Genomic DNA, 115,343 nt, shown 5'->3' on the forward strand with positions numbered 1-115,343 from the left:
GGTGATTTTAGGATTCGCAGCGGATACAAAAGAGGGACGTTGATTGATATTATTTTGCCGCGCTATAACTAAATATACAATTAAGGTATTTGAGAAGTTCCTCAAATGCCTTTTTTTATGGGGAAATTCCACATTTTTCTATATTCTCAGCTTGTTTTTTGAACCTTTCATATAAAACTATTTATATTACTATATTTATTAAATGTAGCATAATAGACGAGAATCCTCCTATTATTCTAGTAAATAGGTTGTAATAACTTGTCACAGAAAATACATACTTTTTTGAATTTTGATAGATTATTCATAGGAGGTGATCGCCTATGAATCTTCAAAAAATACGCTCAGCGTTGAAGGTTAAGCAATCGGCATTGGTCAGCAGTTTAACTATTTTGTTTCTAATCATGCTAGTAGGTACGGCTAGTGCAAATGATGCGAAGCAAGAGTACTTAATTGGTTTCAACTCAGACAAGGCAAAAGGACTTATCCAAAATGCAGGTGGAAAAATTCATCATGAATATACAGAGTTTCCAGTTATCTATGCAGAGCTTCCAGAAGCAGCGGTAAGTGGATTGAAAAATAATCCTCATATTGATTTTATTGAGGAAAACGAAGAAGTTGAAATTGCACAGACTGTTCCTTGGGGAATCCCTTATATTTACTCGGATGTTGTTCATCGTCAAGGTTACTTTGGGAACGGAGTAAAAGTAGCAGTACTTGATACAGGAGTGGCTCCTCATCCTGATTTACATATTAGAGGAGGAGTAAGCTTTATCTCTACAGAAAACACTTATGTGGATTATAATGGTCACGGTACTCACGTAGCTGGTACTGTAGCTGCCCTAAACAATTCATATGGCGTATTGGGAGTGGCTCCTGGAGCTGAACTATATGCTGTTAAAGTTCTTGATCGTAACGGAAGCGGTTCGCATGCATCCATTGCTCAAGGAATTGAATGGGCGATGAATAATGGGATGGATATTGCCAACATGAGTTTAGGAAGTCCTTCTGGGTCTACAACCCTGCAATTAGCAGCAGACCGCGCTAGGAATGCAGGTGTCTTATTAATTGGGGCGGCTGGAAACTCAGGACAACAAGGCGGCTCGAATAACATGGGCTACCCAGCGCGCTATGCATCTGTCATGGCTGTTGGAGCGGTGGACCAAAATGGAAATAGAGCGAACTTTTCAAGCTATGGATCAGAACTTGAGATTATGGCGCCTGGTGTCAATATTAACAGTACGTATTTAAATAACGGATATCGCAGTTTAAATGGTACGTCAATGGCATCTCCACATGTTGCTGGGGTAGCTGCATTAGTTAAACAAAAACACCCTCACTTAACGGCGGCACAAATTCGTAATCGTATGAATCAAACAGCAATTCCGCTTGGTAACAGCACGTATTATGGAAATGGCTTAGTGGATGCTGAGTATGCGGCTCAATAATCCCTAAGGATGTACTGGATGCAGAGAGAGCTCTCTGCATCCAACTTGCATTATGAGTACATTTATATTTTAAAGAGATATACGAGTTATTCGCTTATTCAGGGCTTTAATTAGTAAGAAATAGGGTACTGTGAAGAATTCAGAAAAGTGGAAAAAGATGTATACTAAACGTAACTTAAAAAGAAGGCAGGGTGAAGAAGATGTCATTAAAACGTTTTGTTTGCGCATTACTAGTAGGAGCATTTATTTTAGGAGCTGGTGCATTATCCGCCTCAGCTAATGAAGCTGCTTTTGACCTTCCGCATGCAGGTGACCTGCCACATGCTGGAGACTTACCGCATGCCGGTGATCTACCACATGCCGGTGACCTTCCGCACGCAGGATAATAACATACAAATCAACATTAAAAAAGAAGCAATAGGGTTATCCTATTGCTTCCTTTTTTTGTTTATCTGCAATTTCAGCCAATCGCTTTTTTCCCTCAATGTTAAATAAATGAATGGCATCGTTGATATGTTTTTCACCTTGTTTATATTGGTTCGTTAATAAGAGGCAGTAACCTTTTTGGTACAAGCACTCTCCAAGTAAGTAGAGCAGCTCATTCTCAATACAAAGCTGAATCCCTTTTTCACTCAGTTCAATCGATTTAGCGAAGTCGCCAAGGCTTTTTACGGCTTTGGCATAATTATAATATACTCTAACTTTTATTCTTGGGTTTAATTGCGGAATGGTAGAAGTACCATGGATCGCTCTCTCATATATTTCGACCGATGTTTCTGGCTTGCCGCTTAAATCATAGACAATGCCGATCGCATTTAAAATTTGAATTTCTTCCTGAGAATAGCCGTCTTTTCCTTTATAGGTTAAATTAAGTGCGTTAAAAAGCATTTTAAGGGCTTCTTCATAATTCGTACTAATATAGGCCAGTGAGAGTCCTTTATGCCAAAGGATAAATTGTTTTAAATCTACACTTTCAAATAGAGGATTTTTCTCTTCTGCCAGAATAAGTTCATATACCTCTTTATAATTTCGGTTGACGGTTTGTTTTCTTACATCTTGTATAAAGTCTTGAATGTAATCGTACCGGGGGTTTGATGCTTCATGAAAGAAGTGAGTCATATCTACTCCAAGGCGCCTGGATATCTCAAACAAGGTGGTTGAAAGCGGGATGAATTTTCCAGCTTCGATATTACTGATCTGTGCTTGGGTACAAATACCTTCTGCTAGATCATTTTGAGTAAGGCCCTTTAGGGTGCGATAAAACTTTATATTTTTTCCAATTGTATGTATATCCATATTCTCACCCTTTTCTTTTGATAGATGACATTAGCTCTTCGATAATCGAAATACTTCCTTATTATAAGAATACCAGTTTCCCGCCTTTTCGTCATGTGCCGATAGGACGAGGGTCATTCCTACTCACAAAAAATCCATCCTTATGCAGTGGTTTTTAGTAAAAGAAAAATCTAAAAATTTACAGTACAAAGTCTTAGGATTATAATACTATGTATAGGGTATTATTAGTAGAAAAGTTAATAATGGTATAGTTCTTTTTTGTGAGTTTAAATAGTAACGAATAAAGGGTGAAGAGTAGGATGGCGAGGAAAAAAATAATAGATCTTCAAGAGTTAATGAAAGTAACAGAGGAACTGCTATTAGAAATAGGGTATGATCGATTGAACTTTCGGCTGATATCAGGTCGGTTAGGAGTAGGAAGAAGTACAATCTATGAGTATTTTTCGAATAAAGAAGATTTGGTATGTGAGTATATGTTAAGAGTAATGAATTTAATTACTCAAAGAATGGAGCAGATCTCTAGCGAATTACCTGCAGAACAACAATTGAAAAAGGTTATAGCTATTTTGATGGATTATGCACAGATCCACTTAATTTTAGAATTGACAGGGGAGTTACAGGCCGCGTTTCAAGATGATGATGAGAGATTGCTGAAAATAATGAAGGAAAAAGAATTGCTGCTTGATGGAATCAATAAGTACGTTCTTATCGCTGAGCAAGCTTGTGATCTCAGGGAGGATATTCCATCCAGTGTCAAAACAAGCTATATCTTTCAATTGATCACTCTTCAAAGAACACATTTACATATTTCTGATAAAAAGGAAGACATTGATTTATCAGAGTGGGTATCATTAATGTTCTCATTGTTTATGCAAGGCTTAAAGAAATAAAAGAAGAGAAAAAATGAGATCCTAGAACGGATGTTATTTTTTCTTTTATGAAATCGACAAAAGAGTCGGATTAGAAATAGGAAAGCAATCTTATATTGCTTCCCTACATCCATTTTTCTCCCCAAGTTTGAATAGAGTGAATAACTGGTTCTAAATCTAATCCTTTTTCAGTTAACTCATACTCAATCCTAACTGGTGTCTCTGGGTAAACATTTCTCGAAATAATCTCGAGCTGTTCTAGCTCTTTCATCCGTTCTGTTAAAATTCGATCACTCATATATGGTATTTGTTTTTTGATTTCTTTAAAGCGTTTAGGACCATCAAGCAGCACCCGTATAATTAAGCCAGTCCACTTCTTTCCTAATAATTCTGCTGCATGCTCGTATTTAGGACACATTTTACTATAATCCATAATGTTCACCTCAAGAACGTTGACCTCAATAATAGGTTTAGTTTACCACAAACAAGTGGTATAGATAAGAAACCAAGGGGAATTAATTGACAATTAAAAATGATTGAAATAATATAAAATGTATAGTTACTTTAAAAAAGTTAGTTAATGGGAGTGTTCAACAATGGCGAAGATTCTTGTACCATACTACAGTGCATATGGACATATTTATGAAATGGCTAAAGCAGTAGCAAAAGGAGCAGAAGAAGTAGAAGGCACAGAAGTAAAGCTTGTAAAAATACCTGAATTTGATGCGGTTAAGGAGGCGATGTCTAGTCAGGACCCCTACGTATCAGCTCAAGAAGAACAAGGTCAAGTAGCAGAAGCAACGCATGATGATCTTAAATGGGCTGATGGTATAGCTTGGGGTGTACCAACAAGGTATGGCTCGATGCCAGCTCAAATGAAACAATTTCTTGATTCAGCCGGCGGTCTATGGGCTAACGGGGAATTAGAGGGTAAAGCAACATCGATCTTTACAAGTACAGGTTCTGTACATGGCGGACAAGAGACTACGGTAATTACGTCCCTTATTCCTATGCTTCATTTCGGAATGATTTTTGTAGGCCTTCCATATGGTGAGAATCCCGAGCAGCTAACAACTGATGGTATTGGCGGAAGTCCTTATGGAGCATCTACTATTTCAGGGCCGGATGGATCTGCCTTGCCAGATGAGAGAGATATTACAATGGCGAAGCGCTTAGGCGCAAGGTTAGCTAAAGTTGCACATAAATTAAATCAATAAAAATATTGTCTAAAGCATCCTAGTATCAATTCCTAGGGTGCTTTATTTTATAAATTAGTGCCACTTTGTGATATCCGCTCGTATAATAAAAGACTCCATTTATTTTGCAGAGTGTTTGATAGTAAGTAAGAGGGGGAAGCTTATGTTCAAACAAATTGTAGTAGCAGCTGATGGTTCTTGGCACTCTATGAAAGCAATTGAGAAGACAATTGAACTTGCTAAAGGGAGAGATACGAAGGTATTTGTTGTTTATGCAGTCGATAGTTCGACTTCTAAGGCAGACGTACTGCAAAATTGGGATACACTTGGCATATCCGAAAAGCGCAAGGAGAGGTTAACTGCTATTTGTGAAATAGCGAAAAAAGAAAAGATTAATTATGAAATAAAGATCCTTAGAGGAGAGCCTGTTCAAGTAATTATAGGCTTTGCTAGAACAACCAACGCAGATTTAATCGTTATTGGATGCAGAGGACTAAATCCGCTTCAGCAAATGGTTCTTGGCAGTGTCAGTCACAAGGTAATGAAAAAAGCCTCCTGCCCAGTGCTGATTATGAAATGAACTTCAACCTTGTTATTCAGCAAGGTTTTTTCTTTTTAAAAAGGGCTTTCTAATCATATTAAAAAAATTGAAAGAAATGATTGACCATTTCGAATCTTCTGTTATATAATAATAAAAAATAAATGAAGATGTATTAATACAGAAAGGGTGGTTAATATGAGCAGACAAGAACGCGAAAATATGATTCAGTTTCTAACAAAGGTAGAGGGGATGACTGAGCGTAAATTAATGGTGATGACAGATGCGGACATTGAGCATATCTACACAAGAGCATACACGATGCAGGAACGTATATAAGGAAAATAAAGCCCTTCAAATCTTAGTATGAGGATTTGAAGGGCTGTTTTATTTGATATGGTTTCATTGTTCAAAAAAATTTCAGTAACAAACTAGTCTAAATAAGGTATACTACGAAAAGAATAAGTATGAAGGGTGACCATCATGAAACTTTCAAACAAAGCCTTATTTATTATTATTGCGTCAATTACAGCGTTGTATGGAATTCTATATTGGGTAATCGGTCATTTTCTTACAACATAATTTGAATGGGTCTAACATGAGGTTAGATCCATTTTTGTTTATTTCTCATCAATCTTCGAGTTATTTCCCTGGCAATTTGTCGAAAAAAACAGCCTCAACATAAACGAGGCTGTTTCAATAAAAATTATAAATGCTGCAGTTGAGATAAGAATGCTGTAGCAATTCCAAAATAAATCATTAAGGAAAAGATATCGTTAATTGTAGTGATGAGAGGACCTGAAGCAACCGCCGGGTCTACTCCAAAACGATATAACATCAGAGGAATAACGGTTCCTGCCAATGTACCGACAATCAACGTGATTAACAAGGAACTTCCTACAACGATCCCTAATGTTAGACTTCCTATCCATAGGGTAGCTACTAATAAAATGAGTGCTCCGCAAGTTAAACCGATAATTATTCCAACTCTTAGCTCACGAAAGATCAATTTAAAGACTGTTTTACGGTCTACATCGCTTGTAACGATACCACGAACAACAACCGCTAGCGATTGAGTTCCGGTATTACCAGTCATGCCTGCAATCATTGGCATAAAAAAGATCAGTGCCACGACTTGGTCTAGAGTTTCCTCAAAACCACTAATAATACTGCCAGATAATAAACCAATAAATAATAACAAGATAAGCCATGGGAGGCGTCTAAAGGAAGCGGTTGTTGCTTTTGTGTTGAAGTCAATATCTTTACCGGAAGCTGATAGCTTTTCTATGTCTTCATTGGCTTCTCTGATCACGATATCGATAGCATCATCGACAGTAATAATCCCAAGTAACGTATTTTGTGCATCCACAACAGGAACAGCAATAAAATCATAACGTTCAATTGTTTGGGCAACTTCTTCTTGGTCAGCCTCGACTGATACAGAGACAACTCGGCTGAACATGATATCCTCAATACGATCATCTTCATCTGCAATTAACAGATCTCGGTAAGAAACCACTCCTACCAGTTTTTTTTCCTCATTAATAACATATAAATAATAAATGTTTTCTGAGAAACTGGCATATTCTTTAAGTTTATTAACAGCTTGCCTCACTGTTTGGTTCACATGAATCCATACGAACTGATTATTCATTAATCCGCCTGCTGTGTCAGCTGGATAACTCATTAGAGAGCGGATTTTTTGAGAATCTTCTTTTCTCATGACCTCCAAGAACTCTTGGATTTTGTCTGCTGATAATTCGTTCAGTAAGTCAGCAAGGTCATCATTATCCATCAAGTTCATAACTTTTGAGGAACGTTCAATTCCAAGTTTGTGTAAAATTTCAATTTGCATTTCATACTCTAATTCCTGAATTAAATCAGCTATTTGGTCAGATGTTAAAAATGTTAGAAACTTGTGATGATGCTTCTCAGGAAGGCCTCGATATAATTGGGCCACATCATATGGGTGCAGCTCCTCTAATAACTGTTGGAGTGCTGATCGTTTCGCTTCTTTAACATATTTAATCACTAATACAAGTAATTGGTCTTCAGTCATATTTGCAACCAATGCATCCACCTCACTTCCACACCTTATATACTTTACAAAAAAAGCGTAATGATGTAAAACACTGCTTTGGAGTTATTTACAGTGTTTATTTATATTCCCTTCAGGAGATAGGTGAAACAACCCTATAAGAATTTTGAAATTACTAAAAATATTGAAAGTAATGCTTTTCTTGGTGGGTTTTACATTGACGCTTGAAAATAAGCTATGCTATTATTAATCTAGATTGAAATTCATTCTCAAAGAAGAGTCTGAGGGGGACTACATAATGAGCTTTATCCACCTTCAAAACTTAACAAAGACGTATTCTAAAGCTGGAAGTCCAGCAGTTAATCATATTGACCTTTCGATTGAAAAGGGTGAAATTATTACTCTGCTTGGTCCGAGTGGGTGCGGGAAGACCACAACGCTTCGTATGATTGCAGGATTTGAACAGCCATCAAACGGGTCTATTCGTATTGACGATAAAGTTGTCTTTGACGACCGTTCATATTTACCACCGGAAAAAAGAGGGATTGGAATGGTGTTCCAAGATTATGCACTATTCCCACACTTAACAATCGAAAAAAACGTAACGTTTGGATTGAATAAATGGAGTACCCTTAATAAAAAGAAGCGTGCTAAAGAAGTACTAGAGCTGGTTGGTTTAGCTGATTATGCTAAGCGTTTTCCTAATGAACTCTCGGGAGGACAGCAGCAACGTGTAGCTCTTGCGCGTGCTCTTGCTCCGCGGCCGAATGTTGTTCTAATGGATGAACCATTTAGTAATCTAGATGCTGGTTTGCGTGAAAGAATGCGGTATGATGTAACAGCTATTCTAAGAAAAGCTAATACTACTGCGATTATTGTAACGCATGATCAAAAAGATGCGTTTGCGGTGTCGGATCGTGTTGTTGTCATGAATCAAGGTGTGATCCAACAAATTGCATCTCCTCGTGATATGTACCGTTGTCCAAAAAACTGTTTTGTTGCGCAATTTGTTGGAAAAACTAACTTATTAACAGGCACGCTTTGTGAGGATATGAAGCATGTAGAAACGCATATTGGACGTGTTTGTCTGCCCTCAGCATCCAATCAAATTCTTGAAGATGTCCGCGTTTCGATTCGACCTGAGGGGTGCCGTTTAGTAGAAGACGGACGTTATTCGGGCCGAGTGGAGCGTGTTACTTACAGTGGTGAGTATCAAGAGCTTGAAGTGCGGCTTGGTGATGATCATGTAACAAATGAGCCGATGATTGTCTATGCCCCTGTAGAGCAAGAGATTGAGGTTGGGTCTGTTGTGTCATTTGATATTAAACCAGAGTTAGTTGCCCTGGTAGAAGCATAAAAAAAGCCCTCAAATTTTGAGGGCTTTTTTATTTATAGTGTACTATTTTTAATAATTGTTTCAAAAATTGAAAAATACATTGACAATGATTATCAGTAGCAGTATAGTATGACTTGTGAGAGCGAATGAGAATGAAAATCATTAGCTGAAATACATAGAGAGTTTAGGAGGAACAAACATGAATAAGGCCTTAAAAGTATTATTGTTTTCACTGTTAGCACTATCTTTATTTGTAGTAGCTGCATGTGGTTCTACTGAAGAGCCAGCTGAAGAGGCGCCTGCAAGTGAAGAAAATACAGAAGAATCTACGGATGAAGCAAATGATGAAACAAATGAGGAAGCTGCCTTAGAAGAAACTGGTGAGTTAGTTGTTTACTCATCTCGTAATGAAAACTTCGTAAATGCTCTTTTAGAGAAATTTACAGCGGATACAGGAATTGAAGTTAAGCCGCTTCATGCCGGAGATAATGCAGTAAGCAGAATTAAAGGTGAAGCTGGAAACACACAAGCTGATATTTTTATTTCAAACGATATCGGTGCGCTTGAAAACCTTCGTCTTGAGGGACTTTTAGAAGGGTCTGATCCTGAAGGAATTGAATCAATCGATGAAAACTATCGTGCAGATGATAATTCTTGGTTCGCTTTATCAGCACGTACACGAGTTTTGATGTATAATAAAGATCTAATTACAGAAGAAGAAATGCCGAAATCTATCGAGGAACTAACAGATCCTAAATGGCAAGGTGAGTTCGCTATTACTCGCGGAGGAAATGGCGGAATGATTGGCCATGTATCAGCGCTTCGTAATGAGTGGGGCGATGAGAAAACTAAAGAGTGGATTGCAGATGTAAAAGATAATGCAGGAGCTATCCTTGAAGGTCATGGAGATATCCGTCGTGCGGTCGGGGCTGGTGAGTTTACATTTGGTCTAGTAAACAACTACTACTATCACCAACAGCTTCAAGAGCCTACTGATAACAACGTTGGAGTTATTTACCCAGATCAGGGTGAGGGAGAAATGGGAGCTGTTGTGAACGCAGCAGGAGTCGGACTTGTGAAGGATGCTCCAAATGCTCAAAGTGCTCAAGTATTCCTTGATTGGATTTTAGAAGAAGAGAATCAACGTGAATTCTCATATGAGTCACTTGAGGTTCCAATTAATCCAGAAATTGAAGCTGTGGAAGGTGCAGCAACAATCTCAGATTATAAAACACACGATATGCCACTAAGTCAATTAGGCGAAGTGTGGGAAGATACACGTGAACTTATTGAACAAGCTGGTCTTGACCTAGACCTGTAAGAGATAATTATTGGGCGAGTGGGAGATGTGACGTCATGAGTCAGCACCTAGATAACGAAAAAAATAATAGTAAAACCCCTCAGGTTGGAGACGATATGTCTCCAACCTCTCGCCGTTTATTTAAAGGGATCCGGTTCAATAGGAATCGAGGAAGCAGGCCAGGCGGGGTTTTATTTACATTTGCAGCGTTAACCGGTTTATTAATGGCCATACCAGTCTTTTATGTCGTATGGAGATCATTATTTGCTGGTACAGACAGGTGGATGCGCTTACTGGATTCACGCATTCCTCAGTTAATTTGGAATACGATGTCTTTAACCTTTATGGTTACTTTATTTGCGGTCTCAATCGGCGTGTTGCTGGCATGGATTGTTAATCGTACAAGTCTGCCCGGGAGGAAAATGTGGCAGTGGCTGCTTGCTCTTCCTTTAGTTATACCGCCATACGTAGGGGCTGTTACTTATATTATTGTATTTGGGCCTAGGGGATGGCTATGGAGAGAGTGGCGTGAGAACGAGTGGCTGCTGAATGTATTCGGTGAATACCCAATTAATGTTTATTCGTTTTGGGGGGTATTTGCGGTTCTTACCTTATTCACCTATCCATATGTATTTTTAATTGCCAGCGCTTCACTTAGAAAAATGAACCGTAACTATGAAGAAGTGGCAAGGTCACAAGGAATGACGACTTCACAAATTTTTTGGAAAGTGAACATTCCATTTCTTCGTCCCGCAATTGGTGCTGGAGCTATCCTAATTGCTTTATATGTGCTGTCAGATTTCGGTGCGATTGCGATGATGCGGTATACAACATTTACAGCAGCTATTTACTACCAAATGGGAAGTTATGATAATGTTTCAGCTACGGTTTTAAGTGTGGTATTAATTGTCCTTACACTAGTTATTTTGTGGATTGAATCCAGAACTAAGAAGAAACAATCGTATTATCAAACAAGTAATACATTTAAAGAGCCTGACATTTTAAGTCTTGGAAAATGGAAATGGCCAGCGCTTATATTTGTAAGCACAATTTTCTTCATCTCAGTTATCTTGCCGGTTATTGTCCTCGTTTATTGGTCGGTTCTTGGCCTTGGGGCAGGGGCATTGGATTCAAGATTCTGGGGATATGCATGGAATAGTGTGAAGGTTTCTGGTATGGCAGCTCTCATTTGTATGATCTTAGCTCTGCCAGTAGTTTACTTGCGCTCTAGGTATCCTTCCAAAGTATCTGCTATTATTGAAAAGATGAGCTATGCAGGTTATGCGTTACCTGGAGTCATTGTAGCACTTGGAATCATCTTTATTTTTAATCAGTATATACCTATGCTTTATAATACATTTTATTTGGTGGCCATTGCTTTTGTGATTCGGTTTTTACCACAGGCAATGCAGTCAACAGATGCTTCGCTCAGCCTCATTTCTCCACGGATAGACGAGGCAGCGAGAAGCCTGGGCCAGCCTCCTTGGAAGGTCATGATCAAAGTAATTATTCCATCTATTCTGCCTGGTATCCTGGCAGGGGGTGCACTCGTATTTGTAAGCAGTATTAAAGAGCTTCCGGCTACTTTATTACTCAGACCTCCTGGGTTTGATACACTTGCAGTACGTATTTGGGTAGAGACAAGCGAAGCCATTTACCATATGGCGGCACCCGCGGCTTTGCTTATTGTTATCGTTTCTATCATTCCTTTGCGCTATTTGCTTAAAAAGTATTAACGATTACCTTACTAACTTCGAAGGGGTCCTGAAAAGGGAACCTCTTTTTTATTTGACTGAAAATTTAATTGACAATGAGAATCTTTTTCATTTAAAATAAAGTGAGAATAATTATCAACGAAGGAGTGTAATATATGTCTTCTTTATTAATAGTCGGAGCGGATCGTCTTGGGAGTATTCCTCAGAAACTAGAAGGGTTGGGTTTTAAACAGATTACACATGTAGATGGGAGAAAGGCGCAGATGGTAAAGAAAGAAATTCCATCTCATATTGACCTTATATTAGTTCTTACCGATTTTATTAATCATAATTTAACTTCTGTACTGAAGAAAAAGGCTGCTGAACAAAACATTCCGATTTGTTACGCGAAACGTTCTTGGTGTTCTATTTATCAGTCGATTGGGCGATGTAATTATGAGTGTAATAAAGAGAGTCAATGTCCATTTAAATAATGAAAAGTGAGGTGGAATAAAGATGGTGAATGCGAACCTTCAACTGATATATTCGGAATATAAATTGTCTCATCGTTTATTAAACAGCATTCAAAAAGTAGTGAATAAAATTGTTAGAGAGTATTGTCTCCAACCAGTTGAAGAACGTCACGTGGTTACATTGTTGAAATTGATTACTACATATAAAAGAGACCTTAATAAAGGTTTATTTGCTACTACAAAACAGTATATTGAAATCTTAGCTGTTTTAGTTGACCACTTAATCTACACATTAACGGAAGTCGGTGGTCAAGTTCAAATCGCTGGAATTGGAAACGATCTTTCCCTGATTACAGATGAAGATGGGAAGTTCATTCTGAAAAAGATAGTTGTTCAAGTAGATTCGCAAATAGTCCCTGTATATTTACAGGATTTAAGAAAGATTGGGTTAAAAGTTTGTGACGAAGGTGATTTAACTCTCGAAGTTATCGATATTATAAGCGGCAAAAGATATACCAGCTTGCAAAATACAGATTATATCCAACAAGAGGCATATCCTTATCAGATCACAAACTTAATAACCGATATAAACCATTTTTGTTCATAGTGAAAAATGGTTTATTTTTTTGTTATATACATACTATTTTCAAGGGATCTTACATAGAAATATTTTATATAGGAGTTAATAAAGGAACATAAAGGGCGGCTTAATCATACAATCAATAAAGTACAGTAGAAGCTGTCTCCAAAGACTAGACATTTTTATAAAAGTGTGACAAAATAAAGTTGCCCTAAGACAAAACAGTTTTCCTCGGTGAAGAAAAGCAGCTATTTTTTTGCGCTATTTTTTGCCTGTACACAACTTTTTTAGTGAGAGTAAAAATAGAGAAAGGATGATGAGAGTGCGTAAGTGGTTTTTTGCTTTAGTTGTTTTATTGATGAGTCTATTTGTTGCAGCGTGTGGAGGAAATGGTAAAAATGAAGAAACTGGCGAGTTGAAGGTTGTTACGAGCTTTTCGATCTTAGCTGATATTACAAAGAATGTGACCGGGGATCTTGCTGCTGTTGAGTACTTGGTACCTATCGGCGAAGAACCTCATGGATATGAACCTATTCCGAGTGATTTTCAGAAGGCCAGTGATTCCTCTGTCTTTTATGTGAATGGTTTAGGCCTTGAGGAGTGGCTAGAGCGTTTGGTTGCGAATGCTGGTGATGCTGAAATTGTTACAGTTTCTGATGGGATTGATGTAATTCCAGTGGATGGTACGGATGAGGATGACCCCCATGCATGGTTAGATGTTAAAAATGTGATAGCTTATGTAGAAACTATTCGTGATGATTTAATGGAAAGAGATCCTGATAATGCTGAGGCGTATGAGGCTAATGCTGAAGCCTATATTCAGGAATTAACTGAACTAGATGAATGGATTAGTGAAGAATCAGAAGAAATTCCAGAAGATAAACGAACCATTGTAATAAGTGAAAATGCGTTTAAATACTTTGGTGCAGCCTATGGGTATGAAACAATTGGAATCTGGGAATTGAATTCTCATGAAGAGGGAACTCCGGGTCAAATTTCTCGAGTAGTAGATTTAATTCAAGAAAAAGAGATTCCAGCAGTCTTCTTAGAAACAACGATTGACAGCCGTTTTATGGATACTGTCTCTAGTAATGCTGGTGTAGAGATTGCCGGTGAGGTTTACACAGATGCGATCGGGGCTGACGGCAGCGGGGCAGAAACGTATGTAGATATGATGAAACATAATGTAAATACTTTTTTAGAAGGCTTAAAGAAATAAAGATGAACCCTCCAATTCGTTATAAGATTGGAGGGTTTTTATCTGCTTATCTATTGAATATGCCATATAATACGAGTAAAGCGAGGACAATCCAAAACACGTTCTTAAAAAGCTTTTGATTTCTTCTCTTTTTTTGCCAACGGTTCGGATTAAAGGTTGGCTCGCTCGTGTCGTGGACATGCTGATACATATGATAAGGCTTCACTCCAGTTAAAAATAAAGGAGCAAGTGCTGCACCGCCGAGTAAGCCAAACAGGTGCGCTAATACGTTAATATTAGAATTTACAAATGTCATTACAAGGCCAATAATAAGAATAGTCATCACAAGCTGTGAGTTTGCCTGGTCAATTAAATCTTTTCTAAATAAGACAAGGTAGACAAACATCCCGAATAAACCGAAGATAGCACCAGATGCACCTAAATGAGGAGGGTAACTCAAGCCTCCTAGATAATAAGTAGCGATATTTGCGATGACACCTGTTCCGAGATAGAAAATGATGAAGCGGAATTTGCCTAGCATTTGTTCTAAGGCAGGACCAAAGATAACGAGAGAGAAAGAGTTAAATACAACATGCCCAATCGTTAAATGCATGAAAATAGGTGTAATCAGTCTCCACCATTCACCATTGGCTACAGCCAAGTTATAGCCAATCCCAAGATTTCTAACAAGAGAGCCTCCAGGAAGAAAATTCATCCATACAAATAAGGCTAAATGGATTACTAATAAACCAAAAATAATAGGGTAGTTCTTTCTAAAGGAATAGAAGCTTTCCTGACGAATAAACAAGCTTAATCCTCCTAACAAAATCGTATTCTTTCTATAAGTATATCAAAAAAGAAAGAGGAAATGCCCGATTTAAGAATTCAGACTAGAAAAGGAGAGTTTACATGATTATAGGTATCGGAATAGATATTGTGGAATTAGAGCGAATAGAACAGCTGCTCACAAAGCAGCCAAGATTTGTTCAAAAAGTGTTAACAAAAGAGGAGCAGTCCGTTTACCAAAAGCTTGCTGAAAAAAGAAAGATTGAATTTATGGCTGGACGCTTTGCGGCAAAAGAAGCTTTTGTTAAAGCCTGCGGGACTGGCATCTCAAAAGAGTTCGGATGGCAGGATATTGAGGTGTTGAATGAAGTGAACGGAAAGCCGGTACTCACTGCAGACGTTGAGGCAGCTATCCATATATCCATATCTCATAGTGAGAAAAATGCTGTAGCGCAAGTAATTTTAGAGCGCTTGTCAAGCTAGTCTGCATATTGTCCGCCCTTGCCTCATATAGTTGTAATGCGGATGGGAGAGCTTGTGCCATTTCAAGCAGAGTCAGGTCAAAATTTCATCAAGAACCTAATTCGTTTATTCTTTGAATGTTAAACACCTTTAAAGGTTTGGCATTCTAGAGTGAACGAACGGGGCACAATCATGATTGCCGTCTCTTGATTGGTAGAATTCTCTTCTTTGGCGTTAATTGAGACAAAGGGGTGAAGGTATGAAAAGAGTAAGCTGGTTTATCGCACTTATTGTGATGGTGACGTTTGTTCTTGCAGCGTGCGGTGAAAAAACGCAAGATGATATTCTAGAAGACCTTGAAAGTAAAATGTCCGATATTAGTGGTTATAAGGCAGCTGCTACGATGACATTACAAACAGGGAATGAGCCGCAAACATATGAGGTGGAAGTTTGGTATCAAGAAAAAGATTACTATCGTGTAGCACTTAAAAATGCTGCCAAAGATCAAAGTCAGATTATCCTCCGCAACGATGACGGGGTATTCGTGTTAACTCCAGCACTTAATAAGAGCTTCCGTTTCCAAAGTGATTGGCCGATCAACAGCAGCCAAGTGTACTTATACGGCTCACTGATTCAAGATGTGTTAATGGATCCTGAAAGAACCTTTACGGCGACGGAGGATGCGTATGTGTTCCAAACGAATACAAACTATCAAAACAAGAACTTAAGCACACAAGAAATTACATTTAATAAGAAAGACTTAGCTCCGCTGCAAGTGAAAGTAATGAATCCTGATCTTGAAGTTCTTGTTCAATTAGATTTCACAAGTTTTGAAGAGAATGCAAGCTTCAATGAAGGTGATTTCGATATGGAGCGTAATATGACGGGGGCACAAATGAATGAGCAGCCAACGATGGCTGAACCTGAAGCAGAGATGGCAGTACATTATCCAATGTACACTCCGGACGGTACATCACTAGACTCTTCGCAAACAGTGGAAACTGACCGCGGTGAAAGTGTTGTACTGCAATATACAGGAGAAGCTCCATTCACGCTTATTCAAGAGAAAAGCAAAGTGGTGCCTGCCACCACTCCGATGAATGTAAGTGATGGCGAGCCGGTAGATTTAGGCTTTACGATTGGCGTTATGACTGAAGAGTCCTTAATGTGGTCGTATAATGGTGTAGATTTCTACCTTGCTTCTTCTACTCTAGGAACAGAAGAAATGGTTTCAATTGCAAGATCTGTTTACGGTACACAAGAAAAATAACGATCCAGGGAGGCTCACATATAATGTTGAGCCTTCTTTTTATGGAAATTAAATAGTATTTGTAAAACCTCTTTGCATTTTACAGAAGTCAATGCTATCATTAAATGTGGATAAAAGAAGTTCGTTTTTTGCCAAGTGATTAGGCATGAAAGCGTTATGAAAACATATAATATTTAGGTCGTTGGTTGATGCTGGGGGTGGATGTTCGTGTCAGAACAGAGAACGAAACGCATTGTAGTGAATTTGCCACAACATTTGTTAAACGAGGTGGACGGTGTGATTCAACAAGAGAATGTAAATTACAGTGAGTTTTTATCGCAAGCAACGAAGCTATATCTTCGTGACCGAAAGAAGCGTCAAATTCGTGAAACGATGCAGCAAGGCTATATGGAAATGGCTAAAATCAACCTTAACCTTGCATCTGAAGCCTTTCTTGCCGAGGAGGAAGCAGAGAACACCCTTGATCGCTTAGTAAGTGGGGTGTAGCGGTTGATTGTAAAAAGAGGTGACGTTTATTTTGCCGACCTTTCACCTGTTGTTGGGTCTGAGCAGGGTGGGGTAAGACCTGTTTTAATCATCCAAAATGATATTGGGAATCGTTTTAGTCCTACTGTCATTGTGGCTGCAATCACGGCACAAATTCAAAAGGCAAAATTGCCGACTCATGTTGAAATCAATGCAAAAAGATACGGATTTGATCGTGATTCGGTCATTTTGCTAGAACAAGTAAGAACAATTGATAAACAGCGCCTGACCGATAAAATCACCCATCTTGATGATGATATGATGACGAGGGTTAATGATGCTTTGTTTATTAGTTTGGGATTAATTGACTTTTAAATGAGAAAAAACTCCGCTTTTAGCGGGGTTTTTTTCAATTATTTTACATTAAATCATGCATTTAACGGTTTATTATTGATCAAAAGCAGTGAAATAAGGTTTAATTAATATGAGGAACTTTACTGAAGTGGGATTTCTTACATGAACTTGTAAAACCTTTAATCTGAAAATCTTTGCAACATCAAGCAAGTCGTGAAATAATAACTGTAACAAACTGTAACCACTTTGAACTGGAGGAAAGTAAGATGCAACCATATATAGTATCCTTTATATTCGAGAATCGTGAAGTATTAACGAAAAGATGGGAAGAGCAGCTCCAAGAAGTTCGTAAGGAGAATTATTTAAACTCTATATCTGATACGGTCTATGAAAATACGAATCAAGAGTTTATGAATTTCATCTTTGAGTCAGTAGATCGAAACCAAATGCAAGCGAATGAACGGCTGACAAATTTTACAGATCGATTTATTCAGACGGGTTGGCCGCTAGCTTACTTCACTCGAGGCCTACAGGCGTTCCGTCGTGCCATCTTAGCGACGCTTTCTGAAAAAGAACATAATGTCGATCAGCTTTTAACTCTTTTTAATGAAGTCGAAGATTGGATTGACGGCATTATTAATCAATTGGTAACAGATTATACAGGTTCTTGGGAAGATATCTTCGAGATGCAAAAATTGTCTCTTCTTGAACTATCAGCGCCTTTAATTCCAGTTTTTGAAGGGATTACAGTGATGCCTCTTATCGGAACAATCGATACAAATAGAGCGAAATTAATTATGGAAAATCTGTTGGACGGCGTTATTAAAAACCGCTCACAAGTGGTGTTAATAGATATTACAGGCGTTCCGGTTGTTGATACAATGGTTGCTCACCACATTATACAAGCTTCAGAGGCGGTTCGTCTTGTAGGAGCAACATGCATTTTAGTGGGCATTCGCCCTGAGATCGCTCAAACAATTGTCAACCTTGGAATTGACTTAGGTAAATTCCCTACAAAGAGTACATTGCGTAAAGGTATGGAATCAGCTTTAGAAATGACGAATAAAAAAATAGAAGAAATATAAGTTGGAGGAGTTAAAAATGAGGATCCCAATTTTAAAACTTCATCAATACTTGCTTATCAGTATTCAAGTAGAGTTAGATGATCAAACAGCATTGCGTTTTCAAGAGGACCTATTAAATAAAATTCACAAAGAAGGGTCGATTGGAGTTGTCATTGATTTGACATCTGTAGATATGATCGATTCATTCATCGCTAAAGTGTTAGGTGATGTCGTCGATATGTCTAATTTAATGGGGGCTCGCGTTGTATTAACAGGAATACAGCCTGCGGTCGCAATTACATTAATTGATATGGGTATTAAACTGGATGATGTTCCTACAGCTCTTGACCTTGAGCAAGGTTTGGACAAATTGCAGCAGGAACTGGAGGGATGATCATGGAAACCCAATCCTGTGTAGAAGTAAAAAACGAATGGGGGATTGTTGCTGCTAGACAAGCAGGTCGTACCCTCTCAAAGGAAATCGGGTTTGGGAGTGTCGATCAAGCGCGGATAACAACAGCCATTTCAGAATTAGCGCGTAATATTTATTTATATGCGCAGCGTGGAGAAATATGTTTAGAACTAATTGAGGCACCGTCGAAAACGGGAATGGTTAAAGGAATACAAGTGATTGCTAAAGACCAAGGTCCCGGAATTTCAGACATTAGACAAGTGATGGTAGATGGATTTACAACCTCTAGCGGTATGGGAGCGGGACTTCCTGGAGTGAAACGTTTAATGGATGAATTTTCTATTGATTCCGAAGTAGGGGAAGGGACGGTCATCACAACGACGAAGTGGCTTCGTTAAAGGAGGGCCAGCGTGAATAATACTGTTCAAAAGCTAGAAGAATCATACAAACATATATTGCAGACATTCCTTCATGATAAAAGTGAACAAGGGTTATATGAAGCACAGCAATTTAGTAAAATTTTACTTGAGCATCAAATATCACCTGAGGAATTGGTCAGTATTCACCGCTCTATTTTAGAAGAGTTGTTTCCGAATGTTTCAAGTGAGGTTCAGGATTCTTTTGAGTTGCTCTTAGAAGTTATGATGGGATATGGACTTGCCTATCGTGAACATCAAAGTTTACGTGATCGTCAAAAAGAACTTGAATCAGAGATCGATGTAGCTGCTAATATGCAGCAAACATTGCTGCCTAAAGAAATTCCGTCTGACGATGTGTTAGATATTGGTGTAGTGAGTGTACCGGCTACAAAAATGAGCGGTGACTACTATCATTTTGTTCGAGATGAGCACGGCAATGTAGGGGTAGCCATAGCTGATATTATCGGGAAAGGTGTTCCTGCTGCTTTGTGTATGTCGATGATTAAATACGCCATGGACAGCTTACCTGAACAAAGACTTAGGCCAGGCGCGCTGCTTGAGAACTTGAACAGGGTCGTCGAGCAGAATGTTGATGATAGTATGTTTATTACGATGATGTACGGGGCATATGATACAGGGACGCATGAATTCCATTATTCTGGAGCGGGGCATGAACCTGGGTTTTATTATTCATCTTCTGAGGATCGTTTCGAAGAATTGTATGCAAAAGGCTTAGTTTTAGGAGTCTCACGTCATACAAAATTCCGTGAGTATCATAAAAAGGTGGAAAAAGATGATTTTATTGTCTTTTTATCAGATGGTGTAACGGAATGCCGAGTAGATGATGATTTTATTGAACGAGAAGAAATAGTGAAGTTAATAAGGTCCTACATGCATTTAAGTGCTCAAGAAATTGTCGACAGCGTATATAAGGAACTTGTGAAACTACAAGATTTTACCTTGAGAGATGATTTTACATTAATGATTTTGCGTCGAAAAGTTTAAAAATGATTGTTTTGTGGTATTTATAAACTAATGTAGATGGGATACCAGGAGGAGATTATAGATGAACTTAGATATTCGTCATGAACAGTCAGAGGGCGCAGAGCTTGTATATGTAACAGGAGAAATTGATGCCTATACCGCGCCGAAGCTGCGCAGCACACTAACACCGCTTGCTGAGCAAGGATCAAATAAGATTATCGTCGATTTAACAAACGTTCAATATATAGATAGTACAGGCTTGGGGATTTTTGTAGGAATTTTAAAATTAACAGACTCGAAAGACAGTTCGTTAGTGTTAACGGGGTTATCTGAACGGGTACACCGCCTGTTTACGATTACTGGGTTAGACGAGGTTATCCAGATCGAACCGATTAAAGGGGAGGAAGCGAAATGAACGAACAGCAAGTAGATCACATCGAGATGAGTGTTCCGGCTAAGCCTGAATTTGTTGGCGTCGTGCGTTTGACGGTTTCTGGAATTGCCAATCGCCTTGGATTTACGTACGACGATATTGAAGATATTAAGATTGCAGTTGCAGAAGCATGTACGAACGTAGTAAACCACGCGTATGAAGATGAAGGGTTGATTTCCGCTTCTTTTGTGCTGCACGAAGACCGTATGGAAATTGTCATAGCGGACCGCGGACAAAGTTTTGATATCAATGGTTTACGTGAGCGTTTAGGTCCGGTTGACTCGACTAAGCCGGTCGGTGATTTGAAAGAAGGGGGGCTTGGCCTCTTCCTCATCAACACTTTAATGGACAAAGTGGAAATCAATGATGAATCAGGGGTTATCCTAATGATGACAAAGTTCATTCACGGAGATGAGGTGGAGAAAAATGTCGACGGAGTCCCTTCCACACAAACAGAACAAAGATGAGGTATATGAATGGATTCGCCTTTATCAGGAAACAGGCGAAGAAGAGGTTCAAGTAAAGCTGGTAAAACATTATGAGGCTCTTGTCCGTTCATTAGCTCGGAAGTTTTCTAAAGGACGGGAATACGACGAAGATCTATACCAAGTTGGAATGGTAGGTCTGCTCGCTGCCCTAACTCGATTTGACAGTGAGTTTGGACGTAGTTTTGAATCTTTTGCCGTACCAACTATTGTCGGTGAAATCAAACGATTCATACGTGATAAAACGTGGAGTGTCCATGTTCCAAGACGTATTAAAGAGTTAGGTCCTAAAATCAAAAAGGCTGTAGAATCCTTGACGGTTGAACTTAACCGCTCTCCACTTGTTCATGAAATTGCTGCGTATCTAGAGGTCTCTGAAGAGGAAGTTCTAGAGACAATGGAGATGAGCAAAAGTTATCAAGCGTTATCTGTTGACCGTTCGCTTGAGGCTGACCAAGAAGGTGGAGAAGTTACATTGCTTGACCTTGTCGGCAATGAAGACAGCGGGTTTGAGAAAACTGATCAAAAGATGCTGCTTCAAAAAGCATTCCAAGTGCTTAATGAACGTGAAAAACAAATCCTTATGCTAACCTACTATGACAATTTGAGCCAAAAAGAAACAGGGGAAAAACTCGGTATTTCTCAAATGCATGTATCACGTCTTCAACGTAGGGCGTTACAAAAATTACGAGATTCAATTAAAGTCGAGCCTTCGGAGATTTTATAATATGATTTCTCTTTATGAAAACAAACACATTGAGGTAGCTGCAGTTCAACAGCCTAAACCGGGAAATGTTCACTGTGGTGATGCTCATGTCGTAGTTGAAGAAGAGGATTTTACATTATGCGCGGTGGTTGATGGTTTAGGAAGCGGTGAGGGAGCTTCTGAATCTGCTGATGCAGCTATTGAAGTAATCAAAGAAAATCGATTTTTAGAAGTTGATGAAATTGTCACTCGTTGTAATCAAGCAATGGTTAACAAACGCGGTGCAGTTCTAACATTAGTAAAAGTCGATTTCCAAAAAGAAGAGGTTATTTATTGTAACTTCGGCAACATCGGGTTTGTCATGTATGAACCAGACGGCACTACGCTTCAGCCTATACCCATTAGGGGTTATTTATCAGGTAGAAAAGTTATGGTTAAAAGTAAACATTTTTCCTATAAGAAAGGCAGTATTTTTATGCTATATTCAGATGGAGTAAAGATCCCTTTCTCTAAGAAAAATCTACTTACGCTTGGTTCTTTAAAGGAAGAATTTAAGCATTTATTAACACTTGATCGATTTGCTGTTGATGATGTGACGTTACTAGTAGGAAAGTTAAATTAGTAAACCTCCTTAACTTATAAAGGGGGTTTATTTTTGTTTTATGGAGCTAGAAGGATATTCACGAAAGATAGGGAAGTTAGTTACGTGAAGAGGCATATGATATGATTAAGGATACAGGCTACTAGTAAAGGAGCTCGATGAGATGAATGATTTTCATAATAAGTTAATTCAAGAAATAGAAAAGGAACTGTCAGTGAATGAAAAGTACATAAGAAATTTAATTGATCTAGTTGAAGAGGGAAATACAGTGCCTTTTATTGCGCGCTACAGAAAAGAATTGACTGGATCATTAGATGAAGTCCAAATCCGTACAATCGTTGAGAGATGGGAGTATGCAAATCAGCTTCAGCAGCGAAAAGACGAGGTTAAACGCTTAATCGGTGAACAGGATAAGTTGACAGATGAGCTCGCTTTAAAAATTGACCAGGCTATGAAGCTTCAAGAAATAGATGATCTCTATAGACCTTATAAGCAAAAAAGGCGTACAAGAGCTACTACAGCAAAAGAAAAAGGGTTGCAGCCTTTAGCGGAATGGCTAATTACGTATCCAAAACAAGCTGATGTTTCCAAAGAAGCACTTCAATATATTGATGAAGAAAAAGGTGTAGCTACGGTTGAAGAGGCGCTCGCCGGTGCCGAAGATATTATTGCTGAATGGGTATCGGACGATGCGGATCTAAGAAAGTTCATTCGCGAACGCTCGTTTAAAGAAGGCCACATTAAAACGGTTGTTAAAGACAAGCAACTTGATGAAAAAGGTACATATGAAATGTATTACGATTATACAGAAGCAGTCCGCTCCATCGTGCCTCACAGAATTCTTGCTGTGAACCGTGGAGAAAAAGACGGGGTTTTAAGAGCGGGAATTGAGTTTCAGGCTGAGAAAATGATAGGGGAGATCGAGAAGCGTTATATGTCTCGCGCAGGAGACTCATCAGCTGCTGAGTATGTTAAGCTGGCTATTCAAGATGGATATAAACGTTTAATAGAACCATCAATTGAACGAGAAATAAGGAACGAACTGACTGCAAAAGCTGAAGAACAAGCAATTCATATCTTTTCAGAGAATTTGAGAAACCTCCTGTTACAGCCGCCTATTAAAGATAAGGTTGTGCTTGGAGTAGATCCGGCTTACCGTACAGGGTGCAAGTTAGCTGTGGTGGATGGGACTGGAAAGGTACTCGATATAGGAGTTGTTTATCCAACGCCGCCTAGAAATGAAGTTGAAAAAGCAGCAGCGAAAGTGAAACAATTAGTTAAAGAACATAAGGTAGAAATGATTGCTATTGGGAACGGCACAGCTTCGAGAGAGACGGAGCAGTTTATTGCTGACCTTATCAACGATTTACCGGGAGAATTGTATTATTTGATTGTAAATGAAGCTGGAGCGAGTGTGTATTCTGCTTCTGAGCTAGGGCGTGAGGAGTTTCCGGAATTTCAAGTTGAAGAAAGAAGTGCTGTTTCTATTGCAAGAAGGCTGCAGGACCCATTAGCTGAACTCGTGAAAATTGATCCGAAGTCCGTTGGTGTGGGTCAATATCAACATGATGTTGCGCAAAAAAGATTATCAGAATCGTTAACATTTGTAGTAGAGACCGTAGTTAACCAAGTTGGTGTAAATGTGAATACTGCCTCCGTCTCATTATTGCAATATGTAGCTGGACTATCGAAGTCGGTTGCTGTAAATATTGTGAAACGCAGAGAGGAAGAAGGCCGGTTTACAAGCCGTGCACAATTAAAGAAAGTACCTAGGCTAGGTGCGAAAACGTATGAACAGTGTATTGGCTTCTTACGCATTCAAGGAGGGAAGAATCCGCTTGATGCTACAGGGATTCATCCAGAGACATATAAGGAAACCGAAGCGCTGCTTGATAAGGTGGGCGCTGCACGAAAAGATGTAGGAACAAAAGAGTTAAGCGAAAAACTGTCTGGATTGAACGAACATCAAATAGCAGAAGAGCTTGGGCTTGGTATGCCGACTGTTAAAGATATTATTGCAACACTTATCAGGCCGACTCGAGATCCACGTGATGAAGTAGCGAAACCTTTGTTAAAGCAGGGGGTTCTTCGATTAGAAGACTTGACTCGCGGGATGGAACTTCAAGGGACTGTGAGAAATGTAGTCGATTTTGGAGCGTTTGTTGATGTAGGGGTAAAGCAAGACGGATTAGTTCATATTTCTAAACTAACTAAAAGGTTTGTGAAGCATCCTCTTGAAGTAGTGGCTGTTGGAGAAATTGTAACGGTATGGGTTGAGGATGTTGACATAAAAAAAGGCAGGGTTGCTCTCACGATGCTAGAGCCGGCTGTGCAAACAGTATAAATAAAGAAATGGCCATGCATTTTCGCATGGCCATTTGCTTTAACCTAAATGCTTATTCATTTGCTCTTTTCGTTGATAGTAAAACCAACATTGATTAAGGATCTTTATTTGATGGCGGTTCTGCTCTTTGAAAGCCTTTTGTAGTTGAGTGCGTAACCAGGTCGGCATTTCTCCCAACTCCTTATTAGTTGTGGTAGTATATTTAGTATATGTAGGAGAGTTTGTCAGTGTTGATTGTATTTTGTATGGGGGCGGGGGACATTGAATCAGAGCGAACTGCAAAAAATGGTTGAAGAGATCTCTCTAACTAGTTTTAACAAACCATTTGTACACGAAGCGACGTTTAATTCAAGATTACGTACGACTGGCGGCAGATACTTGTTAAGGTCACACAATCTAGAATTTAACCCTAAGCAGTATCAATTATATGGGGAAGAAGAATTAATTAAGATTATTAAACATGAATTGTGTCATTATCATCTTCATATAGAAGGAAGAGGCTATAAGCATAGAGATGCTGACTTTAAAGAGCTGTTGGCGCATGTAGGAGGAGCCAGGTATTGCAGAGAAATACCTGGAGCTAAGAGACAAACGAAGGTTCTACATGAATATGAGTGTCAAGGTTGTCATCTTTTATATAGCCGGAAGCGAAGGATCGATACGTCTAAATATGTGTGTGGGAAGTGCAGAGGCAAATTGAGAAAAAAATTATAAAAAAGTGTTGCCTATATTAAATGAGCTGTGCTATATTATAGAAGTCGCTGAACGAGACAAGCAAATCGAAAAGCGATTCCGAAAAAAGTGTTGACATCAAAAAACACTTTCGATATAATATTTAAAGTCAGCAACACAAACACCACAATATTCCACAGTAGCTCAGTGGTAGAGCAATCGGCTGTTAACCGATCGGTCGTAGGTTCGAGTCCTACCTGTGGAGCCACGGAGAAGTACCCAAGTGGCTGAAGGGGCGCCCCTGCTAAGGGTGTAGGTCGCGCGAGCGGCGCGAGGGTTCAAATCCCTCCTTCTCCGCCAGTATCTTTTCTTAAATTATGGCCCGTTGGTCAAGCGGTTAAGACACCGCCCTTTCACGGCGGTAACACGGGTTCGAATCCCGTACGGGTCACCAACATATGGAGGATTAGCTCAGCTGGGAGAGCACCTGCCTTACAAGCAGGGGGTCGGCGGTTCGAGCCCGTCATCCTCCACCATATGGTCCGGTAGTTCAGTTGGTTAGAATGCCTGCCTGTCACGCAGGAGGTCGCGGGTTCGAGTCCCGTCCGGACCGCCATTTTTATTAGTTAATTTCATACGCGGGTGTGGCGGAATTGGCAGACGCGCTAGACTTAGGATCTAGTGTCTTACGACGTGGGGGTTCGAGTCCCTTCACCCGCACTTTTATTTTAAAAATTAAAGTGCAGATACGGATATCATACATTTAGCGGTTGTGGCGGAATGGCAGACGCGCTAGGTTGAGGGCCTAGTGGGGGTTGACCCCGTGGAGGTTCGAGTCCTCTCAACCGCACCAATTGGCGCCCTTAGCTCAGCTGGATAGAGTGTTTGACTACGAATCAAAAGGTCGGGAGTTCGAATCTCTCAGGGCGCACCATTAGTAATTTATATATCGGGAAGTGGCTCAGCTTGGTAGAGCACCTGGTTTGGGACCAGGGGGTCGCAGGTTCAAATCCTGTCTTCCCGACCATCTTATTTCTTTTAATATGCGGGCGTAGTTTAGTGGTAAAACCTCAGCCTTCCAAGCTGATGATGTGGGTTCGATTCCCATCGCCCGCTCCAACAAAATATTTGGTGGGAGTGCTTTTTTTATTGCCTTTTTTAGGGCCTGTAGCTCAGCTGGTTAGAGCGCACGCCTGATAAGCGTGAGGTCGGTGGTTCGAGTCCACTCAGGCCCACCATAAAATATTTTAAAAAAGTTCTTGACGGTTCGATTTAGACTTGTTAAGATAGTTAAGTCGCCAACGAGCGACAGACAAAAAGTTCTTTGAAAACTGAACAAAAGCCAAGCGAAATAGAGATACATGATATCTCGTCAATTATTAACGCAAGATGATTTTTCATCCTGTGTAAGTGAGCTTAATCAAACACTTTTATGGAGAGTTTGATCCTGGCTCAGGACGAACGCTGGCGGCGTGCCTAATACATGCAAGTCGAGCGGACTGATGGGAGCTTGCTCCCTGATGTTAGCGGCGGACGGGTGAGTAACACGTGGGCAACCTGCCTGTAAGACTGGGATAACTCCGGGAAACCGGGGCTAATACCGGATAACCCGTTCTACCTCATGGTGGAGCGGTAAAAGATGGCCTCTGGCTATCACTTACAGATGGGCCCGCGGCGCATTAGCTAGTTGGTAAGGTAACGGCTTACCAAGGCGACGATGCGTAGCCGACCTGAGAGGGTGATCGGCCACACTGGGACTGAGACACGGCCCAGACTCCTACGGGAGGCAGCAGTAGGGAATCTTCCGCAATGGACGAAAGTCTGACGGAGCAACGCCGCGTGAGTGATGAAGGTTTTCGGATCGTAAAGCTCTGTTGTTAGGGAAGAACAAGTGCCGTTTGAATAAGGCGGCACCTTGACGGTACCTAACCAGAAAGCCACGGCTAACTACGTGCCAGCAGCCGCGGTAATACGTAGGTGGCAAGCGTTGTCCGGAATTATTGGGCGTAAAGCGCGCGCAGGCGGTCTCTTAAGTCTGATGTGAAAGCCCACGGCTCAACCGTGGAGGGTCATTGGAAACTGGGAGACTTGAGTACAGAAGAGGAGAGTGGAATTCCACGTGTAGCGGTGAAATGCGTAGATATGTGGAGGAACACCAGTGGCGAAGGCGACTCTCTGGTCTGTAACTGACGCTGAGGCGCGAAAGCGTGGGGAGCAAACAGGATTAGATACCCTGGTAGTCCACGCCGTAAACGATGAGTGCTAGGTGTTAGGGGTTTCGATGCCCTTAGTGCCGAAGTTAACACATTAAGCACTCCGCCTGGGGAGTACGACCGCAAGGTTGAAACTCAAAGGAATTGACGGGGGCCCGCACAAGCAGTGGAGCATGTGGTTTAATTCGAAGCAACGCGAAGAACCTTACCAGGTCTTGACATCCTTTGACCACTCTAGAGATAGAGCTTTCCCCTTCGGGGGACAAAGTGACAGGTGGTGCATGGTTGTCGTCAGCTCGTGTCGTGAGATGTTGGGTTAAGTCCCGCAACGAGCGCAACCCTTGATCTTAGTTGCCAGCATTCAGTTGGGCACTCTAAGGTGACTGCCGGTGACAAACCGGAGGAAGGTGGGGATGACGTCAAATCATCATGCCCCTTATGACCTGGGCTACACACGTGCTACAATGGATGGTACAAAGGGCTGCAAAACCGCGAGGTTGAGCGAATCCCATAAAGCCATTCTCAGTTCGGATTGTAGGCTGCAACTCGCCTACATGAAGCCGGAATTGCTAGTAATCGCGGATCAGCATGCCGCGGTGAATACGTTCCCGGGCCTTGTACACACCGCCCGTCACACCACGAGAGTTTGTAACACCCGAAGTCGGTGAGGTAACCTTTTGGAGCCAGCCGCCTAAGGTGGGACAGATGATTGGGGTGAAGTCGTAACAAGGTAGCCGTATCGGAAGGTGCGGCTGGATCACCTCCTTTCTATGGAGTATTTAACTCTAGTCGATGTATGATCTTACGATCATATACGCTTTGGATCTTTTGTTCAGTTTTGAGAGGACTTACTCTCTATTCTCTATCTAATAAGATAGGGGCCTGTAGCTCAGCTGGTTAGAGCGCACGCCTGATAAGCGTGAGGTCGGTGGTTCGAGTCCACTCAGGCCCACCATATATATCTTATAAGTGGGGCCTTAGCTCAGCTGGGAGAGCGCCTGCCTTGCACGCAGGAGGTCAGCGGTTCGATCCCGCTAGGCTCCACCAATGGTTCTTTGAAAACTAGATAATGAAAACGGACAAAGAGAAACAAGAAGATCGAGGATACGATCAAGCGAGTGCTCGGAGCGTATATCAGTACGTGAGAACGCGAGTTGTGAAGTAGACGAAGATATTCGAAGTTTATCTGAAGTCCATGTAAACATATTTGTTCATCGGTATCTTTTAATAGAGAAGATTGAACGAGCATGTCAAGAATTCAACAACCTTTTTTAAATTTTGGTTAAGTTAGAAAGGGCGCACGGTGAATGCCTTGGCACTAGGAGCCGAAGAAGGACGCGACGAACGGCGAAACGCCTCGGGGAGCTGTAAGTGAGCTTTGATCCGAGGATATCCGAATGGGGGAACCCACTATTCGTAATGGAATAGTACCCATACCTGAATACATAGGGTATGAGGAGGCAGACCTGGGGAACTGAAACATCTAAGTACCCAGAGGAAGAGAAAGCAAATGCGATTACCTGAGTAGCGGCGAGCGAAACGGTATCAGCCCAAACCAAGAGGCTTGCCTCTTGGGGTTGTAGGACACTCTATACGGAGTTACAAAGAAATAGGATAGGCGAAGCGATCTGGAAAGGTCCGCGACACAAGGTAACAGCCCTGTAGTCGAAATTCTATTTCCTCCTGAGTGGATCCTGAGTACGGCGGGACACGTGAAACCCCGTCGGAATCCGGGAGGACCATCTCCCAAGGCTAAATACTCCCTAGTGACCGATAGTGAACCAGTACCGTGAGGGAAAGGTGAAAAGCACCCCGGAAGGGGAGTGAAACAGATCCTGAAACCGTGTGCCTACAACTAGTTGGAGCCCGTTAATGGGTGACAGCGTGCCTTTTGTAGAATGAACCGGCGAGTTACGATGTCGTGCAAGGTTAAGCTGATAAGGCGGAGCCGTAGCGAAAGCGAGTCTGAATAGGGCGAATGAGTACGCCGTCGTAGACCCGAAACCGTGTGATCTACCCATGTCCAGGGTGAAGTTCAGGTAACACTGAATGGAGGCCCGAACCCACGCATGTTGAAAAATGCGGGGATGAGGTGTGGGTAGGGGTGAAATGCCAATCGAACTCGGAAATAGCTGGTTCTCCCCGAAATAGCTTTAGGGCTAGCCTCGAGGTTGAGAGTTTTGGAGGTAGAGCACTGATTGGACTAGGGGTCCCCACAGGATTACCGAATTCAGTCAAACTCCGAATGCCAAAAACTTTTACTCGGGAGTCAGACTGCGAGTGCTAAGATCCGTAGTCAAGAGGGAAACAGCCCAGACCATCAGCTAAGGTCCCAAAGTATACGTTAAGTGGAAAAGGATGTGGAGTTGCCCAGACAACCAGGATGTTGGCTTAGAAGCAGCCACCATTTAAAGAGTGCGTAATAGCTCACTGGTCGAGTGACTCTGCGCCGAAAATGTACCGGGGCTAAACGTATCACCGAAGCTATGGATTGACACCTTAGGTGTCAGTGGTAGGGGAGCGTTCTAAGTGCAGCGAAGTCAGATCGTGAGGACTGGTGGAGCGCTTAGAAGTGAGAATGCCGGTATGAGTAGCGAAAAGAGGGGTGAGAATCCCCTCCGTCGAAAGCCCAAGGTTTCCTGAGGAAGGCTCGTCCGCTCAGGGTAAGTCGGGACCTAAGCCGAGGCTGAAAAGCGTAGGCGATGGACAACAGGTTGAAATTCCTGTACCACCTCCTCACCGTTTGAGTAATGGGGGGACGCAGTAAGGTAGGGTAAGCGCACTGATGGATATGTGCGTCCAAGCAATTAGGCTGAGAAGTAGGCAAATCCGCTTCTCACGTATGCTGAGTTGTGATGGCGAGGGAAATTTAGTACCGAAGTTCCTGATCCTCCACTGCCAAGAAAAGCCTCTAGCGAGGTGAGAGGTGCCCGTACCGCAAACCGACACAGGTAGGCGAGAAGAGAATTCTAAGACGCTCGGGAGAACTCTCGTTAAGGAACTCGGCAAAATGACCCCGTAACTTCGGGAGAAGGGGTGCTCTGGTAGGGTGTATGCCCGAGAGAGCCGCAGTGAAAAGATCCAAGCGACTGTTTAGCAAAAACACAGGTCTCTGCGAAGCCGCAAGGCGAAGTATAGGGGCTGACACCTGCCCGGTGCTGGAAGGTTAAGAGGAGGGGTTATCCCTTACGGGAGAAGCTCTGAATTGAAGCCCCAGTAAACGGCGGCCGTAACTATAACGGTCCTAAGGTAGCGAAATTCCTTGTCGGGTAAGTTCCGACCCGCACGAATGGTGTAACGACTTGGATACTGTCTCAACGAGAGACCCGGTGAAATTATAGTACCTGTGAAGATGCAGGTTACCCGCGACAGGACGGAAAGACCCCATGGAGCTTTACTGTAGCTTGATATTGGATGTTGGTACAGTTTGTACAGGATAGGTAGGAGCCTTGGAAGTCGGAGCGCCAGCTTCGATGGAGGCGTCGGTGGGATACTACCCTGACTGTGCTGACATTCTAACCTCGAGCCGTGATCCGGTTCAGGGACAGTGTCAGGTGGGCAGTTTGACTGGGGCGGTCGCCTCCTAAACAGTAACGGAGGCGCCCAAAGGTTCCCTCAGAATGGTTGGAAATCATTCGTAGAGTGCAAAGGCAAAAGGGAGCTTGACTGCGAGACCTACAAGTCGAGCAGGGACGAAAGTCGGGCTTAGTGATCCGGTGGTTCCGCATGGAAGGGCCATCGCTCAACGGATAAAAGCTACCCTGGGGATAACAGGCTTATCTCCCCCAAGAGTCCACATCGACGGGGAGGTTTGGCACCTCGATGTCGGCTCATCGCATCCTGGGGCTGAAGTAGGTCCCAAGGGTTGGGCTGTTCGCCCATTAAAGCGGTACGCGAGCTGGGTTCAGAACGTCGTGAGACAGTTCGGTCCCTATCCGTCGCGGGCGTAGGAAATTTGAGAGGAGCTGTCCTTAGTACGAGAGGACCGGGATGGACACACCGCTGGTGTACCAGTTGTTCCGCCAGGAGCATCGCTGGGTAGCTACGTGTGGACGGGATAAGTGCTGAAAGCATCTAAGCATGAAGCCCCCCTCAAGATGAGATTTCCCATGGAGTTAATCCAGTAAGACCCCTTAGAGATGATGAGGTTGATAGGTCTGGTGTGGAAGCATGGCGACATGTGGAGCTGACAGATACTAATCGGTCGAGGACTTATCCAAATTATTCTTGACATATGTTTACACATTATCTAGTTTTGAGAGAACCATCTCAAACATTCACTGTGAAGTGAATCATAGTCTGGTGGCGATAGCAAAGAGGTCACACCCGTTCCCATGCCGAACACGGTCGTTAAGCTCTTTTGCGCCGATGGTAGTTGGGGGCTTCCCCCTGTGAGAGTAGGACGTTGCCAGGCAGATAAAACACAATCCATTAGGATTGTGTTTTTTAGTATGCATAAAGGGATAAGGGGCGCAATAGAGCTCAACTGGTCCAAAGGAGCAGCGTCACTTTCGAATGCTTCTTGTATCCTTCATGACATTCATCTTGAACAATCTTCATGTTCCCCCTGTGAGACGAACCCTTTCCCTTCGTAACGATTCATGAAAAACTTCGAAGAGAAACGGCATGAATAATCTTCCCCGTAGAAGAGAAAGGGTAAGCCAGGACGTTGCCAGGCAGATAAAACACAATCCATTGGATTGTGTTTTTTAGTATACATAAACGGGACAAGGGGCGCTTTTGAGCTAAGCTAGCAGATCTCCTCGCTTCATCAACTCGCGCAATAAACAGCAAACTCATATATAATACCTCATGCCAATGACGCATATCGATTTAAAAAAACCGCGCAATAAACGAGCTTTAACGCATTTCCTCGCTCAACCAACCCATTTACAAGACAGAAGGATACAATTAACCAGGCAATCGACGCAATAATGAGTGCTACTGACGCAATCACTCCAATCAGGTCCCCAATCAACATCTGAAATCACTCCTCCAGAATCCCGCACTCCATTCAGTTTCTAAGTATATCGCTAATCTGATATCGAATTATTCCAACAATTTAAAGGTATTTGTTACGATAATGTGTTAAAGTAAACAATAAGACTATTATTTAGATGATAGAAAGAGAACACAAGGAGTTGGAGTGTATGCGTGAGAAGCGATTTAATACTCAAGCGGTTCATTTTCAAAAGAAAGAATCAGCTTATCATGTGAGCAAAGCAAAACCAATATATCAAACAACGGCCTTTACCTTTTCAGACCTTGATGATATGGAAAGCTTTTATGAAGGAGAAAAGAGTTATTTATATTCAAGATACAGTAATCCGAATACAGATGACTTAGGAGTAGGCATCGCTTTATTAGAAGGAGCAGAAGACGGGGTTGCTACGTCTTCAGGTATGTCGGCTATTCTAGCTGGAGTGCTAGCAGTGGCGAAAGAGGGCGATCATGTCCTTGCTTCAGAAGATTTATATGGCGGGACGTATCAATTGTTTGAACAAGAGCTTCCCAATATGGGGATTGATGTGAGCTTTGTCTCATTTGGAGACTTAGAGACAGTAGAGAAGGCGATCACAGACCGTACAGTGCTGATTTATACAGAATCGATCACTAACCCTTTGCTACGGGTAGAAGATCTCGAGGGTGTAATCAGTCTTGCGAAAAAATATACGATCTATTCAATGATTGATAATACATTTGCAACGCCTTATTTACTGCAGCCAGCTAAAATTGGTGCAGATTTAATCGTACATAGTGCTACTAAATATATTGGCGGACACAGTGATGTCAACGCTGGAGTGTTAGTTGGGACTGCTGTGCTTATCCAGAAAGCAAAATCAAAAATTGTGACACTTGGCTGCAATCTAACACCTTTTGAAGCGTGGCTTGGATGCAGGGGCTTAAAAACATTAAGCTTAAGAATGCAAAGACAATGCGAAAATGCTGCAAACCTTGCAAAGTCATTTAATAAAAGTGCAGGAGTAAGCAAAGTTTATTATCCGACCGATGTTTCTGCTAAAGGGAACGGTGCTATGGTAAGCATTGATTTAGCAGAAGAAGTAGATGTTGAAGAGTTTTTTAAGAACTTAAGCTGGGTTAAAATTGCTCCTACGCTTGCTGGAGTAGAAACAACAGTGTCTTACCCGTTACGTACTTCTCATCGTACGATCCCGGATGAATTGAGATCAGAGCTTGGGATCGGAAAGCAGCTGGTGCGGATCTCTGTGGGGATTGAGGATGAAACAGATATAATAGAAGCTTTTCAGCATGCCATTAAACAAGCTCAAATCAAGAACCTTTAACGGTTTTTGATTTGAGTTTTTATTTTCTTAAAAAGAATTTTGAATTAATGCTTGCAATGTTTTAGAACACATGGTATATTTATATATGTCTTAGAGACAACATAGTCTGGTGGCGATAGCAAAGAGGTCACACCCGTTCCCATGCCGAACACGGTCGTTAAGCTCTTTTGCGCCGATGGTAGTTGGGGGCTTCCCCCTGTGAGAGTAGGACGTTGCCAGGCTAACAATTTTTATGTTTAAGAATTGAAAAGTTGTCTATAATAATAGTATAGCGTCGCGGGATGGAGCAGTCTGGTAGCTCGTCGGGCTCATAACCCGAAGGTCGGAGGTTCAAATCCTCCTCCCGCAATACCTGGAGAAACCGGAACATATTTGTTCCGGTTTTTTCTATGTTCTCGTCATACTTTGATTATAGCTTGCACATCACTTATAAGATCAGCTAAACTAATACAGATACCCTTAGGAACATCTATCCTAAGGTTTTTTGCAGGATGATGTACATCAGAAGGGGGCATGAATGTGAAAGATGAGTTTTCATTTATATCAAAGATTACTCCCCGTCATACTCATCAATCTTCCTTAAAAGTAGCGATCGGCGATGACGCTGCTGTTTACAGCGGGACGGATCTGTTTGATGAGGTCATATGTGTGGATACTATGGTAGAAGGGATTCATTTTAGGAAGGACACCCTGACACCTTACCAGATTGGAAAAAAAGCGTTAGCGGTCAATCTAAGTGATTTAGCAGCTATGGGAGCGGTCCCTCACTATTATCTGGTTTCTATTGCTATCCCAAAGAGCTGGAGTGAAGAGCAGTTAGAAGCTGTTTATCATGGGATGAAAGATTTGGCCGATCAATTTAAAGTTGATTTGATAGGCGGAGATACTGTATCGATTCAAGAATCTCTAGTAATTACTGTTACTGTCATTGGGAGAGTTGAAAAGAATCGAAGCCTCCTTCGTTCTAGTGCTGAAGTGGGGGATAATGTTTTCGTCACAGGATACGTAGGTGGTTCGGCAGCAGGTTTATCACTATTACTTGAAAAAGGAAATGAAGCTTCTTACTTCGATCATGAACAAGAATTGATCAAAGCTCATCAAGAGCCGGTTCCACAAGTGAGGGCAGGGCGAATTTTTGCCCAGTCAAATGAGAGAATCTCATTAAATGATGTGAGTGATGGGCTAGCAAGTGAAGCTAACGAAATTGCTGAAGCCAGCCAGGTCACTTTATTATTATATGAAGAAAAATTACCGCTTCATCCAGCTATGTCAGCAAATGAGTTAGACCAGCAGCTCGATGCCGCTTTATATGGCGGAGAAGATTTTCAGCTGATTGGAACAGCTTCTAAGGAAACCTTTCCTTTAATACAAGCAGAATGTAAAAGGCAAGGGATCTCATTACATCTAATAGGTGAAGTTATAGATAATCAGCCAGCAGTATATTTACAAAAAGAAAATGAAAAAATCTTGCTTTCAAAAAAGGGATACAATCATTTTTCAAAATAGGTGATTTCAATGGATAAATGGACAATCAAAACAACCTCTCCCGAAGAAACGGCGCAGCTAGCTGAGCGAGTAGGAGAGCTTGTACAAGCTGGTGATGTACTTACGCTTGAAGGTGATCTAGGTGCAGGTAAAACCAGCTTTACTAAAGGGTTAGCAAAAGGGTTAGGAGTTACACGGGTAGTTAGCAGCCCAACCTTTACGATTATTAAAGAATATAAAGGAAGAATTCCGCTCTATCATATGGATGTCTATCGTTTAGATGAGGGCGCGGAAGAACTTGGGTTGGAAGAGTATTTTGAAGGTGAAGGTGTGTCTGTGATTGAATGGGCAAGCATCATCCGAGAACAGCTTCCAAATGATCGTTTAGACATTGTGATTACTCATGCCGGTGATACGACTCGTGAATTATCATTTTTTGCAAGTGGAATCCGTTATGAACAACTAAGTAAGGAGTTAGCGACATGGGCTACACATTAGCAATCGATACGTCCTCATATGTACTGACTGTTGCAGTCACAGAAGACTCTAAAGTGCTGGGTGAGATGACGACTAATATTAAAAAGAATCATTCGCTGCGTTTAATGCCTGCCATTGGGCAACTAATGAGAGATACGGGAATTACACCAGAGCAGCTAACAAAGGTTGTTGTAGCTGATGGACCTGGCTCTTATACAGGTGTACGTATAGCAGTGACGACAGCCAAGACCTTAGCATGGTCTTTAAATATACCGCTCGTCGGCGTCTCGAGTCTAGAATTAATGGTACAAAATGGTCGTTTCTTTGAAGGGTATACGGTTCCTATTGTAGATGCCAGACGAGGACAAGTATTTACAGCTCTTTATAGAGGCGAGCAGCATAAAATGACCGTTCAGAAAGAAGATCGATTAAGGATGTTAAATGAATGGTTAGAAGAGTTAAAAGAGATAGAGGGGCTTATTTTGTTTGTAGGACAAGACGTTGAACTGCATCAGGAAGACATTCAATCAGCCCTGGGTGATAAAGCGGTCTTTGCTCCTGCTCAAATGACTCTGCCTCGGGGCGGGGAGTTAGCTGCACTTGGGGAAGAGAAAGAAGCAGTCGCGTCTATTCATACGTTTGTACCTCGTTATCTCCGTCTTGCAGAAGCTGAAGCCAAATGGCAAAGCGAGCAGAAGAAGGCGTGTGAGTCCAATGATTGAGCAAGCGAAAAGTATCATTCGTTTAATGACAATCGATGACATTGAAGGGGTCTATGAAGTAGAAAAGAATTCTTTTCCTACACCTTGGAAGCCATCCATTTTTATTAATGAATTACACGTGAATAAGTATGCTCATTACTTTGTATGTGAAAAAGAAGGCTATATTGCGGGCTATTGTGGTCTTTGGGTGATAGGAGAAGATGCTCAAATTACAAATATAGCGGTACATTCTTCTATGCGCGGACAAAAGTTTGGAGAACAGCTTCTTTCTTATGCGATGAATCATGCTAGAGAGCTTGGGGCTGTGCATATGTCACTTGAGGTAAGAGTGAGTAATGTCGTTGCACAAGGCCTTTATAAAAAGCTAGGTTTTAAAGAGGGTGGAATCCGTAAAAATTACTACACGGATAACCAAGAAGACGCAATGGTAATGTGGGTGAACTTAAATGGAGAATAAAGAATTGATATTAGCAATTGAAACCAGCTGTGATGAGACGTCTGCTGCGGTAATTAAGGATGGGAAAGAGATCCTGAGCAACATTGTCTCCTCACAAATTGAGAGTCATAAACGGTTTGGCGGGGTAGTGCCGGAAATTGCATCTAGGCACCATGTTGAACAAATTACCCTCATTATTGAAGAAGCAATGAGTGAGGCAGAAGTGACTTTTAAAGACCTTTCTGCTATTGCTGTAACGGAAGGACCGGGTCTTGTGGGAGCGCTGTTAATTGGAGTGAATGCGGCTAAAGCAATGGCATTTGCCCATAACCTGCCGTTAATCGGAGTTCATCATATTGCTGGTCATATTTATGCAAACCAACTTATCCACAAACTTGAGTTTCCGTTACTGACGTTAGTGGTCTCAGGCGGTCATACGGAGCTTGTGTATATGGAGAGCGATGGATCATTTGAAATTATAGGTGAAACGCGTGATGATGCTGTAGGGGAAGCCTATGACAAGGTAGCTAGAACAATTGGTCTGCCATATCCTGGCGGGCCTCACATTGACAAGCTTGCACATGAGGGCGAGCCTAGCTATGACCTTCCAAGAGCTTGGCTTGAGCCCGACAGCTTTGATTTTAGTTTTAGTGGATTAAAATCAGCAGTTATTAACACCTTGCACAACCAGAAGCAGCGTGGTGAAGAAATTAATACACAGGATCTTGCAGCGAGTTTTCAAGCAAGTGTAATAGATGTATTAATAACAAAAACAAAAAAAGCGCAAGAGAAATACAATGTTAAACAGGTGCTTCTTGCAGGCGGAGTTGCAGCGAATAAAGGGTTAAGGACAGAGCTTAAGCGAACCTTTGACCATACAGAAGTAGAGTTAATTATCCCGCCATTAAACTTATGCACAGATAATGCAGCGATGATCGGGGCTGCAGCAAGTATCAAATACAAGCAGGGCAAATTTTCAGCGTATGATTTAAATGGAAATCCAGGGCTTGATTTAGAAAGAGAATAACGAGTAACTTTCAGGTTTAAAACCACTTATTGGTGCAAATGCTACCTTTAGGTGGTTTTTTTAGGCAAGTAAGCGATCTCTATTTTGTCCACAGCTTTTATTAACATTTATGTGGATAACGTGGATAACTTAAAAAAGATACGTCTTTGCAAGGGGTAAACTGTTATTAACTTTAAATGTGGATAAGTAGAGATTAAATGTGAATTATTAAATGAACCCTTATAATATAAGGGTTTTACCTGTGTATAAACCTGTGAATAATGTGGATATGTCAGAAAATTATATGAAAAGGCTGGTAGTTATGGCGCAAAAGGTAGGTTTGTTAATTCTTATTATTTGTTTATTTATTCACATTCCGGTATCCGCGAAAAATGAACAAACATTAATTATCGTTATAGCTCCTGATCTTGCTTTTGAAGATGTCAAACGTATTTTGGAGACAGAAGAGAATAAAGAACTGTGGAAAGAAGCCGCGATCGGTGCATTAAACATTAAACCAGATGGCCCTTATTCTTATTTAAACAGTATGGTCAGTATAGGAAGCGGCAGGAGAGCGGTCGGGGTGCAGGACTGGAATAGCTATGAAGGCAATGAACAAACAGAGTTTAAGGTGACAGCAAGAGATTTAGAGATTCAATTAACTGGCCAGGCTTCCTCATCAAGTCTCAGTCATCCACATTTTCACCGCTTAGTAAGTAAAAATGACAAGTCTAGTTATCAACCGCGTGTGGGTATCCTTGGGGATAAGCTAAAAGAAGCTGGGATCAATCGTTTTGTATTGGGCCACAGTGATACGATAATTGAAAAAATAAGATATGGATCTCTTCTTGTCATTGATTCAGAAGGGGTGGTGGAGGGTGACTATGAACAATCTGTAAAAAAGTCTCCCGCCTCTCCGGCAGGAAAGGAAATGGATGAAGCATATTTACTAAGTGAATTACAAGACCGAAATGGTCTGATTGTCATAGAATGGGGCGATCTCCATCGGTTATATGAACAAAGACCTTTGATGATGGATTCCCATTTTACTAAGGAAAGAGATCGTCAGCTAACGCGGTTAGGGACGTTTATTGAACAATTACGCCAACAAGATCAGAATGGTCATACGGTGTGGCTTCTTTCACCGATGATGAACAAAGAAGCTTATGATCAAAAACAGCAGCTGGCTCCTCTTTTGATATGGGATAAAGAAGATGGAGGCTATCTTACCTCAAATACGACCAATCAGCATTATCTTGTAAGCAATCTTGATATAGCACCCTCCATTCTTGCTCATTTTGGTTTGAATGATCCAAGAGAATTGCCTGGACATAGCATGCAAAGAATGAATGTAGGTGAGGAAGATATACAAAAAGTGCTTGATCATGTGGATGAATTAACCTTAATTTATCAGTCCAGGGCAAGTGTTCTTTCTGCCTATATTACGACACTTGTAATCTTATTGATCGTAGCAGGGGTGCTAAGTTTTTTCAGAAAACCTCAGATCATGGGTCAGAATGTATTAAAAATGATTATTTTATCAGCTCTTCTTTCACCTATTCCTTTTCTTATAGGATCTAAACTGCTTATCCACATTGGTATCACAGCGTTCGTGTTTTTTGTTGTTATTTTCTCACTCGGTTGTGGATATGTAATTAGTCGGTTTAAAAGAAATGCCATTGCCATCGTAGGGGGCATGTTATTTGTTCTTATTTCACTGGATTTACTCTTAGGAACCCCTTTTATGCAGCGATCCTATTTGGGCTATGACCCTATCATTGGGGCAAGGTATTACGGCATTGGAAATGAATATGCGGGAATATTTATTATTTCAGGTCTTGCTCTTTTAAGCGGTTTTCAATCGGTAAAGGAGAAGATGAGTGTCATGATGGTAGTAGCATTAGGAGCGATTCAGCTTATTTTATTGGGGCATAGTGAGCTTGGAACAAATGCTGGAGCAACATTGGCTGCGGGTATTGCCTATTTCTTTCTTCTATTTCGTTTATTACAATTTAAGTGGACTCTACTCCGTACAATTCTCGTTGGAGCGGCTTCTCTTCTTCTATTATTTTCATTTTTATTTGTGCTACAATTAACAGGCAACCAAACGCATATTGGAGCTGGATTTAATCGTTTATTTGCAGGGGATCTAAGCTATCTTCTCCATACGATTGAAAGAAAAGTTTCTATGAACTGGAAGATCTTCAGGCATTCCAATTGGACGCAATTATTTGTGACAAGCTATCTTGTTGTGATGGTGATGTTAATAAGGAAGACATTGCAAAAAAGTCATCAATTACACGCTTTAATTTTGCAGACAGGTATTTGTGCATCCGTGGCGTTGCTTATATTAAATGACTCGGGAGTAGTGGCTGCTGCAACATCAATGTTTTGTGTCGTATGTATGCATTACTACTGGCTCTTAGAGCAAAAGGAAAAAAGGGGAGCATGAGAGTGGAGAAGAAAATGAAGCGGGCGCGAATGCTGCGTATTGCAGTGCTCGTTGTACTAGCGGTTGGTCTATTTTTAGATTACTTTCCTCAGCTGATCAATGGCGGCTTAGGCGGGAGAGGCACCTTTATTTTATTATTGATTGGTTTTGGTTTTGCTGTTGCAGCAGAAGTGATGATGCCGCGTGATAAACGAAGAAGACAGGGAATTCCTATATGGGAGCATGATATATTTTTCATCTTTTATGTGATCGGATTAATTGCCCTGTTCACTTTTCTTGGTGGAGAGTCACAAGTCGGACTTAGCTTAACGCACCCAATCTTGTGGATCTTTGTTGTCTATGCTTTTATTAAATGGAATCTAGATCGTAAGCACAGACCTGAAGAAGAAGTAGAAGAGAAGAAGTGAAAAAGTAGGCGGAGATGTACTTAACGTCTTAACCTTGCTTCCGAACAAGTTATCAAGGTAGGGGAAACACAGACTCCTTCTGGAAACAAGAACCTAATGATATTTACTTTTTAAAGTATTAAAAAACAGACGACCTATTCATTTATAATGATAGGTCGTCTGTTTTTTGTTGGAATAGCTTAGTCACCTTTTTGCACCGTTGATTGGAGCGGAAGGGACTCGACTCCCGCGGAAAGCGAGTGCCTGCAGCGGAAATCAACAACCACTGTCAGGAGGAGGGTTTAAAATACTCAGCATCTTTATTAGTTAGGATTGAAGCTCTTCCCATTCTTCCATTAACTGTTCGAGAGTCGCTTGTGTTTGATCAATCTCAGCTTGGATTTTGCTCGCTTGTTCATGATCTGAATAGATTTCAGGGTCACAAAGAGCTTCTTCATTTACTGAAAGTGATTCTTCTAACTCCTCAATCTTCGTTTCAATTTCCTCAATCCTACGCAAGCGTTGTCGCTCTTGACGCTTCGCTTCTTTATCTAATTCAAACGATGTCTTATCGGTCTTAGCTTCCTTCTTTTCTGAAGTTGGAGCAACCTTGTTTTCCTGCTCTTCTTGTTCTTTCAATAATAGACGCTGCCGATTTTCTTCTTTCTTTTCTAAATAGTAATCATAATCGCCTAAATAATTTGTGACTTGTCCGTTATCAAGCTCGCACACTCTAGTGGCAATGCGGTTAAGGAAATAACGGTCATGTGATACAAACAAGAGAGTGCCAGGGTAGTTAATTAATGCCGCTTCTAACACTTCTTTTGCATCTAGGTCCAAGTGATTTGTCGGCTCATCAAGAATCAGCAGGTTTGCCTTTTGCATCATTAATTTAGCTAGAGCAAGGCGTGCTTTCTCACCGCCGCTTAATGTGGAAACAGGTTTTAACACATCGTCCCCTGAAAACAAAAAGTTTCCTAACACCGTCCGGATTTCTTTTTCAGGGAGCAAACTATAATCATCCCATAATTCATGAAGAACAAGTTTATTAGAAGTGAGTTTTGCTTGTTCCTGATCATAATAGCCGACTGTCACATTACTGCCAAAGCGAATCGTTCCTTTTGATGTTTCAATCTGCTTTATGATTGCCTTTAAGATCGTTGATTTGCCTGCACCGTTAGGACCGATTAGTGCAACACTTTCCTCGCGGTTCAAATCTAATCTTAGGTTAGAAAAGATCGGCTCCATCCCGTATTTCACTTCTAAGTCTTCGATACGAAGGACCTCATTGCCGCTTTGGCGGTTGATTTCAAACGAGAAAGAAGCTGATTTCTCGTCCCCTTCAGGACGATCAAGACGGTTCATTCTTTCAAGCTGCTTTCTGCGGCTTTGCGCTCGCTTGGTAGTAGAGGCTCGAGCAATATTTCGTTGAACGAAATCCTCAAGCTTTGCAACTTCGCTTTGTTGTTTGTCAAACTGCTTTTTCTCGAGCTCATAACGTTTTGCTTTTTCCTCTAAATAAAGACTGTAGTTCCCAACGTATTTTCTTGATTGGTTTCTTGAAATTTCTACGACTTGGGTAACGATTTTGTCTAAGAAATAGCGGTCATGTGATACGATTAAAATGGCACCTGGATAGCCTTGCAAATAGTTCTCAAGCCAGGTTAATGTCTCGATGTCTAAGTGGTTTGTCGGCTCATCAAGGATAAGTAAATCAGGCTTGGTTAATAATAGTTTACCAAGGGCTAGTCTTGTTTTCTGCCCGCCGCTTAGCGTTTGGATTTTTGTTTGATAGTCAAAAGAATCAAAATGAAGGCCTGCTAGTACGCTTCTAATATCTGCTTCATATTGATATCCGCCCTTATCTTTAAAATCGAGCTGGAGCTGATCGTATTCTGCTAATAATTTGTTATAACTTGCTTCGTGATCTAAAAGAGAAGGGTCAGACATTTTTTGTTCCATCTCTCTTAGTCTTTTTTCCATTTTTAAAAGCGGGTCAAATACTGTCAGCATCTCATCCCAAATCGATAACTCGGATTCTAGGCCGGTATCTTGAGCGAGGTAGCCTACCTCTACATCTTTTGGTTGAATGATTTCTCCGCTGTCATGGGATAGCTGTCCTGCTATCACTTTTAAAAGCGTCGATTTTCCAGCACCGTTTCGACCGACTAAGGCGACACGGTCTCCAGTTTGTACTTCGAGTTTAATATTTGATAAAATCGTTTCTGCACCAAACGATTTTGATACGTTTACACATTGTAATAAAATCATGGGATATCCATCCTATCCTTACATCATATCAATAGTTTTCTTCACTCAGTTTAACGTAAAAGACTGCGGTGAACAACTTGCAGGACCTGATGTAAAACGATTACATAAAGAGACAAATAGTGTACAATAAGATAAAACAATAAGATAAAACAATAAGATAAAACAATAAGATAAAATGATAACGTTCTAAGAAAAAACGTAACAAAAGGGAAAGAACGTACATTATAGATCTTACTTAAGGGACTAGGCTAGGAGAGGAGGGGAATTTACGTTGAAGTCAGATCAAGTAAAAATTCCTCAAGCAACTGCAAAGCGATTGCCCTTATACTATCGCTTTTTAGAAAACCTGCATGCATCAGGAAAACAACGAGTATCTTCGACTGAATTAAGCGAAGCAGTCAAAGTTGACTCTGCAACGATTCGTCGTGATTTTTCTTACTTTGGAGCTCTTGGAAAAAAGGGCTATGGATATAATGTGAACTACTTGCTTTCATTTTTCCGTGAAACGCTCGATCAAAATGAATTAACGAAAGTCATCTTAGTTGGGGTAGGTAACTTAGGGACAGCCTTTTTACACTATAACTTCTCTAAGAACAATAATACCCAGATTGAAATGGCATTTGATGTGGATGAGTCAAAAATCGGCACGGAAGTAGGCGGAGTGAAGATCTACAATCTTGACGATTTTGAGAACATTTTAGATCCTGAGGTAACGGTTGCGATCCTTACCGTACCGTCACAAGCAGCGCAAAAAATTGCGGACCGTCTTGTAGATGCGGGTATTAAAGGGATTTTGAACTTTACTCCGGCTAGATTATCAGTGCCTGATTCCGTTAGAGTTCACCATATTGATTTGTCTGTTGAATTACAAGCACTGGTTTATTTTTTAAAGCATTATCCGTTATAATAGAAGTAGATTGGACAAGGAGGTGCAACCTATGGGTGGATTAGGTGCAGGAAGTATTGTCATTATTGGACTTGTCGCTTTATTGATTTTTGGACCAAAAAAGCTGCCGGAACTAGGAAAAGCAGCAGGAAATACATTGCGTGAATTTAAAAACGCCACTAAAGGCTTGGCTGATGAAGAGGACGATAAAAAGAAAAATAACAAAGATCAGGCTTAAGCAGGAAGGGTTTATAAATGGAATCACGTGATATGTCGGTAATGGACCATATTGGAGAGCTGCGACGCCGTATTATGATTGTCGTTGTATTCTTTCTAATTGCGCTCATTGCCGGCTTCTTTTTCGCCACACCGTTAATTACGTATTTACAAAGCGCACCGACAGCGCAAGAGCTGCCAATGAATGCATTTAAAATGACAGATCCGATCCGTGTATTCATGACCTTTGCTTTTGCGAGCGCATTAATTTTGATTTTTCCTATTATTTTATATCAGCTCTGGGCGTTTATTAGTCCGGGACTTCATGAGAATGAACAGAAAGCAACACTAGCGTATATTCCGATTGCCTTTATTTTGTTTTTAACAGGTATTGGCTTTGCTTACTTTATTTTATTCCCGTTCATTATTCAATTTATGGGAAATTTAGCCGAACGATTAAACATCACTGAGCAGTACGGGATTAACGAATACTTTACATTCTTATTCCAAATCACATTGCCATTTGGCCTGTTGTTCCAGCTGCCGGTTGTTGTGATGTTCTTTACAAGGCTAGGACTTGTTACGCCAGCTTATTTATCGAGTATTAGAAAATATGCGTATTTTATATTGCTGGTTATTGCTGGCTTTATTACTCCGCCTGAATTGTTAAGCCATTTGATGGTGACTGTACCGTTGTTACTCTTATATGAATTCAGTATATGGGTATCAAGATTGACGTACAGAAAAGTATTAAAGGCTGAACGTTTAATGGAAGAAGAAGCCAAGCAAAAAGAAATGAACCAAGATTAATTTAAATGATAAGACAGTTAAGCAGAACCTGCTTAACTGTCTTTTTTTTGCCTTTGCGGTAATTTTACATATCTAAACATAGGGAGAATTTGTTTAATCAAACGTTTAATTGGGAACTAAACAAAAGGAGAAAGGAGGATTACCATGAGAAGGGCAGCAAGTGAAACAGAACAACGAAAAGATAATCTAATTGAAAAAATTATCGCTTTTGGTGTGTACAAGGTGCAGGGCCGTCAACTCTTTGAATTAACATTACAAGAAATTGAACGCGTCTATCAATCTTTAAAACAACGCCAAAACCAACATATATAAATGAGACAGAAAAAGCTCAACTGATTACGCTTGTTCAAAGTAGGATCTGTTGAGCTTTTTTGATTGAATCATGCTATGATAAAAGTAAATCTTTCGATAAGCGAAATGGTGTGTGATTTATGGGGAGAATTTCTAGCAAGTGGATGGTTGTCATTGCGGTTTTGCTAGGGTCATTTACGATGATCTTAAATAATAGTATGTTAAATCCAGCTGTACCTAAATTAATGGAAGTATTTGAATCAGATGCGGTAAGTACGGGGTGGGTCATTACCATTTTTATGGTTACAATGGGGATGACGGTCCCTGTAACGGGGTATCTAGGTGATCGCTTTGGTAAGAAGAAACTCTACCTAATCGGGCTGCTGATTTTTGTAATGGGTTCTATTCTTGGCTCATTTTCTTGGAATCTGTCATCGTTGATCTTCTTTCGCGGCTTACAAGGAGTTGGGGGCGGAATTATGATGCCTCTATCGATGGCGCTTATTTTTGAAGCCTTTCCGAGAAATGAGCGTGGAATGGCGACAGGTGTATGGGGAATCGCAGCGATGATGGCGCCGACGATCGGGCCAACCGTTGGGGGAGTTCTGCTTGAGACAAGCGGTTGGCAGTATTTATTTTGGTGTAATGTGCCGATCGGGCTCCTAGGATTATGGTTTGCCCTGAAATACTTACCAGTCACATCGCCCAACAAAGAGGTTCGTTTTGATCTCTATGGATTCATTACGGTAACTGCTGGGGTTGGAGCAATACTCCTTGCGCTCGGTAGAATGTCAGAGCTTGCTCATTTATTAATGCCTTTGAATATCATTTTAGTCGTAACCGGTACAATGCTGCTAATTTTATTTGTTCAAATTGAAACTCGAGTACAGCAGCCTTTGCTTGATTTATCTCTATTTAAAATACCTGCCTATACCTTTAGTGTGATCATTGCAGGGACCACATCAATCGGTTTATTCGCGGGGATCTTTTTGATTCCGCTTCTGATCCAGCAGGTTTACGGGTTAAGTGCTATTATGACAGGCTTAATTTTCTTACCTTCAGCTTTATTGACTGGCCTTTTTATGACGGTGGGGGGCAGAGTATTAGATCAAAAGGGCGCTCGCGGTGTTGTAACGACTGGACTTATTGTCATGACAATAGGCACGTTCGCCCTAGGGTTTTTGAGTCTTGAAACTTCTTTATTGTTTATCTTCATTATGATGGCTGTCAGAGGAATTGGCTCAGGACTCAGTACGATGCCTGCTACGACAATTGGAATGAATGCTATACCAGACCGTCTTATCTCAAGAGGGTCTGCGATGAATAATGTGATGCGTCAAATGAGCTCGGCATTCGGGATTGTGTTTATTTCGATTTATTATGAGGTGAGACGCGGACAGTTAATGGGCGCGACAGTCTCACTTGAGGAAGCAAGCTTGCAAGCGATCAATGAAGGGTTTATTGTTGTTGGGCTCATTACAGCGATAACCATTCCGGCTGCTTATTACCTTGAAAAGAATGCAAAACAAGAGCTTGAAAAAGCTTCCTAATAAGTCCACATAAAGGAGAAAAAGGCTAACAAATGTTGGTCTTTTTTTCAGCCATTGTAATTTGTGATTTATTTCACATAGTTGTCATAAAAATATAGGTTTCGAGGTTAATGATTATGGTAATGTGTACATACAAATAGCTCTAGAAATAGATAACAGACTATGTGAAGGATTGAGCATAGTGCCGTGATAAATGGTTTGAAAAAAGTGGGAGGGAAAAGGATGTTTGAATACGATCCGGTCATATATAGTCGTATATTAACGGGATTAACGTTAGGCTACCACGTGATCTTTGCGACGATTGGTGTGGGTATACCTTTATTGATTGCTCTTGCTGAGTGGATAGGAATTAAAAGAAATGATGAGCATTACCGCTTGCTTGCAAGAAGATGGGCGAGAGGATTTGTTATTACCGTTGCAATTGGTGTTGTAACGGGGACGGCTATAGGCTTGCAGCTCAGCCTGTTATGGCCGAACTTTATGCAGGTAGCAGGGCATGCGATTAGTCTGCCGATGTTTATGGAAACTTTTGCGTTCTTCTTTGAGGCAATTTTTCTAGGAATCTATTTATATACGTGGGATCGATTTAAAAATAAGATGTATCATTTCTACTTGCTGATCCCAGTTGTCATAGGGGCTTCTATGTCTGGCTTCTTTATTACGACAGTGAATGCTTTTATGAATGCACCAACAGGTGTTGAAATTCAAAATGGTGTGGTTACAAATATTAATCCGTTGGCCGCAATGTTTAACCCAGCAACACCAACGAAAGTAGCCCATGTGCTTTCATCGGCCTATTTAACATCAGCTTTTGTGTTAGCAGCGATTGCCGCATTTGCACTGCTTAAAGGAAAAGATCATGTGTACCACAAAAAAGCGCTGCACCTTACGATGACTGTAGCAGCTGTGTTTGCTGTTGCCACGGCTTTAATTGGTGACTTTTCTGGTAAATATCTTGCAGAGTATCAACCGGAAAAATTAGCAGCGGCTGAGTGGCATTTTGAAACTTCTACAGAAGCTCCGCTTATCTTAGGGGGCGTCTTAGATGAAGATCAAAATATTCGATATGCGCTTGAGATTCCGTATGCATTAAGTATCTTAGCCCATGGTTCTCCGGGTGCTGAAGTAATCGGGCTTGAGGAATTTCCTCAAGATGAACTACCGCCGCTTATTGTCCATTATTTCTTTGATGCAATGGTAGGGATCGGTATGTTCTTAGCGCTTGTCTCAGTGGCTTACGTCTTCATACAGCGGACGAAAAGGTGGAACGAACACAATCGTTTATTGTTGTGGGCCATTTTTATTGGCGGTCCGCTCTCCATTATAGCTATTGAGATGGGTTGGTTTTTTGCAGAACTTGGACGTCAGCCGTGGATTTTAGTTGGCTATATGACAACAGCAGAAGGAGCTACGACTTCTGCACATGTTGATTTAATGCTGTATCTGTTTATAGGGCTTTATCTAATATTAACAGTTACATGTATTACTGTGCTGCGTAAATTGTTTAGTTCAAATCCAGTAGAACGTGAACTTAAAGATCGTGGAATGGAATAGAGAGGAGTGCGACCATGGATTATGAATTAATAGGAATTACCGTTCTGTGGACCTTTCTCTACGGCTATCTAATCGTGGCGTCGATTGATTTCGGCGCCGGGTTCTTTAGCTACTACTCTAGTATCACAGGGCGAGAACATATTATTAATAAAGTCATTGCTCGTTATCTTTCCCCTGTATGGGAAGTAACAAATGTCTTTCTAGTATTCTTTTTTATCGGGATTGTGGGGTTCTTTCCTTCAACCGCCTATTATTACGGAACAGCATTGCTTATCCCAGGTAGTATAGCAATCATTTTGCTGGCTATCCGCGGGTCATATTACGCTTTTCACAATTACGGGGAAAAAGGAAGTCTCTTCTATCAATTTTTGTACGGAGCTACAGGCCTGTTAATCCCTGCATCACTTTCTGTCGTATTAACGATTTCAGAAGGTGGATTTATCTTCTTAGAGGGTGATCAAGTACTCTTAGATTATCCAGCTTTATTTTCTAGTTTCTATTCATGGACTGTCGTTATTTTAGCTATAGTAAGTGTGCTTTATATTTCAGCATGTTTCTTAACTTTTTATGCCTATAAAGCTCGTGATATCGATGCGTTTAAAGTGCTGAGAGGGTATGCTTTATTTTGGAGTTTCCCAACCATATTAGCGAGTATTCTAGTATTCTTTGCTCTAAACCAACATAATCCGGTTCACTTTGAAAAGATGGTAGACCTTGCGTGGATGTTCAGTTTATCCTTCTTATTCTTTTTAGGTGCTGTTTATCTCATTTGGAAGGGTAAAAGATTAGGGTTGTCCTTTATCTTAGTTATGCTGCAGTTTGCAACTGCATTCTATGGATACGGGGCTTCTCACTTGCCATATCTGCTTTATCCGCATTTAACGATCTATGACGGCTTTACAAACGAAGCGATGGCGATTGCTTTAATTATTGCGTTCATTGCTGGATTGTTCTTGTTGATTCCTTCATTATATTTATTGATGAGACTCTTCTTATTTGACAATAAGTATGTACAAGGCAGAAAGTAAGGAGGATAAGGATGGATTTTTTCTTAATTATGATTGCGCCGATTCTAATCGTCATTCTCTGTATAGCGGGTTTGTTTTGGTGGGGCGCAAAAGGACAGGAACCTTATAAAAAATAGCCATTTGCCGCCGGTAAGCTGTAATGCCTATCGGCGGTATTTTTGTTTGGAGAATCAGGATAATAGTACTATGATTAGGGTAAACTATGTAGAAATTTGTAGGTTATCCTGCTTATTTTATGGAAAAAGGTTTAATCTTTTGTTGAAAGGGTACAGATAATCAGTTATTTTTACAAGATATTATGAAGTTTCTTTAATGGAGGTATGAAGGATGAAGGGGTATATAAGCTTACTAGTGGGGCTGTGCATCCTTGTGCTGTCTGCTTGCAGTCAGCCAACTCAAAGCGCTACGAATCAGATGAATTCACTCCAGCTTGAACATATACCAAGCGTAGATGTTACTGAGAGGATGAAAGTGTATTTATGGGAAGAAGAAGAGCAGGTTATGCCGTTGATCTCCCATGATGAAACGCCAGAGCTTACAGAGAAGCATGAGCAATTACTACATTTGATTATGAAAGAAGAAGAGCCGGCTAGTTATGAAAACGATTTTATAATGGAGAATCAATCGTTTGAAATGGACGCTAAGCTGTGGCAGGAAATTGAACTGATTGTGATGGACGATCATATTTTTTCTGACTCACCAATCTTTCAATTGAATGAAGCCTCTTATAAGCGGACGGTTGCAATTAACTCTTTACGCTCGCGAACGAATTCACTAAAGAACCTTATTCAGCAGGATCAATCAACGAACCTTAAAGAAGTTGATATTTATGGGTTATAATAAAGATATAGCTTCCTCCTAGAATCTCTAGGAGGTTTTTTGTATAGGTAAGAGATAGATGGTAAGAGATAGAGGTGAAGAATTTGCTGACGAGAACGCTTGCACAAGAAATTGTGAATCGTACAATAGATATTATCGGATACAACGTAAATGTCATGGATAAAGACGGCATTATTATTGGAAGCGGGGATCAAAGCCGCTTATTTGAACTGCATGCCGGGGCGGTGGAGGCCATAGCCCAAGAGGTAGAAGTAGAGGTGGGGGAAGAGGATCTGACTCGTTTAAAGGGAACAAAAACAGGAATTAATCTGCCCATTACCTTTAATGAAGAAATTGTCGGTGTGATCGGGATAACCGGTCCATTAGATGAAATCAGAGGTTACGGAAAGCTTGTGAAAATGGCAGCCGAGCTTTCTTTAAGTCAAGCCTTCTTAACAGCCGAGCTCCAGTGGGATACACGCCATAAAGAAGAGCTTGTAAGACAGCTTATTCGTGCAGAGATTGAGGATTGGAATTTGTTTAAAACAAGAGCTGATTCACTCGGGTTGTCTATTTCGCTCCCTTGTGAAGTGATTTGTATCGATACACCTCAAACTGCTACCCGATATAACGAAGAGCGGCAAAAATACGCCCTAGAAGAACAATTTAAAGAATATTCATCCCTCATTCAAATTCAAAAAGACCGCTATGTATTGTTTCTTCCTGCCAAGAAGGCGATCTCTAAAGATAAACTTTTACATATTGCGTCAAGGTTCAAGCTTGATGTAGGCTATGGAACAATTGCTTATACGCTGGATGATATTGCTCCCTCTTATCAAAAGGCATCGTACTCTATTAATGCAGGTCGGTTTAAAAAAGCGGATCAGCGAATTCATTATTATGAGGAATTAGTGCTCGATGTCTCATTGTACAAGCTTTCTAGAAGTACGGACATGAAGGAGTTAAAGGGAATCCTCATGCCTCTTAAGCCGGAGGATCAGGCAAATCAACTTTTAGACACGTTAGAAGCTTACATTAAACATAATGGGGAAGTAAAACAAGTGGCCAAGGCTCTTTTTGTTCATAGAAATACAGTTCAATACCGGCTTCAAAAAATTGCTGAGATAACAAAGAAGGATCCACGGGTGTTGGAACAGCTGCTGGAGTTATATGTCAGCTTGAAATTAAACCAATTTGATGGACTGAAGTGAAATAGAATGATTGTGCATATGACCTAATATTGTTCTCATAATGGAATTGATTTTAGCGTCATGCACAATGATCACTAAACGGTAAACGCTTACAATAGAGAAAAGTCATTCTCTGGGGGTTTATGAGTATGGATGTACAAGTAACAGCTATTGGAGCATTACTCGGTTTAATTATAGCGATTGTTATGATTTTAAGAAAAATTCCTCCTGTCTATGCGTTAATGGCGGGGGCTTTGACTGGCGGAATCGTCGGCGGTGCCTCGATTGTCGATACAGTAGATTTAATGATTGGAGGAGCTGGCGGTATTATTCCTGCTGTTCTCAGGATCTTAGCAGCGGGTGTGTTGGCAGGAGTGTTAATTGAGTCAGGAGCAGCAGCGACGATTGCACAGGGTATCGTAAAAAGAGTGGGACAGACCCGTGCTTTATTAGCGCTTGCTGTGGCTACAATGATTTTGACAGCAGTTGGTGTCTTTGTAGACGTTGCCGTTATTACCGTAGCACCGATCGCTTTAGCCATTGCAAGTCAGGCAGGGTTATCTAAAACGGCCATTTTACTTGCGATGATCGGTGGAGGTAAAGCCGGAAATATCATGAGTCCTAACCCTAACACAATTGCGGTTTCAGAGGCATTTAATGTGCCGCTCACTTCGGTTATGGCAGCAGGTATTATTCCGGCAGCTTTTGGTGTAACAGCGACGTACTTTATAGCAAAACGACTATCTAACAAGGGGACAGCAGTAAAATTAGAAGAAGTAGAATCAACGAATGCACAAGGAGCGCCGTCTTTTGCAGCTGCGATTGTCGCACCTTTAGTAGCTATTATTCTACTGATGCTTAGACCGCTGTTTGATATTGTCGTAGATCCAATGATCGCCCTTCCTTTAGGTGGATTAGCTGGTGCCCTTGTAATGGGTAAGTTTAAAATGATGAATCAATACGCGATTTCAGGATTGAATAAAATGTCAGGTGTTGCGATTTTATTAATTGGGACAGGTGCAATTGCTGGAATCATCTCTAACTCTGGACTCCGAGATGTGCTGATTAATGGATTAGATGGACTTGGTCTGCCGGCTTACGCATTGGCCCCGGCATCAGGGATCTTTATGTCTGCAGCGACTGCATCAACTACTGCAGGTTCAGCTGTGGCCAGCAGCGTATTTGGAGCGACTCTGCTCGAGCTTGGTGTAGCAGGGCTTGCAGGAGCTGCGATGGTCCATGCAGGAGCGACAGTACTTGATCACTTGCCGCACGGAAGCTTCTTCCATGCAACGGCAGGAAGTGTCGGTATGCAAATTAATGAACGCTTAAAGCTTATTCCTTACGAGTCTCTTCTCGGATTAATCATGGCTATTGTCTCAACTTTAATCTTCGGAGTCTTTCAATGGTTTTTATAAGCGCCGGTTCTTATAAGCACAGGGTCTTATAAGCATAATGACAACGCAGAATAAAAAGGAGGAAACATTTGATGAGAAAAATAGTGATTGCACCAGATTCATTTAAAGAAAGCTTTTCAGCTCTTCAAGCGGCGAATGCAATAGAGGACGGGTTTAAGCAAGTGTTTCCTGAAGCTGAATATATTAAAATTCCTATGGCTGACGGGGGAGAGGGTACGGTTCAATCGTTGGTTGATGCACTAGAAGGAACTGTGAAGTCTGTAAACGTTACAGGGCCGCTAGGGGAGCCTGTTGAGGCGAAATATGGATTATCTGGAGACAGGCAAACGGCGGTTATTGAAATGGCTGAAGCCTCGGGCTTGTCTTTAGTTCCAATAGAGCTGCGTAATCCACTCATGACAACAACGTACGGGACAGGACAATTAATTGAAGATGCCTTAAATGAGGGCGTAAACCATATCATAATAGGTATTGGCGGGAGCGCAACGAATGACGGGGGAGCTGGTATGGCCCAAGCACTCGGAGTGAAGCTGCTTGATTCTAAGGGGGAAGGTCTTCCGTATGGAGGAGCTGCCCTAGCGCAGCTGGCTTCTATTCAGACAGATGAGATCCATCCAAGGCTTAGTGAGGTAACCATTGAGGTTGCTTGTGACGTTGATAACCCACTTTTAGGTGAGAGGGGTGCTTCAGCAATTTACGGTCCGCAAAAAGGGGCTACTGCTGAGATGGTCGTACAGCTTGATGCAGCACTTGCTCACTATGCATCTGTTATTAATAGAGATTTAGGTAAAGATGTAGCTGAGATTGCAGGTGCTGGTGCCGCTGGAGGGTTAGGTGCAGGCTTGCTTGCTTTCCTAGATGTTCGGCTTGAGTCTGGAGTGACTTTAGTTCTTGAGGCAACTGATTTTAACAAAAAAGCAGAGGGAGCTGACCTCGTAATTACAGGTGAAGGACGTCTTGATCATCAGACGGTATTTGGAAAAACACCAATCGGGGTCGCGCGGGCTGCAAAGTCACAGGGAGCTTCCGTCATTGCTATTGCCGGTGGATTAGCTCCTGGCCATGAAGCCATTTACGAGGAAGGTATTGATGCTGCATTCTCCCTCGTTCCAGGTATTATGACGTTAAATGAGGCAATTGTGGATGGATTAACTTATTTAGAGCGTACCGCAAACAACATTGCTAAAACGATTAAGATGGCCTCAAACTAAAAAACAGCACCGTGTCATAATACACGGTGCTGTTTGTCGTTATTTTTTATGCTTATTTTGCTGCTTTTCAATTTGCTTGATCACGCGCCTGATCCGAAAGAAGCGGTAAGCAATCATAAAGTCAAATGCAGCAAAACCAATAATGAGGTAGGCCCAGAAATCCCAGCCGGTTTGATTAACCTTTTGGATCGCAATATAGACGACAATTACCCCAAGAAAGAAATACATAAAAGCCATAGTTGTTGGAGATATCCTCATAATAATCCCCCGATGATCAATGATGTTTGTTGGACTTCTTCTAAACGTTCAACCCATTCTTCTAGTCTGTCTGCAAGCAGTACATTTACAACTGCTACAAAAAGGTTAAGAGCCACATGAGCGATAATTGGTACAAGGATCCGCCCAGTTTTTACATATAGGAAGGCAAAAACAAAGCCCATAGCCGTATAAATGAGTAAGTGTGTAAAGTCAAAATGGATAGCTGCAAAGATCAATGAACTGACAAAGCCTGCAATCCAAAAGTTGAATCGTTTATAGAGTGCTCCGAAAATGATTAAACGAAACACAATTTCTTCTAATATCGGTCCGATAATCGCAATAACAAAAATAAATGCTGGAAATGCTTTAGCCATTTCTACTATGGCCTCCGTATTTTCTGATCCGGGCTCAATTCCAAATGCATACATTTCAATTAAGGCAGCTGCATATTGAGCGCCAAACACCATAAATACACCGATGATTGCCCATCTAACTGCCTCACCCCGAGAGGAGCGGCCGCGCATTTGATGTCTTTCACGCATATCTGGGACGAGAAGGAATAAAATAATCATTAGCCCGACTGTGAAACTGAAAATACTCCATATCCCCGGTATGCGGTCAACGGCGATATCAAACTGAAGTAACAGCAGGGTTCCTGGGATCGCTGAGAGCTGCATCAGTACATATGTAATAAGAATCCACCAATAACGAATGTTCAATTTGCTAACTCCTTTATTAAGAAATAGTCAATTTTCTTTAATTCATTTATTTTACCATAGGTTATTTAGAAAGGCAGGAGGAATGCCTCGTTTAAGAGCGAATAGTTAGTAGTGCTATTTATTGTATGCGGCTATTGCGCTATCTAACAGGCCTGGTTAAGAAAAATCAAAAAAAGTATAGTAAAGGGCTTGCAAAACGAGAGTGTAATGATTATTATAATAATTGTGTTAGCACTCATGATGAGTGAGTGCTAATAAAGAATATTACATAGGTCTTGAAGGAGGGTGTTTTCCTTGTTAAAGCCATTAGGTGATCGTATTATTATCGAGTTAGTCGAATCTGAGGAAAAAACAGCGAGCGGGATTGTATTACCTGACTCTGCAAAAGAAAAGCCGCAAGAAGGTAAGGTTGTAGCTGTTGGAACAGGCCGTGTAACTGATAACGGAGAGCGCATCGCACTTGACGTTAAAGAAGGCGATTCTATCATTTTCTCTAAATATGCGGGAACAGAAGTGAAGTACGGCGGAGTTGAATACTTGATCCTTCGTGAAAGTGACGTACTAGCTATCATCGGTTAATACATTTAAGTAATTAATCCATTGAAGTTAACCATTAAACAAAAGCGAATTTGACTATATACACTATTTTCTAGGAGGTCGAAATCATGGCTAAGGATATTAAATTTAGCGAAGAAGCACGTCGTTCGATGCTGCGCGGTGTAGATGCCCTTGCAAATGCAGTAAAAGTAACCCTTGGACCAAAAGGTCGTAATGTTGTTTTAGAGAAGAAGTTTGGTTCTCCGTTAATCACTAACGATGGTGTGACGATTGCAAAGGAAATTGAACTTGAAGATGCATTCGAAAACATGGGTGCTAAGCTTGTTGCTGAAGTAGCAAGCAAAACAAACGACATCGCTGGTGACGGTACAACAACTGCAACAGTACTTGCACAAGCTATGATTCGTGAAGGACTTAAAAACGTAACATCTGGTGCAAACCCGATGGTTATCCGTAAAGGAATCGAAAAAGCAACAGCAGCTGCTGTGACAGAGCTTAAAAACATTGCTAAACCAATCGAAGGTAAAGAGTCTATTGCACAAGTTGCTGCAATCTCTTCTGCTGATGAGGAAGTTGGCCAAATCATTGCTGAGGCAATGGAGCGCGTTGGTAACGACGGCGTTATCACAATCGAAGAATCTAAAGGTTTCTCTACTGAGCTAGAAGTAGTAGAAGGTATGCAGTTCGACCGCGGATATGCTTCACCTTATATGGTAACTGATTCTGATAAAATGGAAGCAGTTCTAGATAACCCTTACGTTCTAATCACAGACAAGAAGATCGCGAACATTCAAGAGGTACTTCCAGTTCTTGAGCAAGTTGTACAACAAGGCAAGCCGATCCTTATCATCGCTGAAGATGTTGAAGGTGAAGCTCTTGCTACCCTAGTTGTGAACAAACTTCGCGGAACATTTAATGCAGTAGCTGTTAAAGCTCCTGGATTCGGTGACCGTCGTAAAGCTATGCTTGAAGACATCGCTACATTAACAGGCGGAGAAGTGATTACAGAAGATCTAGGTCTAGACCTTAAGTCTGCGAACATCACTCAACTTGGCCGTGCTAGTAAAGTAGTTGTAACAAAAGAAAATACAACAATCGTTGAAGGTGCAGGCGAAGCAGATCAAATCGCAGCTCGCGTAAACCAAATCAAAGGTCAATTAGAAGAAACAACTTCTGACTTTGATAAAGAAAAGCTTCAAGAGCGTCTTGCTAAATTAGCTGGCGGTGTAGCTGTTCTTAAAGTTGGTGCTGCAACAGAAACTGAAATGAAAGAACGCAAACTTCGCATTGAAGATGCTCTTAACTCAACTCGTGCAGCAGTGGAAGAAGGTATCGTAGCTGGTGGTGGTACAGCACTTATCAATGTAATTAAAGCAGTTGAAGCTGTATCTGCTGATGGAGACGAAGCAACTGGTGTGAACATCGTACTTCGTGCTCTAGAAGAGCCAGTTCGTCAAATTGCACACAATGCAGGTCTTGAAGGTTCTGTTATTGTTGAGCGTCTTAAGTCACAAGATGTTGGCTTTGGATTCAACGCAGCAACTGGCGAGTGGGTAAACATGGTCGAAACAGGTATTGTTGACCCAACAAAAGTAACTCGTTCAGCTCTACAACACGCTGCTTCAGTATCAGCTATGTTCTTAACAACAGAAGCTGTAATCGCTGATAAGCCTGAGGAAAACGAAGGCGGCGGCATGCCTGACATGGGCGGCATGGGCGGAATGGGTGGAATGGGCGGCATGATGTAATAAGAAAAGCCGAAGCGACTGCTCAGAAACGCAGGAATCTGGAGCAACTGACAAGTGGCGTTCTTTGCCACGTAGGAGGGTGTGAAGAGTCCGGAGTTTCTAGGAGTGAAGGCTAGACATCTGCCCATCAAACCCTTGATAGATAAGGTTTTGACATAAAGTGAAAAGAAGCTTCTCATAAGTTGAACAAACTTATGGGGAGCTTTTTTGTTTGTAAATCTACGGCTTTCAGAGCATATAAGCCTCACAAGCGATTTTATCTCCAAGGGTAAGATTGTGAATTAAATGTGAAATGTTTCACAAAATCCTCCAAATTAGTAGCACCTCGGGTATAATGAACGCATAAGATACCTTATAGGGTATAGGGTGTATTCATATTAAAGTTGTTCAATGGTAATTTAAAATATCTCTTTTGGAGGGGATCAAATGAGTACTAAAGTAATCATTGTAGGTGGAGTAGCGGGCGGTGCAACAGCGGCAGCAAGATTAAGAAGGATTAGTGAAGATGTGGAAATTATTCTAGTTGAACGTGGTGAGCATATTTCATTTGCTAATTGCGGGCTGCCTTACTATATTGGCGAAACCATTAAAGAACGAAGCAAATTACTCGTTCAGACCGTTAAAGGCATGTCAAAACGTTTTAATCTTGATATTAGAAATTTAAGTGAAGTGCTGAGCATTGATCCACAAAATAATAAATTGACAATCAAGAACCTAAGAAACGGTGAAGAGTACGAAGAAACGTATGACAAGTTATTATTATCCCCTGGAGCAAGGCCGATGGTTCCGCCGATTCTAGGATTAAGTGAAAATATGTCTGCTTTTACCTTAAGAAACATACCTGATACTGATAAAATCAAAACCTATGTGGATTCCAACAAACCTAAGAAAGCCGTTGTAATTGGCGGAGGATTTATCGGAATTGAAATGGCGGAAAACCTGGTTGATCGAGGAATAGACGTGACACTTGTTGAGATGGCTAAACAAATCATGGCCCCAATCGATGTTGAGATGGCAAGCATCTTACACACTCATTTAAAAGAGAAAGGTGTACATTTAGTACTGGAAAACGGAGTGCAGGCTTTTACAGAACAGGGCAAAAAAGTGCTTCTTTCTGATGGAACTGAAATAGAAACAGATATGACGATTCTTTCAATCGGCGTCAGACCAGAAAATGAATTGGCTAAATCAGCAGGACTAGAGCTTGGAGAACGCGGGGGCATCATTGTAAATGAATACCTGCAAACTTCCAAAGAGGACATCTATGCCGTGGGGGATGCAATTGAAGTTGTTGATTATATCAATGGCAAAAAAGCAATGATTCCTCTTGCAGGACCTGCTAACCGTCAAGGTCGAATTGCGGCCAATAATATGATGGGAAAAAAGGAAAAGTATCAAGGGACGATGGGTACTTCTATAGCTAAGGTATTTGACTTGACTGTTGCAGCAACCGGAAACAACGAAAAGACATTAAAGCATCTCGGCATTACTTATGAAGTGGTTCATATTCATCCAAGCTCTCATGCTGGTTACTATCCAGGGGCTGCACCTATTGCTTTAAAACTCATTTTTGATAAAAGTACCGGAAAAATATTTGGAGCACAAGCGGTGGGGGCAGATGGCGTGGACAAGAGAATAGACGTTATCGCAACAGCTATCAAAGGTGAACTAACAGTAGAGGATCTAACAAATCTAGAGTTATCCTATGCACCGCCATTTTCCTCAGCAAAAGATCCTGTCAACATGGCCGGTTATGTGGCTTCTAATATTATGGACGGTGAATTGGAGCATATTCAGTGGCATGAAGTCGATCAAATCGTTTCAGATGGTGGAGTATTAATTGATGTTCGCGAACCAATGGAACGTGAATTCGGCTTCATTAAAGGCTCTACTAATATCCCATTAAATGATCTAAGAGACCGATTGTCAGAACTGCCAAAGGATCAGACGATCTATGTCAGCTGTCAGGTTGGTTTAAGAGGATACCTAGCTAGCCAGATTCTTAAAAACAGGGGATATAAAGTGAAGAATGTTGATGGCGGCTGGAAAACCTACTCTTCTGTTTTAGGAGGAAACCTTGCTATAGATGGTAAAACTACTACCAATGACCGTAGAGATACTGAAATGAAAAGTACAATAGAAATAAAGGTTGATAGGGTTGTAGATGTCAGAGGGTTAACATGTCCAATGCCAATCATTGAACTTAAAAAAGGCATTGAATCATTGGATAACGGTCAAGTGTTAGAGCTTCATGTAACAGACAAAGGAGCTTTAAACGACCTGCCCACATGGAGTGAAAAAGCTGGTCATACCCTTTTGAAAACTGTTCAAGAAGGGAAGATCATTAAATTCTGGATAGAGAAGAAATAAATGTTTTGTAAGAATTGATAACAATATTATTTAAGCATGCTCAAGATAGGGGCATGCTTTTTTAAGTGGAGAAAATGGAGTATTATCTCCTTATGTAAATCAATAGTCCTGTACTTTAATGTCTATTTTAAATTAAAAAAATACATAATTCGACAATATCTAATTCTTTTGTGCTATAATGACGTTTGTGTCATTGTGAATTTAGAACCAGTAATTAAATAGGATAAAGGCAAACTTATCGAAAGGTAAGGACGCAAAGCTACGAGTCTAACATCCTCTTGGGTCATGATAGTCGGGTTGCCAAAAATGATATATGAATGGAACGATTATTTGGCTATCCCTATTTACGTCTAGGGATAGCTTTTCTTTTTGTATCTAGTGAAATAAGTGAAGGTCATTAATGAAAATAACATTCCATAGGAAGAAGGCGATAAGAGATGATAGTAGTTAATAAAAGAAAGTACAAAATGGCCATTGATGAGAATGAAAAAGAAATTCAAGTTCAAGTGCATGGATTAATGAGAGAAGAAGATGTAGAAGGATATATGATCGATTTGCAGGAAACCATCGATAAAGTATCAAGACCACATTATACATTTGTTGTCGATGCCACACACCAAACACCTGTCCCATCAAAAGTTGTCCCGCAACTAGAGCAAACGATGCAATTTTATTCTAGTTTAGGCTTTAAAGATATTCTTGTTGTAAAGCCTGCCTCTAAAATTGCTCAAGTTCAAATAAGGAATGCTCTTCAGAGAATTAACTTCTCAGGTACATTTGTTGAGCGAGTATCTCATTCGTTTTAAACGAGGTTCATTTAATAATTTGAAAGGAAGTTAAGGCGTGCAAAAAACATTAGAACGATATTCATATGAAATTATAACAAGCGAACAATCTACTCTAATAGAAAAAGCAGCTGAATGTCTAGCCCGCTCATTTATAGGGGTGAATGTTTCAGGTAAATGGGTTCAGGAACCTATGGTAGGTCAATTAGATATACGTTATGAAGATTTCTACGATTTCACCAAAGATTATTTAGTCAGTACAGTGGACCAGGGTTATTGCGTCATAGCTAAAGATCAAAATCAGAATGTGGTGGGTGTATTAGCAGGAGATACAAATGCGCCAGTCATATTTGGAGAAGATCTATTTGAAGGGTCGTTTTCCGATATGAATGTCATTCTCCATGTTTTAGAAGAGATAGATCAACGATTCATAGATGATTATAAAAAGAGAAGCGGAAAAGAAATAGAAGATGGTGAGTTTTTGCATTTATTCATGTTGGGTTTAACAGCTGAACATGACCGTCATGAAGTAATTCAACAATTAGGCAATGAGTTAATAACTAAGGCAGCTTCACAGGGATTGAAGGCAGTTATAGGTGAAGCGACAAACCCAAAATCGATACGTGTAATGGAAAAATATCATCAAATGGAGAAGTATACAGATATAGGTGGGCATTACATTGTACATAAATATAAAGAAAATAACAGGTTAAGTGGAATTGATGAGAGTATAGCTGATGGGACCTATTTCCTTATCAGAGAACTTTAAAAGGGTTCATTTCGAATTAAAATAAAATAAAAAGTAGGGGATTCATTCTTATGGAAGTTATACTGCTTGGTATTATTATCGTTTTATTAGGCACTACAGTGTATTTTGCTTACCGTTATTTTTCCCTAAAGCATAATCCGCGCATTAATAAAGAAATCATAAATGGAATAAGAGAACTTTCTGCAGGGAATATGAAAAGCAAAGTGGAAGAGAAAAGCGCTGATTATACTGTATACAATCAACTAATCGAATTTTTACATCGTGTAAAGGAAAGTTACTCTTCCTTATCAAGCAATGTTTATCAAAAAGGAGAAAATTTAGCTAAGGTCGGGGAGTCTGCTATTGAGAAAGCGGACATTGTAAGAGCCGCAATTGATGAGGTAGGAAGAGGCTTAGAGAAACAGTTAGTAGCTACAGAAGAAAGCGCCATGTCTATGGAAGAGATGACACAGGCGATTGAAGATCTTTCAAATAGATCAAATGAAATTTCAGATCGATCAACTGCCACTTTAGAATTAACACAAGATGGAAATGAGAGATTAAAGGACTCTTTGGAAAAAATGGAGCAGTTTAATCAAACCATTAACCAAACATTTGATGGCATCAATAAACTTAGCGAAAAATCACATGAAATCGGTTCTATTGTAAAAGTGATTACAGGAATTTCAGAACAAATAAATTTGCTTGCCTTAAATGCCTCCATTGAAGCAGCTCGAGCGGGAGAACACGGCAGAGGATTTGCGGTTGTAGCTGATGAGGTTCGGAAGTTGGCTGAACAATCACGTCAATCTTCTTCTGAAGTATCTAACATAGTTAAAAACATACAAGCAGAAACCGAGGATGTTGTTAAATCAATGAAGCAAGGAACTGATGAGTTTAAAGATACAAACATGGCGATCGGAGAAGTGGGAGCTATGTTTGAAAAGATTCTATCTACGACAAAGATTATTGCTGAGAATAATGTTAATTCCTCTGCAAGTACAGAAGAAATAACGGCAGCTTCTCAGCAAATTATGTCAACTATGGTCGAGATCGCTTCAATCTCAAGAGAATCAGTTGAAATGTTCGAGGAACTAATAGAAATTAGTGATGATGAACAACGTATCATTCAAATATTAGTCCAGGAAGCAGAAACACTGTTAGAGGCTGAAAATGGCTCTAACCAAGTATTGTCATCATGGGCCCCTCGTAATGAAACAGAAAAAGTGACAGCATAACAAAAAATCAATAATACAGCATAAGAATAGGGATGCTTCTCATAGGTTAATTAAACTTGTGTGAAGCTTCTTTTTGTGATAGACATCAAGGAGGTAAAGTAATGAACGAGTTACAAAAGCTGTACCCGAGCATGGACGGTAATAATGTTCAAAGAGAAGAATTATTATCTTATTTTAAAACAGTAATAACAAAGGTAGATGAATTAAAGGATCCTAATAAACTAACGTTAGGAGAAATGCCCGAGTACACGGCAGATTATTATAATCGTATAATTCATCAGGCAGACATCCCGAAAACGGGTACGCCTATGGATGAAGTGATTGTAAAGCTTCTTAAATTGGTAGAGGGACATAGGTATGTCAACCGAAACTACGTTGCTAATGCAGCGCCCCTTCCGAATATTGCGAGTGTCATTGGGAATTTAATTATGGTCCTTGTTAATGGAAATAATCTTTGGGATGTAGAGGGACCTGCAGCAGCAGCGGCAGAAGTCGAGATCACCAGTATGCTTTCAAAACTAATCGGATACGATGAAAATCTAAGTTCTGGCTATACAACCTGGGGAGGGCAAGGGGCTGTCTTTAACTCTTTACGACTTGCTATTGCAAGGTACTCACCGATCTCTAATCAAAAGGGGGTGCCTGACAATCTGTATTGCTTTTGCTCAGAGCTTTCCCATTACAGCTTGTTTAAATCAGTAGAAGCAACTGGAATAGGAGTAGAAAACATGATTCGTGTGAAGGTGAATCGTGATCATTCTATGAATTTAGAAGACTTTAAAGAGAAAATGGAGCATGTTATTGAAAAAGGCGGTGTTCCATTATATGTTCTTGCCACAATGGGAACAACCGATACGTTTGGGATTGATGACATGGAGGGGATTAAGAGGATAGCTGAAGAGTTAGAAGTTAAGCACTGCTTGAGTCCTGTCTATATCCATGCAGACTCAGCTATGGGAGGTATGTATACCTTCTTTAATGATTATGACTTCAAAAGCAACCATCTTAAACTAGAAGAACCTGTTATACAGGTGTTAAAGTCCTATCAACAAAAGTTTCAACAGATCAAGCTTGCAGATAGTATGGTTTTTGATTTCCACAAGCTTGGCCAAACACCATATATCACGAGCTTATTCTTAGTGAAAAATAGAGAACACTTAAAATATGTTGATTTAGATGAGGAAGAAACGCCGTACGTTGGGAATCGTGGGTATGGAAACTACCATACTGGCTACACAATCGAATGCTCACGAATGGGAAGTTCTCTGGCAATCTACGCGTCGTTATTGGCATTTGGTATGGAAGGTTATCAAGAACTTTTGGCTAATTATATTCGCGTCAATATGAAGTTTAGAGAAAGGTTAATAGAAGAAATTTCAAGTGTAGTAATTACAAATGAAAAGTCCCCGGTTACAACCTTTCGCTTTTATCCTGAGAAGACAAAATGGAATGATGAATGGAGGGGGAGTTTAACTGTTGAAGAGATAATGGAGATCAATCAATTTAATGACGAGCTGGCAGAAGTGATGAGCGTCTACCGAGATACTGTCTTTTTTGGGAACACAAAGAAACAATGTCTAGTAGAAGCATTAAATACAGACAAACGCGTACCGGTATATGCACATAAATTTTTTAGCATCTCGCCCTACACGACGATAGATGAGGTTAACCGTTATGTTGAATTTTTAAAAGAACACCTAGAAATGTTTCAAAAAACAAAAATGATGTGTGTCAATTAACTGTGGATGGTAGAGAGTTCTTACTGTGCTGTTTTGTAATGAATTTATAAATGAAATAAAAAGGTACCTATCTTTCAAAAAGGATTTCTTGGAGTTCACCCTTCTCCTAAGAAATCCTTTTCTAGTTTGAATAATGATTTAAAAGAGAGGTTTCACCTTCTAGGTTCCTCCCTCCACCTCAGCGTCTACGTAATACTCTGCAGGAGGTCACACAGCTCCTTTAAAATAGGGGTGTGCACATGTTCTTCTTCGTAGACAGCATAAAATGGCCGGTAGATCACATGCAGATTGAGTGGTACGAGCTTTCCTTCTGATACTTCTTCTTTCACCATCGAATGAGAGAGAAAGGCAATGCCGAGACCTCTAATAGCCAGCTGCTTAATTAAATAATGACTGCTTGCTTCAATAATTTCGCTAGGTTCAATTCTCTCAGATAAAAGAAATTGATCGGCATATTCTCTCGTTCCAGAACCTTTTTCCCGCAATAGAAGGGGGGAAGTGGCAAGCGGCATCCGTTGCTTAGCATAGAATCTAAGTTCATCCCGGCTGACTACTTCGACATGAAAAGGTCCAAGTCCGCTTGTTCCTTCTACCAAGGCAAGGTCAAGCTTATGTTGCTCGAGTCCTTCAACGATTTGTTCGTGATTGTGAATCATTAACTGCAGACGAATTTGGGGATAGAGGACTCTGATTTTCTTTACGAAATCAGGCAGGATGACATCACTCACTGTATTTGTTGCTCCAATTCTAAGCGAAACCTCTTCCTTCTTTTCTTTCACCTGTTCAATGGATCTGCTTATCTCAAGCATCTTTTTTCCTTGTTCAAAAACTTCCTGCCCAGCACTTGTCAGCGTGAATGATCGATTGGTGAGGGACCGTTCAATAAGTTTTACACCTAGGTAATCTTCTAATTTCTTAATGTGAATACTGATTGTTGGCTGAGAAAGATTCAAGTATTCACTCGTCTTTGTGAAATGTTGAAAATGAACAAGAGTTACGTAACTTCGAATCCAATCAAGCTGCAAGGTAATCACTCCATTATGAATTGTAATGATATGCATTGTTATTATTTATTTCTATTATAAAGTAATTCGAGTTACAATCAAAATAAGAACGGAAGGATGAAGCAACAGGTAATCGGTATGGGCTCTTATATACCATATAGGGTAATTGTCGGGCGCAGTTAAATAAAATTTTAGATAAGAAGGTGTAAGTATGGAAGTGAATTTCTTTTTCATTGTGGTAATCTTTTTAATTGGTTTTGCAGGTTCATTTATTTCCGGAATGGTAGGTATAGGCGGCTCAATTATTAAATATCCGATGCTGCTCTATATTCCGTTAATCGTCGGACTATCAGCTTTTACCGCACATGAGGTGTCAGGAATTAGTGCCGTGCAAGTGCTTTTCGCTACAATCGGGGGTGTATGGGTATATAGAAAAGGAGGATACTTAAACAAAACATTAATTTTGTATATGGGAGTAAGTGTGTTGATTGGAAGTTTCATTGGAGGATATGGATCGCGTTTCATGCCGGATTCAGGCGTGAATCTCGTATATGGTATTCTAGCCGTTATTGCGGCAGGAATGATGTTTTTACCGAAGAAGGATATTGATGATATCCCTTTAGAAGAAGTGACGTTTAATAAGTGGTTAGCTGCTATGTTAGCTTTTCTAGTAGGGGTAGGAGCTGGAATCGTAGGTGCTGCGGGAGCATTTATTTTAGTGCCGATTATGCTTATTGTCTTAAAGATTCCGACGCGAATGACGATCGCCTCATCCTTAGCTATTACTTTTATTTCATCAATAGGAGCAGCTTCAGGGAAAATTCTAACAGGACAAGTTTTATTTTGGCCTGCCGTAATCATGATTATAGCTAGTTTAATAGCCTCTCCGTTAGGGGCAAAAGTGGGAAAGAAGATGAATACAAAAATTCTGCAATGGATGTTAGCCATTTTGATTTTTGCTACGGCCATAAAAATTTGGGTGGATATTCTTTTTTAAAAAGAATGAAAACATCAAAAAACGAAGCATCTCACTCTTTAAAAGGGGAGATGCTTCGTTTAGCTTATGATTAAAACAAAAAGTATCTTTGCCCGAGCGGAACCGAGCTTACCGGTTCACACGAAATCTCTTCGCCATCTGCAAAGACTTGATACGTTTTCGGGTTGATTTCAATTTGTGGCAGGGCATTATTCAATTTCATATCCAGCTTACTTAAGTTTCTTATGTTGCGAACAGGAGAAATCATTTTTGTTAATCCTAATCTTTCAGGGACACCAAGATCAATGCTTGCTTGCGACATAAATGTGATCGATGTAGAACGGTTAGCTCGTCCGTATGAGGCGTACATTCTGCGCATATACACAGGTTCCGGTGTTGGGATGGATGCATTTGGATCACCCATCTGAGCGCGCGCGATCATTCCTCCTTTTAACACAAGCTCTGGTTTTACACCAAAGAATACGGGATCCCATAAAACAAGGTCAGCTAATTTACCGCTCTCGATTGAACCGACTTCATGGCTTATTCCATGAGTGATGGCTGGATTAATTGTGTATTTAGCAATATAGCGCTTTACACGTTCATTGTCATGGTCATGTTCGCTGACAAGCGGACCGCGCTGTTTCTTCATTTTATCAGCGGTCTGCCACGTGCGGATAATGACTTCACCTACACGCCCCATAGCTTGCGAGTCAGAGGACATCATGCTGATCGCACCAATATCATGTAAGACATCTTCAGCGGCAATCGTTGCTGCACGAATACGCGAACGGCTGAATGCCACATCTTCTGGAACATTTGAATCTAGGTGATGGCAGACCATCATCATATCTAAATGCTCTTCCATCGTATTCGTTGTATAAGGCATCGTTGGTGTAGTAGAGGAAGGTAAAATATTCGAGTGAGAAGCGAGTCTCATAATATCTGGAGCATGGCCTCCGCCTGCACCTTCAATATGATATGTATGAATCACTCGATCGCCGATTGCTTCTAGGGTATTTTCAAGAAATCCAGCTTCATTTAGTGTATCGGTGTGAATCGCTACTTGAATATCAGCATCTTCTACGACTTCCATACATGTTTCAATCGCTTTTGGCGTAGAACCCCAGTCTTCATGAAGTTTAAGGCCGACAGCACCAGCTTCAATTTGCTCGATTAAAGGAGCAGGGTGAGAGGCATTTCCTTTCCCTAGGAAGCCTACATTTACAGGGAATTCTTCCGCGGCTTCCAGCATCCTTTCCATATACCATGGACCAGAAGTACAAGTTGTTGCTTTACTTCCCGTTGCCGGTCCTGTTCCGCCGCCAATCATTGTAGTTATACCTGATGATAGGGCCACCTCCATTTGCTGCGGACAAATAAAGTGAATATGAGTATCCACACCGCCAGCGGTTAAGATTTTTCCTTCACCTGAAATGACTTCTGTTCCTGCTCCGATAACGAGGTTAGGGTCAACATTATCCATAATATCCGGGTTGCCGCTTTTTCCTACACCGACTACTCGTCCATTTTTCACTCCCACATCAGCTTTAATGATACCTGTGTAATCAACGACGATGACGTTCGTAATTACTAAATCAAGGGCGCCATCTTTAGCTGTTAATCTGCCGTTTTGACCCATCCCATCTCGAATCGATTTTCCCCCGCCGAAAATCATTTCTTCGCCGTATACGGTACAATCTTTTTCGATCTCAATCCATAAATCGGTGTCTGCTAAACGTACTTGATCTCCAGTTGTCGGTCCGAAAAGCTCTGCGTATCGTTGTTTAGAAATCTTCATGATACAATCTCCTTTGTCATCCAGCCAGATTCTGTGAGTTTCTTAAGTGTTTTCTCTTTTCCTCCTTCATCTAGGGAGCCTTCTGTCATCCCATTTAAGCCATACACTGTTTTATTACCAGCTATGGAGACGAGCGTTACGCTTTGTTCTTCTTCCGGTTCAATTCGAATGGCGGTGCCAGAAGGAATATCGAGCCGCATGCCAATTGCTTTTTCTCGGTCAAAAGAAAGGGCGCTGTTCGCCTCTGCAAAATGAAAGTGCGATCCTATTTGAATAGAACGCGTTCCTGTGTTTTTAACAGTTAACTCCAATGTATCTCTGCCTGCATTGATCTCTATTGAACCTTCGGCTATCTTAAATGCTCCTGGTTTCATGATTTCACCCCCGCTTGTATTGGGTGATGAATCGTTACAAGTTTCACACCGTCCGGAAATGTCGCTTCAACTTGAATACTATCCAGCATTTCAGGAACACCTTCCATTAGATCATCCGCTGTAAGGACATGGCGTCCAAGCTCCATAATTTCTTCAACACTTTTGCCTTCACGCGCTTTCTCAATGGCGTAGCATGTTAAATAGGCAGTAGCTTCGGGATAATTTAATAAAATTCCACGTTCCTTTCGCTCTTTGCTCAATTGACCAGCAACGACGATTAATAGTTTCTCTTTCTCTACTTCTGTTAATTTCATGATCTAACCCTCCCAAAACAAATTAAAAAGAATATTTAGATTAATCAAACTTTAACGCGAAGAGGAACATGAAACAACAATGATGTTACATAATCTAACATGGAAAATTTGTCATTTGTGGATGAAGACTTATGAAAATGAAAAAAGCTTCTCATACCAAGATGGCTGAGAAGCTTTAAACTCGTTATACAATTCCAATGACTACAGCAATTATCAGTAACACAACGCTGAAGCCCCAAATCCAGAAGAAGGAGTAGCGAATATGTTTACCCATTTCAAGTCCTGCTAAGCCGAGTGCAAGCCACAGAGCAGGGGAGAACGGGCTGATAAATGTGCCGATGATATTACCAATCACCATTGCGTAAGCAGCTGAAGTCGATTCAACACCGTAAGAGGTTACAATTTGTTCAACGACAGGCAAGAGGGCGAAATAATATGCATCTGTGTTTAAGATCAGTTCAAATGGTGCACCGAAAAAGCCGATGATTAGGTGCAGATAAGGAATGATGAAAGCAGGAAGTAATGTAACAAGGTCTGTAGCTAAGGCATCAAGCATTCCTGACCCGCCTAAAATACCAAGGAAAGATCCTGCTGCAAGAATAATAGCAGCCATCAATAAGGCATTTGGTGCATGGGCTTTAATTCGATCCATTTGATCATCTACTTTAGGATAATTAAGCGGCAGTGCAATACTTAGTGCGATCATAAAGATAAATCCTGCCGGTAGAATGCCCCATACTAACATCGCAATTAAACCGAGCGTTAAGAGGAGGTTTACCCATAATAGTTTAGGTCTTGCGAGAGTTGTATCTTTTGTGGGAGCTACATCATCATCTGTAACATCCAATGCTGCCGCTGCTTCAAGCTGATCAGATGATACTGCAAGCTTTTCAATGCGGCGTTTTTCTCTTAGTCCTAAGAAAAAGGCTAATCCCATTAATAGAATAAGAGCGATAATTTGAAGCGGAATAAGGGGTCTCCATAATTCGGTCGGATCCATTCCAAGGACAGAGCCGACACGTCCAATTGGACCAGCCCACGGTACCATATTCATAATACTAGCACTAGTACCTACTAGTAATAGCAAAAGATACGGATTCATTTTTAACCGTTTATATAATGGAAGGAGTGCTGGGATCGTGATTAAAAAAGTAGAAGCTCCGGAACCATCTAAATGAGCAATCGCTCCAATGATAACCGTACCAACAGCCACAGCAACGATATTCCCTTTAGAGATCTTAATGACTTTATTAATAATTGGATCAAAAAGGCCGGCATCTTGCATAATTCCAAAATAAAGAATGGCAAAGATAAACATAATCACTACGCTGATAACTTTAGCTATCCCATCATCAAAGAACAATCCAATCTCTGCAATTGAGAAACCTGCTAAAAGAGCCCCAAGAATCGGTATCGTAATAAGGCTGATAATAGGTGACATTTTGCCGCTAAGAAGAAACAGGACAATAGCTAAAATGGTGACAAAACCGATGATACTAAGCATAATACTCTCCCCTTTGTTTTTAATAGTAAAGAGGGAGTTTTGTAAGCGTATACAAATACACTCAAAAATAAAATCCCTCTATTTTTCTAATTGTCTGATATTACAGAACTTTATCATGAAAAATAGAGAGGATGAAGTTTATGAACATTAATGATATATTGTTCATTTCGAGGGTTTTGTTCATTTTGTTCGCAGAGTTATTTGTTAGAAATGTAGAGTCGCTCCGGTCTTCCGACATCGCCATAACTTAATTCAGCCCGTGCTTCACTTATAGATACAAGATATTCTAAATATCTCCTTGCAGTGGAGCGGCTTATCCCTACGGCTTCTCCTAAGCTGCTTGCCGTTATGCCCGTATCACTATGTAAGCTTAAAATATTTTTAACCTTTTCAAGTGTGATGCTGTCAATTCCTTTAGGAAGCTGCTCTTGGTCTACTAAGGCAGCGGACTGGGAAGGGCTTTGCGCCCTGGTTAAGAGATCGATTTCTTCTTGGTTAAGCTTTTCTTTAGAAGAAAGGGATCCTCTTTGATCTTTGAATGTATCTAACATGCGTTTAAAACGGTTAAAATCAACCGGCTTTACAATATAATCGAAAATACCTCCGCGCAGCGCTTCTTCAATCGTATAAACCTCTTTTGCAGCTGTAATCATGACGATATCCACTTGATGCAAGTTCTCACGAATCTTCCAGAAAAGGTCAAGCCCGTTCACATCAGGAATATATACATCTAATAAGATGAGATCAGGAGTTGTTTCGTTATGATTAAATAGAAAGCTTTCAGTTTCGGCACCTGTCTTGCATAGGCCAATCACATTGAAACCATCCACTTTATCAACAAATCCTTTTGTTATTTCAGCGACACGAAAGTCATCTTCTACGATGAGTACGTTATACATTGGATTTTGCAAGGGGAGAACCTCCTTAGAAACGTTTTGTTTTAGGGATCGTTATGACAAAGCAAGCACCGCCAAGATCGCCTTCTTCTATATAAATTTGTCCATTCACTTCAGCGAGCACTTCTTTTACAAGAGCAAGGCCAAATCCACGATGCTCTCCTTTTTTTGTAGAGAACCCTTTAGTAAAAATGCTGTTCGCTGAATCGATTGGAATCCCTGGACCGGAGTCCTCCATTTCAAACACAAGGTCTTCACCGACATCGGTAAAAAAGATACTGACTTGCTGCAGTTTGGGGTTTGTTTTAGCCGCATCTATCGCATTTTCAAGAAGGTTTCCTAGAGCTGTGACAAGGGCTTCCTGCTGTGGTTCCTCTAAAGGATGCATTAATTGGCTGCCTTCTTCAATCACCATATTAACCCGTTGTTCCATTGCTTGATTGAGCTTTCCAAGAAGGATTGCCCCAACCATCGGATCAGTGACCTTCTCTAATACAGAATGGATCCAGTCTTGTTGAATATTATTTTCCTTTTGAATAAATGCAATGGCTTCGTCTTTTCTTTCTAATTGTAGCAGCCCTAATATCGTGAATAGTTTATTAGAAAACTCATGCGTCTGGGCACGAAGCGCATCAGCATATTGTTTGGCTTGTGTGAGTTCCTTGGTGAGCTGGTCAATTTCTGTTTTATTACGGAAGGTGGAAACCGCACCGATTAGTGTCTTCTCATAAAAAATAGGAACACGGTTGACTAACACGGTATGAGCCCCGACATACATCTGCTGATCATACTGACTTTCCCCGGAATGAAGAACGTGAGGAAGAGCAGACATGGGTAATACTTCTTGAATGGGCCTGCCAACCGGACTCTCTAGTGGTGATAGTGGAGCAGAGTGTCGATCTGTAAGAAGTTTTAAAGCGGCATGATTAGCCAGGGTAACTTTTCCTTCTTGATTGACTGCGATAATCCCCTCGTGCGTAGATTGCAGGATCGTCTCTTTTTGAAGCAATAAATGTGAGATTTCCTCCGGCTCTAACCCGAATAACAGTTTTTTTATGTAGTGAGCAATCAGGACAGCTCCAATGATACCGAGAGTGATCATGAAGAGAAGGACATACCAAAGCTCTTTACTGTATGTAAGAACCATGCTTTGCACATCATTTACTAAATACCCTACTGAAACAACTCCGACAATTTCTTCTTCGGAATATACAGGAACTTTTCCTCTGATGGAATACCCTAGGGAACCGGTGGCTTTTGATATATAGGACTCTCCGTGCAAGAGGGCAGGCGCGTTGTCCTCACCAACCATCTTCAACCCAATTTTCTCTTCATCAGGATGAGCATAACGGATTTCCTGAGTATTGCCGACAACAATAAATTCAGCGCCTGTCTCTTCTTGAATCGGTTTAACGATCGGCTGGATGACAGCTGCAGGATCATCAAGGGCAAATGCCTCTTGGATTTCAGGAATGAGTGAAATGCTTGTTGCTACGCTTAACGCTCGCTCACCTAATTGTGTTTCAATCGTATCAGAAAAGAAATAATGAAGAAACACACCCATGATGATAAAAGTAAGCGAAATTAATGCTCCTATTAACAGGATCATTTTTAATTTCAAATTCATTTTCACCTTAGGGGTAAGCAGGTGCTTCTCTTTAAATTGGTGAGGAAAAGAATCCACAGGGAGCTCTCCTTTCATTCTCTTTTGTATGTATATCTATAGTCATTATCTTCTCAATTTAACAAACGATCAAGATGGTGAAGGTCATAGGATGTTTCTTGTCTAGGTTTCAAATCAGAAGAGAGAGGGGATTTAGGGTACAAAGGAGTTGACGAAAATGAGATACGAAGAGTTTAAATTATCCATTATTGAATCAAAGCCTAGTGACTGGTTATATGATCAAGATACTAGTGTGTATGTATTCAAAGATAATATCTCCATTACAATTGATTCTGATATAACCGTTCCGAGTGAAGGATTAAGTGAAGATTGGATTTCAGCTTATGAAGATGATATTGCTTATGAGAAATTCTTTAATTTACGTTATAACGGAGTAGCGATAGAACGTTTTCGTACAGTAGCAGTAGACGGCTTCCGCGTATTTATACCTTATCCGGATAAAGAGCGTATGACAATCACTGAAGAGCAATATCGAATCGCAGATATTCTTAATCTAGTTTACAATGGCCCTGAATTACTTGATTATTTCGGGAGAGGCGATTTATCTGTCGTTGTTTAAAGCATCCTCTGAGGGTGCTTTTTACATTTGATAAATAAGGGTACGTTTTATCTTTCCCTCTGCAGGTAATATTTCTCTATAAAGTAAAAGAAGAGGGGGCCTTTGTTTTTATGTCGGCAGAAGTTGTAGGGTTTAGCTTTATCATATTAGGTATTTTACTTATTATTGGAAAATGGATTAGAGTGGCGACGCCATTTCTTCAATCTTTCTTTATTCCAAGCTCAATTATTGCGGGGCTTCTTGGACTCCTGCTTGGTCCGGAAGTGCTTGGTCAGTTTGGGATAGAAATATTTGAAGGAGGAGGGCTTTTCCCAGCCCCTATGATAGAGGTATGGGAAGTGCTCCCTGAACTGTTGATCAGTATCATCTTTGCCTCTTTATTCATAGGGAAGAAAGTTCCTAATATCAAAAAGATATGGAAGGTTGCTGGCCCGCAAATAACATTTGCCCACTTTCTTTCATGGGGACAGTACGTTATTGGGATTACATTGGCTTTAGTTGTATTAACGCCTTTATTTGGAATGAATCCAGCGGCTGGTGCCTTACTTGAGATCAGCTTTGTTGGTGGACATGGTACCGCAGCCGGATTATCTGGTACATTCAGCGGCGTTGGTTTTGAAGAAGGAAGAGATTTAGCAATTGGATTAGCTACTGTTGGCGTTCTAACTGGAGTTTTTCTAGGAATTTTACTAATAAATTGGGCTGCGCGTAAAGGGGAAACCGAAATTTTAAATAGTCCTGATGACATTTCAGATGAACAAAAGAAAGGCTTAATCAAAAAGGAAGACCAGCAAGACATGTCTGCTGGCAATCAGACAACTCGCTCTGAAGTGATCGAAACACTTACTGTTCATTTTGCATACATAGGGGTGGCTATTGCCATTGGGTATGTCATTTTAGAAGGGTTTATTTTAATTGAAGAGGCTCTATGGGGTGAGAATATGGAGCTTTTTGTTCACCTGCCTTTATTTCCTTTAGCAATGGTTGGTGCGGTCATAGTTCAGCTTGTTCTAAGTAAGTTTGTTAAAAAGTCCATTTTAGACCGGGACCTGATTACTCGTATCCAAGGGTTTGCCTTAGATTTGCTGATTGTCTCAGCTATCGCCACATTATCCTTGTCAGTCCTTGGTGAATATTTCGTTCCATTCTTACTTATGTCTGTTGCTGCAATAGGGTGGAATGTTTTGGCTTTCATATTTATTGCTCCTCGTATGATGCCTGACTATTGGTTTGAGCGGGCAATTGGAGATTTAGGACAGGCGATGGGGATGAGTGCTGCTGGTTTGTTATTGATTAAACTCGCAGATCCAAAAGACGAAAGCCCAGCAAAGGAAGGGTTTAGTTATAAACAACTGATGCTCGACCTTATTGTAGGAGGGGGAATTGTCACAGCAGCTTCCGTACCTCTTATTATAGCACTTGGCCCAGTTCTTACGCTTATTATTGCATTTGTGATCATGATATCATGGCTTCTTTTAGGCCTGCTTTATTTTGGGAAAAAGAAATCAACACAATAAATAGTTATTAAGTAAGATATGGAAAACTTAATCATAGATTCTTTTACATTTTTCTAGAAATTTCAAGATTAAAAAAGAAAATGTTTGGGAATAAGTGAGTGTAGGAGGGATAGAGAATGAAAAAATATAAAGTGACGTTTTATTTTTGTGGTGGAGAAAGTGTAGTATTTGAACTAGAGAGTGGTTACGAACTGAATCAGCAAATTGATAAAATTCAAACGGCTAAATGGTTCGATCACAAAAACCAGTATATAAACATGGAGAATGTCGAGCGCTTTGAAATTGAAGAACATTAAGTTCTACATAGGAACTTGCAGGAGAGACACTAGGTGTAACAGCCTAGTGTCTCTTTTTTCTGGCGTAAAACATATGACTAAAGTTTGCGAGTGTTTTTGTCGAAATAAGGCATCAACTAGTGCGTTATTACGCTTATCTAAAATTTCGTGTATCTAAGAAGGGATTCAATTTTAATAAGAGAATTCGTAGGTGAATGATAAAAGTTGAGGAGGAATTATTATGAAAAAACTTGCCATGACAGTAGGCACCAGTTTTTTAGCAGCAAGCTTACTTATGTCTCCAGCACAGGCAGCACAATTAAACACAGGTCCGGCTGTTCCGAGTGAGCAGCAATTATCGATTTCTGGCTTTATGACCTATGAGCAAATGCAAAAGCGTTTAGATCAGATTGTTAATAACAGTCAAGGCCGAGTTGAGGTTGAAACTGTTGGGGTGTCTAACCAAGGAAGGGACATTTATAAGGCAACAGTAGGAACAGGTGACCGCGTTATTCTGATCGAAAGTGAAATTCATGGCAATGAAAAGACGGGAACGGAAGCTTTATTAAATATTTTGCAATTCCTAGGCTCAAGTAATTCACCTAAAGCAAAACAAATTCGTGAAGAGGTAACTCTTGTTGCGCTGCCGAAGATGAATCCAGATGCTGCGGAGTTAGATCGAAGAGGAAATGCGATGACGTGGGCGGAAGTAGAAGCTGCCTTTCCGCAATTAGAGGGTGTTACCCCATCCTGGAATTATTACTCGCGGACTCTTCAAGGAACGAACTACGGAGAGCTTCCAGGCTTTGATGTGAATCGTGATTTCAATCCGGATTTAAATTATGAGCCTAAAGCAGAAGATTTTCCTGGTAACTCAGCATCTCCTGGCTGGTTCATTACACCAGAAGCCCAAACAGTAAGGGACGTGTATCTTAATCTTCAAAAAGAATTTGGGAATGTCGATGTATTTGTAGACCTTCATCACCAAGGACCATTTATGAAAGTAGAGGGAACGGATGATGATGTGACAATGTCGATCTCAGCTCAATTTGTCCCTGATCCAAGTACCGCGGCTGGGGAAAAATACAGTGAATATGCAGATGCGTATGATTATGACTTCTCACGTCAGCTGAATGTAGCTGTTTATGATGCATTGCAAATCGGTAATTCGCGATTTAAAAACATTTCCCTTTATCAGCAAGGGTTGGATCTGCCTGGTACAGCACTCGGCTCTTTTGCTTTAAATGGAAGTGGGACGGTTTTATTTGAAGTCCGCGGCCAAACGCAGAGCTTCGGCCAAAAGATGAAAGGTCAGCTAGTAAAAGCTGTAGAAGATGGCTTATATGGAATCATTGAAGGGGTGGCTGATGAGTCTGTATATGAAATCGATCCTGAAGAATATGAAGATATTCCATTAACGATTAGATAGTCTGATCACTTACAAGGAGCCGGCGAGCTCCTTGTTTTTCTTTTTATGATAAATAAAAAGAAAATTTTGGGTTAAGTGCATATTTTTATCTAATAGTGGGTATTTAAAGATTAATCTAATATAGTCTATTAATAAAGGTTGGGTATTTAGTCGCTATTTGTCTAATTGTGCTAGTTACATTTTCCTTGTTTGCTAAAGGTGAACAGCCGGAAAATTAGTGGATTAATAGGTCATTAATAGTGTTTTAAACAAATAGTGGTAGATGCGTTGACTGTAAAAAAATAGTTGGTAAGCTATAAGAGACAAAACTAAATGTTAAAGGGGTTGTGGACATGTCAGATGTAATTCGCTTAACACCGGCTGAACTACGTGACGTTGCTAGACAGTATGATACAGAGAGTGGTAATATTTACGACTTACTTACTCGTCTTGATGGTATGAGCAGTCACTTACAAGATGTTTGGGAAGGTGCTTCAAGCCAAGCATTTGCTCAACAATACCAAGAACTACGCCCGTCTTTCGATCGAATGGCAGCTCTATTAAACGAAGTATCTATGCAGCTTGCAAATTCTGCACAAGTTCTTGAAGATACTGACCGTCAAATTGCTAGTCAAATTCGCGGCTAAGTAAAGCGTACGGTAAAGTAAAAATGTGCAGTAAAGTAAAATAATAAGATAAGTACAATGAAATGATAATGAAAAGGAGCGCTGACAACACACTTGTTTATGCGCTTTTTTTCCTGTCTTGGGGTGATTTTAATATATATACAGGTAACTATTGACATGCGTCATTATGAGGGAGAAACCTTTGACTTGCGATTATCTGATTATTATTCTGTGAAAAAAGTCATTGATATTGTTTGGCAGATCAAAGAAATAAAAGAGCCTCCTCGTGAAGGCAATTGGGTAAGGATTGAGAATAAAGAAAAAGTCCTTCCGGGTCATGCCACTCTTCAAGCGAGCGGAATCACAAACGGTGACAAAATCGTCATTATATAAGGTAGAGGATTATATCACTAGATTAAACAATTAGGTGACCAGTTACTGAGTTACTGACTAAGAGCCTTTAAAGGAGTACCTGCTATGGAAGAAAAACGGCTATCATATTTAGAAAAAGAAATAGAAGCCACGGTTTCAAAAGATAAAGGTCAGCATGTTTTTCGTTTTCAAAAAGCGAAAGTGAAACTAAGCGATCCTCTAGAAGCAGGAATGCTGACAAAGTTAGATGACAAGATTGAAAGAATTGTTGAAGATACAGAAGATGAAATCAAAATCATCATGAAGCGCCCCAAATCGATCTTGAACTTTGCAATGATCCAGCGTAAAACAACCTATGCTAAATGGCTGCTCGCTCATAATCTTTTAAAAGCGGTAAAGACTCATTCGTATACAAGACTTCATTTGATTGTGTGCCCTGAGAACATCGTATTTGATAAGAGCTTCGAACCAATATTCCTCCACTACGGGGTGAAAGAAAGTCTTCCTCCTTATAGTCAAGAAAAAGATAATCTGACACGTGAAGTTAAAGCGACAATAAGTGAGTTGATTGACCCAGCTCATACATTTTACGACTATTATCACTATCACACAACAATGACGTTAAGTCCCTTTGTAAAAGAAATATTTGAGTGCAGCACGTTAGACGAATTAACAGCTTACGTAGAAGAAACGATTACAGAGATTGAGAGCCGTGAAAAGACCCTTATCTCTCTTCCAAAGAAGAAATGGTTTACACATAAATACAGCTTAATTGCAGCGGCTGCTCTATTACTACCATTTATCGCATACAGCATTTATTCATTCTTTTTTGTGCAGCCGAAGCAGGAAGCATTTATAGAAAGCAGTGAAGCTTTCTTAATGACAAACTATAGCGAAGTCATTAATCAGCTGAATTACTACGATTCAGATGGTATGCCGTATGTGGTGCAATATCAGCTGGCCACTTCTTATGTAGAGTATGAACCTTTAACGGAAGATCAGCGTAATGCTGTCCGCAACACGCTGACCCTTCAGTCGGATGAACGTTATTTCAAATACTGGATTCATATTGGCAGGGGAGAAAATGAAGAAGCCGTTGATTTAGCTAGGTCCTTAGAAGATAGAGACCTTGTCATGCTTGGGCTGCTTAAGTATCGCGAGGATATTAAAGCCAATGACCGCTTATCGGGACAAGAAAAAGAAGAAGAACTGCAAATCATTCAAAATGAGATAGATGAGTATATGAGAGAACGTGAGGAGCTAGAAGCTGAGGAAGCGGATACTGTTGTAGAAGAAGAGGAAGAAGAAACACCAGCTTCAGCACCAGCTCAGCCAGAACCTCCATCAGAACCAGAACCATCTGCTGATGAAACAGAAGAAGCAGCAGAGGAAGAAGATTCCGAGTCTTAGGGAGGTGAGACAGATGCAACAATTGTTTGTGTTTTATAAGGATACATATCAACTTTACCCGTTGGATCACCATAAACGAGTGACGATTGGAAACAGTGAAGAACATTCACTTACTGTTTATTCTCATCCATTTACAAGCGGGGAGTTATCCATTGTAAAAGAGGACGGATATGTACTGTATCAAGAAGGGGAGCGTCTTACAAAACTGAATTTTTGGGAACCATTCACGCTCACAGAGGAAGGTCATAGCATAACGTTCATTTTAAAAGAGGGTTCCAACGCCGAGGCTACGTATTATGTTGGGCATCAAAAAGAAATAACGGTCGGTCATAAAGAAGGTGCGACGATTGTCCTTTTGAACCATTTAGGAGAAAACCCTGTAAGTGAAAATCCTATTCTAATGGACCTTATAGAGGAGACATGGCGTGTTAGCGCAGCGAGTGATGCTATCGTTTATGTGAATGGCAAGCAGCTTAAAGAGAGGAAGCCTTTGTTTAATGGTGATGTAATCTATTATTCAGGTCTCTCTATGACATTTATCGAAGGGGATCTTCTGCATTTGTCAGGATCAGACGACTATGAAACCTCCCTAGCACGTGCGATACCGCCTACTTCTGAAATGAAAAAGAAGTATCCAGATTATCGCCGCACACCAAGAATGATTTATGATCTCCCTGAGGAAAAAGTAACGTTTTCGTTTCCTTCCCAAGAAGGGGATGACAACCAAAGGGCATTATGGCTGTTAATCCTGCCCCCGTTAATGATGCTCATTGTAATGGGGATCGTGGCGTTATTAATACCTAGAGGTGTCTTTATTATCATTTCAATTGTTATGTTCACAACGACGATCTTCACTTCAACTATTCAATACTTCCGGGAGAAGAAAAAGCGCAAAATCAAGCTAGCAACGCGTCTGCGAGTGTACAATCGCTATCTAGAACAAAAACGAGAGGAACTACAAGCGTTATCAGATCAGCAAAAGAAAGTGCTGTATTACCATTTCCCTTCATTTGAGAAATTAAAAACAGACGTAAGACAGATTAGTGATCGTATTTTTGAGCGTACTCTAGAAAGTGAGGATTTCTTGCATTTTAGAGTAGGGAGAGCAACGGTTCCTGCTAGCTATGAGGTAGCAGTCGGAAGCTTAGATTTTGCAAATCGTGAAATTGATGACTTAGTTGAAAAATCACAAGAAATGATTGATGTATACAACAAAGTAGACAATGTCCCGTTAACGATTGATGCTTCTAAAGGAGCAATTGGATTAATTGGGAAGCAATCGATTGTGCAAAAAGAGATTCAGCAAATTGTCGGTCAGCTGGCGTTCTTCCATAGCTATCATGACATAAGATTTGTTGCAATTTTTGATGAAGAAGAATATGGAGATTGGGAATGGATGAAATGGCTGCCTCATTTTCAGCTGCCGCATTCCTTTGCTAGAGGCTTTGTTTACAATGAGAGAACGAGAGACCAGTTGTTATCATCTATCTATGAAATATTAAGAGAAAGAGATATGGACGAGGAGAAGGATAAGAAACGTTTTTACCCTCATATTGTCTTCATTGTATCGAATCGAGCATTAATCTCTGAGCACCTGATTATGGAATACTTAGAAGGCGAAGATAAAGGGATTGGCATGTCTACAATCTTTGCTACAGATACAAAAGAGAATTTGGCTGAAACGATTCATACGTTAGTAGGCTATATTAATGATCAACAAGGTGAAATCCTTATCCAAGAGAAAAAAGCGCTGCATACAGCGTTTGATCTAGACAGCCACGAACAACAAGGCAATGAAACATTTGCTAGAACACTACGTTCTCTTAATCATCTAAAAGGGATGAATAATTCGATCCCTGAAATGGTTTCATTCCTTGATCTATTCAATGCGAAAGATGTAGAAGAACTAGATATCCCAAATAGATGGCTTACAAATCAGTCTTCGAAGTCTTTAGCTGTACCCATTGGATTAAAAGGGAAAAAAGATGTAGCTGTCTTAAATTTACATGAGAAAGCTCACGGGCCTCATGGACTTTTAGCTGGTACTACAGGTTCAGGTAAAAGTGAACTGCTTCAAACGTATATTTTAAGCTTAGCCGTTCATTATCACCCTCATGAAGTGGCGTTTTTATTAATTGATTACAAAGGCGGAGGGATGGCCCAGCCATTTAAGCAAATCCCTCACCTTCTTGGAACCATTACAAACATAAATGAGAGCCAAAACTTTAGTACACGTGCTCTCGCTTCCATTAATAGTGAGATGAAGCGCCGCCAGCGTTTATTTGATCAATATGAGGTAAACCACATCAATGATTACACAGACCTTTATAAAGAAGGCACAGCCAAAGAGCCGCTTCCTCATCTGTTTCTTATCTCAGATGAATTTGCCGAGCTGAAAAATGAGGAGCCTGAATTTATTAGAGAGCTGGTCAGTGCTGCAAGGATTGGGAGAAGCTTAGGCGTTCATTTAATTCTAGCGACCCAAAAGCCTGGCGGTGTAATTGATAATCAAATTTGGAGTAATGCACGTTTTAAGATTGCTTTGAAAGTGCAGGATGCAACAGATAGTAAAGAGGTCTTAAAAAATTCGGATGCAGCAAATCTCACGATTACGGGACGTGGTTATTTGCAAGTAGGAAATAACGAGGTGTATGAATTATTCCAATCAGCTTGGAGTGGAGCTCCTTATCTTGAGGAGACAGTCGGTACAGAAGATGAAATCTCGCTTGTAACCGATCTTGGCCTTGTACAGTTGTCTAACGTAAGTGCAAAAGTAAAGCGCGAGCAACGGAAAAAGCAGACCGAAATAGAAGCTATTGTATCAGAAATAGCAAATGTTCAATCCACAATGGGCATTCAAAAACTGCAAAGTCCATGGCTGCCGCCTCTCGCTTCGCGTCTTGCGAGTGAGGAAGCAGGGAGTGTGGAGGAAGGATTTCTTATCGGCTTAAAAGATGAGCCTGAAAGACAAAGTCAAACACCATATCGTTACAGGTGGCAGGAAGACGGCAATATCGGTATTTTCGGGTCATCTGGGTACGGAAAATCAACAACGATCATGACCTACCTGCTTCGTTTTGCAGAGGCGTTTACACCAGAAGAACTTCATTATTATGTATTTGATTTTGGAAATAGTGCGCTTCTACCGTTGAGACAGCTTCCTCATACAGCTGATTATTTCAGATTTGATGATCAGCGCAAAATCGAAAAATTTATGGTGTATATAAAGAAAGAAATTGAAAAAAGAAAGCAGTTGTTCCTTGATCATGAAGTGAGTAATATCACTCATTACAACCGTCTTGCAGATGAAATACTACCGACGATTGTTCTTACGATTGATAACTTTGATCTTGTGAAAGAGGAGCTTCCTGACATTGAAACGCAGTTTATCCAATTTGCCCGAGATGGTCAATCGCTTGGCATCATGGTTATGCTTTCAGCCACAAGAATTAATGTGGTAAGGCAGCCACTAATGAACTCTTTAAAAACGAAAGTCGTTCATTATTTAATGGATAGTAATGAGAAGTTTTCAATTATCGGCCGCACACCGTATGAAGTAGAGGCAATAGCCGGTCGTTCGTTAATCATTAAAGACCAAGTAGCTCTTTCTCAGATGTACTTGCCGGCTTGGGGTGAGGGTGATTTAGAGGTTCTTGCTGCCGTAAAAGATAAGATCGAACGTATGAAGGAAAGGTATCAAGGCTGTCGATTGCCTGCACCTATTCCTATGCTTCCTACTAATCTTGACTACCAAACATTTGCAAAGAAATATGCTGCTACTAAAAAGCAAGGGTCACTGTCGATTGGATTAGATGAAGAGACGGTGTCTACGTTATCAGTCGATATAGAAAGTGAGCATTGTCTCGTCGTTGGTCAAAGTAAAAAAGGTAAAACCAATGCAGTAAAAGTGTTATTAGAAGAAATGTTTAAACAAGAGCATGCAGATGTTGCTCTATTTGACGGGGTTGATCGAGGTTTATCAACATATGCGAGCCGGGATGGTGTCCTTTATATGGAGACTAAAGATCAAATTAATGATTGGCTCAATAGCGTTGAAGAGACTCTAAGACGTCGTGAGAATGAGTATTTACAAGTAATAGGCCAATCCAATGCACTGACATTTGCACCTATTTACTTGGTTGTAGATAGCGTTTCGCGCTTGCAACAAACGATTGATGCACAGATTCAAGGAAAGATATCAACATTCATGAAGCAATACACTCATTTAGGCTTTACGGTGATTGTTGCCGGAAACACAAACGACTTTACAAAAGGCTTTGATCCTTTAACAAATGAGTTAAAGCAGATCAGGCAGGCTGTACTATTAGCGAAGAAATCTGATCAGAGTTTAATTACACTGCCGTTTACACGGAATGAGCCGGAAATTCTGGCTGGCTTTGGTTACTTGATTCAAGATGGCACAGCAACAAGGATGCAAATTCCTAAATGCTAAAGCAGGAAAGAAGGGCAGAGAATGCTTGAGAAAACGAATTTAATAAAGTTAATTGCGATGATTGTCCTGATCCTTGTCCTGCCGAGCTTGTTCTTTTCTTACATTGGTCAGGAACCAAACAAGAGACAAGACAACTCTTCAGGGCAAATCGCCATTGTAAACGAAGATTTAGGAGCTGAATTTCAAGGCGAGAGGGTATTTTTTGGTCAGGCTGTAACAGCCTCTATCGGTGAGAATTCAGAATACAATTATGTGGTAGTAGGAAGAAATGCTGCCGAGTCTGGCCTTGAGAGAAACCAATATGATGGAATCTTGTATCTATCCTCTGATTTCTCAAATAATATTTTAACATTTAAAGAAGATCAGCCTGAACGAGCTTCCCTGAGCTATCAAATTCAACCAAACTTAAATGCAAGAAATATTGAAAGGGTTCAGCGTTCCCTTCAAAATGCTAGAAGCCGAATCAATAGACAAGTGACGAGTATTTATTGGGATGTAGTGGCACAAGAAGTGAATGATATTCGCCAAAAATTCGATAACATCGTAGAACGGGAAATTGCTTTCCAAGAAGCGATGTATTCCTTCTATGCACCGAATTCTCAAACGATCGCAAGTGAAGTGGAAAGACAAAAAGAGCTGCTTGAACAACTGCTCAGCTCATCTACAGATGCAGAGGCCACGTCCGAAGAAGCGATTGCCAATATCGAAACATACGAGCAGCAGCTGAGTGCATTTTTAGAAAATGTTCAAGCATATCGTGAGTATCAAGAGCAGCAGAACGAATTATTCATGACAACTAGTCTTGAAAATCAACAGCTGCTTGAACAAGGGCTTACAAGCTATGAATCTACCATGTACAACGGATTCGATACAATTGTACGAATCCAAGAACGCCCAAGACCAGCATTTACGAATGATGGTCAAGATTTTTCACAAAGTGTCTCTAGGGTACAAGGTGCGATTGATGGTAATTATTCAGTACTATCCGATTTAAGAGCTTCCACAGGCGAGGAGACTGTTAATCAACTAGCTGGTCATCTTGAAGATGGACAAAGAGAGATGATGAATACTTTTAGAACTCAGCGAATGAGTTATTCTTTTAATCAGCTAGAATCAGCTATGCTCCCAATTCGCGAGGAGTTGACCAATGGATCAAACGGAGGGGGAAACGAGGGAGGCCAGAACCCGCCTGCTGAAGTTGATGTTGATATACCAACAGCTACCCTTGCCTCCGCTGAATCATTAACTGAACTAAAAGCTCAGCTGTCACAATTAAAGGGAGCGATTGATTCAGCCGCTAGTGACTCTCCCTCAGACGGAGAAGAGGGCGAAGAAGGCAGCGGAGGTCAACAAGACCACTTAGAAGGTCTTCGTGCTTCTGTAGCTGCACTTGAGAGTGAAATTGAAAAAATAGAAGGAGAGCTAAATGCTCAATCTTCTACTCAAGCAGAGTGGGAACGAGTGTTAGAAGAATTAATTGCTCAAATCGAAAGCACACCACAGCAGCAGCCAAACCCTGGGAATCCAGGGAACAGAGCAATCATTGATAAGATCAATCAAAAAGAAGCAGGCATCCTAGGTTCTTCTTACTTATCAACCTCTCGCAAAGATCGATTAGCTCCGTATTTTGGAACGGCTATTCAGACCCAAGATACTGATAAATTATTAACGTATTACTCACATCTATCTGCGTATCACGAGGCTGCTAATCAGTCTGTGGAACAAGAAGATGAGTTAATTTCTGATATTTTAGCAGGCAGTGAAGGGCTCACAGCTGTTGAAGAAACTTTTGAATCCATTCAAGGAGGCTTCAATGATCTTCAATCGGGATTAGATCAATCGATTGATGATCTTGACCTTTTAGAAAGTGACTTTGAAGGATTTGTTGAGGCTGTTCATACTTTTATTGATGAATACGATGAAAGTGTTCAGCTTGAACAAGAGGCGATTGTAAGTGAGCTGCAAGAAATTGAGGAAAATGCGAATCTTGTCACGCTTGCGTTGCGCGAAGGTATCGAAACGCCGGAGGTTGAATCTCCTCCGGTAGATGATATGAGCGGAGAAATGATCGTATCAAATCAGCAAAATGCCATGGGCAATATTGAACAAGTATCAAACTTAGTCAGTTCGCTGTCTGATCGCTCAAATTACGTCAATGAGTATACTGATGAGTTATATGAAAAAGTAGGCTCTGTTCAATCTAGAGCAGATGAATTAAATAATAACTGGGCTACCAATGTAGAAGCCTCACAGCTTGTACAAAACGACCTTTACAGTATTCTTAGAAATGCTGTAGTGGATGGTCAGCCAAATCCTTACGTGTATGATTACCTGTCAAATCCAGTCCAAATCAGCGGTGAGGCTCCTGAAGAAAGAACAAATAATACGCCTCCAGTTGTAATGCTGGTTATTATCTTAGTGTCTGGGTTGATTATCGGATTGTTTGTACACTACTTCTCTTATGTGCCAGCCATGCTTAATGCATCAATGTTTGTATTATTAAATATCGCTGTCGGGTTAATCATTAGTATTTATGGGCTTAATATTTACCCAATGCATGATGTTCAAGCATTTAAGTGGACGATTGTAACGATCCTGCTATTAACTGCAACGGCTGGATTGGTTCAGTTAGGTCTAGTATTCGGTCTAATAACCGGCGGTCTTGTCATCGTAGGTCTAATGCTGTTCTTTGTCACACCGCTGCTTGATCTGGTTATGCCGAATTTCAGCATGAATCATCCGGTCTCTGAAGTCTATATGTCAATCCAATTTGGAAATCAATCGATGTTCATTCCAGCTGTTATTGTTCTATCTATTGTGAGTATCATAGCAGCAGCTGCTGCATACTTCATTAGAGGACGCCGTCTTACTCAAAAAGAAGAGGAAGATCTAGATGAAAGCTATGAAGCTTCTTAATATATCTGCCGTTGTTTGTTTACTATTTTTTCTCCTTCCGTCTTTAGTTCTGGCGGAGGGGGATCCAATAGTAGAGCCTCAGGAGTACAAGGAACGACAAATTAATGTAGATTTAAATTATTACAGAGAAGACGAACGTGTGAGGCGGGAAGCGCTGTCTGAAGAGCAAAGGGTGCTTACATTTACGCAAAGAGAAATGAAATACTTTAATGATGTGTATGACCAGCTCTTTCACACAGAGACGATCGAAGTGAACACCATAACTGCTAAAGCAGAGCGGCTCGATTTATTTAATGGAGAAGCCGAACCTGCGAGGCAGACCCGGACAGAGCAGGAATCTGAAACAGGGCTCCTTCAAATTAGTACCATTTTAATCTTAATTGTCATTCTCACGATCGCCATATTGATGCTAGTCGTTATTCCAAGAATGATGAAAAAGCCTGATAAGTTTGAGCAACTAACATAAAGAAGCATGACAGAGAGAAACATGCTTCTTTTTCTTAAATAATTAAAAGAGGGAAGTGTCATTTATGCCATTAACTGGATTATATTTGAACTTACGTCAAAAGCAGGATGAACTTGCAAGACTTAGATCATGCCGTACTGAATTGATGAATTGCAGAGAAGATTTCTATAGCAATGAGCATCTATGCAAGAATCCTAGTTTATCTTCTGTCACATGGGCAGGGAGCCTGGCAGATCGGTTTGAAAACCTACGTGAAGGCGGCCTTGTATCAAGTTACCGGGAATTGCCGGGAAGTCAGCTTGATACCTCTCTTCAAACTCTCTCATCTAAGATTTCACAGACAGAGCAAGAAATTATTTCACTTCAACAATCGATCGTTGCTGCAAAAGCCGCGATGGTCGCACGTTAAGGAGGGGTATAGATGAGCGAAATTAAAATTATATATGCGGATGTAGAGCAAGAATTAGCAAAGCTGCAAACCGCTGTTCAAGCACTAGACCCTTCAATGCCTTCTTCAGTAGGAGAAAATAATGTCCTAGATGTAGTAGACCGCCTTAACCAGCTGAATCAACAAATGAATCAAATGGTTGAAGCATACCAGGCCCTGCTCCTAAAAAACGAAGAAGACACCCGTCAATCAATTGAAACGATGAAACAGGCCGATCAGAATGTAAGTTCGCAGATTAATAGTAAATAAGAGAGGTGAAGGCGATGAAAAAGCTCGATGTGAAAGATCTACAAGAGAGCATAGATAAGGTGCTCTCTACTCTTGATTCCAAACAAGAGGAATTTAAACTTATAGATGAGCGTATTCAGGGCTTGCTAGCGAAAGAACAGTCCTTTAAAGGTGAGGGTGGAAAAGCGATCCGATCTTTCTATTCAGAAGCTCATTTGCCTTTACTTCAGTATTTACAAGGATTTAATTCAGAGTATAAAGGGACACTTGAAGGAATCAAAGGGGCATTAAATACATTTGAACCAGCTAGTAATGGCTTTATTGATGAAGGCTTTATTAAGGAAGATATTCAAGATGGGTTAGAGCGGGCAAAGAGTACTACAGTTGATTTCACCAATCAGACTAATAACGTCATGTGGAAAGTTGATGGGATTGTCTCCCTGCCTAGATTGAACGAAGAAGAGGTTATTCATCATGTACAACAAGCTAATAGAGAAGCTTTAGAAACGGTAGAAAACCTATATACATTTGATCAGCAGCAAAAAGAAAATCTCGACCTGTTAGGTGAGAAGTTAAATGTTCTCACTGCGTTAATCGCAGACCTGCAAACAATGTTTAACAATAAATCCTTTGATATTAGTCAGTTTCCTCAAGGGATCCTTGTATTCAATCCAAATTACCGAAAAATTATAGAAAACTACCAAGCTCAAAATAGCATGAAACAACAGATCCTTGCTTATTATGGCTTTCAAGCACATCAAGTTGCCGATTACCAAGGTTTAGAGGGTTGTATCAGTCCGCATTTAGCCGTGCCTCATATGTATCTGGGACAGCTGAATACAGCAACTGATAAGACAACAACTGATAAGACAGATGAAGGTGCTGGTGTTGGTAATCTATATACGTATTATCAAGTCTTAAAGAATATTGATTTTGAAGAAACCTATGGGAATACCAATGTGTTAGCTCAGGGTGCAGGTAACTATAATCTTGATATAGCTCTAAATCAATCGGGTTTCAATCTATCTGCAGGGGCAAGTATTGTTGATACGAACTCACAAAATAAAAGCAAGGGTCAGGATGAAAGTGAAGTGTTTCAAAGAATGTTTTATGCTAATGGAGAGGTTCAATTACCATCTCTATCAGGATTTAATGAAGCATTTTCAGATGGTGATTTAATCGGAGGGAAAACAGAGGCTGCCGTATCACATAGTAATTTGGCTCATGAAAACTCGCCTGTCAGTTTTGATATGAAACTCTTCTATGGAGATGCTCATGCTGGTATTGAAAATTATTCTGCTGGTGCAGGAGCAGGTGCGGGCGTGGCTAAGGCTGGACTTCAAGTAAACCCGCTTAATTTCTTTGGATATGAAGTTCTATCTGAAGTATTTAATATTGATAAGTCTCCATATGTAGGTGTAAATGTAGGTGTTGGAAGCGCAGGTGCATCGGTCAAATTCGGTACAGAGAGTGAAATTTTTGCAGCATTAGGGTTAGGTGTGGGAATCAAATTTGGAGTTGACGATGTAGAACGGAGTAAGGAAGATGAGTAAAGATAAACAATCAATAGTAAAAAGTATACATGCAGCCTTTATTGTTGGAAAAATAATGACGATAGTGTTTGGCTTATTAATAGCTATTATTTTCATTTCAGATCCGAGTTCTAAAACTCCTGAAGAGTGGATTGTTATTGTATTTTCATTACTGGTCGTTTCGATAGGACCTTTAACGATTCTTCACCTTGTACACCATAAAGTTTTTCTTAAGAAATATCCGGAGATAAAACAGAAATGAGGGAGAGCATGGCACAAGAGTGGTTACCTATAGGGTCAGTAGTAAAAGTAAGAAACTTCAATAAGCCTGTAATGATTTACGGCAGGAAACAGAGACAAGAAGCTTCCGGTAAAGTGTTTGATTATGTGGCAGTTCCTTATCCAGAAGGTAATATTTCTGAAGATTTTAATATGTTCTTTAACATTTCAATGATCGCTGAAGTTTATTTTAAAGGGTTTGAGACAGAAGAGGAACTCAATCTAAGAAACTCTCTTTCAGAAGAAGAAAATCATTAAGTAAGCTGATAAGGGGAATTTATGCGAAAAATTATTATATCATTAATACTTGCTATGTTGGCTGGCTGCGGGAACTCAACCACTCAAGAAGCCTTAATTACCTATACGAATGAAGAACTCATTCCTTTAATTGAGATAGAGGACGAGGCTACAAGCCGATTTAACAGCATTGGTCAACACTTCACAAATGATTACGATTTAGCTCAAAGGATTGAAGAAGAAGTCATTCCGCTTTACGAAGAATTAGTAACAGGGTTAAACAACGTGAATGTACAAAATGAGGAAATTGAAGAGGCTCATCAAATCTTTTTAGAAGGCTCAATGCTTCAATTAGAAGGAATGACTAAAATAGTTGAAGCCATACAGTCAAATGACCAACAGATGGCAGAAGAAGCCCACCGTTTACTCGAACAAGGAGAGGTGCTGGTGACTCAATTCAGCAATGAGCTTTCCGAACTATATGAGACCTATGATGTAGAGATTCAATAAAGGCAAAGGAGGAGATGAGGTGGCCAATCTCTGGGAGCGCCATGGTTTTACGTTTATCATTGTCTTTTATTTAATTAGTATCACCATTCAAATCGTCACTTCCTTGCTTATCTATGAAGATACTTTTGAAAAGCTTGTGATGATTGGTGTGCAGTTAATCTTAACAACGATTGCTGTTTTTATCGCATATAAAATAATCAATAAATTATTTAAATAGAATTATACATAAACAATAGATGCAATAGGGAGGTTTACACATTGTCTAAAGACCAAGGTTCTATCAAATTTTTTAGAGGCAAGGAATGGTATGCTTTTACGCGTGCTTTCAAGCTTTATGTAAACGGAGAAGAAATAGGGAAGATCAAACGCGGGAAAGAACTAATCGTCGAAGTATCTCCTGGAGTTCATACAGTATATGCAAGTATGGACGGATTTCAAACGGAAGAGGCTGAAGTGACAGTCGATGCTGGTGAGACGATTACTTTTCAAGTGACAGGAAGTACGCAATCGTTCGTTACGCTGAAAATGTTATAAGCACCCATTATCTGGCATGAGTCATGGGTGCTTTTTGATTAAAAGAATATGACGATAGGACTCAAAAATCGTTTAATCTTTCTAGCAGAGGTGTCTGATGAATATCATTTCTTTACTATTTGGCAAGCCGTATCGCGCTAATAGGCTCTTTCTCTTTATTTATTGGTTTGTCATTGCTTTTTATTTTGTCGGGTTTGTGATGATGATCTCTTTGATTGTAATGACGGGTGAGTGGCTTTTTATCATACCTCTAGTAATCTTCCCTTTATTGTTTCGTATAGTGTATAAATTAAATACGTTTATTTATCAATCGATCTCTAATCAAAAAGATCATTCACCTTTAAAGAAGAAATGGATAATGATAGGGAGTGCTTTTGTCATCCTAATGATCACCTTTCCTATCCTCGTCTTTATATTTTCAGACAACGTTGTAACGAATGTTTCCAATACAAATGTGAATGGTGAAATAGAGCTTTCGATTGGATCGGTAAAAGGTATTTATGAAATTGAGGCGTTTCAATTAGAGGAATCAATAAACGATGTGGCTTTATTGCCTTACGAGGCCTTTGTAAGAGAGGGTTCCTTTTTATTATTTCTAGAGCATAATGGCGAAATGATTTGGAGTGAAGAGGTTTCCGGGAACCATTCTGGCGAGATGGCGATAGAGCTGAGAGAAGGAACTTATCGAATTAAATTAGAGTCAAAAGAAGCGAAAGGCATTGTGATCAACTTGTCGCTTAATTAAATAATTCTCTAAACCAAAAACAGCCTTTGCATAAGTAATATAACTGATGCAAAGGCTGTTTTTAAATATGGGATAGAAAAGAGCAAACAAGATTAGATAAGATCAATTTCTATTGAAACATCGGAAAGACATATTGAACTAAGAACCATAAGAAACCAAAGAAAATGATAATATAAGCTAAATATTTAATAAAGCTCGATGCTACTTTACTTGAATCATGCTTTTTCTCCACATGCTTCTCCTCGACATCTACATCTTTTCTCATGATAACGCCTCCCATTAAAATGATTTCTTATCGTTTATATATCCGATTTGATACCACCTGAAACATAAGTAAAAAAGGAGAGTTGATTTACCCTTTTACCAATCAGTCCTAACTAGTGAAATGGATTCAAATTGGGAAAAGGCGTGGAATCATTTCCGTGTGAACAAGGACTTAAATTTAGGTGTAGAGGTTTTGATTAAGTCAAATAGGGGGATGTAATAACCAACAAACAAATTGGAAAATAAGATTGAAAGGTTGTGAGGAAAAAATGTTATGGACAGTACTGATTGTGTTGTTTGTATTGTGGTTACTAGGCTTTTCATTTGAAGTTGGAGGCGGACTTATTCACTTACTGTTAGTTGTAGCCCTTATCGTCTTCATTCTACAAATGTTAACTGGAAGAAGAGCATAACTGCAGCAAGCGTTCTTATTAGAGCGCTTGCTTTTTTTCATGTGTTTTCCACTTTTGGTCATACTAAGGTAGATATTTGACCAAAGGAGTGAAGAAAGCCATGAGAAAGCTGGTTGTTTTGTTATGTTTGCTGCTGATGCTTACCATCTTGGTTCCGATGAAAGGGAGTGCAAGAGAAGTGACGTATCCTAATAATGATCTCCTCATTAGTGTAGAGGAGACGGCACAGAGATTAAATGAAGAACATTTTATCATTGTTGATACGCGCAGTGAGGGGTACACTGAAGGACATATTCCGGGAGCTTTACCATTTGATGCTGCTCAATTAGCAGATAAAAGCCACCCTGTTGATGGATATTTAGTTCGGGCAGAAGAATTTGAGCGATTAATGAATGAACTTGAAATAAGCAACGATGATGAAATTATTGTGTATGATGATGGCGATGATACGGCAGCTACGAGGTTATTTTATGCGCTGGAATTATACGGACATAAAAAAGTACGTGTATTAAATGGCGGACTTAAAGCATGGAAGGCACAAGGCAAGGAGGTTTCTACAACTCCCAGCGAGGAGAGAAAGGGCAGCTTCAAAGCGAATATGCAGGCAAATCTTGAGGTGGAACAAGATTATGTGAAGGCATCAATTGACCACCCCAATAAGGTACTGTTCGATGTTCGTTCCAAAGCTGAATATATGGGGGAGGATGTCAGGGCAAAAAGAGGCGGTCATATCCCAAGTGCTGTGAACCTCGAATGGAAAAAGGTTTTAGAGGACGGGGAAGTGCCATATTTTAAAGGGGCGAGTGTCATTGAACAAATGCTTGAGGAAGCTGGAGTAACGAGAGAAAAACAGATTATCATTTACTGTCAAAAGGCAGAGCGAGCATCTCATATGTACTTTACCTTAAGATTAATGGGGTTTGAACATCTTAGAATGTATGAAGGATCTTGGGAAGAGTGGGGGAATGACCCCGACACACCGATCGAAAACCCTAGTGAACAATAAGTGAAAATAAAACACGTATGAAGAGATAGCTAGCCACTTCTAGAGAAGAATTTACTACCTGAATTAAAGACGACTGATTCTATTGAATTAGATAAGTCGTCTTTTTGTGCAGGAATACTATAATAAAGAGTGCGAATAGGTAAATGCTTACCGGATGACCTATACCAAGATCTTTAGATAATAATTCTTCTCTTACCGCTGTAGTTGTTGATCTCCGCTGCAGGCACACGCTTTCCGCGGGCGGCCCGGGAGCTTCCTCGTCGCAACGCTCCTGTGGATCTCCCTTGGTCACGCACATCCCGCAGGAGTCGGTGCCTTCCGCTCCAATCAACGGAGGAAGGATGTTGTTAAGTGTTCCCATTTTTATAAGCAGCTGTTTAGTGAGCTTAGCAGATGAACCCATGAATATGTGCCTTTTTTAAAATTTGACCTGACCCATAACTAGATCGCACCACTAATTTTTTATACAAAGCATTAACCTAGCGGATGAACTATACGTAGACTCCGATGGGGACTAGAGCAGGAGTGAGATCCCACAGGGCATAAGCCCGAGGAAGCTCACTAGCTCCCCACGGAAAGCGGAGTATCGTTCAGAAGCGTAACCTATGTTTGAGCTACTTTAAGTTTTTGAATCTATAACCACATCATTTCACTACATTTCAGAAGTGGTATACATGAACCGCATGTGTAATTTGCTTATGCCTTTAAGGTTTAATTTGTATATTCCAGTTCTTGAATAAACTCAATAACCCCTGGTTTGACATAATACTTAAAGTAATTTATATTTAACTACATGAAGTAAATAGTTAATGTCATGAAATAAATAGAAGGAGTTTAGAATGGAAAAGGATGAGTTGAAGTTATATTACGCAAGGCTTGATCAAGCTTTTTATAAGGCAATGAAAACGTTAGGGCCAAAAGTATATGAAAAACTTGAACATAACCTCACGGGAGAACAATTTTTTGTCCTCAATACGCTAGAGCAGAAGGGTCGCATAACATCATCGCAGTTAGCGGAAGAACTTCAGGTGAAGCCAAGTGCAATCACAGCCATGGTTGACCGTTTGTTAAAAAATGATTTTGTGATAAGGGAACGAGATGAGAAAGACCGAAGAGCGGTATATGTGCGGATTTCAGAGGAAGGCATGAGTGCTTTGAAATCATCTGTAAAGAAACGGAATATAATTATGGAGAAGTACATGTCAAAATTAACTGAAGAAGAAATGGAACAGCTGACAACGGTTCTTGAAAAGTTGACATCAATTATTGAATCAGAAAGCTAGTTTGAAGCAATAATTTTATAAACAGCATAGTTGGATTGGATCTAATAATAGCTTTTTAACTCAACGTTCTATTTAAAGGAGTAGATGAGGTTTGTCACAACAAACAAGTGTGAATGTAGGACAAATTAAAGCAGTGAAGCAAGAGCTTACAAGATTTATGATGGTGTACAAATTTGCTCTGGATGAGATGAATACGAAAATAAATATTCTTCAAGAAGAATTTCAGTATATTCACAGCTATAATCCGATTGAACATACAAAATCGAGATTGAAATCTCCTGAGAGTATATTCAAAAAAGTGCAGGGTAAAGGATTGTCGCCATCGTTAGTGAGTGTAAGAGAACATATACATGATATCGCAGGTATTAGGATTAGCTGCTCCTTTATCTCAGACATTTATATTATTAGTGAGATGCTGCAACAGCAAAAAGATATTAAGGTGATTGAATGTAAGGATTATATTAAGAAGGCTAAGCCAAATGGATACCAAAGCCTACATCTTATACTAGAAATTCCAGTCTTTATGTCCGACCGTGAGGAAAGTGTGAAAGTGGAGGTTCAAATCCGGACGGTCGCTATGGATTTTTGGGCTAGTCTCGAACATAAAATATACTATAAGTATCAAAAGGCAGTGCCCAGTCATTTACTACAAGAATTAAAAGAAGCGGCGGATACGGCAGCTGAATTAGATCGGAAGATGGAGAGGATTCATCAAGAGGTCGAAAAAGAGAAACAAAATGAAGAAGCAGAGCACCATTTCATTCATTTAGACAAAAAAGCCCTCGAGTTGCCTCAAAGGCTTATTCAAGCGATAACCGACACAAAATAAGAGCGGACGAATAAAGTCTAACTGTTTAATAAAAAAATGGAAGCATCTCTAAAAGTCTAATACAATGGTAGGCTGCTAATACAACTCATCTAGACTGGCGTAGTACTTCCTATGATTTTAATACTATAGATGGACTATCTATATTGATTGTCCCACACACAAGTTATTTCGTCCGAAAACCAGAAATAATATTGCTTTTTTAAAGACGTTGAGTTACAACGCTTTAGAACTCTTTTCTAGCTGAATTCTCATTTACCATTCGATTTAGGATATGGTTAATCCCAATCGTACGTTCTACTTCTAAAACAAATGCTATACCTTTTCCAGGCTTATCTAATTCTGCATATTTTTCAATCGCCACTAGTACTTCATCTGTTTTTGATCTATCAATTAATGTCAGAACCAATTCTTTTTCTGGTTCAATGGTTATATTAAAGAGCTTTGCTTGTTCGTGTATACCTGTACCTCTGCCGCAAACAATGGTACCACCCTCAGCTCCTGCTTTCTTAGAAGCTTCAACAACTTCTTCTGAATAGCCTTTATTTACAATCGTCACAATTAAATCATATAAAACTTTATTGTTCATGGTAACCTCCTGAATACTTACCTTAATCTTGACTCTTAAGTAAGTGTACAATTCCAGCGAATCTTTTTACATCAACGACAAAACCAATCCCGCTACCAGGTTTATCTAATTTGCCTGCGTTTTCAACTGCTGTTATGATTGCATCCATTTTTTCTTTAGACATCAGGGTAAATATAACTTCTTTATCTGTATCTACGCTGAATCCAAGTAGATTTTGGTTGTCATGAATACCGTTACCTCTGCCATATATAATGGTAGCCCCTTCAGCACCTGCTTTTTTGGATGCTTTAACTACTTTCTGAGCCATACCTTTTTTTACAATTGTAACAAGCAATTTATGCTTCGGATTTAATTTTTTGTTCATTTTCTTTCTCCTTTCTTCCGTAAAGCAACCCTAAGGTTAGTACTGATAAGATAGGGGAAAGAGCGACTAATGTTATCATTCCAAACCCATCAAGTAAAGGGTCACGACCTTCTAAAACAGTGGCTATTCCAACTGACATGGCTACAATAAATGTTACTGTCATTGGCCCCGTTGCGACGCCTCCTGAATCAAACGCAATAGCTGTAAATGTTGGAGTTGAAAATTTGATGAGGATCAATGCGATAAGGTACCCAGGTATAATAAAGTACCATAATGGAATACCTGCAATGATTCTCAACATGGATAATGCTATGGAGATAGCAACACCGATTGATAATGTATAAAGCATGACCTTCTTAGGGATATAACCACCTGATACTTTTTCAACTTCATGGTTTAATATACGCACCGCTGGTTCAGCAAACGTGGCCACAAATCCCAAAAGAAAACCTATTGGAATCAACATCCATAAATGATCCAGTTGCCCCATTAACGTTCCCATCATTTCTCCAGCAGGGAGGAATCCGATGTGTACACCTTGAAGGAAAAAAGCGAGTCCCCAAAAAGTAAGAATCATCCCTTTTAGTATATCTAGCAATTTCTTTTTTGGAAGCTTCAAAATAAAAAATTGAAAGAATAAGAAAAATATGAGCAGGGGAATAAGTGCAAAGGCAACTTCATATAAAACATGCCCGAAGCCATCAAATATGTTTAAAGTCATCCATAAATCACCCCTAATACTAATACAGCTAAAATAGGTCCTATTGAAGCTAGTGCTACTAATCCAAATCCATCAGATGAAGCAGACTTCCCTCTTAAGACAGATGCAACCCCTACTCCTAAAGCAAGGATAAATGGTACGGTCATCGGCCCTGTCGTTACTCCGCCAGCATCAAAAGAGATAGGAACAAAGTGAGCAGGGGTGAAAGCAGCTAATAAAAATACCAATCCATAGCCACCTATTAAAAGATAGGTTATAGGTATGTTTAATACTATTCTAAGCATAGCTAAGCCGACAAAGATAGCCACACCCAAAGCTACGGTGTAAATTAGAATGTTACTTGAAACGATACCGTTTGAAACTAGATCAACTTGAATGGCAAGCACTCGAACATCTGGCTCCGCAACAGTTGCTACAAATCCAAGTAAAAATCCAAAAAAAACGATAATCCAAGGTTTACCCATTCTAGGTAAAGCAGATCCTATCATTTCACCAATGGGCAACAACCCCACATGTACTCCAAGTAAAAACAGAATTAACCCGAACGATACCATCAAAACGCCAATTAAGAATTGAACAAACATCTCCATGGGCATACCTATTATAGTAAACTGCAATATAATAACAACTAGTGACAGTGGTATGATCGCATATACAACTTCTTTAATAGTGTCTTTAATATGTTGCATTGTTCCCCCCCTATCAAAAAATACACTTCTTTTTCATGTTTACTATTGCGGAGTTCCCGCTTTATCCATGTTTACTAATATTTATTCTATTTTATCATTAGATTATTTAGACTTGAGAATGATAATAGTCTTTTTTGTGTTTAAATAAGTGGACCCTTACTCAATTCATAGCCGATATGAAATAAAAATGGGAGGAAACCATTAATAATAAGAGTTTCATCTATATAAAGGCGACTACTGGCTATTTTTCAAAAGAGTCTTTAGACTAGATATAAAGAGGTAGCTTTAAAAAGATAGCAATAAAATCGAAAGGTAGGATATAGATGAGCGACGAAGGCCGGATATTAATTGTGGTCTCGGTTGACGCAGAGAAAGAAGCTGTGCAGCGAGGGATTGGAGATAATAAAAATATTGATATTCTAACAGCTGGAGTAGGAGTGGCCAAAGCAGCAGCGGCGACTGCTTTTAAGCTTGCTGGTGAAAAGTATAAATTAGTGATTAATGCAGGGATTGCAGGCGGATTTACTGGGCGTGCAGAAATTGGCACAGTCGTTTTAGCAGAACAAGTGATTTGTGCAGACCTAGGTGCTGAATCAGACAGCGGCTTTCTTACTATCGATGAGCTAGGCTTTGGATCAGGTGTTTTGGATGTAGATAGGCCTGCTTTATTATCTGTATACAAAGCATTAGAGCAAACAGAGCTGGTTGTAAATAAAGGAGAGGTTCTCACTCTTTCTACAGTTACTGGAACAAAAGAAAGTACAATTGAATTAATGGAGAGGTATCCGGATGCTCTTGCTGAAGCAATGGAAGGCTTTGGTGTAGCGAGCGCTTGTGCTTTATGTGAGGTTCCTTTTATGGAAATGAGAACGATATCGAATGCAATCGGTCCTAGAGATCGTGAGGCTTGGAGAATAAAAGAGGCGCTGTTAAGCTTAGAAGAAGCGAGTAAAACCATTTCGGAGGTAGTATGATGAAGATAGCATTTTCCCCGTGTCCTAATGATACATTTGTTTTCCATGCAGCTGTTCATGGAAAGATTCCTGAGGCACCTAAATTAGATGTAACGTATGCGGATATTGATAAAACGAACTATTGGGCAGCTGAGGGGATTGGACCAGAGATACAGAAAATCTCTTATGCTGCGCTTCCGTATGTTTTAGACGAGTATGCCCTTATCCCATGCGGTGGCGCACTTGGCAGAGGCTGCGGACCTTTATTGCTTACGGCAGGGGGAGATCAATCTCCACTTTCCTTAGCTGGGAAGCGGGTAGCGGTACCAAGTGAAAGGTCTACTGCTTATTTATTATTCAGGCTTTGGGCTGCCGAAGCGATCCCTGAAGGCTTAGATGAAATTGTCGTTATGCCGTTTCATGAGATTATGCCAGCTGTACGTGATGGCAAAATTGATGCCGGTCTTGTCATTCATGAGGCAAGATTTACGTATCAAGAGTTTGATTTAAAGATGTTAGTTGATTTAGGTGAGTGGTGGGAGCAAGATACAGGGCTTCCGATTCCTCTAGGCGCTATTATCGCTCATCGATCTCTTAACAAGGAAGAGGTTACAAAGTGGGTGAGGGCTTCTGTCGACTATGCATGGGAAAACCCAGAGGCCTCTATTGAATATATCATGGAGCATGCCCAAGAGTTATCTTATGAAGTGGCCAAGTCACATATTGATTTATATGTAAATTCATTTACTCAAGACCTTGGAGAAGAAGGGTTAAAGGCTGTAGCCAGTCTGCTTGGACGAGCGGGGGCAGAAGGGCTTGTCCCCGAAGTTGACTTAAGTTTATTAAAAAAATAAAAGACGACTAATGAGAGAACAGGTCAAACGGCTTGTTCTTTTTTTGTGTTGATTTCCTTATCTGCTTTTATTGGAGCGAACTTTCGGACTCAAACTGAATCAGGGTGTATATACATACTATTGAGGTGATCTAAGATGGAGAAGGTGCTCTTATTTTGTGATCCGGGTATAGATGATTCTGTAGCCATTATGTTCGCGTTGCTTCATCCTGATATTGAAGTAGTAGGAATTGTGTCTAGTTACGGAAATGTTGATAAAGAACAAGCAACGAATAATGCCGCTTATTTGCTTGATCTTGCAGGGAGGCTTGATGTTCCTTTAATCGGTGCGGCGGCTTACCCTCTATCAGGGGAAATGGCTGTCTATTATCCTGAAATACATGGGGAAGAAGGGTTAGGGCCGATCACACCTCCAGATACGATAAGCGGCACATTAGAGAATTTTTCTCTTATTTTTTCAATCATCGATGAATACGAAGGAGAGTTAGTCATTGTTGATGTTGGGAGGCAAACATCATTAGCCTCTGCTTTTATTCTCGGCGAGGATGTGATGGATAAAGTTAAAGCCTTTTATGTAATGGGCGGAGCTTTTCTTGTGCCTGGCAATGTAACTCCGCTTGCTGAAGCGAATTTTTTCGGTGATCCAATTGCTGCAAATGTTGTCGCGACAAGAGCACATAATCTAACCATTGTGCCATTAAATGTGACGAATTATGCCATCTTAACGGATGAAATTATAGATCAGATTACGGACCAAGAATATAACACCTTCACTCCCCTTATAAGACCCATTTACGATTATTACGCAGAAGCCTATCAAGAGCTTGTGTTAGGAATTGAGGGGGCTCCTTTTCACGATGTAGTGACATTGGTTGCTCTGACCAACCCAGAATTATTTGATTTTGTGGAAAGAGAAGTAACAGTTGTCGATGATCCTAGTGTAAGAGGCTTAAGTGTAGCGGATTTTAGACCTCTATCTGCTGAAGAAGAAGCGTCCATAGAGGGTGCTCAAATTGCAATGGATTTTAATTATGATGAGTATATCAACATTTTTATCCAAGCAATGAAAATGGAGTTTTAATTAATTTTGCATTAGGTCATTCCTAATGCTTTTTCTTTTGCCTATTGAAAGATTACTAAAACTTAATTATAATTGATTATCATTATCAATTAAGAAATAGTGTGTCATTTAGTTGGGGAGTGAAGTCTTGTTAAAACGATTTTTTTCATACTATAAACCGTACAAGTGGCTGTTTATTTTAGATTTTTCATGCGCTGTCCTTGTTGGTTTGCTAGAACTAGCTTTTCCGTTGGCCGTTAACTATGTCATTGATCAGCTCCTGCCTGGGGGTGAATGGACGATTATTTTATGGGCTTGCTTAGGCCTTTTAGTTATCTACTTGATCAATACAGGTTTGCACTTCATCGTTACATATTGGGGTCATATGCTTGGAATCAATATTGAAACGGATATGCGCAGCAAATTATTTGAACATATGCAAAAGCTTTCGTTTGGATATTACGATAACAACAAAACGGGTCATTCTATTTCAAGACTGACAAAAGACCTTGAGGAAATTGGGGAAGTTGCTCACCATGGACCGGAAGATGTGTTTGTAGCCTTAATGACCCTTGCCGGAGCCTTTGTTATTATGCTTACGATTAACTGGAAGCTTGCTATTCTTTCGTTTCTAGTTATTCCTCTGTTGATGTGCTTAGCCATTCACTTCAATAAAAAAATGACTCATACGTTTAGAAAGATGTTCAGCGATGTGGCGGATATTAATGCAAGAGTGGAAGACAGCATTGGGGGCATCCGTGTCGTTCAAGCTTTTGCTAACGAAAAACATGAGCAGGAACAGTTTGCAAAAAATAATTCAAGCTACCGACGTACGAAATTAACGTCCTACAAAATTATGGCTCAAAATATTACAGCCAATTATGTGTTAATGAGGATGGTCACATTATTTACACTCGTTTTCGGAACGTGGTTTGTATTAAATGGAAGTCTTACTTACGGTGAGTTTGTGGCCTTCATTTTATTATCAAATGTACTGCTTGGTCCTATCCAAAAAATTAATGCAGTTATCGAGAGTTACCCTAAGGGCATAGCTGGTTTCAAACGTTATACAGAAATTTTAGATACGAGACCAGACATAGAAGATTCTAAAGAAGCAGCGCCTATTAAGGTTAAAGGAGATATTGCCTACAAAGACGTTTCATTTGGTTATGAGGGATTGGAAAACGTTCTAAATAAAATAAATTTCTCGATACGATCAGGAGAAACGGTCGCTTTTGTTGGTCCATCAGGCTCAGGTAAGACAACCTTGTGCAGCTTACTTCCCCGGTTTTATGAAATAGGCAAAGGCAGCATCGAGGTGGATGGAAGAGATATTCGTTCAATCTCCCTAGAATCATTACGCTCACAGATTGGAATTGTCCAGCAGGATGTGTTCTTATTCTCAGGGACGATTCGAGAAAATATTGTATACGGCAAGCTGGATGCAACCGATGAAGAGGTACTAAGTGCAGCTCGGAAAGCGCAGTTAGATGAGTTTATTAAGACACAGCCTAACGGGTTAGACACAGTGATCGGCGAGCGCGGAGTAAAACTTTCTGGCGGACAAAAGCAACGTCTTGCTATAGCTCGGATGTTCTTAAAGAACCCGCCGATTTTAATTTTAGATGAGGCAACATCAGCCCTCGATACAGAAACAGAAAGAGCGATTCAAGAATCACTAGCCGAGCTTTCAAAAGGGAGAACGACATTAGTGATTGCTCATCGTCTAGCAACGATAAAAAATGCTGACCGCATTATGGTTGTGACCAAAGAAGGTATCGCAGAACAAGGAAGGCATCAAGACTTATTAAATAGTAACGGCATCTACAGCCGTCTTCATTACGCTCAATTTGGATAACCTACATCCCCTGTCACATCAAATGGCAGGGGATTTTTTAGAAAGGATTTATCTAATTTATAGGGAATGTATAAGTATGGAAGAAGTGTTAACTGTAAGGGAGGAAGAGAGATGAAAGATCGAAAAGGCAGTGAGGAAAAAGCAGAAGTGATGAAGCAATTTGGTGCTAATGCTGAGAAATATGTAGCGAGTGAGTCCCATGCTAAGGGGGAAGATCTCCCGCAGCTAGTTCAGTGGATTAAGCCTAAGGCAGATTGGGTCGCACTTGATATTGCAACAGGGGGGGGGCATGTGGCGAAATCTCTTGCTCCGCACGTAAGAGAAGTGTTTGCGACGGATTTAACAAAAGCAATGCTGGCCAATACAGCAAATCATCTTAAAAAATCATTCTCAAATATTACCTACGTGGTAGCCGATGCGGAAGATCTGCCGTTTTTAGAGGGAACATTCGACCTTGTAACGTGCCGAATTGCCCCGCATCACTTTCCTAATCCTGATCAATACATTGCAGAAGCTGCCAGGGTCTTAAAGCCAGGCGGTTTATTTCTCATGATTGATAATGTAGCACCTGAAGAGGAAGAGTTAGCAGAGTATCTTAATACCTTTGAAAAGTTACGAGATGTAAGTCATGTTGCTAGTTTGAGTGTATCAAAATGGAAAGAGTATTTAGCTGAGGAGGGGATGGTTGAGGTCCAAAGTCAATTAAAGAAGAAGACGTATAAATTTCCTGCTTGGGTAGAGAGGACAGCTCAAGACTCTGATCAGATTATGCAAGTGCATCACTATATAACGAGTGCTTCGAAAGAAATAAAAGAATATTTCCAAGTTGACGCGGCGGCAGGCGAAGTGAAATCTGTAACGATTGATGAATGGATGACGTTGCATCAAAAAGGTGGAATGGAAAATGAGTAAGCAGGTAAAGAAGGCCCCGAAAATAAAAAGGCCTGATCTCCCGCCGCGTCTTGAAGAATTAGAATGGGACCCAAGCCTTTTAGAGGAAGAAGAGAGAATAGAGAACGGGCTAATAAAGGATCAAGTAATTGAAGGGATAAAAGAAGAGAGGCTGTCTTTTAAGAAACTGCGTTTTGAAGGGGTGACCTTTGAGTCCTGTTCGTTTCGTCAGATTGAATTAGTAGATGTAGAATTTTATAAGTGCGACCTCTCAAATGTTGATCTTAGTGATAGCATTATTCACCATGTTGAATGGAGGGATTGTAAATTATTAGGGATGAATGTGTCGGGTAGTACAATTCGGCATACAACATTCAAAGGATGTCAAGCTGATTACTCTGCTTTTGGATTTGCCAATTGTAAATGGGTTGCCTTTGAACACACATTATTAAATCGAGCAGATTTCTATGAAGCGGTGTTTAAGCATACCTCTTTTGCTCATTGTAAGATGGACCAAGCAAATCTTTCAGGACCAAGCCTCCAAGGTGTTGATCTCAGTACTTGCTCGTTTGATAACCTCACAGTTTCAATTGATCAATTAGAAGGCTGTATCATATCGCCCGAGCAAGCAATTGGTTTTGCGAAAATTTTAGGTCTTATCATAAAGGAACATTAATTAAACGTTTGTTTAACTACAGCAGTTTATATAAGTAGTATTCATTAACTGGCTCTCCGTTAATGATTAGAGAATGAACTTTCTCTCCCTCAAGAACGAACCCCATTTTACGGTAGAGATCAAATGCCGGCTTATTATGCTTAATAACAGTTAATTCAAGCCGGCTTATTTGATGGTCGGCAGCCCAGGTGAAGAGGGAATCAAACAATGCCGAGGCAATACCTATCCCGCGGAAGGATGCTGATACACCGAGGGTAATATAGGCACGGTGCCGTATTCTTTCTAAACCTCCTGCTTGGACAGTGAGGTATCCCGCCAGTTGTTGCTCAACTTCTGCTACAAAGAGAGCGGATTGAGGCTTTGATAAGTGATGAATCATCGACTTAATTGGCTCAATACTATCTCTTCTCTCCCCCGGGTTATAAAGCATCATCTCTGATGCATCTAATTCTTTAAATAATTTAAGCAATTCTGGTGCATCTTCTTCTGTTGCATAACGTATCTTCATCTGCATGTCCCTCCCTTTGTATCTCTATCATACTTTTTATCTCTGGCAATAAAAACCTATTTTTACCTATTGAGCAGAACCCCTGTCACTGACCTATAGATGAGTGCATATGGTAAAGGGAAGAGTGAACAGTTTACTAGGGAGTGAATCAATGTGAATCCACATCAATTTCAAGATATGAGGAGACCTATGGGAGGACGACCAGGCTGGGGCGGCCGGCCTGGATGGGGAGGAAGAAGGCCTTACTGGGGGCCTGGTTTTGGCGGCGGTGCATTTGTTGGCGGAGTTCTAGGCGGACTTCTTGGCAGTGCGCTGTATCAGCCATATGGATATGGGCCGTATCAATATCCAATCTACTATAACCCGTACTTGCCTTATGGGTATTACTACTAAGTATTGTAAAGAGCTGCCGTGCGGCTCTTTTTATCGTTATCCAGTGGTTTGAAATCCGACTTTTATAGGTATAACAAAATGGATAAACCATATTGGTAAAACAAATGTAGGGACCTAATAGACCTAGAGATGATATGATGAATATAAGATAAGTTATTAAATAAATTCCTTAATATAGCTGTCTGTTTTCTACTGAAAAAATCTTAATTCATTTATTAATAGAATTATAAATAAATAATAATTGAACGGAGGAAGCTGCATGCAGGAACTAGTCGCTAAAATAGATGGAATGATTGAAAATATTGAACGGGTCGTAGTGGGAAAAAGAAAAGAAATTGAATTAAGTTTAGTCGCTTTATTTGCTGGTGGACATGTTTTGCTAGAAGATGTCCCTGGAGTTGGTAAAACCGTTATGGTTAAAGCCATTGCCAGGTCGCTTGGAGCGGATTTTAAACGAATTCAATTTACACCGGACCTTTTACCTTCTGATGTGACAGGGGTTTCTATTTATAATCAACAAATTCAGCAATTTGAATTTAGAGCAGGTCCGATTATGGCAAATATTGTCCTCGCTGATGAAATTAATCGAACGTCTCCTAAAACCCAAGCTGCTCTCTTAGAGTCTCTAGAGGAGGGGAGTGTGACTGTTGATGGAGATACTCTTAGTCTTCCATCACCGTTCTTTGTCATGGCCACACAAAATCCAGTAGAATACGCAGGCACCTATCCTTTACCAGAAGCACAATTAGACCGCTTTTTATTAAAGATCGAACTAGGTTATCCTACAGCTGAAGAAGAGCTTGAAGTATTACGGAGAGTAGAGTTTGGTCACCCTGTTGATGCAGTTGAAGCAGTAATGTCTATAGAAGACGTACTAGATATCCAAAAGAGAACGGCTGGTATTTTAGTAGATGAACAGGTGAAAGGCTATATTATCAGTTTAGTACAAGCTACACGAAAGCATGCAGCTGTTGAACTTGGCGTAAGTCCTCGTGGAGCGATCGCTTTAATGAAAGCCGCACAAGCTTATGCGTTACTGAAAGGCCGTGATTTTGTCCTTCCTGATGATGTCAAACATTTAGCGGAATGGACGATGTCACACCGAATGATCTTAAGTCCCGAGGCTAAGATGTCAAATGTAGAGGTTAAATCAATTGTCAATGAGATCCTTGGGCAAGTAAGAGTACCTGTAACAGGTGACAAGGTGGCTACACTGTGATTGAGAGAATGTTTAGAGCGCTAGGGACCATTACAAAGCTTATTATTCTTCTGCTTATCGTTGCCGGAACGTATGCCTATGCGATGTTTCAAGGGGGATTTGTTAGTTGGTTTCTGTTTTACAGCGTTGTAACGTTGATTGGGTTAACGGTACTTGTCGGTCTGTTTAATTTAAAAGGGTTTAAAGTGGAGAGGAAATTGTCTTCTACTGTTCTTTATTCAGGAGACTCTATCGAAGTGGAGGTCATCTTAAAGAAAAGTCGTTTCCAGCCTTTTTTCTATGTAAGGGTTCGAGATATTGTCCCAAACAATATCGGAAGCCAGACTTCATATAGCGCACTCTTTTTCTTTTCCTTTTCTAATGAGCTTCGCTTTACTTACAAGATTAAAGGTGTAAAACGCGGTGAGCATACATTAACAAAAACGGAACTGTCGTTTGGTGACCTTTTTGGCCTCTTTGAAAAGAAGTTTAAAGTTGATTCTGAATCCACCTTTATCGTTTACCCTGCTTTTAAGGTGTTAAATAGTATGCCAAGGGCCGACCATTCTCAAATTGAAGAAGGAACTAGGCCTGATCAATCTCTTGAAGAAGAGCGTTCTTTAGCAGGTGTACGCAGCTATACACCAGGAGACCGTTTGACAAGCATTAATTGGAAGCAGTCAGCCCGAGTTTCGCAATTAATGACTAAAGAGTTTGAAACGTTCCGTAATGACGGGGCGGTTGTCCTATTTGAACCATATATGAGACAGCCATCTAGTGAACCGTTTGAGAAGACCGTTGAACTTTCTGCATCGCTTATTGCTACTGTAGTAAAGGGTACTAATGCTTCTTTCTCCATACGTTCGGTAAATTGGCAGTCGTACGAAATGACGCAAGCGAATCTTCCTCTTGCACTAAAGCTGCTCGCTAAAGTAGAGCCTGAAAAGTCTGGACCACCTCCTATCCATAAAATCTATCGTGATTGGAGAGGGAAAAACGTCTATGTCGTGTCAGCTGAACTTAACGCAGAGCTAATCGCAGCATTAACTGTCATGAAGGAACAGAAGATCTCACCTCATGTTGTTTTATATACAGAAGACCTAAGGGATCAAGTGATGACACAGAAGCTTAAACAAAAAGGAATTAAGGTTCATGTTTTACCTATTGGTGGTGTGAAGCGATGAAGTTAATTATGCAAAAAAAGCAAATAGATATAAGTCGTGATCTCTTATTATATGCGATGAGTTTTATTCTGCTGCTAGAGTGGTTATGGCCGCTGCCCCATATTACAAACACGGGCTTTATTGATATCTTTATTATGATTACGGCCATTTATTTCGTAGTGACCTTCTTACAGCTGCCAGTCTATATTTCCTTGCCAGTGAAAGTGATCGTGACCGCATATGGATTATTCCTCGTTTTTTTTGAAGGTCCGCTGTTTACAACAGAGTGGATCAAGCTTATTCTTGCTGATTTTTGGCTCAATGGCGGTTATATGATTTCGGGGCAGTGGTATGCCTTAACAGATCTTTTTCGCAGTTTTCTCTTCTTTTTGTTGTTAGCGATTATGAGTTACCTGCTTTTTTATTGGACTATTTATGCAAGGCGAGGGTTGTTTTTCCTCGTTTTTACAGTTGTTTATATTACCGTAATCGATACCTTCACTATGTATGATGCAACCTATGCGATTATGAGAACGTTTATAGTTGGCTTTTTGCTGTTAGGCCTTCTAGCTATTTATCGAATGATGGAGAAAGAAACGTTTAACCATGTCCCATCCTTTCTGCCGCTTAAGATCGGACTCTTACTCGTTGCCCTGATTACAAGCGCAAGTATTTTAGGTTTTCTCTCACCAAAGCCCGAACCGCAGTGGGATGACCCGATCCCATATGTTCGTGCCGCCGTAGGGCTTGAAGACCCATCCGCAGAGGGTGGTGAAGGCGAGCAGCGAATCGGTTATGGAGATAATGACGAGCAGCTTGGCGGAGGGTTTGTCCAAGATGATTCGCCGTTATTTTATGCCGCGCTGGAAGAAGGACAGTATTGGCGAGGAGAAACGAAAGATTTCTATACGGGTAGAGGCTGGGAGACAACAACTCCTGAACAGCCTGCAGAAGAACCGGTCTTAGAAGATCTTCAATCCGAGGGAGCGACGTTTTTCAAACGAGATACGGAAGTTTTCTTTAACGGGGAAACCGCCAGAATGTACCCGCATTTGTTCTATCCGGGCACGTTGCTTACCTACTCAACTGTAAGTGATGCTGAGCTTCTGAAGGATCAATATACAGAGCGTGCAGCAACATTTCGTAATGGTGCGCCAGTTGAACTGTCGACCTATTTAATCGAATATGCGCATCCAGAATATGATATTGAAGGTTTAAGAAATGCTAGTGAAAATATAAGTGATGACATTGACTATTACTATACCCAGCTGCCGGAAGACATACCTGATCGAGTGCGTGAGTTAGCTGTGGAACTAACAGAAGATCAAACCAACCAATATGACCGTGCCAAAGCGATTGAACAATATTTCCAGAGCCCGGATTTCACCTATGAAACAGAGGATGTGCCGGTTCCTGATGAAGGCCAAGACTATGTCGATCAATTTTTATTTGAAACTCAAAGAGGCTACTGTGATAACTTTTCAACGTCAATGGTTGTCATGCTTCGTTCAATTGACATACCTGCCAGATGGGTGAAGGGATTTACTCAAGGGGAAATGGTGGATACGCTAGATGACGGACTCGAACTGTATGAAGTGACGAATGGAAATGCGCATTCTTGGGTTGAAGTGTATTTCCCTGAAGTGGGCTGGGTTCCTTTTGAGCCAACTAGAGGGTTCGATTCTGCCTATGAATTCAATGAACCTGAAGTAGAGGGAAATGAAGAGACAGAGCTAGCAGAAGAGAATGAACAAGAAGATCGGGATATAGAAGATGTGTTTGCAGAGCTTGAAGATGCGGAGGAGTCAGAGGCTGCTTCAAGTGCGAACGAAACAGCAGGTCCGAATGTTTCTTCAAATGCGCTTCTGGCGATATTCTTTTTACTCATTTTGGCGATCGTGATCTTGATTTATCATAAAAAGATTGCACGCATAGTAGTTTTAACGCAGTTTAAGCATAAGTCAAATTACGAAGGAGTCTTTGAGAGAGCTTACGGAAGACTCTTGTGGCTTCTTGGGTACATTGGATATAAACGCCAAGACGGGGAGACCCTAAGGGAGTATGCCAAGCGAATAGATGCTTCGTTTGGAGGCGATGATATGCTTAGGTTAACAGAGGAATACGAACGTATCTATTATGGTCGAAAAAAGAGTAGTGAAAGTTGGGAACATTACAAAAAACATTGGATTCGCTTACTTCAGCAAATCAATTCTTGACCAGTGTATAGCTCATTGATAAAATGAATCCGTGCTAAAAATGTGAATAGAGATTGAACCTTCGTATATCCTTAGGAATATGGCCTAAGAGTCTCTACCGGATTGCCGTAAATAATCTGACTATGAAGGCAGAATTAGTATAGCTAGAATTCTGCCTTTGTACGTTTCTTTTGGACGAGCAGGTGAATTCTGGCTTTTTGTATATTGGGGGTTTCTCAGAATCTTACTAGATAAAGGGTGGATAACATGAATGAATTAAATCAAGAAATGGTCGTTGTACTCGATTTTGGCGGTCAGTACAATCAATTGATTACACGTCGTATTCGTGATCTTGGCGTATACAGTGAGCTTCACTCTAACAAGCTGACAGCAGAAGAAATTAAAGAAATGAATCCAAAAGGGATTATTTTCTCTGGCGGACCTAACAGTGCGTATGTAGAAGGTGCTCCGCAAGTGGACCCTGCTATTTTTGATTTAGGCATTCCGATCTTCGGGATTTGCTACGGTATGCAATTAATGACTCATCACTTTGGCGGTAAAGTAGAGGCTGCTAACCACCGTGAGTATGGTAAAGCATTAATTAACATTGAGAACCAATCGGATATTTTTAAAGGTCTTCCTATTGAGCAATCTGTATGGATGAGTCATGGTGATCTAATTGTAGCACCTCCAGAAGGCTTCGTAGTCGATGCATTTAATCCTTCGTGTCCGGTAGCTGCAATGAGTAATGCTGAGCGTGGTTTCTATGGCGTGCAATTCCACCCTGAAGTTCGTCATTCGCAATTCGGTAATGAAATGCTTAAAAACTTTGTATTTGAAGTGTGTAAATGCCACGGCGAATGGTCAATGGAGAATTTCATTGAAATTGAAATGGAGAAAATTAGAGCGCAAGTCGGAAATAAAAAAGTATTATGTGCATTAAGCGGCGGGGTTGATTCTTCAGTTGTTGCGGTACTAATCCACAAAGCAATTGGCGATCAACTAACGTGTATGTTTATTGACCACGGTCTTCTTCGTAAAGATGAAGCGGAAGGTGTTATGAAAACCTTCAGTGAAGGCTTCAATATGAATGTGATTAAAGTTGATGCGCAAGAGCGTTTCCTATCTAAGCTTAAAGGTGTATCTGACCCTGAACAAAAGCGCAAAATTATTGGAAATGAATTTATTTATGTATTTGAAGAAGAAACAAGCCAATTAACGGACATGGACTTCTTAGCGCAAGGGACACTTTACACTGATATTATTGAAAGTGGGACAGATACAGCACAAACGATTAAGTCTCACCATAATGTAGGCGGACTTCCTGAAGATATGAAGTTCACATTAATTGAGCCATTAAATACGTTATTTAAAGATGAAGTACGTGAGCTTGGTTCTGAGCTTGGTATTCCAGATGAGATTGTTTGGCGTCAGCCGTTCCCAGGTCCGGGTCTTGGAATCCGTGTTCTAGGAGAAATCACAGAAGAGAAGCTTGAAATCGTTCGTGAATCAGATGCGATTTTACGTGAAGAAATTAAAAAAGCTGGGCTTGATCGTGAGATTTGGCAGTACTTCACGGCGCTTCCTGATATGAGAAGTGTTGGTGTTATGGGTGATGCTCGTACGTACGATTACACAGTAGGCATCCGTGCCGTTACTTCCATTGATGGGATGACTTCTGATTGGGCTCGTATCCCGTGGGATGTACTAGAACTTATTTCAACTCGTATTGTAAATGAAGTAAAGAATGTTAACCGTGTAGTGTATGACGTTACTTCTAAGCCGCCGGCAACGATCGAGTGGGAATAAACGAACGATATTAACTGGAAATAAATTAACGTTCGGAAATAGCATTGACAAAATTCGACCTGATTGATAGACTTCTTTATAGAAATAAAAGATGTCATTTCGTATAACTGCAGGAATAGGGCCTGCGAGTCTCTACCAAGCTACCGTAAATAGCTTGACTACGAAAAATCAGGTACTCTTCATTTGAATTGAGGGGTCATGAATTTTTTAGTGGTTAAGCTTTGGGTAGATGATACTCAAAGCTTTTTTATTTATGCGATATGACGATCACATTTGATATGGGGGAAGAGAAATGGATCGTTTTTTTAAGTTCAAAGAAAGTGGAACAACTTACAGACGAGAAACAGTGGCCGGGGTTACGACATTCCTCGCTATGGCTTACATCTTATTTGTAAATCCGCTTATCTTAGCTGATACAGGAATGGATATGGGAGCTGTCTTTACTGCTACTGCACTGGCTGCGGCTCTTGGTACATTAATAATGGGTGTTGTGGCCAACTACCCGATTGCCTTGGCTCCGGGGATGGGGCTTAATGCTTTCTTCGCTTATTCCGTAGTTCTTGGAATGGGGATTGACTGGCAAGTTGCGTTATTCGGTGTTTTCATGTCTGGTATCATTTTTATTTTTATTACGGTTCTTCGTATTCGTGAGTTAATCATTAACGCGATCCCAGCAGAACTAAAATATGCAGCAGCTGCTGGTATCGGATTATTTATTGCTTTTATCGGCCTTAAAAATGCTGGAATTGTTGTTCCTTATGAAGCAACAGCGGTAACGCTTGGTGATATGATGGCAGGTCCTACATTGCTTGCTGTATTCGGTCTTGTTATCACGGTGATCTTTATGGTTAGAGGATATAAGGGCGGCATTTTTTATGGAATGATTATTACATCGTTAGCTGGTATTGCAACTGGAATTATTGGAATGCCAGAACAAATTGTTGGGTCAGTTCCTAGCTTAGCGCCAACATTCGGCCAAGCATTTGCAATTGACTGGTCATCGGTTTTCACAATTCAACTTCTTGTTGTTATTTTAACATTCTTATTTGTAGATTTCTTTGATACAGCAGGTACATTATATGCTGTAGCGAACCAAGCTGGTTTTGTAAAAGATAATAAACTGCCTCGTGCAAGTAAGGCGTTATTAGCAGATTCAAGTGCAACATCTATTGGAGCAATCCTTGGTACGTCAACAACTACAGCTTATATTGAATCTTCTTCAGGTGTTGCAGCAGGAGGACGTACAGGATTTACATCAGTTGTCACTGCGGGCTTATTCTTAATCGCATTGTTCTTCTCGCCGTTACTAGCGGTGGTAACAGAACAAGTAACAGCGCCTGCATTAATCATTGTCGGTGTGCTGATGGCTTCCTCATTAGGCTTAATTGATTGGAAGAAGTTTGAGATTGCTGTACCAGCATTCTTAACGGTCGTGACCATGCCTTTAACATACAGTATTGCAACAGGGATTGCGTTAGGCTTTATCATGTATCCAATTACGATGCTGTTTAAAGGGCGCGGCAAAGAAGTGCACCCGATCATGTACGGACTATTCTTTGTCTTCATTGCTTATTTCATGTTCCTAACAGAATAGAAAACGAAAAGAAGGCTAAGTCGATTGACTTGGCCTTCTTTTTGTGAATTTAGCTCTTTCTATAATAGTTAGTACTGATTATTAAAAGGCGTGTCGTACAAACCTTCAGGGATATTGATGTAGTTTGGTCCGTGTTGATTCGTTTACTCATCCTTATATGTACGCATCATTTATCTTCTAACTACTCTGGTTTATTCGTTACTCGCTGAAGCAAGCAACGTTAAAATATAAATGGCGCAATCATCAATAATACTAATCTATAAAGCTTGTAGTTTTTTCTTTGCTGCGTGAGGAAGAGAGTTTTTCCTTATTAAGGAGGTCAAAAAATGTTTTTGCGACAAATCTCAATTATTTTTGATATTTCTATTGACGCTTGTCGAAAAGGCTGGTAAAGTAGTCTCTGTTGCCAAGGAAAGACAAACGGCAGCGAAAAACATTTTTAAAAAAGTTGTTGACTTTCAAATCTTGATTTGATAAGATAATAAAGTCGCTAACAACGACAAACAAAAAGTTCTTTGAAAACTGAACAAAAGCCAAGCGAAATAGAGATACATGATATCTCGTCAATGAATTATTTTTGAGCTTAATCAAACACTTTTATGGAGAGTTTGATCCTGGCTCAGGACGAACGCTGGCGGCGTGCCTAATACATGCAAGTCGAGCGGACTGATGGGAGCTTGCTCCCTGATGTTAGCGGCGGACGGGTGAGTAACACGTGGGCAACCTGCCTGTAAGACTGGGATAACTCCGGGAAACCGGGGCTAATACCGGATAACCCGTTCCACCTCATGGTGGAGCGGTAAAAGATGGCCTCTGGCTATCACTTACAGATGGGCCCGCGGCGCATTAGCTAGTTGGTAAGGTAACGGCTTACCAAGGCGACGATGCGTAGCCGACCTGAGAGGGTGATCGGCCACACTGGGACTGAGACACGGCCCAGACTCCTACGGGAGGCAGCAGTAGGGAATCTTCCGCAATGGACGAAAGTCTGACGGAGCAACGCCGCGTGAGTGATGAAGGTTTTCGGATCGTAAAGCTCTGTTGTTAGGGAAGAACAAGTGCCGTTTGAATAAGGCGGCACCTTGACGGTACCTAACCAGAAAGCCACGGCTAACTACGTGCCAGCAGCCGCGGTAATACGTAGGTGGCAAGCGTTGTCCGGAATTATTGGGCGTAAAGCGCGCGCAGGCGGTCTCTTAAGTCTGATGTGAAAGCCCACGGCTCAACCGTGGAGGGTCATTGGAAACTGGGAGACTTGAGTACAGAAGAGGAGAGTGGAATTCCACGTGTAGCGGTGAAATGCGTAGATATGTGGAGGAACACCAGTGGCGAAGGCGACTCTCTGGTCTGTAACTGACGCTGAGGCGCGAAAGCGTGGGGAGCAAACAGGATTAGATACCCTGGTAGTCCACGCCGTAAACGATGAGTGCTAGGTGTTAGGGGTTTCGATGCCCTTAGTGCCGAAGTTAACACATTAAGCACTCCGCCTGGGGAGTACGACCGCAAGGTTGAAACTCAAAGGAATTGACGGGGGCCCGCACAAGCAGTGGAGCATGTGGTTTAATTCGAAGCAACGCGAAGAACCTTACCAGGTCTTGACATCCTTTGACCACTCTAGAGATAGAGCTTTCCCCTTCGGGGGACAAAGTGACAGGTGGTGCATGGTTGTCGTCAGCTCGTGTCGTGAGATGTTGGGTTAAGTCCCGCAACGAGCGCAACCCTTGATCTTAGTTGCCAGCATTCAGTTGGGCACTCTAAGGTGACTGCCGGTGACAAACCGGAGGAAGGTGGGGATGACGTCAAATCATCATGCCCCTTATGACCTGGGCTACACACGTGCTACAATGGATGGTACAAAGGGCTGCAAAACCGCGAGGTTGAGCGAATCCCATAAAGCCATTCTCAGTTCGGATTGTAGGCTGCAACTCGCCTACATGAAGCCGGAATTGCTAGTAATCGCGGATCAGCATGCCGCGGTGAATACGTTCCCGGGCCTTGTACACACCGCCCGTCACACCACGAGAGTTTGTAACACCCGAAGTCGGTGAGGTAACCTTTTGGAGCCAGCCGCCTAAGGTGGGACAGATGATTGGGGTGAAGTCGTAACAAGGTAGCCGTATCGGAAGGTGCGGCTGGATCACCTCCTTTCTATGGAGTATTTAACTCTAGTCGATGTATGATCTTACGATCATATACGCTTTGGATCTTTTGTTCAGTTTTGAAGGAACTATCCTTCAATTAGATACTAATTCTCACCAAGTTGAGTAAGAGTTAGTACTTGGTTCTTTGAAAACTAGATAATGAAATGTAAACATATTTGTTCATCGGTATCTTTTAATAGAGAAGATTGAACGAGCATGTCAAGAATTCAACAACCTTTTTTAAATTTTGGTTAAGTTAGAAAGGGCGCACGGTGAATGCCTTGGCACTAGGAGCCGAAGAAGGACGCGACGAACGGCGAAACGCCTCGGGGAGCTGTAAGTGAGCTTTGATCCGAGGATATCCGAATGGGGGAACCCACTATTCGTAATGGAATAGTACCCATACCTGAATACATAGGGTATGAGGAGGCAGACCTGGGGAACTGAAACATCTAAGTACCCAGAGGAAGAGAAAGCAAATGCGATTACCTGAGTAGCGGCGAGCGAAACGGTATCAGC

The 115,343-nt window shown here is 40.6% G+C and carries 112 protein-coding genes, 14 tRNA genes, 6 rRNA genes and 3 riboswitches (2 of these 135 only partly in view); of the genes, 110 read left to right on the plus strand and 22 right to left on the minus strand.

Features of this window, described 5'->3' with window-relative positions; all coding sequences use genetic code 11:
- The 3 genes from PQ478_RS01235 to PQ478_RS01245 form a co-directional block, all read left to right on the plus strand.
- On the plus strand, positions 1-72 hold the final stretch of the coding sequence (locus tag PQ478_RS01235) for a PAS domain-containing sensor histidine kinase (RefSeq protein ID WP_289236921.1). It extends 2,097 nt beyond the left edge of the window; the window shows 72 of its 2,169 coding nt (coding positions 2,098-2,169); its start codon lies off the left edge, out of view; its stop codon occupies positions 70-72.
- Positions 73-320: 248 nt separating this feature from the next.
- Positions 321-1,445, plus strand: coding sequence for a S8 family peptidase (locus PQ478_RS01240; RefSeq protein ID WP_289235580.1), 1,125 nt, complete (start codon positions 321-323; stop codon positions 1,443-1,445).
- 200 nt (positions 1,446-1,645) lie between these two features.
- Positions 1,646-1,831: a hypothetical protein gene (locus PQ478_RS01245; RefSeq protein WP_012957237.1), complete on the plus strand. Its 186-nt coding sequence runs from the start codon at positions 1,646-1,648 to the stop codon at positions 1,829-1,831.
- A gap of 37 nt (positions 1,832-1,868) precedes the next feature.
- Here the strand turns inward: PQ478_RS01245 and PQ478_RS01250 are convergent, their stop codons facing one another.
- Positions 1,869-2,741 carry a helix-turn-helix domain-containing protein gene (locus PQ478_RS01250; protein ID WP_289235581.1) on the minus strand — a complete coding sequence of 291 codons (873 nt, stop codon included), beginning with the start codon at positions 2,739-2,741 and terminating at the stop codon, positions 1,869-1,871.
- A gap of 299 nt (positions 2,742-3,040) precedes the next feature.
- On the opposite strand from PQ478_RS01250, the gene PQ478_RS01255 reads away from it, so the two are divergent.
- Entirely contained in the window at positions 3,041-3,631 is a 591-nt protein-coding gene (locus PQ478_RS01255; RefSeq protein ID WP_289235582.1) for a TetR/AcrR family transcriptional regulator, read from the plus strand.
- 103 nt (positions 3,632-3,734) lie between these two features.
- Here the strand turns inward: PQ478_RS01255 and PQ478_RS01260 are convergent, their stop codons facing one another.
- On the minus strand, positions 3,735-4,043 hold the full coding sequence (locus tag PQ478_RS01260) for a winged helix-turn-helix transcriptional regulator (protein WP_012957240.1): 309 nt from the start codon (positions 4,041-4,043) through the stop codon (positions 3,735-3,737).
- Positions 4,044-4,206: 163 nt separating this feature from the next.
- Here PQ478_RS01260 and wrbA point away from each other — a divergent pair, with 163 nt between their 5' ends.
- The 3 genes from wrbA to PQ478_RS01275 all read left to right on the plus strand — a co-directional run bounded on the left by wrbA (position 4,207) and on the right by PQ478_RS01275 (position 5,683).
- Positions 4,207-4,827, plus strand: coding sequence for an NAD(P)H:quinone oxidoreductase (gene wrbA / locus PQ478_RS01265; RefSeq protein ID WP_289235583.1), 621 nt, complete (start codon positions 4,207-4,209; stop codon positions 4,825-4,827).
- A gap of 142 nt (positions 4,828-4,969) precedes the next feature.
- Complete coding sequence (locus tag PQ478_RS01270; protein ID WP_012957242.1) at positions 4,970-5,386, plus strand: universal stress protein; 417 nt, start codon at positions 4,970-4,972, stop codon at positions 5,384-5,386.
- 156 nt (positions 5,387-5,542) lie between these two features.
- On the plus strand, positions 5,543-5,683 hold the full coding sequence (locus tag PQ478_RS01275; RefSeq protein ID WP_012957243.1) for a BH0509 family protein: 141 nt from the start codon (positions 5,543-5,545) through the stop codon (positions 5,681-5,683).
- Positions 5,684-6,050: 367 nt separating this feature from the next.
- Here PQ478_RS01275 and mgtE read toward each other — a convergent pair whose 3' ends face one another.
- The gene (gene mgtE / locus PQ478_RS01280) at positions 6,051-7,415 is read right to left on the minus strand and encodes a magnesium transporter (protein WP_139314734.1); all 1,365 of its coding nucleotides are present in this window, start codon (positions 7,413-7,415) and stop codon (positions 6,051-6,053) included.
- A gap of 265 nt (positions 7,416-7,680) precedes the next feature.
- On the opposite strand from mgtE, the gene PQ478_RS01285 reads away from it, so the two are divergent.
- The 6 genes from PQ478_RS01285 to PQ478_RS01310 all read left to right on the plus strand — a co-directional run bounded on the left by PQ478_RS01285 (position 7,681) and on the right by PQ478_RS01310 (position 13,984).
- A complete protein-coding gene (locus tag PQ478_RS01285; protein WP_289235584.1) occupies positions 7,681-8,739 on the plus strand; it encodes an ABC transporter ATP-binding protein in 1,059 nt (352 codons plus the stop codon).
- Positions 8,740-8,917: 178 nt separating this feature from the next.
- The gene (locus PQ478_RS01290; protein ID WP_289235585.1) at positions 8,918-10,039 is read left to right on the plus strand and encodes an extracellular solute-binding protein; all 1,122 of its coding nucleotides are present in this window, start codon (positions 8,918-8,920) and stop codon (positions 10,037-10,039) included.
- Positions 10,040-10,074: 35 nt separating this feature from the next.
- Positions 10,075-11,754, plus strand: coding sequence for an ABC transporter permease (locus tag PQ478_RS01295; RefSeq protein WP_075683764.1), 1,680 nt, complete (start codon positions 10,075-10,077; stop codon positions 11,752-11,754).
- 134 nt (positions 11,755-11,888) lie between these two features.
- Complete coding sequence (locus tag PQ478_RS01300; protein WP_289235586.1) at positions 11,889-12,206, plus strand: DUF2325 domain-containing protein; 318 nt, start codon at positions 11,889-11,891, stop codon at positions 12,204-12,206.
- A 22-nt stretch (positions 12,207-12,228) separates the two neighbouring features.
- Positions 12,229-12,792: a hypothetical protein gene (locus PQ478_RS01305; protein WP_289235587.1), complete on the plus strand. Its 564-nt coding sequence runs from the start codon at positions 12,229-12,231 to the stop codon at positions 12,790-12,792.
- 295 nt (positions 12,793-13,087) lie between these two features.
- Positions 13,088-13,984 (plus strand): metal ABC transporter solute-binding protein, Zn/Mn family, encoded by an 897-nt coding sequence (locus PQ478_RS01310; protein ID WP_435521066.1) that lies wholly within the window; start codon positions 13,088-13,090, stop codon positions 13,982-13,984.
- Between the two features lie 46 nt (positions 13,985-14,030).
- On the opposite strand, the gene PQ478_RS01315 is transcribed toward PQ478_RS01310, so the two are convergent.
- Positions 14,031-14,771 (minus strand): rhomboid family intramembrane serine protease, encoded by a 741-nt coding sequence (locus PQ478_RS01315; protein ID WP_012957252.1) that lies wholly within the window; start codon positions 14,769-14,771, stop codon positions 14,031-14,033.
- Between the two features lie 101 nt (positions 14,772-14,872).
- Between PQ478_RS01315 and acpS the strand changes: the two genes are divergently transcribed.
- The 13 genes from acpS to PQ478_RS01380 all read left to right on the plus strand — a co-directional run bounded on the left by acpS (position 14,873) and on the right by PQ478_RS01380 (position 24,748).
- Complete coding sequence (acpS, locus tag PQ478_RS01320; protein ID WP_289235588.1) at positions 14,873-15,232, plus strand: holo-ACP synthase; 360 nt, start codon at positions 14,873-14,875, stop codon at positions 15,230-15,232.
- Positions 15,233-15,470: 238 nt separating this feature from the next.
- Positions 15,471-16,481: a LolA family protein gene (locus PQ478_RS01325; RefSeq protein WP_012957254.1), complete on the plus strand. Its 1,011-nt coding sequence runs from the start codon at positions 15,471-15,473 to the stop codon at positions 16,479-16,481.
- A 201-nt stretch (positions 16,482-16,682) separates the two neighbouring features.
- Positions 16,683-16,967 (plus strand): CopG family ribbon-helix-helix protein, encoded by a 285-nt coding sequence (locus tag PQ478_RS01330; protein WP_031311629.1) that lies wholly within the window; start codon positions 16,683-16,685, stop codon positions 16,965-16,967.
- Between the two features lie 3 nt (positions 16,968-16,970).
- Positions 16,971-17,321, plus strand: a complete 351-nt coding sequence (locus tag PQ478_RS01335; protein ID WP_012957256.1) for a type II toxin-antitoxin system PemK/MazF family toxin — start codon at positions 16,971-16,973, stop codon at positions 17,319-17,321.
- A gap of 245 nt (positions 17,322-17,566) precedes the next feature.
- Positions 17,567-18,385 carry an RsbT co-antagonist protein RsbRA gene (locus tag PQ478_RS01340; RefSeq protein WP_075683769.1) on the plus strand — a complete coding sequence of 273 codons (819 nt, stop codon included), beginning with the start codon at positions 17,567-17,569 and terminating at the stop codon, positions 18,383-18,385.
- Positions 18,386-18,401: 16 nt separating this feature from the next.
- Positions 18,402-18,758: an STAS domain-containing protein gene (locus PQ478_RS01345; RefSeq protein ID WP_012957258.1), complete on the plus strand. Its 357-nt coding sequence runs from the start codon at positions 18,402-18,404 to the stop codon at positions 18,756-18,758.
- Positions 18,759-18,760: 2 nt separating this feature from the next.
- Positions 18,761-19,174, plus strand: coding sequence for an anti-sigma regulatory factor (locus PQ478_RS01350; protein WP_012957259.1), 414 nt, complete (start codon positions 18,761-18,763; stop codon positions 19,172-19,174).
- A gap of 12 nt (positions 19,175-19,186) precedes the next feature.
- Positions 19,187-20,200 (plus strand): PP2C family protein-serine/threonine phosphatase, encoded by a 1,014-nt coding sequence (locus PQ478_RS01355; protein ID WP_012957260.1) that lies wholly within the window; start codon positions 19,187-19,189, stop codon positions 20,198-20,200.
- A gap of 61 nt (positions 20,201-20,261) precedes the next feature.
- Positions 20,262-20,594 carry an STAS domain-containing protein gene (locus tag PQ478_RS01360; protein ID WP_012957261.1) on the plus strand — a complete coding sequence of 111 codons (333 nt, stop codon included), beginning with the start codon at positions 20,262-20,264 and terminating at the stop codon, positions 20,592-20,594.
- Positions 20,591-21,079 (plus strand): anti-sigma B factor RsbW, encoded by a 489-nt coding sequence (rsbW, locus tag PQ478_RS01365; protein WP_012957262.1) that lies wholly within the window; start codon positions 20,591-20,593, stop codon positions 21,077-21,079. Before PQ478_RS01360 ends, rsbW begins: the two co-directional genes overlap by 4 nt.
- Positions 21,039-21,824, plus strand: a complete 786-nt coding sequence (sigB, locus tag PQ478_RS01370; protein WP_012957263.1) for an RNA polymerase sigma factor SigB — start codon at positions 21,039-21,041, stop codon at positions 21,822-21,824. Before rsbW ends, sigB begins: the two co-directional genes overlap by 41 nt.
- 1 nt (position 21,825) lies before the next feature.
- Positions 21,826-22,425, plus strand: a complete 600-nt coding sequence (locus tag PQ478_RS01375; RefSeq protein ID WP_012957264.1) for a SpoIIE family protein phosphatase — start codon at positions 21,826-21,828, stop codon at positions 22,423-22,425.
- Between the two features lie 142 nt (positions 22,426-22,567).
- Positions 22,568-24,748, plus strand: a complete 2,181-nt coding sequence (locus PQ478_RS01380) for a Tex family protein (RefSeq protein ID WP_289235589.1) — start codon at positions 22,568-22,570, stop codon at positions 24,746-24,748.
- A gap of 39 nt (positions 24,749-24,787) precedes the next feature.
- On the opposite strand, the gene cmpA is transcribed toward PQ478_RS01380, so the two are convergent.
- Positions 24,788-24,916, minus strand: coding sequence for a cortex morphogenetic protein CmpA (cmpA, locus tag PQ478_RS01385; RefSeq protein ID WP_012957266.1), 129 nt, complete (start codon positions 24,914-24,916; stop codon positions 24,788-24,790).
- A gap of 93 nt (positions 24,917-25,009) precedes the next feature.
- On the opposite strand from cmpA, the gene PQ478_RS01390 reads away from it, so the two are divergent.
- The 17 genes from PQ478_RS01390 (at position 25,010) to rrf (PQ478_RS01470) (ending at position 32,047) form a co-directional block, all read left to right on the plus strand.
- Positions 25,010-25,462, plus strand: coding sequence for a SprT family protein (locus PQ478_RS01390; RefSeq protein WP_012957267.1), 453 nt, complete (start codon positions 25,010-25,012; stop codon positions 25,460-25,462).
- Between the two features lie 151 nt (positions 25,463-25,613).
- A tRNA-Asn gene (locus tag PQ478_RS01395) sits at positions 25,614-25,688 on the plus strand.
- A gap of 1 nt (position 25,689) precedes the next feature.
- Positions 25,690-25,780: transfer RNA gene (locus tag PQ478_RS01400), tRNA-Ser, on the plus strand.
- Positions 25,781-25,799: 19 nt separating this feature from the next.
- Positions 25,800-25,874 (plus strand) — tRNA-Glu (locus PQ478_RS01405).
- 6 nt (positions 25,875-25,880) lie between these two features.
- Positions 25,881-25,956, plus strand: a tRNA-Val gene (locus PQ478_RS01410).
- Between the two features lie 3 nt (positions 25,957-25,959).
- Positions 25,960-26,036: transfer RNA gene (locus PQ478_RS01415), tRNA-Asp, on the plus strand.
- Positions 26,037-26,058: 22 nt separating this feature from the next.
- A tRNA-Leu gene (locus tag PQ478_RS01420) sits at positions 26,059-26,140 on the plus strand.
- A gap of 46 nt (positions 26,141-26,186) precedes the next feature.
- Positions 26,187-26,273: transfer RNA gene (locus PQ478_RS01425), tRNA-Leu, on the plus strand.
- Between the two features lie 4 nt (positions 26,274-26,277).
- Positions 26,278-26,354, plus strand: a tRNA-Arg gene (locus PQ478_RS01430).
- A 16-nt stretch (positions 26,355-26,370) separates the two neighbouring features.
- A tRNA-Pro gene (locus tag PQ478_RS01435) sits at positions 26,371-26,447 on the plus strand.
- Positions 26,448-26,465: 18 nt separating this feature from the next.
- A tRNA-Gly gene (locus PQ478_RS01440) sits at positions 26,466-26,539 on the plus strand.
- A 42-nt stretch (positions 26,540-26,581) separates the two neighbouring features.
- Positions 26,582-26,658: transfer RNA gene (locus PQ478_RS01445), tRNA-Ile, on the plus strand.
- Positions 26,659-26,849: 191 nt separating this feature from the next.
- Positions 26,850-28,401 (plus strand): 16S ribosomal RNA (locus tag PQ478_RS01450).
- A gap of 110 nt (positions 28,402-28,511) precedes the next feature.
- Positions 28,512-28,588: transfer RNA gene (locus PQ478_RS01455), tRNA-Ile, on the plus strand.
- Between the two features lie 16 nt (positions 28,589-28,604).
- A tRNA-Ala gene (locus tag PQ478_RS01460) sits at positions 28,605-28,680 on the plus strand.
- Between the two features lie 233 nt (positions 28,681-28,913).
- Positions 28,914-31,853: ribosomal RNA gene (locus tag PQ478_RS01465) — 23S ribosomal RNA — on the plus strand.
- 78 nt (positions 31,854-31,931) lie between these two features.
- Positions 31,932-32,047: ribosomal RNA gene (gene rrf / locus PQ478_RS01470) — 5S ribosomal RNA — on the plus strand.
- A 396-nt stretch (positions 32,048-32,443) separates the two neighbouring features.
- On the opposite strand, the gene PQ478_RS01475 is transcribed toward rrf (PQ478_RS01470), so the two are convergent.
- Entirely contained in the window at positions 32,444-32,614 is a 171-nt protein-coding gene (locus PQ478_RS01475; protein WP_289235590.1) for a hypothetical protein, read from the minus strand.
- 169 nt (positions 32,615-32,783) lie between these two features.
- Between PQ478_RS01475 and PQ478_RS01480 the strand changes: the two genes are divergently transcribed.
- The 10 genes from PQ478_RS01480 to PQ478_RS01525 all read left to right on the plus strand — a co-directional run bounded on the left by PQ478_RS01480 (position 32,784) and on the right by PQ478_RS01525 (position 40,923).
- The gene (locus PQ478_RS01480; RefSeq protein WP_289235591.1) at positions 32,784-33,938 is read left to right on the plus strand and encodes a trans-sulfuration enzyme family protein; all 1,155 of its coding nucleotides are present in this window, start codon (positions 32,784-32,786) and stop codon (positions 33,936-33,938) included.
- A gap of 105 nt (positions 33,939-34,043) precedes the next feature.
- Positions 34,044-34,159 (plus strand): 5S ribosomal RNA (gene rrf, locus PQ478_RS01485).
- The 16S, 23S and 5S rRNA genes sit together here with 14 tRNA genes alongside, the layout of an rRNA operon.
- Before the next feature lie 54 nt (positions 34,160-34,213).
- Positions 34,214-34,287 (plus strand) — tRNA-Met (locus tag PQ478_RS01490).
- Between the two features lie 164 nt (positions 34,288-34,451).
- Complete coding sequence (gene thiL, locus PQ478_RS01495) at positions 34,452-35,444, plus strand: thiamine-phosphate kinase (protein WP_327870077.1); 993 nt, start codon at positions 34,452-34,454, stop codon at positions 35,442-35,444.
- A 9-nt stretch (positions 35,445-35,453) separates the two neighbouring features.
- Complete coding sequence (gene tsaE / locus PQ478_RS01500) at positions 35,454-35,921, plus strand: tRNA (adenosine(37)-N6)-threonylcarbamoyltransferase complex ATPase subunit type 1 TsaE (RefSeq protein ID WP_289235593.1); 468 nt, start codon at positions 35,454-35,456, stop codon at positions 35,919-35,921.
- Positions 35,906-36,622 (plus strand): tRNA (adenosine(37)-N6)-threonylcarbamoyltransferase complex dimerization subunit type 1 TsaB, encoded by a 717-nt coding sequence (gene tsaB / locus PQ478_RS01505; RefSeq protein ID WP_289235594.1) that lies wholly within the window; start codon positions 35,906-35,908, stop codon positions 36,620-36,622. The genes tsaE and tsaB overlap by 16 nt, the downstream gene beginning before the upstream one ends.
- Complete coding sequence (gene rimI, locus PQ478_RS01510; protein ID WP_012957273.1) at positions 36,615-37,079, plus strand: ribosomal protein S18-alanine N-acetyltransferase; 465 nt, start codon at positions 36,615-36,617, stop codon at positions 37,077-37,079. Before tsaB ends, rimI begins: the two co-directional genes overlap by 8 nt.
- Complete coding sequence (gene tsaD / locus PQ478_RS01515) at positions 37,069-38,085, plus strand: tRNA (adenosine(37)-N6)-threonylcarbamoyltransferase complex transferase subunit TsaD (protein WP_289235595.1); 1,017 nt, start codon at positions 37,069-37,071, stop codon at positions 38,083-38,085. The genes rimI and tsaD overlap by 11 nt, the downstream gene beginning before the upstream one ends.
- Positions 38,086-38,326: 241 nt before the next feature.
- Positions 38,327-40,516 (plus strand): MFS transporter, encoded by a 2,190-nt coding sequence (locus PQ478_RS01520; protein WP_289235596.1) that lies wholly within the window; start codon positions 38,327-38,329, stop codon positions 40,514-40,516.
- Positions 40,513-40,923, plus strand: coding sequence for a hypothetical protein (locus PQ478_RS01525; protein WP_412675614.1), 411 nt, complete (start codon positions 40,513-40,515; stop codon positions 40,921-40,923). Before PQ478_RS01520 ends, PQ478_RS01525 begins: the two co-directional genes overlap by 4 nt.
- A 306-nt stretch (positions 40,924-41,229) precedes the next feature.
- On the opposite strand, the gene PQ478_RS01530 is transcribed toward PQ478_RS01525, so the two are convergent.
- On the minus strand, positions 41,230-43,173 hold the full coding sequence (locus PQ478_RS01530) for an ABC-F family ATP-binding cassette domain-containing protein (protein WP_289235597.1): 1,944 nt from the start codon (positions 43,171-43,173) through the stop codon (positions 41,230-41,232).
- A gap of 271 nt (positions 43,174-43,444) precedes the next feature.
- On the opposite strand from PQ478_RS01530, the gene PQ478_RS01535 reads away from it, so the two are divergent.
- The 12 genes from PQ478_RS01535 to PQ478_RS01585 all read left to right on the plus strand — a co-directional run bounded on the left by PQ478_RS01535 (position 43,445) and on the right by PQ478_RS01585 (position 54,146).
- Entirely contained in the window at positions 43,445-44,080 is a 636-nt protein-coding gene (locus PQ478_RS01535; protein ID WP_012957278.1) for a redox-sensing transcriptional repressor Rex, read from the plus strand.
- Positions 44,081-44,111: 31 nt separating this feature from the next.
- Complete coding sequence (locus PQ478_RS01540; RefSeq protein WP_012957279.1) at positions 44,112-44,297, plus strand: twin-arginine translocase TatA/TatE family subunit; 186 nt, start codon at positions 44,112-44,114, stop codon at positions 44,295-44,297.
- Between the two features lie 17 nt (positions 44,298-44,314).
- Positions 44,315-45,085: a twin-arginine translocase subunit TatC gene (tatC, locus tag PQ478_RS01545; protein WP_022629433.1), complete on the plus strand. Its 771-nt coding sequence runs from the start codon at positions 44,315-44,317 to the stop codon at positions 45,083-45,085.
- Positions 45,086-45,229: 144 nt separating this feature from the next.
- On the plus strand, positions 45,230-45,397 hold the full coding sequence (locus tag PQ478_RS01550; RefSeq protein ID WP_022629434.1) for a Fur-regulated basic protein FbpA: 168 nt from the start codon (positions 45,230-45,232) through the stop codon (positions 45,395-45,397).
- 119 nt (positions 45,398-45,516) lie between these two features.
- On the plus strand, positions 45,517-46,926 hold the full coding sequence (locus PQ478_RS01555) for an MDR family MFS transporter (protein ID WP_289235598.1): 1,410 nt from the start codon (positions 45,517-45,519) through the stop codon (positions 46,924-46,926).
- A 222-nt stretch (positions 46,927-47,148) separates the two neighbouring features.
- A complete protein-coding gene (locus PQ478_RS01560; RefSeq protein ID WP_075683945.1) occupies positions 47,149-48,480 on the plus strand; it encodes a cytochrome ubiquinol oxidase subunit I in 1,332 nt (443 codons plus the stop codon).
- 14 nt (positions 48,481-48,494) lie between these two features.
- Entirely contained in the window at positions 48,495-49,508 is a 1,014-nt protein-coding gene (locus PQ478_RS01565) for a cytochrome d ubiquinol oxidase subunit II (protein ID WP_075683946.1), read from the plus strand.
- Positions 49,509-49,519: 11 nt separating this feature from the next.
- Positions 49,520-49,624: a cytochrome bd oxidase small subunit CydS family protein gene (gene cydS, locus PQ478_RS21975; RefSeq protein ID WP_411809985.1), complete on the plus strand. Its 105-nt coding sequence runs from the start codon at positions 49,520-49,522 to the stop codon at positions 49,622-49,624.
- A gap of 211 nt (positions 49,625-49,835) precedes the next feature.
- A complete protein-coding gene (locus tag PQ478_RS01570) occupies positions 49,836-50,348 on the plus strand; it encodes a hypothetical protein (RefSeq protein WP_022629438.1) in 513 nt (170 codons plus the stop codon).
- A 74-nt stretch (positions 50,349-50,422) separates the two neighbouring features.
- Positions 50,423-51,538 carry a CdaR family transcriptional regulator gene (locus PQ478_RS01575; protein WP_289235599.1) on the plus strand — a complete coding sequence of 372 codons (1,116 nt, stop codon included), beginning with the start codon at positions 50,423-50,425 and terminating at the stop codon, positions 51,536-51,538.
- Positions 51,539-51,666: 128 nt separating this feature from the next.
- A complete protein-coding gene (locus PQ478_RS01580; protein WP_289235600.1) occupies positions 51,667-52,935 on the plus strand; it encodes a GntP family permease in 1,269 nt (422 codons plus the stop codon).
- 71 nt (positions 52,936-53,006) lie between these two features.
- Positions 53,007-54,146, plus strand: coding sequence for a glycerate kinase (locus PQ478_RS01585; RefSeq protein ID WP_289235601.1), 1,140 nt, complete (start codon positions 53,007-53,009; stop codon positions 54,144-54,146).
- 39 nt (positions 54,147-54,185) lie between these two features.
- Here PQ478_RS01585 and PQ478_RS01590 read toward each other — a convergent pair whose 3' ends face one another.
- Both PQ478_RS01590 and PQ478_RS01595 read right to left on the minus strand, forming a co-directional pair.
- Positions 54,186-54,404 carry a YdiK family protein gene (locus PQ478_RS01590; RefSeq protein ID WP_289235602.1) on the minus strand — a complete coding sequence of 73 codons (219 nt, stop codon included), beginning with the start codon at positions 54,402-54,404 and terminating at the stop codon, positions 54,186-54,188.
- The gene (locus PQ478_RS01595) at positions 54,401-55,123 is read right to left on the minus strand and encodes a CPBP family intramembrane glutamic endopeptidase (RefSeq protein ID WP_012957291.1); all 723 of its coding nucleotides are present in this window, start codon (positions 55,121-55,123) and stop codon (positions 54,401-54,403) included. The genes PQ478_RS01590 and PQ478_RS01595 overlap by 4 nt, the downstream gene beginning before the upstream one ends.
- Before the next feature lie 294 nt (positions 55,124-55,417).
- On the opposite strand from PQ478_RS01595, the gene groES reads away from it, so the two are divergent.
- From groES to PQ478_RS01630, 7 genes are all read left to right on the plus strand, one after another.
- The gene (gene groES / locus PQ478_RS01600) at positions 55,418-55,702 is read left to right on the plus strand and encodes a co-chaperone GroES (protein WP_012957292.1); all 285 of its coding nucleotides are present in this window, start codon (positions 55,418-55,420) and stop codon (positions 55,700-55,702) included.
- Between the two features lie 86 nt (positions 55,703-55,788).
- A complete protein-coding gene (gene groL / locus PQ478_RS01605) occupies positions 55,789-57,429 on the plus strand; it encodes a chaperonin GroEL (protein ID WP_289235603.1) in 1,641 nt (546 codons plus the stop codon).
- A gap of 426 nt (positions 57,430-57,855) precedes the next feature.
- Positions 57,856-59,799 (plus strand): CoA-disulfide reductase, encoded by a 1,944-nt coding sequence (locus PQ478_RS01610; RefSeq protein WP_289235604.1) that lies wholly within the window; start codon positions 57,856-57,858, stop codon positions 59,797-59,799.
- A gap of 218 nt (positions 59,800-60,017) precedes the next feature.
- Positions 60,018-60,104: riboswitch (cyclic di-GMP riboswitch) on the plus strand.
- Positions 60,105-60,236: 132 nt separating this feature from the next.
- Complete coding sequence (locus tag PQ478_RS01615; protein WP_289235605.1) at positions 60,237-60,605, plus strand: hypothetical protein; 369 nt, start codon at positions 60,237-60,239, stop codon at positions 60,603-60,605.
- A gap of 37 nt (positions 60,606-60,642) precedes the next feature.
- Complete coding sequence (locus PQ478_RS01620; RefSeq protein WP_289235606.1) at positions 60,643-61,353, plus strand: hypothetical protein; 711 nt, start codon at positions 60,643-60,645, stop codon at positions 61,351-61,353.
- Between the two features lie 50 nt (positions 61,354-61,403).
- A complete protein-coding gene (locus PQ478_RS01625; protein WP_289235607.1) occupies positions 61,404-62,570 on the plus strand; it encodes a methyl-accepting chemotaxis protein in 1,167 nt (388 codons plus the stop codon).
- Positions 62,571-62,671: 101 nt separating this feature from the next.
- Entirely contained in the window at positions 62,672-64,309 is a 1,638-nt protein-coding gene (locus PQ478_RS01630) for a pyridoxal phosphate-dependent decarboxylase family protein (protein ID WP_289235608.1), read from the plus strand.
- 185 nt (positions 64,310-64,494) lie between these two features.
- On the opposite strand, the gene PQ478_RS01635 is transcribed toward PQ478_RS01630, so the two are convergent.
- On the minus strand, positions 64,495-65,334 hold the full coding sequence (locus PQ478_RS01635) for a LysR family transcriptional regulator (RefSeq protein ID WP_289235609.1): 840 nt from the start codon (positions 65,332-65,334) through the stop codon (positions 64,495-64,497).
- Positions 65,335-65,524: 190 nt separating this feature from the next.
- Here PQ478_RS01635 and PQ478_RS01640 point away from each other — a divergent pair, with 190 nt between their 5' ends.
- Positions 65,525-66,310, plus strand: coding sequence for a sulfite exporter TauE/SafE family protein (locus tag PQ478_RS01640; RefSeq protein ID WP_289235610.1), 786 nt, complete (start codon positions 65,525-65,527; stop codon positions 66,308-66,310).
- Positions 66,311-66,380: 70 nt separating this feature from the next.
- Here the strand turns inward: PQ478_RS01640 and ureC are convergent, their stop codons facing one another.
- From ureC to PQ478_RS01670, 6 genes are all read right to left on the minus strand, one after another.
- Positions 66,381-68,090, minus strand: a complete 1,710-nt coding sequence (gene ureC / locus PQ478_RS01645) for an urease subunit alpha (protein WP_289235611.1) — start codon at positions 68,088-68,090, stop codon at positions 66,381-66,383.
- Complete coding sequence (gene ureB / locus PQ478_RS01650) at positions 68,087-68,464, minus strand: urease subunit beta (protein WP_289235612.1); 378 nt, start codon at positions 68,462-68,464, stop codon at positions 68,087-68,089. The genes ureC and ureB overlap by 4 nt, the downstream gene beginning before the upstream one ends.
- The gene (gene ureA / locus PQ478_RS01655) at positions 68,461-68,778 is read right to left on the minus strand and encodes an urease subunit gamma (RefSeq protein ID WP_022629448.1); all 318 of its coding nucleotides are present in this window, start codon (positions 68,776-68,778) and stop codon (positions 68,461-68,463) included. The genes ureB and ureA overlap by 4 nt, the downstream gene beginning before the upstream one ends.
- A 184-nt stretch (positions 68,779-68,962) precedes the next feature.
- On the minus strand, positions 68,963-70,282 hold the full coding sequence (locus tag PQ478_RS01660) for a CitMHS family transporter (protein WP_075683957.1): 1,320 nt from the start codon (positions 70,280-70,282) through the stop codon (positions 68,963-68,965).
- Between the two features lie 197 nt (positions 70,283-70,479).
- Positions 70,480-71,193 carry a response regulator gene (locus tag PQ478_RS01665; protein ID WP_289235613.1) on the minus strand — a complete coding sequence of 238 codons (714 nt, stop codon included), beginning with the start codon at positions 71,191-71,193 and terminating at the stop codon, positions 70,480-70,482.
- A gap of 13 nt (positions 71,194-71,206) precedes the next feature.
- On the minus strand, positions 71,207-72,862 hold the full coding sequence (locus PQ478_RS01670) for an ATP-binding protein (protein ID WP_289235614.1): 1,656 nt from the start codon (positions 72,860-72,862) through the stop codon (positions 71,207-71,209).
- Between the two features lie 157 nt (positions 72,863-73,019).
- Between PQ478_RS01670 and PQ478_RS01675 the strand changes: the two genes are divergently transcribed.
- The 19 genes from PQ478_RS01675 to PQ478_RS01765 all read left to right on the plus strand — a co-directional run bounded on the left by PQ478_RS01675 (position 73,020) and on the right by PQ478_RS01765 (position 91,377).
- The gene (locus PQ478_RS01675; RefSeq protein WP_012957303.1) at positions 73,020-73,421 is read left to right on the plus strand and encodes a hypothetical protein; all 402 of its coding nucleotides are present in this window, start codon (positions 73,020-73,022) and stop codon (positions 73,419-73,421) included.
- Positions 73,422-73,531: 110 nt separating this feature from the next.
- Positions 73,532-74,938 (plus strand): sodium/glutamate symporter, encoded by a 1,407-nt coding sequence (locus tag PQ478_RS01680; RefSeq protein WP_289235615.1) that lies wholly within the window; start codon positions 73,532-73,534, stop codon positions 74,936-74,938.
- A 116-nt stretch (positions 74,939-75,054) separates the two neighbouring features.
- Positions 75,055-75,234: a hypothetical protein gene (locus PQ478_RS01685; RefSeq protein ID WP_012957305.1), complete on the plus strand. Its 180-nt coding sequence runs from the start codon at positions 75,055-75,057 to the stop codon at positions 75,232-75,234.
- 220 nt (positions 75,235-75,454) lie between these two features.
- A complete protein-coding gene (locus PQ478_RS01690; RefSeq protein ID WP_289235616.1) occupies positions 75,455-76,642 on the plus strand; it encodes a M14 family zinc carboxypeptidase in 1,188 nt (395 codons plus the stop codon).
- A 332-nt stretch (positions 76,643-76,974) separates the two neighbouring features.
- Entirely contained in the window at positions 76,975-77,268 is a 294-nt protein-coding gene (locus tag PQ478_RS01695) for a WXG100 family type VII secretion target (RefSeq protein ID WP_012957307.1), read from the plus strand.
- A gap of 132 nt (positions 77,269-77,400) precedes the next feature.
- Positions 77,401-77,640, plus strand: a complete 240-nt coding sequence (yukD, locus tag PQ478_RS01700) for an ESX secretion system protein YukD (RefSeq protein ID WP_075683987.1) — start codon at positions 77,401-77,403, stop codon at positions 77,638-77,640.
- A gap of 84 nt (positions 77,641-77,724) precedes the next feature.
- On the plus strand, positions 77,725-79,029 hold the full coding sequence (essB, locus tag PQ478_RS01705; RefSeq protein WP_289235617.1) for a type VII secretion protein EssB: 1,305 nt from the start codon (positions 77,725-77,727) through the stop codon (positions 79,027-79,029).
- Positions 79,030-79,042: 13 nt separating this feature from the next.
- The gene (essC, locus tag PQ478_RS01710; RefSeq protein WP_289235618.1) at positions 79,043-83,482 is read left to right on the plus strand and encodes a type VII secretion protein EssC; all 4,440 of its coding nucleotides are present in this window, start codon (positions 79,043-79,045) and stop codon (positions 83,480-83,482) included.
- A gap of 21 nt (positions 83,483-83,503) precedes the next feature.
- The gene (gene esaA, locus PQ478_RS01715; protein ID WP_289235619.1) at positions 83,504-86,398 is read left to right on the plus strand and encodes a type VII secretion protein EsaA; all 2,895 of its coding nucleotides are present in this window, start codon (positions 83,504-83,506) and stop codon (positions 86,396-86,398) included.
- Entirely contained in the window at positions 86,376-86,864 is a 489-nt protein-coding gene (gene essA / locus PQ478_RS01720; RefSeq protein ID WP_289235620.1) for a type VII secretion protein EssA, read from the plus strand. The genes esaA and essA overlap by 23 nt, the downstream gene beginning before the upstream one ends.
- A gap of 64 nt (positions 86,865-86,928) precedes the next feature.
- The gene (locus PQ478_RS01725) at positions 86,929-87,273 is read left to right on the plus strand and encodes a YwqH-like family protein (RefSeq protein WP_289235621.1); all 345 of its coding nucleotides are present in this window, start codon (positions 86,929-86,931) and stop codon (positions 87,271-87,273) included.
- Between the two features lie 12 nt (positions 87,274-87,285).
- Entirely contained in the window at positions 87,286-87,561 is a 276-nt protein-coding gene (locus tag PQ478_RS01730; RefSeq protein WP_012957314.1) for a YwqI/YxiC family protein, read from the plus strand.
- 14 nt (positions 87,562-87,575) lie between these two features.
- Positions 87,576-89,093 (plus strand): LXG domain-containing protein, encoded by a 1,518-nt coding sequence (locus PQ478_RS01735; RefSeq protein ID WP_289235622.1) that lies wholly within the window; start codon positions 87,576-87,578, stop codon positions 89,091-89,093.
- The gene (locus tag PQ478_RS01740; RefSeq protein ID WP_012957316.1) at positions 89,086-89,334 is read left to right on the plus strand and encodes a hypothetical protein; all 249 of its coding nucleotides are present in this window, start codon (positions 89,086-89,088) and stop codon (positions 89,332-89,334) included. The genes PQ478_RS01735 and PQ478_RS01740 overlap by 8 nt, the downstream gene beginning before the upstream one ends.
- Positions 89,335-89,342: 8 nt before the next feature.
- Positions 89,343-89,609, plus strand: coding sequence for a DUF4176 domain-containing protein (locus tag PQ478_RS01745; RefSeq protein ID WP_289235623.1), 267 nt, complete (start codon positions 89,343-89,345; stop codon positions 89,607-89,609).
- A gap of 21 nt (positions 89,610-89,630) precedes the next feature.
- Positions 89,631-90,098 (plus strand): hypothetical protein, encoded by a 468-nt coding sequence (locus PQ478_RS01750; RefSeq protein WP_289235624.1) that lies wholly within the window; start codon positions 89,631-89,633, stop codon positions 90,096-90,098.
- A gap of 19 nt (positions 90,099-90,117) precedes the next feature.
- Positions 90,118-90,315, plus strand: coding sequence for a hypothetical protein (locus PQ478_RS01755; RefSeq protein WP_012957319.1), 198 nt, complete (start codon positions 90,118-90,120; stop codon positions 90,313-90,315).
- A 41-nt stretch (positions 90,316-90,356) separates the two neighbouring features.
- The gene (locus PQ478_RS01760; protein WP_289235625.1) at positions 90,357-90,632 is read left to right on the plus strand and encodes a PEGA domain-containing protein; all 276 of its coding nucleotides are present in this window, start codon (positions 90,357-90,359) and stop codon (positions 90,630-90,632) included.
- Between the two features lie 97 nt (positions 90,633-90,729).
- Positions 90,730-91,377 (plus strand): hypothetical protein, encoded by a 648-nt coding sequence (locus tag PQ478_RS01765; protein ID WP_289235626.1) that lies wholly within the window; start codon positions 90,730-90,732, stop codon positions 91,375-91,377.
- A 109-nt stretch (positions 91,378-91,486) separates the two neighbouring features.
- On the opposite strand, the gene PQ478_RS01770 is transcribed toward PQ478_RS01765, so the two are convergent.
- Positions 91,487-91,642: a hypothetical protein gene (locus PQ478_RS01770; RefSeq protein ID WP_012957322.1), complete on the minus strand. Its 156-nt coding sequence runs from the start codon at positions 91,640-91,642 to the stop codon at positions 91,487-91,489.
- A gap of 268 nt (positions 91,643-91,910) precedes the next feature.
- Between PQ478_RS01770 and PQ478_RS01775 the strand changes: the two genes are divergently transcribed.
- The 4 genes from PQ478_RS01775 to PQ478_RS01790 all read left to right on the plus strand — a co-directional run bounded on the left by PQ478_RS01775 (position 91,911) and on the right by PQ478_RS01790 (position 95,172).
- Positions 91,911-92,054, plus strand: a complete 144-nt coding sequence (locus tag PQ478_RS01775) for a lmo0937 family membrane protein (RefSeq protein ID WP_139314744.1) — start codon at positions 91,911-91,913, stop codon at positions 92,052-92,054.
- Positions 92,055-92,154: 100 nt separating this feature from the next.
- Positions 92,155-93,060 (plus strand): sulfurtransferase, encoded by a 906-nt coding sequence (locus PQ478_RS01780; RefSeq protein WP_083633567.1) that lies wholly within the window; start codon positions 92,155-92,157, stop codon positions 93,058-93,060.
- An 839-nt stretch (positions 93,061-93,899) separates the two neighbouring features.
- A complete protein-coding gene (locus PQ478_RS01785; protein WP_289235627.1) occupies positions 93,900-94,343 on the plus strand; it encodes a MarR family winged helix-turn-helix transcriptional regulator in 444 nt (147 codons plus the stop codon).
- Positions 94,344-94,500: 157 nt separating this feature from the next.
- Complete coding sequence (locus tag PQ478_RS01790) at positions 94,501-95,172, plus strand: GTP pyrophosphokinase (protein ID WP_435521075.1); 672 nt, start codon at positions 94,501-94,503, stop codon at positions 95,170-95,172.
- Positions 95,173-95,395: 223 nt separating this feature from the next.
- On the opposite strand, the gene PQ478_RS01795 is transcribed toward PQ478_RS01790, so the two are convergent.
- From PQ478_RS01795 to PQ478_RS01810, 4 genes are read right to left on the minus strand one after another with little or no spacing between them, the layout of a single operon-like run.
- Entirely contained in the window at positions 95,396-95,758 is a 363-nt protein-coding gene (locus PQ478_RS01795; protein ID WP_289235629.1) for a P-II family nitrogen regulator, read from the minus strand.
- A 22-nt stretch (positions 95,759-95,780) separates the two neighbouring features.
- Positions 95,781-96,122: a P-II family nitrogen regulator gene (locus PQ478_RS01800; RefSeq protein ID WP_289235630.1), complete on the minus strand. Its 342-nt coding sequence runs from the start codon at positions 96,120-96,122 to the stop codon at positions 95,781-95,783.
- The gene (locus PQ478_RS01805) at positions 96,094-96,843 is read right to left on the minus strand and encodes a DUF1538 domain-containing protein (RefSeq protein WP_022629472.1); all 750 of its coding nucleotides are present in this window, start codon (positions 96,841-96,843) and stop codon (positions 96,094-96,096) included. The genes PQ478_RS01800 and PQ478_RS01805 overlap by 29 nt, the downstream gene beginning before the upstream one ends.
- Positions 96,840-97,532, minus strand: coding sequence for a DUF1538 domain-containing protein (locus PQ478_RS01810; RefSeq protein ID WP_289235631.1), 693 nt, complete (start codon positions 97,530-97,532; stop codon positions 96,840-96,842). The genes PQ478_RS01805 and PQ478_RS01810 overlap by 4 nt, the downstream gene beginning before the upstream one ends.
- Before the next feature lie 323 nt (positions 97,533-97,855).
- On the opposite strand from PQ478_RS01810, the gene PQ478_RS01815 reads away from it, so the two are divergent.
- The 6 genes from PQ478_RS01815 (at position 97,856) to PQ478_RS01840 (ending at position 103,823) form a co-directional block, all read left to right on the plus strand.
- Entirely contained in the window at positions 97,856-98,506 is a 651-nt protein-coding gene (locus PQ478_RS01815) for a futalosine hydrolase (protein WP_289235632.1), read from the plus strand.
- A complete protein-coding gene (locus PQ478_RS01820; protein WP_289236923.1) occupies positions 98,506-99,339 on the plus strand; it encodes a 1,4-dihydroxy-6-naphtoate synthase in 834 nt (277 codons plus the stop codon). Before PQ478_RS01815 ends, PQ478_RS01820 begins: the two co-directional genes overlap by 1 nt.
- 135 nt (positions 99,340-99,474) lie before the next feature.
- Positions 99,475-100,419, plus strand: a complete 945-nt coding sequence (locus tag PQ478_RS01825; protein WP_289235633.1) for a nucleoside hydrolase — start codon at positions 99,475-99,477, stop codon at positions 100,417-100,419.
- 127 nt (positions 100,420-100,546) lie between these two features.
- Positions 100,547-102,256, plus strand: coding sequence for an ABC transporter ATP-binding protein (locus PQ478_RS01830; protein WP_289235634.1), 1,710 nt, complete (start codon positions 100,547-100,549; stop codon positions 102,254-102,256).
- 111 nt (positions 102,257-102,367) lie between these two features.
- Positions 102,368-103,168 (plus strand): class I SAM-dependent methyltransferase, encoded by an 801-nt coding sequence (locus PQ478_RS01835; RefSeq protein WP_289235635.1) that lies wholly within the window; start codon positions 102,368-102,370, stop codon positions 103,166-103,168.
- Positions 103,161-103,823: a pentapeptide repeat-containing protein gene (locus PQ478_RS01840; RefSeq protein ID WP_289235636.1), complete on the plus strand. Its 663-nt coding sequence runs from the start codon at positions 103,161-103,163 to the stop codon at positions 103,821-103,823. The genes PQ478_RS01835 and PQ478_RS01840 overlap by 8 nt, the downstream gene beginning before the upstream one ends.
- Positions 103,824-103,839: 16 nt before the next feature.
- Here the strand turns inward: PQ478_RS01840 and PQ478_RS01845 are convergent, their stop codons facing one another.
- Positions 103,840-104,331 (minus strand): GNAT family N-acetyltransferase, encoded by a 492-nt coding sequence (locus PQ478_RS01845; RefSeq protein ID WP_289235637.1) that lies wholly within the window; start codon positions 104,329-104,331, stop codon positions 103,840-103,842.
- Between the two features lie 153 nt (positions 104,332-104,484).
- Here PQ478_RS01845 and ymaG point away from each other — a divergent pair, with 153 nt between their 5' ends.
- From ymaG to PQ478_RS01885, 8 genes are all read left to right on the plus strand, one after another.
- Positions 104,485-104,724, plus strand: coding sequence for an inner spore coat protein YmaG (gene ymaG / locus PQ478_RS01850; RefSeq protein ID WP_012957336.1), 240 nt, complete (start codon positions 104,485-104,487; stop codon positions 104,722-104,724).
- A 259-nt stretch (positions 104,725-104,983) separates the two neighbouring features.
- Positions 104,984-105,943 (plus strand): AAA family ATPase, encoded by a 960-nt coding sequence (locus PQ478_RS01855; protein WP_289235638.1) that lies wholly within the window; start codon positions 104,984-104,986, stop codon positions 105,941-105,943.
- Complete coding sequence (locus PQ478_RS01860; protein WP_289235639.1) at positions 105,940-107,106, plus strand: DUF58 domain-containing protein; 1,167 nt, start codon at positions 105,940-105,942, stop codon at positions 107,104-107,106. The genes PQ478_RS01855 and PQ478_RS01860 overlap by 4 nt, the downstream gene beginning before the upstream one ends.
- A complete protein-coding gene (locus PQ478_RS01865) occupies positions 107,103-109,301 on the plus strand; it encodes a transglutaminase TgpA family protein (RefSeq protein ID WP_289235640.1) in 2,199 nt (732 codons plus the stop codon). Before PQ478_RS01860 ends, PQ478_RS01865 begins: the two co-directional genes overlap by 4 nt.
- Before the next feature lie 41 nt (positions 109,302-109,342).
- A riboswitch (purine riboswitch) is annotated at positions 109,343-109,444 on the plus strand.
- Positions 109,445-109,547: 103 nt separating this feature from the next.
- Positions 109,548-111,089 carry a glutamine-hydrolyzing GMP synthase gene (gene guaA / locus PQ478_RS01870; protein WP_075683982.1) on the plus strand — a complete coding sequence of 514 codons (1,542 nt, stop codon included), beginning with the start codon at positions 109,548-109,550 and terminating at the stop codon, positions 111,087-111,089.
- 79 nt (positions 111,090-111,168) lie between these two features.
- A riboswitch (purine riboswitch) is annotated at positions 111,169-111,270 on the plus strand.
- A gap of 111 nt (positions 111,271-111,381) precedes the next feature.
- Positions 111,382-112,683, plus strand: a complete 1,302-nt coding sequence (locus PQ478_RS01875; RefSeq protein WP_289235641.1) for an NCS2 family permease — start codon at positions 111,382-111,384, stop codon at positions 112,681-112,683.
- Positions 112,684-113,279: 596 nt separating this feature from the next.
- Positions 113,280-114,831 (plus strand): 16S ribosomal RNA (locus PQ478_RS01880).
- Between the two features lie 242 nt (positions 114,832-115,073).
- Positions 115,074-115,343, plus strand: a 23S ribosomal RNA gene (locus PQ478_RS01885); it runs 2,670 nt beyond the window's last position.

This window comes from Alkalihalophilus pseudofirmus (assembly GCF_029094545.1).
Lineage (GTDB): Bacteria > Bacillota > Bacilli > Bacillales > Bacillaceae_D > Alkalihalophilus > Alkalihalophilus pseudofirmus.

Excerpts from the sequence above, each read along its gene's own strand:
- PQ478_RS01240 (WP_289235580.1), top strand. The coding sequence starts at position 321 with ATGAATCTTCAAAAAATACGCTCAGCGTTGAAGGTTAAGCAATCGGCA.
- PQ478_RS01245 (WP_012957237.1), top strand. The coding sequence starts at position 1,646 with ATGTCATTAAAACGTTTTGTTTGCGCATTACTAGTAGGAGCATTTATT.
- PQ478_RS01250 (WP_289235581.1), bottom strand. The coding sequence starts at position 2,741 with ATGGATATACATACAATTGGAAAAAATATAAAGTTTTATCGCACCCTA.
- PQ478_RS01255 (WP_289235582.1), top strand. The coding sequence starts at position 3,041 with ATGGCGAGGAAAAAAATAATAGATCTTCAAGAGTTAATGAAAGTAACA.
- PQ478_RS01260 (WP_012957240.1), bottom strand. The coding sequence starts at position 4,043 with ATGGATTATAGTAAAATGTGTCCTAAATACGAGCATGCAGCAGAATTA.
- wrbA (WP_289235583.1), top strand. The coding sequence starts at position 4,207 with ATGGCGAAGATTCTTGTACCATACTACAGTGCATATGGACATATTTAT.
- PQ478_RS01270 (WP_012957242.1), top strand. The coding sequence starts at position 4,970 with ATGTTCAAACAAATTGTAGTAGCAGCTGATGGTTCTTGGCACTCTATG.
- PQ478_RS01275 (WP_012957243.1), top strand. The coding sequence starts at position 5,543 with ATGAGCAGACAAGAACGCGAAAATATGATTCAGTTTCTAACAAAGGTA.
- PQ478_RS01285 (WP_289235584.1), top strand. The coding sequence starts at position 7,681 with ATGAGCTTTATCCACCTTCAAAACTTAACAAAGACGTATTCTAAAGCT.
- PQ478_RS01290 (WP_289235585.1), top strand. The coding sequence starts at position 8,918 with ATGAATAAGGCCTTAAAAGTATTATTGTTTTCACTGTTAGCACTATCT.
- PQ478_RS01295 (WP_075683764.1), top strand. The coding sequence starts at position 10,075 with ATGAGTCAGCACCTAGATAACGAAAAAAATAATAGTAAAACCCCTCAG.
- PQ478_RS01300 (WP_289235586.1), top strand. The coding sequence starts at position 11,889 with ATGTCTTCTTTATTAATAGTCGGAGCGGATCGTCTTGGGAGTATTCCT.
- PQ478_RS01305 (WP_289235587.1), top strand. The coding sequence starts at position 12,229 with ATGGTGAATGCGAACCTTCAACTGATATATTCGGAATATAAATTGTCT.
- acpS (WP_289235588.1), top strand. The coding sequence starts at position 14,873 with ATGATTATAGGTATCGGAATAGATATTGTGGAATTAGAGCGAATAGAA.
- PQ478_RS01325 (WP_012957254.1), top strand. The coding sequence starts at position 15,471 with ATGAAAAGAGTAAGCTGGTTTATCGCACTTATTGTGATGGTGACGTTT.
- PQ478_RS01330 (WP_031311629.1), top strand. The coding sequence starts at position 16,683 with ATGTTCGTGTCAGAACAGAGAACGAAACGCATTGTAGTGAATTTGCCA.
- PQ478_RS01340 (WP_075683769.1), top strand. The coding sequence starts at position 17,567 with ATGCAACCATATATAGTATCCTTTATATTCGAGAATCGTGAAGTATTA.
- PQ478_RS01345 (WP_012957258.1), top strand. The coding sequence starts at position 18,402 with ATGAGGATCCCAATTTTAAAACTTCATCAATACTTGCTTATCAGTATT.
- PQ478_RS01350 (WP_012957259.1), top strand. The coding sequence starts at position 18,761 with ATGGAAACCCAATCCTGTGTAGAAGTAAAAAACGAATGGGGGATTGTT.
- PQ478_RS01360 (WP_012957261.1), top strand. The coding sequence starts at position 20,262 with ATGAACTTAGATATTCGTCATGAACAGTCAGAGGGCGCAGAGCTTGTA.
- rsbW (WP_012957262.1), top strand. The coding sequence starts at position 20,591 with ATGAACGAACAGCAAGTAGATCACATCGAGATGAGTGTTCCGGCTAAG.
- sigB (WP_012957263.1), top strand. The coding sequence starts at position 21,039 with ATGTCGACGGAGTCCCTTCCACACAAACAGAACAAAGATGAGGTATAT.
- PQ478_RS01375 (WP_012957264.1), top strand. The coding sequence starts at position 21,826 with ATGATTTCTCTTTATGAAAACAAACACATTGAGGTAGCTGCAGTTCAA.
- PQ478_RS01380 (WP_289235589.1), top strand. The coding sequence starts at position 22,568 with ATGAATGATTTTCATAATAAGTTAATTCAAGAAATAGAAAAGGAACTG.
- cmpA (WP_012957266.1), bottom strand. The coding sequence starts at position 24,916 with ATGCCGACCTGGTTACGCACTCAACTACAAAAGGCTTTCAAAGAGCAG.
- PQ478_RS01475 (WP_289235590.1), bottom strand. The coding sequence starts at position 32,614 with ATGTTGATTGGGGACCTGATTGGAGTGATTGCGTCAGTAGCACTCATT.
- PQ478_RS01480 (WP_289235591.1), top strand. The coding sequence starts at position 32,784 with ATGCGTGAGAAGCGATTTAATACTCAAGCGGTTCATTTTCAAAAGAAA.
- thiL (WP_327870077.1), top strand. The coding sequence starts at position 34,452 with ATGAATGTGAAAGATGAGTTTTCATTTATATCAAAGATTACTCCCCGT.
- tsaE (WP_289235593.1), top strand. The coding sequence starts at position 35,454 with ATGGATAAATGGACAATCAAAACAACCTCTCCCGAAGAAACGGCGCAG.
- tsaB (WP_289235594.1), top strand. The coding sequence starts at position 35,906 with ATGGGCTACACATTAGCAATCGATACGTCCTCATATGTACTGACTGTT.
- rimI (WP_012957273.1), top strand. The coding sequence starts at position 36,615 with ATGATTGAGCAAGCGAAAAGTATCATTCGTTTAATGACAATCGATGAC.
- tsaD (WP_289235595.1), top strand. The coding sequence starts at position 37,069 with ATGGAGAATAAAGAATTGATATTAGCAATTGAAACCAGCTGTGATGAG.
- PQ478_RS01525 (WP_412675614.1), top strand. The coding sequence starts at position 40,513 with ATGAGAGTGGAGAAGAAAATGAAGCGGGCGCGAATGCTGCGTATTGCA.
- PQ478_RS01530 (WP_289235597.1), bottom strand. The coding sequence starts at position 43,173 with ATGATTTTATTACAATGTGTAAACGTATCAAAATCGTTTGGTGCAGAA.
- PQ478_RS01540 (WP_012957279.1), top strand. The coding sequence starts at position 44,112 with ATGGGTGGATTAGGTGCAGGAAGTATTGTCATTATTGGACTTGTCGCT.
- tatC (WP_022629433.1), top strand. The coding sequence starts at position 44,315 with ATGGAATCACGTGATATGTCGGTAATGGACCATATTGGAGAGCTGCGA.
- PQ478_RS01550 (WP_022629434.1), top strand. The coding sequence starts at position 45,230 with ATGAGAAGGGCAGCAAGTGAAACAGAACAACGAAAAGATAATCTAATT.
- PQ478_RS01555 (WP_289235598.1), top strand. The coding sequence starts at position 45,517 with ATGGGGAGAATTTCTAGCAAGTGGATGGTTGTCATTGCGGTTTTGCTA.
- PQ478_RS01560 (WP_075683945.1), top strand. The coding sequence starts at position 47,149 with ATGTTTGAATACGATCCGGTCATATATAGTCGTATATTAACGGGATTA.
- PQ478_RS01565 (WP_075683946.1), top strand. The coding sequence starts at position 48,495 with ATGGATTATGAATTAATAGGAATTACCGTTCTGTGGACCTTTCTCTAC.
- cydS (WP_411809985.1), top strand. The coding sequence starts at position 49,520 with ATGGATTTTTTCTTAATTATGATTGCGCCGATTCTAATCGTCATTCTC.
- PQ478_RS01570 (WP_022629438.1), top strand. The coding sequence starts at position 49,836 with ATGAAGGGGTATATAAGCTTACTAGTGGGGCTGTGCATCCTTGTGCTG.
- PQ478_RS01580 (WP_289235600.1), top strand. The coding sequence starts at position 51,667 with ATGGATGTACAAGTAACAGCTATTGGAGCATTACTCGGTTTAATTATA.
- PQ478_RS01585 (WP_289235601.1), top strand. The coding sequence starts at position 53,007 with ATGAGAAAAATAGTGATTGCACCAGATTCATTTAAAGAAAGCTTTTCA.
- PQ478_RS01590 (WP_289235602.1), bottom strand. The coding sequence starts at position 54,404 with ATGAGGATATCTCCAACAACTATGGCTTTTATGTATTTCTTTCTTGGG.
- groL (WP_289235603.1), top strand. The coding sequence starts at position 55,789 with ATGGCTAAGGATATTAAATTTAGCGAAGAAGCACGTCGTTCGATGCTG.
- PQ478_RS01610 (WP_289235604.1), top strand. The coding sequence starts at position 57,856 with ATGAGTACTAAAGTAATCATTGTAGGTGGAGTAGCGGGCGGTGCAACA.
- PQ478_RS01615 (WP_289235605.1), top strand. The coding sequence starts at position 60,237 with ATGATAGTAGTTAATAAAAGAAAGTACAAAATGGCCATTGATGAGAAT.
- PQ478_RS01625 (WP_289235607.1), top strand. The coding sequence starts at position 61,404 with ATGGAAGTTATACTGCTTGGTATTATTATCGTTTTATTAGGCACTACA.
- PQ478_RS01630 (WP_289235608.1), top strand. The coding sequence starts at position 62,672 with ATGAACGAGTTACAAAAGCTGTACCCGAGCATGGACGGTAATAATGTT.
- PQ478_RS01640 (WP_289235610.1), top strand. The coding sequence starts at position 65,525 with ATGGAAGTGAATTTCTTTTTCATTGTGGTAATCTTTTTAATTGGTTTT.
- ureC (WP_289235611.1), bottom strand. The coding sequence starts at position 68,090 with ATGAAGATTTCTAAACAACGATACGCAGAGCTTTTCGGACCGACAACT.
- ureB (WP_289235612.1), bottom strand. The coding sequence starts at position 68,464 with ATGAAACCAGGAGCATTTAAGATAGCCGAAGGTTCAATAGAGATCAAT.
- ureA (WP_022629448.1), bottom strand. The coding sequence starts at position 68,778 with ATGAAATTAACAGAAGTAGAGAAAGAGAAACTATTAATCGTCGTTGCT.
- PQ478_RS01660 (WP_075683957.1), bottom strand. The coding sequence starts at position 70,282 with ATGCTTAGTATCATCGGTTTTGTCACCATTTTAGCTATTGTCCTGTTT.
- PQ478_RS01675 (WP_012957303.1), top strand. The coding sequence starts at position 73,020 with ATGAGATACGAAGAGTTTAAATTATCCATTATTGAATCAAAGCCTAGT.
- PQ478_RS01680 (WP_289235615.1), top strand. The coding sequence starts at position 73,532 with ATGTCGGCAGAAGTTGTAGGGTTTAGCTTTATCATATTAGGTATTTTA.
- PQ478_RS01685 (WP_012957305.1), top strand. The coding sequence starts at position 75,055 with ATGAAAAAATATAAAGTGACGTTTTATTTTTGTGGTGGAGAAAGTGTA.
- PQ478_RS01690 (WP_289235616.1), top strand. The coding sequence starts at position 75,455 with ATGAAAAAACTTGCCATGACAGTAGGCACCAGTTTTTTAGCAGCAAGC.
- PQ478_RS01695 (WP_012957307.1), top strand. The coding sequence starts at position 76,975 with ATGTCAGATGTAATTCGCTTAACACCGGCTGAACTACGTGACGTTGCT.
- essB (WP_289235617.1), top strand. The coding sequence starts at position 77,725 with ATGGAAGAAAAACGGCTATCATATTTAGAAAAAGAAATAGAAGCCACG.
- essC (WP_289235618.1), top strand. The coding sequence starts at position 79,043 with ATGCAACAATTGTTTGTGTTTTATAAGGATACATATCAACTTTACCCG.
- esaA (WP_289235619.1), top strand. The coding sequence starts at position 83,504 with ATGCTTGAGAAAACGAATTTAATAAAGTTAATTGCGATGATTGTCCTG.
- essA (WP_289235620.1), top strand. The coding sequence starts at position 86,376 with ATGAAAGCTATGAAGCTTCTTAATATATCTGCCGTTGTTTGTTTACTA.
- PQ478_RS01725 (WP_289235621.1), top strand. The coding sequence starts at position 86,929 with ATGCCATTAACTGGATTATATTTGAACTTACGTCAAAAGCAGGATGAA.
- PQ478_RS01730 (WP_012957314.1), top strand. The coding sequence starts at position 87,286 with ATGAGCGAAATTAAAATTATATATGCGGATGTAGAGCAAGAATTAGCA.
- PQ478_RS01735 (WP_289235622.1), top strand. The coding sequence starts at position 87,576 with ATGAAAAAGCTCGATGTGAAAGATCTACAAGAGAGCATAGATAAGGTG.
- PQ478_RS01740 (WP_012957316.1), top strand. The coding sequence starts at position 89,086 with ATGAGTAAAGATAAACAATCAATAGTAAAAAGTATACATGCAGCCTTT.
- PQ478_RS01745 (WP_289235623.1), top strand. The coding sequence starts at position 89,343 with ATGGCACAAGAGTGGTTACCTATAGGGTCAGTAGTAAAAGTAAGAAAC.
- PQ478_RS01750 (WP_289235624.1), top strand. The coding sequence starts at position 89,631 with ATGCGAAAAATTATTATATCATTAATACTTGCTATGTTGGCTGGCTGC.
- PQ478_RS01765 (WP_289235626.1), top strand. The coding sequence starts at position 90,730 with ATGAATATCATTTCTTTACTATTTGGCAAGCCGTATCGCGCTAATAGG.
- PQ478_RS01770 (WP_012957322.1), bottom strand. The coding sequence starts at position 91,642 with ATGAGAAAAGATGTAGATGTCGAGGAGAAGCATGTGGAGAAAAAGCAT.
- PQ478_RS01775 (WP_139314744.1), top strand. The coding sequence starts at position 91,911 with ATGTTATGGACAGTACTGATTGTGTTGTTTGTATTGTGGTTACTAGGC.
- PQ478_RS01780 (WP_083633567.1), top strand. The coding sequence starts at position 92,155 with ATGAGAAAGCTGGTTGTTTTGTTATGTTTGCTGCTGATGCTTACCATC.
- PQ478_RS01785 (WP_289235627.1), top strand. The coding sequence starts at position 93,900 with ATGGAAAAGGATGAGTTGAAGTTATATTACGCAAGGCTTGATCAAGCT.
- PQ478_RS01790 (WP_435521075.1), top strand. The coding sequence starts at position 94,501 with ATGATGGTGTACAAATTTGCTCTGGATGAGATGAATACGAAAATAAAT.
- PQ478_RS01795 (WP_289235629.1), bottom strand. The coding sequence starts at position 95,758 with ATGAACAATAAAGTTTTATATGATTTAATTGTGACGATTGTAAATAAA.
- PQ478_RS01800 (WP_289235630.1), bottom strand. The coding sequence starts at position 96,122 with ATGAACAAAAAATTAAATCCGAAGCATAAATTGCTTGTTACAATTGTA.
- PQ478_RS01805 (WP_022629472.1), bottom strand. The coding sequence starts at position 96,843 with ATGACTTTAAACATATTTGATGGCTTCGGGCATGTTTTATATGAAGTT.
- PQ478_RS01810 (WP_289235631.1), bottom strand. The coding sequence starts at position 97,532 with ATGCAACATATTAAAGACACTATTAAAGAAGTTGTATATGCGATCATA.
- PQ478_RS01815 (WP_289235632.1), top strand. The coding sequence starts at position 97,856 with ATGAGCGACGAAGGCCGGATATTAATTGTGGTCTCGGTTGACGCAGAG.
- PQ478_RS01820 (WP_289236923.1), top strand. The coding sequence starts at position 98,506 with ATGAAGATAGCATTTTCCCCGTGTCCTAATGATACATTTGTTTTCCAT.
- PQ478_RS01825 (WP_289235633.1), top strand. The coding sequence starts at position 99,475 with ATGGAGAAGGTGCTCTTATTTTGTGATCCGGGTATAGATGATTCTGTA.
- PQ478_RS01835 (WP_289235635.1), top strand. The coding sequence starts at position 102,368 with ATGAAAGATCGAAAAGGCAGTGAGGAAAAAGCAGAAGTGATGAAGCAA.
- PQ478_RS01840 (WP_289235636.1), top strand. The coding sequence starts at position 103,161 with ATGAGTAAGCAGGTAAAGAAGGCCCCGAAAATAAAAAGGCCTGATCTC.
- PQ478_RS01845 (WP_289235637.1), bottom strand. The coding sequence starts at position 104,331 with ATGAAGATACGTTATGCAACAGAAGAAGATGCACCAGAATTGCTTAAA.
- PQ478_RS01855 (WP_289235638.1), top strand. The coding sequence starts at position 104,984 with ATGCAGGAACTAGTCGCTAAAATAGATGGAATGATTGAAAATATTGAA.
- PQ478_RS01865 (WP_289235640.1), top strand. The coding sequence starts at position 107,103 with ATGAAGTTAATTATGCAAAAAAAGCAAATAGATATAAGTCGTGATCTC.
- guaA (WP_075683982.1), top strand. The coding sequence starts at position 109,548 with ATGAATGAATTAAATCAAGAAATGGTCGTTGTACTCGATTTTGGCGGT.
- PQ478_RS01875 (WP_289235641.1), top strand. The coding sequence starts at position 111,382 with ATGGATCGTTTTTTTAAGTTCAAAGAAAGTGGAACAACTTACAGACGA.